Source organism: Pseudonocardia sediminis, assembly GCF_004217185.1.
Classification (GTDB): Bacteria; Actinomycetota; Actinomycetes; order Mycobacteriales; family Pseudonocardiaceae; genus Pseudonocardia; species Pseudonocardia sediminis.
The window spans coordinates 396,787-492,500 of sequence record NZ_SHKL01000001.1 but is presented as its reverse complement, the minus strand read 5'-3'; the positions used below and the strand labels follow the sequence as shown (position 1 = coordinate 492,500).

Sequence of the window (95,714 nt, the reverse complement as noted above, 5' to 3'; positions counted from 1 at the left end):
CTGCCGTACCGACCGGCGCACGCCAGCTCGTTGACGACGGCGATGGAGCCGCGGGCCAGGATCCGCGCGGTCGGCTCGTCGAGCCCGGGCCTCTCGGCGCGCACCAGGCGTACGACCTCGGCGGTGTAGTCGACCCGGTCGCGGCGGGCGATCCGCACCCCGTCGGGCGGCAGGTTGGGCACCTCCCGTACGAGCATCGCCATCGTGTCCCCGTGGCGGATCGCGAACCCGGCGAGGGACCGCAGTACCCCGTCGAGGCGTCCGGACGGATCGTCGGCGCACGCGAGGACGTTCTCGACCTCCAGCTCGAGCCACGCCGCTCCCCGGTGACAGGACGTGGCGAGCAGGTCGGCCTTGCTGTCGAAGTAGCTGTAGACCGTGGGGCCGGTGACGCCGGCCGCGTCCGCGATGTCCTCGATGCTCACGCCGTGGAACCCGCGGCGGCGGAACAACCGGTTCGACACCCCGATGATCGCCTCCCGCCGGGAGGCGCGGTCGGCGAGCGCGGCGATGTCCGGAGGCCGCCGTCGGACGGCGTCGGGGGCGGGCCGCCCGACGTCGGCGTTCACGACACTCGTCAGCATCCCGGTCAGCACGCGCCGCCGGCGTGCGTCGGTAACGCCGCGGACCCGGTAGGTCGACGGCGACGCGGCGACGGCCAGCATCGCGCGGCCCAGGAACTCGGCGTCGTCGTGCGAGAGGTCGGTACGCACCGCGCCGATCCTGGTCGCGAACTCGTCGACGAGCCCGGTCCACCGCGCGGCGCTCCTGCTGCGGTCCGGCTCCGGCAGATGGCGCGCGTCGCGCTGCAGAATGATGCCGAAGTAGTGGTACTCCACAGCCGCACGCGAGAGCCCGCAGATGGTGCGGTCCAGCAGCCCGGCGGCATCACCACCGTCCGTCACGGCTTTCTGGAGAAGATCGTCGACGACATCGGTCCCCGCCTCGATCACGGCCGCGAGCAGGGCTTCCTTGCCCGGAAAATGCCGGTACAGGGCCGGGCCGGTGATTCCGCTCGAACCGGCGATCTGCGACATGCGGGCCCGGTGATATCCGAACTCGCTGAAGACCTCGGCGGCTCCGCTCAGTATCTCCTGACGACGGTCGAGAACTGCGCCACGCACCGGGTCCCCCATGTCGGTATTAGAACGAAGAGCGGCCACGACCGCTCGCCGACACCACACATTCGTCAACGGGAATTCGATTTCCTGTGGACAAGACCGCCGGTATTCGATTTCTTGTTGCGCCACAAAGGATCCCGGAGCACGTCCGCCCCGGGCTCTTCCGTGTTTCGGTGAGGTCACGCCTGGGGTACACAAGGGACATGGCTAACACCTACCGCGTGACCGAGATCGTCGGCACCTCCCCCGAAGGCGTCGACGCGGCCATCCGTGCCGGCATCAGCGACGCCTCCAAGACCCTCAAGAACCTCGACTGGGCCGAGGTCACCGAGATCCGCCTGCACCTGGAGGAGGGCTCCGTGGAGCACTTCCAGGTCGGGCTCAAGGTCGGCTTCAAGATCGAGGAGTGAGCAGTCGCCTGCGGACCGGGCTCGCCTCGGTCCGCAGGTCGCGGCATCCGGGTGACGTCGAATCGGTGATCACTCGGGTGCCGCCCTGCGTGGCAGGATCCCGAGGGCCGTGGCCGGTGTCACGGCCCTCGACCCGTTCCCGTTCGCAGGAGGCAACGTTGCCCGTGCACCCCGAAGCCCAAGGACTGCTCGACGCGCTCGCGCAGGCCGGCATGCCGCCGTTCCCCCAGATGTCCGTCCCGCAGGCACGTGCCGCCGCGGCCGGGTTCCTGGACCTGCAGGGCGAGGCCGAGCCGATCTCCGTCGAGAGCCGCACCATCCCCGGACCCGGTGGCGACATCCCGGTCCGCATCTACACACCGGACGGTGCCGGCCCCAAGCCGCTGGTCGTCTACTTCCACGGTGGAGGCTGGGTGATCGGCGACCTGGACACGGTGGACAAGCCGGTCCGGATGCTGGCCAATCGCTCCGGGGCCGTCTTCGTGTCCGTCGACTACCGGCTCGCCCCCGAGCACGTGCACCCCGCCGCCTTCGACGACGCCTACGCCGCGACCGTCTGGGCCTCGGAGAACGCCGCGTCGCTCGGCGCCGACGCGGCCCGTCTCGCCGTGGCCGGTGACTCCGCGGGCGGGCACCTCGCCGCCTCGGTCGCACAGGCCGCCCGGGACCGTCGCGGTCCCGCCCTGGCCGCGCAGATCCTGTTCTTCCCGGTCACCGACTTCGACTTCTCCACCCCCTCCTACACCGAGAACGCCTCGGGCTACCTGCTCGAACGCGGGTCGATGGAATGGTTCTGGGCGCACTACCTCGGAGCCCAGGACGCGGCCGGCGACCGCTACCTGTGCCCCGGCCGCACCGCCGACCTCACGGGGCTGCCCCCGGCGTTCGTCGCCACCGCGGAGTACGACCCGCTGCGCGACGAGGGCGAGACCTACGCGACCCGGCTGGCGGAGGCCGGTGTGGACGTCACCGCCCGGCGCTACGACGGGATGCTGCACGACTTCCTGTGGACGCTCGGTGCGACACCGGCCGGCCTCGGGATCGTCGACGACGCGGCCGCGGCACTCAAGGCGGCCGTCAAGTCCTGACGCGCTCCTCCCGCGCACGACCAGACCCGCCGACCACGACGGTCGGCGGGTCTCGTCGTGTCGGTGGGTCTACCGGTCGAGGGAGAGCTTCATGCCCTCGTGCGAGGCCGTGAAGCCGAGGCGCTCGTAGAAGCGGTGCGCGTCGGTGCGGGACTTGTCGGTGGTGAGCTGCACCAGCCGGCACCCGCGCCGGCGCGCCTCGTCGACCGTCCAGCGGATCATGGCCTCGCCCAGTCCTCGGCCGCGCAGGTCGGCGTGCACCCGGACCGCCTCGATCTGCGCGCGGGACGCCCCTCGGCGGGACAGGCCGGGGATGATGCTGAGCTGCAGCGTCCCCGCCACCGGGATCTCCGGGGTCTCGGCCACGACGAGCAGCTGCGACGGGTCCGCGTCGATCTCGGCGAACGCGCTCAGGTAGGGGGCGAGGTCGTCGTCGGCGTGGGACTCGCGGCCCGCGCCGAGCTGGTCGGCGGCGAGCAGGGCCACCACCGGCGCCACGTCGGCGGCCACCGCGCGGCGCAGGACGACGGGCGGATCGAGGGAGTCGAGAACGGCGAGCGGCACGACCGGGATCGTGCCGGACCGGCGCCCCGCTCCGCCACGGCGCACGACGGTCGTCACCGTCCGCGCCATGGGGCGTCCCCGGTCCTACGACGCACCGGGAAACCGCCGGTGGTCACCGGCGAACCGGGCGGGAACGGCCGGCCCCGCCCGATTCCCACGATCACCGCGAGGTCGTGCCGGGCGCCGGAGCGGCGGGAGCCGCCGGGGCACCGGCAGCGCCCGGAGCCGGCGGAGCGCCGGGGGTACCGGGGGCGGGAGGCCCGCCGGGGGTGCCCGGGGCGGGCGGAGCGGGCGGTCCCCCGGCCGCACCCGGCGCGGCTGGCCCACCGGCACCCGGACCGGCCGGACCCGCCGGGTCACCGGCACCGGGGCCACCGGCACCAGGGCCACCTCCAGGACCGGCGAGGCCGCCGGCGGGACCACCGTCGGGCGGGGTGGGGGCGTCGGCGGAGATGCCGGTGAGACCGCCCGGGCCCGCGGCGGCCGTGCCGACCACCAGCCCCGTCGCCACGCCGCCGACCAGCAGCCCGGCGACGGCGGCCGCGACCACCGGCACCGACGAGCGGCGGCGGAGGGCCGCGAACCGGCCGCGTCGCGGACGCCGTCCGGCACCGGGATCGGCGGCGGGGGTGCCGGACGGGAGGGCCGCGGGGGTGGACACCCGTGCGTCCGAGCCGGAGCCGGAGGCCGGGGTGATCGGCCGGGTGCTGTCGTCGTGTGTGCTCATGCGTCGTCTCCTTCGTCGTGCGGGCGTCGCGCCGGCCGGGCGGGACCCGGCCGGACGTTCGCCGGACATCGACCAGAGGACGCCGCGTTCCTGAACCGGAGCTGAGTCGTGGGGGTGTTCCCCGTGATCGCTCAGGTTCGGCTCAGCAAGGAAGGGGGAGGCTCGGTCCCATGGCTGCACGACCGACCCAGAGCACCGCGCCGCGGGTGCTGGTGCTCGAGGACTCCGAGGCGATCCGCGAGTCCGTCGTGGACGCGCTCGCCGACGCCGGGTACGTCGCCGGCGGGCGGGTGGACGGCTCCGCGCTGGAGGACCTCCTCGACTCGTTCCGGCCGGACCTGGTCGTCCTCGACGTGATGCTGCCCGGCGGGCGCGACGGCTTCGAGCTGATCCCGGTCGTCCGCGAGCACGGCGACGCCGGGATCGTCATGCTCACCGCCCGCGACGCGCTGCCGGACCGCCTGCGCGGCCTCGACTCCGGCGCCGACGACTACGTGATCAAACCCTTCCTCCTCGACGAGCTGCTGTCCCGGATCGCGGCGGTGCTGCGACGACGCGGGCGGATGCCGTCGGCGATCCAGGTCGGTGACCTGGTGCTGGACCCCGACGCCGGGATCGCGACCCGGGCCGGCGTCGTGCTCGACCTGTCCGCGACCGAGCTCCGGCTGCTCGGCTACCTGGCCGCGCAGCGCAACCGGACCGTGAGCAAGCACCAGATCCTCGGCGCGGTGTGGGGCTACGAGGCCTACGACCCGAACCTCGTCGAGGTCTACGTCTCCGGGCTCCGCCGCAAGCTCGAGGCGCACGGCCCGCGGATCGTGCACACCGTCCGCGGTCTCGGCTACACGCTGCGGCCCGCGACGTGAGCGGGACGGCGGGTTCCCGGACCGCCACCCCGTCGTTGCGGCGGCGGGTCACCGGCTCCGTCCTGGGCCTGTTCGCCGTCCTGCTCGTGCTGGTCGGGGTGCTGGTCGACGTCGTGCTGGGCGCCCAGCTGCGGCGCGACCTCGACACGCGCCTGTCCGACCGGGTCACCCAGGCCGAGCAGCTCGCGCAGAGCGGCGCCGCGCCGCCGGTGCTGGTGTCGCGGCTGCAGGGCCAGGACATCCGGGTGCGCGTGGTGACGGCGGACGGGGACAGCTACGGCGACCCGGGCCTCGGCCCGCTCGGCCTGTCCTCCTCCCCCCCTCCCCCCGGACCGGCTGCGGGACCGGAAGCCGACCCGGGCGCGACGAGGCCCAGCGGCGCGCCGGGACCCCCGCGACCCGGACCGCCCGGACCGGACGACGACGTCGGGCCCCCGACCCCGCCGGACGCGACGAGCAGCACCGTCACCCGCACGTTGCCCGACGGATCGCAGCTGGTCCTGGTCGCCGACACCACCGCGATCACCGACGTCCGCACCCAGCTGCGTGCGGTGCTCGCCGTCTCCGCGCTGGTCGCGCTCGTGCTCGCCCTGGTGGCGGTCGCGCTGACGGTCCGGGTCGCGATGCGGCCGCTGGACCGGATGACCGGCCTGGCCCGCCGGATCACCGCCGGCGACCGCGGCTCCCGGCTGCGCCCGGACCGGCCGCGGACCGACCTCGGCGCCGCCGCCGCGTCGTTCGACGACATGCTCGACGCCCTGGAGGACGCCGAGAGCCGGGCCCGCGAGTCGGCGGACCGGACCCGTCGCTTCCTCTCCGACGCCGCGCACGAGCTGCGCACGCCGCTGGCCGGGATCACCGCTGTCGCCGAGACGATCGGGAGCCGGTCCACCGACGACGAGCGGCAGCAGCGACGGGCCGCGCTCCTGCTGCGCGAGACCCGGCAGGCGGCGCAGCTGGTCTCGGACATGCTCGACCTCGCCCGGATCGACGGGGGCCTCGCCCTGCAGCGCACCGGCACCGACCTGGCCGGGCTCGTCGCCACCGAGGCAGACCGGACACGGGTCCTGGCACCCGCCCTGGACGTCGCGGTCACCGGAACGCAGCCGCTGCCGGCGTACGTCGACCCCGTCCGCGTCACCCAGATCCTGTCCAACCTGCTGGACAACGCGCGCCGCCACACCCCGGCCGACGGCACGATCACCGTCACGCTCGAACGGGCCGGCGACGAGGCCCGGGTCACCGTCCGCAACACCGGGACCCCGATCGCCGACGCCGACCGGGAACGAATCTTCGACCGGTTGGTCCGCCTGCAGGACTCCCGCGACCGCGACTCCGGCGGCGCCGGACTGGGCCTGTCGATCGCACGTGGACTGGCCCGTGCGCACGGCGGCGACCTGATCTGCCCGCCCGACGGCGACGGCGCCACGTTCCGGCTCGCGGTACCGCTCGGCGCGGCGAGCGGGTGATCCTCGACGAGCGGCGGACCGCACGCACGGCAATGTTCTGCGATCACCCGCTCGGGTGTCCTAACGTTCCACGATGACCACCGAGCCGCGACCATCGGCACCGGTGCCCCCTCCGCGGGAGGCACCGGCGGCACCGGACGCGGACCAGGACGGCGAGCACATGAGCGACACACCGAACACCGGGCCCGGACTGCCGCCCGGCGCCCTCGCCGGGCCGGCCGGTGCGCTGCCCGCCGCCCAGGCCGGTGCGTTCCCGACGACCGCCCCGGACGGCACCCACGCCCGGCAGATCCCCCCGGCGCTGGCGCTGGCCACCGGCCTGGCCTGGCGCGGCCTGCTCCTGGCAGCCGCGGTGGCGGTACTGCTGTGGGTCGTCGCGCAGCTGTCGCTGCTGGTGATCCCGGTGGTGATCGCACTGATCCTGGCCGCACTGCTGAGCCCGGCGGCCCGGCTCGTCGGGCGCGTCCCGTACATGCCGCACGCGGTCGCCACCGGGATCGTGGTGATCGGGGGCCTGGCCGTGTTCGGCGGGATCCTCTGGCTCGTCGTCGCGGCGTTCCTCAACGGACTCCCCGACCTGTCCACCCAACTCGGACAGAGCTTCGTCGCGTTGCAGAACTGGCTGTCCAACGGACCGCTGCACGTAGACAACCAGCAGCTCAACGCCGTCACCTCGAGCGCCCTGAGCACGCTGCAGCGCAACCAGGCCGAGCTGGCGACGAACGTGCTCGGCGCCGTCGGCACGGTCGGCGAGATCGCGACCGAAACGCTGCTGACCCTGTTCGTGCTGGCCTTCTTCATCCACGACGGCGGCCGGATCTGGCGCTGGATCCTCTCGGCGGTCCCCCGGGCCGCCCGCACCCGCACCGACATCGCCGGACGGCGGGCGTTCGCCTCGCTGGTCGGCTACACCCGGGCGATCGTCGTGGTCGCCGCCGTGGACGCGATCACCGCCGGCGTCGGGCTCTGGCTGATCGGCGTCCCGCTCGCGGTCCCGCTCGCCACGCTGATCTTCTTCGGCGCGTTCATCCCGACCCTCGGCGCCGTCGTCACCGGCATCGTCGCCGTCCTGATCGCGCTGGTCACCGGCGGCTGGGTGGACGCCCTGCTGGTCGCGGGCCTGCTGCTGCTCGTGCAGAACATCGAGGGCTACGTCCTGCAGCCGCTGCTGCTCGGCCGGTCGGTCAAGCTGCACCCGCTGGCCGTCGTGCTGCCGATCGCCGGTGGGCTGATCCTCGCCGGGATCCCCGGGGCGCTGCTCGCGGTCCCGCTGGTCACGCTGGCCGACGCGAGCGTCCGCTCGATCAACCGGGCGTCGGACAAGTGGCTGGCCGATCCCTCCACGATCGACCCGCTGGACCCGCGCTCCGCCCGGCCGGACAACCATCCCGAGATCTCCGGCGCGACCTGAGCCGCTGAGCCGTCGCGCACAGTTTGACGCGTCGCAGGAAAGGAACTCCTGCAGGAGTGCGCCACCGCGACCGGATCTCCGGCCCGCACCATCGGGCGCGATTCGGAGGGGCACGTGACGTCACAGAAGAGCCGCAGACCGCAGAGCCTGACCGGGGTGCACCGGGTCGGCAGCGGGCTGCTCGGCGTCGGCTTGCTGATCTTCGGTGTGCTGGGGTTCTCGGACCAGCTCAACTTCTTCTCCACCACCGGCACGCCGATCCTGGGCCTGGCCACGAACGTCCTGCTCTCGGGCGGCTCGGTGGTGCTCGGCCTCGTCCTGATGGCGGCCGCGATCCGCGGCGGCCGGCTCGGGTGGATCGCGAGCGTGGCGATCGGCGCGTTGTTCGTGCTCTCCGGCGTCGTGCACCTCCTGATCCTGAACACGTCGCTCAACGTGCTGTCGTTCCGGGTGTCGAACGTCGTGTTCAGCCTGGTGGTCGGCGGCATCCTGCTCGCCCTCGGGATCTACGGGCGGTTCAACACCGGCACCCCCGTCGACTCGCCCGACCGGGACGGTGGCGACGGACGGCCGAAGCAGCCCGAGGACAACCGTCAGATGCTGCCCGAGGGCGCCGACGAGATCACCGCGACCGTCGAGATGGCCGAGGCCGAGCGCGCTGTGGCCGCCGGGACCGGGACCTCCGCCCAGCGCCGCGGGGTCGCGTCGATGGACGGCCATCGCGACACCGAGAGCCGCCGCGCCGCGTGGCGCGGGGTGCCGGGACCGGAGGACGCGCCGGAATGAGCACGTCCGTCCGGCCGGAGCCGGTCCGGCCCGTCCCGCCGGAGCCCGTGCGGTGGGCGCTGCTGCACCAGCACTGGGCGGACGTGGTGTTCCTGCACTGGAAGGTCGACCCGGACGTCGTCGCACCGCTGCTCCCGCCCGGCACGACACCGGACCTGCACGACGGCGGCACCTGGGTCGGGCTGATCCACTTCCGGATGCAGCGGCTCGGGTTCGGCCCGCTGCCCGGCATCCCCTGGCTGGGCTCGTTCGCCGAGACCAACATCCGGCTCTACTCGGTCGACACCGAGGGCCGGCGCGGCGTGGTGTTCCGCTCTCTGGACGCGGAGCGTTTCCTGCCGGTGCTCGCCGCCCGCGGGGTCGCCGCGCTGCCCTACAACTGGGCGCCCAGCCGGGTCGACGGCCGGGTCGCCGAGGGCGAGGAGATCTCCTACCGCACGGTGCGCCGGTTCCCCGGCCCGCGCGGCGCGTTCAGCCGGACCCGCGTGCGGACCGGGGCCGCGATCGCCGAGCCGGACCCGCTGTCGCACTTCCTGACCGCCCGCTGGGCACTGCACACCCGCCGCCCGCTCGGCACGGTCCGCTGGCCCAACGACCACCCGCGCTGGGACCTGCACACCGCCGAGCTGCTGGACCTGGAACAGGACGTCGCGGCCGCAGCCGGCGTGCCGGGCATCGACCGGGCCCCGGACAGCGTGCTGAGCTCGCCGGGACTGCCCGTGCGCTTCGGGCCGTGGCACCGGCTGCGCAGGTCAGCGCCGGGGGCGTAGCCCGTCGGAGACGATCTCGACGTAGCGGGACCGCTGCCGGGTGTCGTCGCGCTCGGGGGCCTGGCCGAGCAGCATGAACAGGTCTTCGATCGTGACGTCGTCGCGCATGTCCCCGGCGGCCTGCGCGTCGCCGACCAGGGCCTCGATCGCCGCGAGCGCCCGCGCCGCGCCGCCGCCGTCCGGGGCGGGGTGCCGCTCGGCGTCCATGCCCAGCAGGGCGACCGTCTGCCGGACCGCACGGCGTGCGCTGTACCCGTCGGCGACGGCGGTGAGGAACCCGGCCAGCTCGTCCCAGGCCGACCCGCCGTCCCGCGCCCGTCGCAGCGCCTCCTCCGCGAGCTCGGCGACCCGCCCGACCGACTCCTCCACCACCGCGTCGACCAGCGCGGTCTTGGTCGGGAAGTGCCGGTAGATCGTGCCGACGGCCACTCCCGCGCGGGCGGCGAGGTCGTCCATCCGCACGTCCGCGCCGTCCCGGGCGACCAGCTCCCGCGCGGCGACGACGATCTGCTCACGGTTCCGCACGGCGTCCGACCTCACATGGACAAGATGAACCATCACTCACTATCGTGGCAAGCTGAACGTCGGTTCACTTACGAGCCGCCACCGTCGGGCAGGAAGGTCGTCGTCGACATGCCAGCCGCACCGCGCATCGTGGTCATCGGATCCGGGGTCGCCGGAATCCTCACCGGTATCGAGCTGCGCCACCGCGGCCTGACCGACTTCACGATCCTGGAGAAGGCCGACACGCTCGGCGGGACCTGGCGCGACAACGTCTATCCCGGCGTCGCCTGCGACGTGCCCGCGCACTACTACAGCTACTCGTTCGAGCCGAACCCGAAGTGGACACACCGCTTCGCCTCCGGTCCGCAGCTGTGGGACTACTTCCACCACACCGCGGACAAGTACGGCGTCACCGGGCACATCCGCTACGGCGTCGAGGTCGCCTCCGCCCGCTGGGACGGGCACGCCTGGGAGCTCACCACGACCGGCGGCGAGCGGATCGACGCCGACGTCGTCGTGTCCTGCACCGGCCGTCTGCACCACCCCTCGACCCCGGACATCCCCGGGCTCGACGACTTCGCCGGCCGGGTCTTCCACTCCTCGCGCTGGGACACCTCCGTCGACGTCGATGGTGCCCGGCTGGGCCTGATCGGCACCGGGTCCTCGGCCACCCAGATCACCGCCGCGCTGGCCGAGCGGGTCGGGCACCTGGACCTGTTCCAGCGCACCGCGCAGTGGATCTTCCCGATGCACGACGCGAAGATCCCCTGGTGGCGGCGCCTGATGCTGCGCATCCCGGCCGTCGGCCGTCGCTACCACGACTCGATCGAGGAGTGGGTCAACGAGATCGGCCGCGCCGCCACCGGCGACCCGAAGGCCGCCGCGGAGCGTCGCAAGGTCTGCGAGGACGCGCTGGCGCAGGTCCGCGACCCCGAGCTGCGGGCCAAGCTGACCCCGGACTACGAGGTCGGCTGCAAGCGCCTGGTCATCTCCGGCACGTTCTACGACGCCGTGCAGCGACCGAACGTCGACGTCGTCACCGAGGGGATCGAACGGGTCGAGGCGGGCGGGGTCCGCACGTCCGACGGCGTGCTGCACGAGCTCGACGTGCTGGTCCTGGCCACCGGGTTCCACGCCGACGCCTACCTGCGTCCGATGCAGGTCACCGGCGAGAACGGGATCGGCCTCGACGAGATCTGGGCCGACGTACCGATGAACTACAAGTCGGTCGCGCTGCCGCACATGCCGAACTTCTTCCTGGTCAACGGGCCGTTCTCGCCCGGCGGCAGTGCGTCGGTGCTCTCGATCATCGAGACGCACGTCGCGTACGTGATGCAGCTGGTCGACCGGATCGTCGCCGAGGACGTCGCGCTGGCCCCGGACGCCGAGCGCAGCGCCGAGCTGCTCGCCGGGATCCGCGAGCGCGCCTCGGCGACGGTCTGGGGGACCGGGGGCTGCAGCAGCTGGTACCTCGACCGCAACGGCGTCCCGCTGGTCAACCCGATTCTGCTCGACGACCTCAAGACCGACATGGAGCACCCGGTGCGCGAGGACTTCGTCGCCACCGCACGCTGACCCCTGCCGAGGAGGAGAACCCGCATGGGCATCATCAGCACCGCATCCGAGACCGCGTTCACCGAGTCGCCCGAGGCGATCTACGACGTCGTCACCGACCCGCGGAACTGGCCGAAGGCCTACCCCGGCAGCGGCGCGATCGAGGGCGTCGACACCCTCCCGCTGCAGGTCGGGGACACCTGGAGCGAGTCGGGCGTCCTCGGCGACCTGCCCGTCCGCTACACCTGGCGGCTGATCACCGCGGTCCGGCCCACGAAGTGGGTGTTCCAGTCGATCGACCTGCTCGCCCAGAACCACGACGGCACGGGCGGGTTCCCGGGCGTCACCACGATCGCGTACACGTTCTCCTCCCCCGGCTCCGGTGTGACGCTGTTCCACCGGTCGATGACGACCGAGGTCAGCAAGCACGCCGCGATCCCGGACCAGGTCGTCCTGGCCCACCAGCCGGGTGCGATCGACGCCTATCACGACGCGATCGGGAAGCTCCTGCAGCAGTAGCGGATCGGTCGAGAGAGGACACGGGCCGCCCGTGCGGGAGCGCGGGCCCGGCCCTGTCCTGACATCCTGGACCGGTGCAGGCGACGCGATCGGCCGTCCTCGTCGCGACCGCGACGGTGATCGTCTCGCTGCTCGCCGCGTGCGGCTCCGACCCGGAGCCCACCGCCCCGGCGGGCGCCCCGGCCCCGGCCGCCCAGCCGACCCGGACCCCGACGCCGGCCGTGCCCGCGTCGGTCTCGGCCGACCGGCTGGCGGGGCTGCGCGACCGGGTGGTGCCGCCCACCGGCACCGGGCGGCTCGTCGTCCCCCCGGGCTCGACGCCGGCACCCCGGCGTGCCCGGACGGTGCCGGTGCGCGTCGAGGTGGAGCAGGGCGTGCACGTGGACCCGGCCGTGTTCGCGACGTTCGTGACGACCACGCTCAACGACCCCCGCAGCTGGGGTCACGACGGCTCGGTCGGGTTCGCCCGCACCGCAGGCGACGCGCCGTTGCAGGTCGTCCTGGCCAGCCCGGCGACCACCGACCGCTTCTGCGCCCCGCTGGACACCAACGCCGCACTGTCGTGCCGCAGCGGTCCCCGCGCGGTGATCAACGCGGCGCGCTGGGCGAACGGGACGCCGGAGTACGCCTCCGACCTCACGGCCTACCGGCGCTACGTCGTCAACCACGAGGTCGGGCACTGGCTGGGTCACGACCACGTGACCTGCCCGGGACGGGGCAGACCCGCCCCGGTGATGCAGCAGCAGACCCTCGGCCTCGACGGCTGCGCCCGGAACTCCTGGCCGGCCCCGTAGGCCGGGTGGCGGCCTACCGCCGCATCTCCCGGTACGGGATCGACGTGCCACGGTCTTGACGGACCGGCCGCCGGGGTGTGGTGTCGGTCTCCCCGGGCGTCGACGGCCGGGGTCGACGACTCAGCGAGGTGGGCAATGGCGCTCGACGCACAGGCACAGACACTCCTGGCCGCCATGGAGGCGCAGGGGATGAAGGACTTCTCCGAGATGGAGGTGGCCGAGGCCCGGGAGGCCGCGCTCGCGTTCATCGGTCTCGAGGGCGAGCCGGAGGACGTCGCGGACGTCGCCGACCACACCGTCCCCGGCCCGGCCGGTGACATCCCGGTGCGGGTCTACCGTCCCGCCGGTGACGGCCCGCACCCGGTGCTCGTCTACTTCCACGGCGGCGGGTGGGTGATCGGTGACATCGAGGTCGCCGACAAGCCGTGCCGTTCGCTGGTCAACACGCTGAACGCGGCCGTCGTCTCCGTCGGGTACCGCAAGGGGCCCGAGGACAGGTTCCCCGCCGCGCCGGAGGACTGCTACGCCGCGACCGTCTGGGTCGCCGACAACGCCGCGTCGCTGGGCGTCGACCCCGCCCGCATCGCGGTGGCCGGGGACAGCGCGGGCGGCAACCTCGCCGCCGTCGTCGCACAGCAGACCGTGCGCCGCGGCGGGCCCGCGCTGGTGCACCAGCTGCTGATCTACCCGGCCGTCGACGCCGGTGGCGAGTACGCCTCGCGCGTCGAGAACGGCGAGGGCTACCTGCTCACCAAGAGCGCCATGGACTGGTTCTACGACCACTACCTGCGCTCACCGGCCGACATCGAGGACCCGCTGGCATCCCCGCTGCGTGCCGACGACCTGGCCGGGCTGCCGCCGGCGACCGTCATCACGGCCGGGTTCGACCCGCTGCGCGACGAGGGCGCCGCCTACGCGAAGGCCCTGAACGCGGCCGGGGTCTCGGCCGACCACCAGCACAACCCCTCGATGATCCACGGGTTCTGGTGGATGATGGGCGCGATCGAGCACACCCGCAGCTCCTACGACCAGGCCGGGGCCAACGTCCGCGCGGCGTTCGGTACCTGAGACCTGTACCCGTGCGAGGCCTACTCGGCACCCGGGCCGGGTAGGTACCTCGTATGAGCCCGAAGAGCGAGATGCCCGACGATCCGCAGCGAAACCCGGAAGAGGCCGTCGACGCGCTCGAGGAGAAGGTCTTCGGCTCGACCGCGGACCAGGAGCGCGACGACGAGGCCGACCCGGCCGCGGAGAACACCGACGACGCCGGCACGACTCCGGTCGCGGACGAGCCCCCGGCCTGACCCGGGTTCAGCTCGGCCGGGGCTCAGCTCGGCCGGGGGTCTGCGACGCGGCGGGTGTGCACGTCGACACCGTCGCGGGCGTGTCCCCCGGCCAGCTCGGCCGCGCTCGCGCAGGCGTGGGTCCACATGACCAGCTGGATCTCCTTCGCCACCGGCAGCCGGTTGTAGAGCAGGTGCGACACGACGTCGCCCGGCCTCGCCCACGACTCGATGTCGAACCGCAGCAGGCCGTCGTCGTCGAGTCCGGTGCGGAACTCGATCTGGCCCGCCTCCAGGTGCCCCTGCAGCGTCGCGAACCGGAACGAGCCGGGGTCGGCCGCGACGATGCGCACCGGTCCGTTCCAGGGACCGGGCATGCGGATGAGGAACTCGTCGCCGGCGTCGAGGCCGTTGCGGTCGCCACGGGTCTGCCGGAACACCGCGAAGTCCGGGGCCCACCGGTTCGGGTCCCGCTTGAGCTCGGTCATGAGGTCGACCGGGCCGATCCGCGCGCCCTCGATCCGCACCGAGTAGCGACGGTGCAGCAACGGGCCGTAGCCCTGGCCGGCGGGCTGGATCCGGCCGTCGTCGGTCTCCGGCGGGAGTTCCGGTGGCATGTCGGACGCGTCGCCCGTCTCCTCGCTGCGGTACACCCGGACCCGGGGAACACGTACTCCAGGCCCGTCGTGACGAGTGCGAGCGGCCAGCGGAGCACCGCGCAGATGCGGGTGTCGCGGCGGGTGCCGGTGATCACGACGGGAGCCGCGACGGTCCGGCGCCGGAGTGGGATCCGAGAGAGCTCCGGTGCGATGTCATCCCTCAGGGGTACCCGGTTCCGGCCGTGCCAGTCCTCGACGGCCGGACGAGACGCGCGGTCGCCGTTCGCGTTGCAGGTCCGCGCGGGTCGTGCGACGGTTTTTCCTGGTTCCACCGGGTGTCGGTGGAACGATCTCACTCGTCGACCGGTCACGTCCGAGACCGGTCCAGCCGCCCGGGACCCGGCGGCCGTACGCCCCTCTCGACCTGCCGTGCCGTGACGCGCACCTGTTCCGGGTGGCGCGCCGGACCGGTCGACAGGGCTTGACCCGTTCCGTTCGCAGAGACAGGTATCCCGTGTCCGATCGCACCCGTCCTCCGTCAGAGCAGACGACGCCCGCCGGCGGCCGCTCCGGCCGCATCACCATGGCCCGCCCGCTCGACGTGACGACATGACGACCCGCGAGCCGGCCCACCCCTCCGAGGGCGGCACGAACCCGGAGCCCGAACGCCCGACCGGTGTGCTCGGGCGTCTGGGCGCGGTCCTGGCTCTCACGGTGTGTGCGTTGTTCGCCGTCGTCGGGGCGGTCGCCCAGCCGGCGGCCGGGCTCGTCACGTTCGTCGTGTTCTCGATGATCGTGATCGGGCCGCTGCTCGGGGTCCTGCTGCACCAGGGCGGGTCCGACCGGTGGTCGGCGACGGCGGCCGGGGCGATGGGCGTCCTGGCCGCGGTGGGGATCTTCCTCGTCGTCAGCGGGATCGTCATCGTGTTCGGGCAGGCCAGCGCGGCCCTGTTGCCGCTCGCGCTCCTCGCGGTCGCGACCTGGGCGTGGATACGGCGACGCCGTCTCCTGGCCCGGGTGACGTCCGCGATCGGCAGCGCCGGGACCTACGCCCGTGCACGGGCCGCCGGCCCGGCGCGCCGTCCGACTCCCGTGCCGCCCACCGTGACACCGCTCCCGACGATGCCGTCGCCCGTCCCGTCCCCCGGTGGCGTCATCAGCACCGCGCGTCTGTGCCGCACCTGGCGCGAGAGCTACTGGCTCCTCGCCGAGCTGCCGCCCGGGCCGGCCCGCGACGAGGTGCTCCGACGCCGCGGCCTGCTGCTCGACGAGCTCGAGCGCCGCGACCCCGTGGGGTTCGGAGCCTGGCTGGCCTCGGTCCCCCGCGCCGGCACCGATCCGGGCCACTACCTGCGCTGCGCCTGACGCCGGTCCCGCCGCATGTGGATGAGCGGGAACTCCCGGCCGTCGGCGTCGACCGGGGACCGCCCGGTCGGGATGAAGCCGCGTGCCAGGTAGAAGGCCCGTGCCGACGGGTTCTGCTCGTTGACGTCGAGGGTCACGTTCATGTGCGACGCGGCCGCACCCTCCAGCAGGGCCGTCCCGACGCCGCGTCCGTGCACTGCCGGGTCGACGAACAGGGCTTCGACGTGGCTGCCGTCCATCCCGATCCACCCGACGGGCTCGCCGTCGATCTCGGCCACCGTGACGTCCAGGGCGGGCAACGCGTCGTCGCGGACCTGGTCCTGCAGGAGGTCGACGACGTCGGCGCCGAGGAAGTCATGCGTCGCCTCCACCGCGCGGCGCCAGATCCGCAGGAGCACGGCGTGGTCGTCGGCCGTGGCCGGTCGGCGAACGGGGACGTCTCTCATCCGACCGATCATTGCAGCGACGGCCCGGTGCAGGTGGCCTCTTCGTCTCGTCGCTGATCGGCCATCGCGAAAGGCCACTCGTCGGCGCAGGATGGGGACGTGTACGTGCCCACCCACTTCGCCCCGACCGACGACGACGTGCGGGAACTCCTGGCCCACCCCGGCGCCGCGGACCTGGTCACCTCCGGCCCGGACGGCCTCGACGCCACGATGCTGCCGCTCGTCCACGACGCCGGGACAGGGACGCTGCTCGGCCACGTCGCGCGCAACAACGACCACTGGCGGCGTGCCGACGGGCAGTCCGCCCTGGTGATCGTCCGCGGTCCGGACTCCTACGTCAGCCCCGCCTGGTACGCCTCGAAGGCCGAGCACGGCCGGGTCGTCCCGACCTGGAACTACGTGACCGCCCACGTCCACGGCACGGTCACGATCCACGACGACGTGGACTGGCTCGACCGTCTCGTCCGCCGGCTGACCGACCTGCACGAGACCGGACGGACGGACCCCTGGTCGGTCGACGACGCGCCGCCGGCGTTCTACCGGGGCCAGCTGCGCGCGGTCGTCGGCGTCGAGGTGCGCATCGAGCGGATCGAGGCCAAGTTCAAGCTCAGCCAGAACCGTCCCGCCGCCGACATCGACGGCGTCGTGGCCGGCCTGCGGCCGGTGGGCGACGTGCGCGGGTCCGCGGCGGTCGCGGCGCATCGGCCCTGAGCGAACGCCGCACCCTGAATCGGCGGAGCCTTCTACGGTCGGGCCATGACCGACAGCCTTCGTGCGGCCGAACACCGGCTCCAGGCCGCCCAGCTCGCCTCCGACATCGCGGCGCTGGACGAGCTCCTCCACGACGACGTCGTCTTCACCGGCCCGGACGGCTCCATCCTCACCAAGGCCGACGATCTCGGCGCGCACCGCAGCGGGCAGCAGGTGCTGACCCGTGTGGACGAGGAGGACCTCCGCGTGCTCGTCACCGGGACCACCGGCGTCACCTGGTTCCTGGGCTCCGTCGCCGGGACGATCGGTGGTCAGGAGTTCGCGGCGCGACTGCGCTACACCCGGACCTGGGCCCACGACGACTCCGGCTGGAGGATCGTCGCCGCTCACGCGAGCGTGATCCAGGGCGGGTGACGCCTACGCCCAGCGCTTCACGAACTCGGCGGCCGCGGCGTTCACGACGTCCGGGTTCGATGCGCTGAGGAAGTGCTGTCCGCCCTCGACGATCCGCAGCTCGGCGTCGGCGGAGCTGACGAACCGCGTGATCTCGTCCTGCGCGTTGGCCACCGAGTACACCTGGTCGGCCGTGCCCTGCAGCCACAGGACCGGACACCGCACGCTGTCCAGCCGCCCGTGCAGACCGTCCCGGTCACGCAGGTTGATCGTGCTGATTCGGAGCCGCCGGCGCCCGGCGTCACCGGCGTAGTTCCGTTGGTGCGCCGCGTGCCAGAACGAGCGCTCGTCGGGCGAGACGTCCTCGCCGAGCCCGGCACCGAGGACGGCGTCGACGAACTCGCCCGGGACGACCCAGTCGTCGCCGACGGGCTCGGCGAGGGCGTCGATCGACGGGGTGCAGAAGTCGATGCCGTCCCAGCACCCGAGCTCATGGCTCCGCGGGCTCTCGTCGTCCATCGAGGTGCCGAGCGGGAGGATCCCCTTCACGACGCCGGGGGCGAGCATCGCCATCCGGGCGGCGACCCAGCCGCTCTGCGACGTTCCCAGGACGAAGGCCTCGGAGATGCCCAGTGCCTCGAGGACCTGCAGGTCGGCGATCGCGCTGTCCCAGTACGTGAAGTGCTCGTACCCGGCACGCGTCTCGCCGTGGCCGTAGAGCTCGATGGCGAGCAGGTTGGCCGTCTGCGCGAGTGCCGGATCCGCGAACTGGGGCCGGTACAGCTCGACCGACGTGCTGAAGGAGTTGATCAGGACCAGCGTCGGGAGCGAGGAGTCGTAGGGCTCGCCGAACCGATAGCCGATCGTCGAGCCGCCGAGATGGGGCACGTCGACCGTGCGGACGTCGCTGCTCATGAGCTCTCCCTCGAGTCGGGCGACGGGAGGCCATCGTGATCCCGACGCCGGAGAGGGTCAATGACACCCGCCGCGTCCCGTCACCGGCGCTCACTCGTGGCGGCGTGCGTACCGAAGCCGCATCACGCCGCCCGGGTACTGCTCCGACTCCGTCAGCGTGAGCAGGAATGTCGACCCGGAGCCGTGGAGCGGCACACCGTCGCCGAGGAGCGAGGGCGCGACGAACAGCTCGAGCTCGTCGAGCTGGTCCGCAGCGAGGAGGCCACGCACCAGGGCGACGCTCCCCCAGACCAGCGCGATCCTGCCGTCGCCGGCCCGGTGCTCCTTGGCCCACGCCACGCCGTCGGCGACCACCTCGCAGGGTGCGTGGTCGCCCCACGGGGCCTCCTCCAACGTCGTCGAGCAGACGACCCGCGCGGCTTCGTTGAGGTACGGCGCCATCTGGTGGTCGACGGTCGGCCAGACCTCGCGGAACGACTCGTAGGTCCGACGTCCGAGGAGCAGCACGTCGACGTCGTCGAGCAGGCGCATGTTGTGCCGCTCGCCGGGCTCGATGCTCTCCGGCGGAGCGGTGGCGAAGAGGTCGAACTCCCCGTCCGGGCCGGCGACCATGCCGTCGACGGAGATCCAGAGCTGGGCGAGGACGCGTGCGGACATGGTCCGTCCTTTCGGCGTGGGTGACAGGCCCGTTCAGGACGGGCGCGGCGCGAAGACCCGGAACGGGTTGCCGTCCGGATCGGTCATCTCGATCCACCGCACGCCGCCGTCCTCGTGCTCGTTCTTCCGCAGGCCACCGGCCCTCTCAGCCCGGTCGGCGATCTCCCGCCATCCGTCCTCGTCGTCACGAGAGAGATCGAGGCCGACGCGTGAGGGCTCGTCCCCGACGGAGTCGTCGCGCTCGAACATCCACGTGACCGGGGCGATCTCGTGGTCGAAGTCGAGCATGACGAGGTCGTCGGTCGAGTGGGCCGAGATCGGCAGCTCCATCACCTCGGCCCAGAACGCTCCCAGGCGACGGGGGTCCCTCGTCCGGAACGCGTACATGCCGACCACCGGCCGAGAGCTGGACGTGTCACTCATGCGATGTCCCTTCGTAGGCCCGCCCGATGCGGGTCGCTCCTACGGGGTGGACCGCCCGGCAACCCGTTACTCATCGGTCGATCTCCGGCTCCGTTCGTACGTTCCGTCTTCGGGTCATCAATAGTGGCGAACAGCCCGTAACGGACACGTGCCCTACCCGATCTATCGGCGTGACCACTCCGCAGAAGCCGAAGCGACGACTCCTCCGCCGGACATGGCCGCTCCTTCTCGGCGGCCTCTTCCTACTCGTCCTCGCCGCGCCGATGATCCTCCCGGCCGGCGTGCTCTTTCCACTGTCCCCTGCTCAGGTGATCTCCGAGCGGGACTGGCAGATGATCGCCAAGGACCCCGAGTCCAGCGAGGGGAAGCGGGTCGTCGTCTACGGACGCATCACCCAGTTCGATGCCGCCACCGGACGTACCAGCTTCCGCGCCGACGTGCGAGGCACGCCGTTCCCTTCCGACGAGAATTACCCGGACGGCATGGTCAACACGATTCTCGACGGCAGCGAATCCGACCTCCTCCCTCTCGTGGAGGGCGACGTCTTCCGGGCTGAGGCGACGGTGACCGATGCCACGACCTACGACACGCAGATCGGCGGACAGACCGTGGCGCCACACCTCGACGTCACCGCGATCGAACGATCGATCGACTAGCACCCGGAATGCTGCCGCCGACCTGCGCGAACTGGCCGGAGCGCGCGCAGCCCGGGAGGACTCCCGAGCGGGCGGGGATAGCTTCCGTCCGTCCGAATGATCACCGGGCGGCGGGAAGAGGGATCCTCTCTCGCTCGAGGAAAAGGAGGAGTCAATGAGTCAGCGAATTCGGTTGTTCGTCGGAGGCGCGGCGCTCGCGATCGGTGCATCGATCGCCGTCGCCACCCCCGCTTTCGCAGAGACGATCGGGACCTTCGACAGCTACGACCAGTGCGTCAGGATCGGCGCCGACACCGTGAACGCGCCGGGAGGCGCGTCACGATACGAGTGCATCGGCAACGGCAACCCGGCGAACGACTCCACTCGGTGGACCCTCAACGTCCACTGACGTCGCCTTCGGGACGATTCTCCGGGCAGTGCACGGCAATTCGGGCCTGCACTGCCCGGATTCCGGACGAGCACGGATTCACCGTCTGGATCGTGCGTATCGATGCCGCGGGCGGGCGGTGCCCCGTTCGAGCCGGGCCCGCCCTGTCGTTGTACATCTCGCCCGCCTCGATGCTGACCGCCCCGGACTGGACCGCGCCGCTCCCACGGACTCGACCAGAGCGGGCAGCGAACGAAGAGTGCTCTCCACGCCGGGAGAGGCTTGTGGCAATGCGTCCCGGTGGATCGACACGAGACCGACCTCGACGAGCAACGATCTTCGTGACCGTGACCAGCTCGAATGGTGGGCCCCGTGGGAATCGAACCCACAACCCGCGGATTAAAAGTCCGCTGCTCTGCCGATTGAGCTAGAGGCCCCCGCGGCCGCTCCTGCCGCCGCTCAAGCCTACGGGGGCGGGCGCCGACGCGGGGATCGAGCACCACCTCATCGTGGCTCTTGCGGTGACCGGGGCGTCGCGAGCGACGAGACTCGTGGTCATGACCGCCCGTCGTCCGTCCGTCGTCCGGATCGCCGCTCTCGTCCCGGCCGTGGCCGTACTGCTCGGGGCCGTCGTGGCGGGCTCCGCATCGGCTGCACCGCAACAAGATCAGCAGGACGGGCCGACGCGGAGCTACCAGGTCTCGGCGACGTTCTCCGCGTCCGGACGACCCGCCGTCACCTATGACCCGGCGCGGGTCCCGGTGGGGGCGAACGTGTCGGTGGCGGCGCAGTCGGAGAACGGCACCACGATCACGACGTTGCAGGTCCGGGGCCTGCGACCGAACACCGTCTACGGGGCGCACGCGCACGTCGCGAACTGCGGGGTGACCGGCGATGTGGCCGGGCCGCACTTCCAGTTCCGGCCGGACCTGGTGCAGCCCAGCGTCGACCCCGCCTTCGCCAACGCGCAGAACGAGATCTGGCTCGACCTCACCACCGACGCCGAGGGCGCCGGGCGGGCTCAGAGCACCGTGGCCTGGGTGTTCCCGGCCGACCGGCGCGCGAAGTCGGTCGTCCTGCACGACATGGCCACGATGACGGCTCCCGGGAAGGCCGGGACCGCGGGCGGGCGCTCGGCCTGCGTCGACGTCAAGTTCTGAGCTCTCCGGAACGGCGACCGGGAGGGCTCCCCGGCCGTCGCACCTACGGTGCTGCCCTCGCCGTCGACGAGGAGGAGCAGGAGATGCGCATCGTGGGGATCGCGGCTCTCGGTCTGGCCCTGACCTGCGCCGGATGCGGCGGCGGTACCACCGCGGTGGGCGAGCGGGCGGTATCCGCGGACCCCGTACCCACCTCGGCCACACCGGCCGGGCCGGCGTTCGACCCGTTGACGGTGGCCCCGCGGTTCCAGCGGGAGTTCCTGTTCGTTCCGGCGGCGCTGTCGGAGTGCGGGGGTACGACCGTGACGGCGCGGTGCCGGGCCGGGGCCGACGAGGCCGTGGCCCTGATCCCCCGGATCCGTGCCGCGATCGCGGAGCAGCCCCGGCGCGAGCGCTACGGCGGCCTCGGACCGGACCTCGACGGTGTCGAGAACGCCGCCGTCGCTCTACGACAGGACTGCCTGCCCCCGGGAGCCGACACCGAACCCGGGTACTGCGACACCCTCGTGTTGCTCTCGTCGCTGGACCTGTCCCGGCTGGAGGACGCGCTACGTCGCGCCGACGCCCGCTGATCCGTAGGGACAGGCGGCCCCGGTCTCGGGCAGGGTGAGCGGGTGATCAGGAGACCGGGGTGAGCCCGGAGGCCCTCGTCCTGGGCCTGTTGAGCGCGGTGCGGGCGACGCCGCTCGCGATCGTCTACGCGCTCCTGCTCTCCCCGCACCCGCGGCGGCTGGTCGGCGCGTACACCATCGCGGGGCTGGCGGTGAGCCTCGTGCTTGGGCTGGCGGCCGTCGCGGTGTTCGACGGGTCGTCGCAGACCACCGAGCAGACCACCGGCCGGTACGTCGTCGACCTGGTCCTCGGCCTCGGCGCGCTCGTCTACGCGGTGGGCTACGGGAGCGGCCGTCTCGGCAACCGGAAGCCGGCCGACGCGGAGAGGAAGCCGGTTCCCGACGGCCGGCTCGGCGAGATGTTGCGGACGCCGACGACGTCGGCCGCGGCGTCCGCCGGTGGGATCACGAACCTGCCGGGGCTGTTCTACATCGCGGGCCTGGTCGCGATCCTGGAGACGAACCCGTCGCCGGTGAACGGCGCGTTCCAGGTCGTCGTCTACAACGCACTGCGCCTGGCGATGCCGATCGCCGCCCTGGTGCTGGTGACGCTGCGTCCGCAGGGCACACGTCAGATCGTCGACGCGGTCCGGGACTTCGGGGTACGGAACAAGCGGGTCCTGGTCACCGGGTTGTTGCTGGTCGTGGGCCTGTACCTCGCGGGCAAGGGACTCGGCGGGCTACTCGAACGGGTGACGGGCTGAGTCCAGGATGTCCGGATCCGGCACACTCCCGGACCATGGTCACCCGACGCGCCGTCGCGCTCCGTCTCGCCGTTCTCGCCCCCGTCGCCGGCCTGCTGGTGGGCTGTGGGGGCTCCGAGCCCGCCGACGCGCCGGCCGGGCAGTCGCAGGAGAAGGAGGTCTCCGCCTCGTTCACCGACGGCGGCGTCCAGGCGGTCACCTACGACCAGGCGAAGGTGCCGGCCGGCTCCGGGGCCACCGTGAAGACCGGCTCGGCCGACGGGAGGACGACCACGACGCTGACCGTCCGCGGCCTGCTGCCGAACACCACCTACGGCGCGCACGCGCACGTCAACCCCTGTGGTTCGACGGGCGACGCGGCCGGGGCGCACTACCAGTTCAACCAGGACCCGGTGAAGCCGAGCGTCGACCCCGCCTTCGCCAACCCGCAGAACGAGATCTGGCTCGACCTCACCACCGACGCCCAGGGCAACGGCACCGCGACCAGCACCAACGAGTGGGTCTTCCCGGCCGACCGGCGCGCGCAGTCGGTGATCATCCACGAGATGGCGACCATGACCGCACCGGGCAAGGCCGGGACCGCGGGCAAGCGACCGGCCTGCATGACCGTCCCGTTCTGATCGGAGTGATGCAGCCCGCGGGCGGGTGACCCCGGGCGGGCGCACGCGCGCGCCACGCACGGGGGACAATCGGTCCCGTGACCGTGCAGGACATCGTCCGCGACCAGCGGACGGACACCGGACCCGCCGCCCGCGACCGCGTGCTGCCGCCGTTGCGCATCGGCCCCTTCGAGGTCGGTACGCCGGTGGTGCTCGCGCCGATGGCGGGCATCACCAACCCCGGCTTCCGGCGGCTGTGCCGTGAGCAGGGCGCCGGGTTCTACGTCTGCGAGATGATCACCTCACGCGGTCTGGTCGAGAAGAACCCGCTGACCCGCCGGATGATCGCGTTCGACGCCGACGAGTACCCGCGCTCGATGCAGCTCTACGGCGTCGACCCGGTCGCGATGCGCACCGCGGCGAGCATGGTCGCGACCGAGGACCTCGCCGACCACATCGACCTCAACTTCGGCTGCCCGGTCCCGAAGGTCACCCGCCGCGGCGGCGGGGCGGCGCTGCCGTTCAAGCGCAAGCTGTTCGAGCGGATCGTGCGGGCCGCCGTGGAGGGCGCGAACGGGCGTCCGGTCACGGTGAAGATGCGGATCGGGATCGACGACGACCACATCACCTACCTCGACGCCGGCCGCATCGCCGTCGACGCCGGGGCCTCGGCCGTCGCGTTGCACGCGCGCACCGCGGCCCAGCGCTACTCCGGCACCGCGGACTGGTCGGCGATCGCCCGGCTGCGCGAGCACGTGCCGGCGGGGACTCCTGTGTTGGGCAACGGGGACGTCTTCAGCGCCCAGGACGCGCTGGACATGGTCGCGCGGACCGGTTGCGACGGCGTCGTGGTCGGCCGCGGGTGCCTGGGACGGCCGTGGCTGTTCGGGGACCTGGAGGCCGCGTTCGCGGGACGCCCGCTGCCCGCGCCGCCGAACCTCGGCCAGGTCGCGACGACGCTGCGCCGTCACGCCGTCCTGCTCTGCGAGCACATGGGCGACCACAAGGGCATCCGCGACGTCCGCAAGCACATCGCCTGGTACCTCAAGGGCTTCCCGGTCGGGCCGGAGGTGCGGCGCAGCCTGGGCATGGTCGCGAGCATCGGTGAGCTCGACGACCTGCTCGCCACCCTGGACCCGGACGAGCCGTTCCCGGCCGACGCCGACGGCCCGCGCGGGCGTCAGGGCTCGCCCGGGCGGGTCGTCCTGCCCGAGCACTGGCTCGACGACGCCGAGGACGAGACCGTGCCGTTCTCGGCCGAGGTGGAGAACTCGGGCGGCTGAGCGGAGCTTGCGGAGCGAACACCGGCGCTGAGCGGAGCCTGCGGAGCGAACATCGGCGCTGAGCGGAGCCTGCGGAGCGAACATCGGCGCTGAGCGGAGCCTGCGGAGCGAACATCGGCGCTGAGCGGAGCCTGCGGAGCGAACATCGGCGCTGAGCCGGGGCCAGACGGCGCCGCGGCGACACGCGGTGGCGGTCCGAGGGACACGCGTTCGGGTGCCGTGCACCGTGATCGCCTCAAGAACCCCATCCGCCACGCCGACATCAGCAGCAACGGCAGGAGGTGAGCGATGACGGACACGGCATGGACGGTGCGCGGGCTGGTGCGCGCCGCGCGTCGCGCACCCGGCCGGGCGCCGGAACGGACGCGGCCCGCGGCACGACCCGGGACCGACGTCCCGGAGACCGACGACCCGTCGGTCGCCTCCGGCACCCCCGCCTCCCGCGCGGCGCTGCACACCGCGGCCGCCGAGCGCCTGGCCGAGAGCGGCCGGTGGGAGCCCGCCTACCGGCACCTGCGCGAGGCCGTCCGGCTGCTGCACGGCCAGCACGTCGTGCCGCGCAGCCCGCAGGAGGAGATGGAGCGCCTGCGCCGCGCGCACGCCGAGGCGCACGAGCAGAGCCGCCGCGACAGCCTCACCGCCAGCTACAACCGCCGCTACCTCGACGAGCGCCTGGCCGCGCTGCTCGGGGAGTCCGCGACCGGCACCGGGCTGTGCGTGGCACTGGCCGACATCGACCACTTCAAGCAGGTCAACGACACCCACGGGCACCAGTTCGGCGACCGGGTGCTGCAGCGGATGGTCGTCGAGCTCGGGCGCGGGCTGCCCGAGGGGGCGTTCTGCGCCCGCTACGGCGGCGAGGAGTTCGCGCTGGTCCTGCCCGGGGAGAGCCTCGACGACGGGATCGCGATCAGCGAGGCCGCACGGGACCGGATCGCCACCCACGACTGGTCGTCGATGCACCCCGACCTGAAGCTGACGATCAGCATCGGGGTCGCGCACGCCGAGGTCGCCACGGCCGAGGTCGACCCGCTGATCGGCGACGCGGACCTGTTACTCTACACGGCGAAGCAGGCCGGCCGCAACGCCGTCGCCTTCCGTCGCGAGGCCGGGGGCCGGGTGGAGCTGGCCGGACCGGCCGCCGGTCGCCGATCGGTACCGCAGCCGGCCGACGCCGGTACCGGGACGCCGTCGCACTCCGAGGCTCCGTAAACTTCTCCCCGACGGCAGCGGTCGCAGGACCGGTCGATCGGCCGTGCGGGTTCCCCCATATGCCGCACGCCGATCGTGCACATGGCGGCCGCGCAGGAGGAGGTATCGGTGCAGGACGGCCCGGACGACGGCGCACGCCGGTCCCGCCGTACCCGCACCGACGACGGCCGCACGCCGCCGGACGACCGTCCCGCCGCTGATCACCCCGCTCCCGACGACCCGTTGTTCGGGCCCCTCCCCGGTGGCGACGACGCGGACCCGCCGGAGGCCCGGCCCCGCCGCCGCGCACCGGAGGCTCCGGCCGCACCCACACCGTCGATGGACGGCGGTCGCGCCACACCTCGCGGGAGCGGGCGCCGTCGCACCGAACGCGGCGCCGAGCCCGCCGGCCACGGCCCGGCGGAGGCCCGGAGCCGCCGCACGCCCTCCGCCCCTCCCGGACCCGTACCGCCGGGTCCCGGGTCGTCGGGCCCGACGCCGCTCGCCCCGGCGGGTGCAGGGTCGACGGGGCCCGGATCGCCGGGACCCGTGCCGCCCGGGGCCGCGCCCCGGACACCCGGCTCCGCCCGTCCCCCGGTCCCGGGGTGGCCCCCCGGCCCCGCTGCGGACGCGCCGGACGCCCGGCGGAACCCCGCCGCGCCCACCGGGCGTCCCCGCTCCGCCGAGCGCACCGACGCACTGCCGTCGGTGACGCCGCGCCCGGACGGCCCGTCGACTCCCGCCGGCCCGGCTCCGGACCGGACGGGAGCCCCGGCCGGACGGACGACGACACCCTCCGGGTCCCGGACCTCGGGCAGCACGCCGCGCCCGGCCGAGGGACTCCGCTCCCCCGACGCGCCCCGCTCCGCCGATGCTCCCCGCCCCGCCGAGGACGTCCGTTCGGCCGACGCTCCGCGCACCGGATCTCCGCGCTCGGCCGCTCCCGACCCCGCACCCCCGCGACGGCGTCGCTCCCGGGTGGACGCCCGCGCCACCGAGGTGATCTCGGCGATCATGCCGCGGCGTCGCGCGAAGCGGGAGCAGGACGTCGTCCCGCCCGAGGCGGAGGCCGAGCCCCCGACCGGCGCCGTCGCACACACCGCCGGGGAGCCGCAGACCGCCCGCCGCTCCCCCGCCGCGCCCGCGGACGCCACGCCGGAGACCGCCACGCCGGAGACCGCCGCACCGGAGACGTCCGCGCCGGAGACCGCCGCCGCGAGCTCGGCCGAGGAGCCGCCGGAGTCCGGATCGGCACCGTCCGCGGAACCCGGCATCGACGAGCCCCCACCCCGCCGCGGTACGACGGCGGTGCGGATCGCCGCGGCCGTCCTGGCCGCGCTGGTGCTCGTCTCCACCGCGGCCGGGTTCGCGAACCGCAACACCGTCGACGGCGGGATCGTCGACGTCGACGCGCTGGACCCGGGCTCGGACGCGATCTCGCAGCGCGCCGTCCAGGCCGGCGACGAGAACGTCCTCGTCCTCGGCCTGGCCGCGGACCGGCTCCGCGAGCCGGAGGGCGCCCGGACCGACACCGCCGTCCTCGTGCACATGCCGGCCGGCGGCGGACCGGCCGTCACGCTGTCGATGCCGGCCACCCTCGAGGTCGCCCGGCCCCCGTGCCGGCGGTGGGACCCGGCGAACGCGAGCTACGGCGGCTCGGTGCCGGCCGAGTCGCGCACCACGCTCAGCGCGGTCTACGACGTCGGCGGGCCGGCCTGCGCGGTCGGTGCCGTCCAGCAGCTCACCGGGCTGCTGCTGACCCGCTTCGTCGCGCTCGACCTCTCCGGCGCCGACGCGCTGGTCTCGGCCGTGCGCGGCGTCCAGGTCTGCACCGAACGGCCGGTCATCGACCGCGCGCTCGGCCCGGTCGTGATCCGCGCGGGGAGCACGACCCTCACCGGCAGCGACGCGGTCCGGTTCGCCGGCGCCGCGGCCGTCGTCGACGACACCTCGCCCGCCAACCGGATCCAGCGCCAGCAGCGGGTCCTGGCCGACGCGATGGGACAGGCGCTGTCGACGTCGACGCTGCTCACCCCGGGCGCGCCCACGCGGATCTCGCAGGCGCTGTCCCGCTCGCTGATCACCGACGACGCCGACGCCGCCGAGGTGCTGACACTGGCCCGGTCGCTGAGCCGCGCGGGCACCGCGGGCGACGGCAGCACGCCGGCGTTCCTGCCCGTCCCCGTCAACGAGCAGCCGAACACCCGCGGGCACATGGAGCTGCGCCGCGGCGACGCCGAGGACCTGTTCTCCGCGATGCGCAAGCACGAGCCGCTGCCCGAGGAGATCACGGCACCGGCCCAGCGCGCCGCGGCCAGCGCCCTGCCCCAGGGCGTCAGCATCGACGTGCTCAACGCGGCCGGGCGGGCCGGTCTCGCCGGACAGGTGGCCGACTCACTGCGAGCTCAGGGGTTCCGGGTCGGCGACGTCAGCGACGCCCCGGAGTCCCCCCAGACCATGGTCCGGTTCTCCCCGGACCGCGCCGACGTCGCCGGACGGCTCACCGCGAGCCTCCCGGCCGCCGTCCCGGCACCCGACCCGGCGTCGTCGTCCACGGTGCAGCTGGTGCTGGGGTCGGGGTTCACCGGGCCGGTCACGGTGCCCGCGCTGCAGCCCTCCGACGAGGCCGTCGACTGCGGCTGAGCCGCCCAAGAGCGGGTTCGGCACCGACCGTTCATGCCGGATTCACCTGCTACTGATGAGAACCGGGCGCCCCACCTTTAAGCTCGCAGCCATGCGCGACGCTTACCAGGACCAGCTCGACGACCTCGCCTCCGGACTGGCAGGGATGTGCGAGGACGTCGCGCGTGCGATGGAGAAGGCCACCCGCTCGCTGCTCGAGGTGGACCTGCAGCTCGCCGAGGAGGTCATCTCCGAGGACACCGGGATCGACGACGTCCGCGCCGCCGCCGAGCACCGCGCGTTCGGGCTGCTCGCCCTGCAGGCCCCCGTGGCCACCGACCTGCGGATCGTCGTCGCCGCCATCCACGGCGCCGGGGACATCGAGCGGATGGGCGACCTCGCCCTGCACGTCGCGCAGGCCGCCCGCCGCCGCCACCCGCAGTCGGTGGTGCCGGACGAGATCAAGCCGTACTTCGCCGAGATGGGCCAGGTCGGGGTCCGGCTGGCCGAGAAGGCCGGCCAGGTCATCCGCAGCCGGGACCTGCACGCCGCCGCCCAGCTCGAGTCCGACGACGACGCGATGGACGACCTGCACAAGCACATGTTCACCGTGCTGATGGACCGCAACTGGAACCACGGCGTCTCCGCCGCGGTCGACGTGGCCCTGCTGGCCCGCTTCTACGAGCGCTACGCCGACCACGCCGTCGCCGTCGCTCGCCGGATCGTGTACGTCGTCACCGGACAGATGCCGGGGCCGCTCACCGTCTGAGTACGCCTGCCGCCGAACGAACCACGTGCCGGGTTTGCCCGGCACGACCGGTGGGCACCCTGCCGACATGAACCAGGCGGGGTGTCACGTCACCGAGATCGTCGGGACCTCTGACGAGAGCGTGGAGGCGGCCATCCGCGACGGCATGTGCCGTGCGACCGGCTCCGCCGAGTCCCTGGAGTGGTTCGAGGTCACCGGGGTGCGCAGCAACGTGCTCGGCCGGGTCCACCGCTTCCGTGTCGACCTGCGTCTCGGCGTCCGCGACGCCGCGTAGGACGCAGCGCATCGACGTGCACCCGACGTCGCCCGTTCACGGACCGTTCACCCGTCTCCGGCGGACTCCCCGGTCCCGCGCGAACTAGTGTCTGCGGCATGCGCAGGGAGACTCTGGACGACAACCTGGCGCAGATCCAGAGACTGCTCGACGAGATGGGCCCCGAGGTCGCCGTCGCGTTCCGCCGTGCGTCCACCGCCCTGCTCGAGGGACGTGGCCGGCTGGCCGAACAGGTCGTCTCCCACGATCCGGTGATCGACGACCTGCGCTCACGGATCGAGCTGCTCGCCGTCGAGACGATCAACATCCACGCGCCGGTGGTGGGACCGCTGCGCTCCTGCGTCACGGCGATCCAGGCCGCGCACCACCTCGAGCGGATGGGCGACCTGGCCCGGCACATCGCGGAGACCGCGGCCCGTCATGCTCCGGAGCCGGCGGTGCCCGAGCAGGCCCGGCCGCTGTTCCAGGAGTACGGGGGCCTCGTCTCGGCCATGGGCGACAAGGCCGTCACGGTGCTGACCAGCCGTAATGTCGTCCTGGCCACCGAGCTGGGGACCGACGACGCGCGCGTGAACGACCTGCACCGCGACGTCTTCACCCTGATGTTCGGCGACACCTGGACCGAGGGTGTGCCCGCCGCGGTGGACACCGCGCTGCTCGCCCGGTTCCACGAGCGCTACGCCGACCAGGCCAAGAGCCTGGCCCAGCGGGTCATCTACGCCGTGACCGGCCAGGAGCCGAGCACCCTGTCGATCTAGGGTGCCCGGCTCCGGTGGCGGTGCGGGCGGGGATCAGCCGAAGCGGCCGGACACGTAGTCCTCGGTCGCCTTCTGCTTCGGCTGCGAGAAGATCGTCTTCGTCTCGTCCATCTCGACGAGCTTGCCGGGCTTGCCGGTGCCCTCGATGTTGAAGAAGCCGGTGAAGTCGCTGACCCGCGCGGCCTGCTGCATGTTGTGGGTCACGATCACGATCGTGTACTCGTTCTTGAGCTCGTTGATCAGATCCTCGATCGCGAGCGTAGAGATCGGGTCCAGCGCGGAGCACGGCTCGTCCATCAGCAGGACGTCGGGCTGCACCGCGATCGCCCGGGCGATGCACAGACGCTGCTGCTGGCCGCCGGACAGACCCGAGCCGGGCTTCTCCAGACGGTCCTTGACCTCGTTCCAGAGGTTCGCGCCGCGCAACGAGCGCTCGACGGTGTCGTCGAACTCGCCCTTGCTGGCCTTCTTGTTGTTCAGCTTCATCCCGGCGATCACGTTGTCGTAGATCGACATCGTGGGGAACGGGTTCGGACGCTGGAACACCATGCCGATCTGACGGCGCACGCCCACCGGGTCGACACCGGGACCGTAGAGGTCCTGGCCGTCGAGCTCGAGGCGGCCCTCGACCCGGGCACCCGGGATGTTCTCGTGCATCCGGTTGATGGAACGCAGGAACGTCGACTTGCCGCAGCCGGACGGGCCGATCAGCGCCGTGACCGTCTTCGGCTGGATCCTCATGTCGACGCCCTCGACCGCGAGGAACGCGCTGTAGTAGATGTTCAGGTTCTTGGCGTCGATGCTCTTGCCCATGGTTTGTCCTATCGGGTCTTCGGGGCGAACACGCGGGAGATGAGCCGGGCGACGATGTTGAGCACCATCACGATCAGCATGAGCACCAGGGCTGCGGTCCATGCGCGGTCGATGAACGGCTCGCGGGGGACGCCGGGAACGGCGTAGGAGTAGTAGGCGAACACCGGCAGGGTCGCCATGCGGCCGTCGAACGGGTTGAGGTTCACGCCCAGCGCGGTACCGACGGTGACCAGCAACGGCGCCGTCTCGCCGATCACCCGGGCGATGGCGAGCATGATGCCGGTGGCGATGCCGCCGGCCGTCGTCGGGATGACGACCTTGAGGATCGTGCGCCACTTCGGCACCCCGAGCGCGTAGGAGGCCTCGCGCAGCTCGTTCGGGACGATCTTGAGCATCTCCTCGGTCGCCCGCACGACGATCGGGATCATCAGCACGGTCAGCGCGACGGCACCGACGATGCCCAGACGCACACCGGGACCGAGGATCAGCGCGAACAGGGCGTAGGCGAACAGACCGGCGACGATCGACGGGATACCCGTCATCACGTCGACGAAGAACGTGATCGCCCGGGCGAGCCGGGAGTTGTTGCCGTACTCCACCAGGTACACCGCGGTCAGGGCGCCGACCGGGATCGACAGCACCGCGGCCAGCGCGGTGATGATCAGCGTGCCCTGGATGGCGTGCAGCGCACCGCCGCCCTCGCCGACCACGCCCCGCATCGAGCTGTTGAAGAACTGGGGGTCGAACCGCGCCCAGCCCTGCGAGATCACGGTGAAGAGCACCGAGACCAGGGGGATCATGGCGAGTAGGAAGGCGCCGGTCACCAGGACGGTGACCAGCCGGTCCACGGCCTTGCGGCGGCCCTCGACGACCCGCGACGTGACGTAGGTGACCACGGCGAAGAGCACCGCGGACAGGACGATCCACAGCCCGACGCTGAACCCGGTCGCGGCGAGGACGGCGCCGACCACCACCAGCGAACCGGCCAGGATGGCGGCCGTCGCCCAGCGGGGCAGGCTGCCACGGACCTTCGGCAGCGACTCCGTCGTGACGGGGGTGTCCAGGGTGCCGGTCACGGTCTGGTCCTCGGTCTTGTTGCGTTCGGTTCCGGTGGACATCTCAGTTCGCTCCGGAGAAGTCGCGGCGGCGCTCGACGATGTAGCGGGCGAGCATGTTGACCAGGAGGGTGATCACGAACAGCACCAGGCCGGAGGCGATGAGCACGTTCACGGTGATCCCGGACGCCTCGGGGAACTGGAGTGCGATGTTGCCCGCGATCGTCAGCGGGTTCTCGGAGCTGATCAGGTTGAAGGTGACGACGCCGGTGCCGGAGAGCACGATCGCGACCGCCATCGTCTCGCCCAGGGCGCGGCCCAGGCCGAGCATCGCACCGGAGATGATCCCGGACCGCCCGAACGGCAGGACCGCGAGACGGATCATCTCCCAGCGGGTCGCCCCGAGGGCCAGCGCGGCCTCCTCGTGCAGCTTCGGTGCCTGCAGGAAGACCTCACGTGCGACCGCGGTGATGATCGGCAGGATCATCACTGCCAGCACCACCCCGACGACGAGCATCGTGCGGCCGGTCACCGACGGCGGGCCGGCGAACAGCGGGATCCAGCCGAGGTAGGTGTTGAGCCACCCCAGCAGTCCGACGGTGGCCGGGGCCAGTACCCCGATCCCCCACAACCCGTAGACGATCGAGGGCACCGCGGCGAGCAGGTCCACGACGTAGCTGAGGGTCTGGGCCAGCCGCCGGGGCGCGTAGTGGCTGATGAACAGGGCCACCGCCACCGCGAGCGGCGTGGCGATCACCAGGGCGATGACGGCACTGACGATCGTGCCGAAGATCAGCGGTGCGATGTAGGCGGTGAGCCCCTGCGGCAGCTCTTCGCCCGAGTCGGTGATCGCCGGGAGCGACTCGGCGAGCAGGAACGCGGCGACCCCGGCCAGGACGATCAGGATCAGGATTCCCGCGCCCTTCGCCGAACCGGCGAAGATGCGGTCGCCGAGCTGCGTGACCGGCTTGGCCGGCGACGGCTCGGGCTTGACTTCCGTTGTGGTCACAGTGATCCCTGGAGTTGCGGACGTGCGCTGGGCAGGGGACTTCGCCGGGGAGCCCCGGGCGGTGCGTTCATGATGAACACCGCCCGGGGCTCGTGGCTAGATGATGTTCGACTCGGTCGGTGACCGGGTCGTCCGTCAGCCGCCGACCTTGATCTGGTCGATCACCGGGGTGATCTGGCCGCGCAGGGTCGCCGAGAGCGGGGCGGAGCCGGCGGCCTGTGCGGCAGCCTGCTGACCCTGGTCGCTGACGACGTAGTTCAGGAACGCCTTGACCGTGTCGGCCTGGGCCTGGTCCGGGTACTGCGGGCAGGCGATCAGGTAGGACACCAGCACGGCCGGGTAGGCGCCGGCGGTCGAGGTGCGGTTGAGCTCGTAGGCGAACGAGGTCGGGCCCTGCCCCTCGACGCGCTTCGACTCCTCGAGGATCTTGGCCGCGGCCTCGGCCGTCGGGGCCACGTTCTGGGTGCCGAGCTTGAGGTTGGCCTTGCCGAGCTGACCGGCCTGGCTGGCGTCGGCGTAGCCGATGGTGCCGTTGCCCTGGCCGACCGCGCCGACGACACCGGAGGTGCCCTGCGCCGCCTCGCCGCCCGCGACCGTCTTCGGCCACTCGCCGTCGCCCTCGTCGGTCCAGACGCTCGGGGCGGCCTTGTTCAGGAAGTCGGTGAAGTTCTCCGTGGTGCCCGACTCATCCGAGCGGTGCACCGGGGAGACCGCGGTGGCCGGCAGCGCCACACCGGGGTTGTCCGCGGCGACCTTCGGGTCGTTCCACGTCTTGATCTGCCCCTTGAACAGCCCCGCGGCGGTGGCCGGCGACAGGTTGAGGTTCTGCACCCCGTCGAGCTTGTAGATCACGGCGATCGGCGAGACGTAGTTCGGGACCTCGATGACCTGGCCGCCGCAGCGCGTGCGGGCCTGGGTCAGCTGCTCGTCCTTGAGGTAGGCGTCCGAACCGGCGAACGCGATCTGCCCACCCTGGATGAACTGGGTCCGGCCGCCACCCGAGCCCACCGGGTCGTAGTTGACGGTCGCGCCGGAGTTGGCGCCCGTGAAGCCGGCGATCCAGGCCTGCATGGCCGCCTGCTGGGAGCTCGCGCCCGCACCGGAGATGGTGCCGGAGACGCCGGAGCCACCCTCGGAGCTGCCGCCGCCCTCGTTCGCCGCACCACATCCGGCGAGGAACAGGGCACAGCTCGTCGCGACACCGATGGCCGCGAGTCGCGCCCGGGGCGCGCGCCGCTTGGTCTTCACTGCAGGTTCCTCCGTGATCGTGGTTCGGCGGGAGCCGGACTCGTGCGGTTCGGGGTGACCGCTTCGGGCGGAACGCTAAGTGCGAGGAATGGACGCAGCGGGCCTGCCGGATGAACGCAGCATGAACAGGCCACCGGACGAGGACGCGTGGGTCACAGCGTCGACGGGGAGTCACGAAGTCGATGCGGTTTCGCGACCCTCCGGGTGTAACGCCCGCCCGACGGACCCCGATCGGCCACGCTCAGCGGGCGTAGTTGACGTCCGCCGCGTAGACCGTGAAACCGAGCCGCTCGTAGACCCTGACGGCCGGTCCGTTGTCCGCCTCGACGTAGAGCAGCACCGTGTCCAGACCGTTGTCGCGCAAGTGATGCAGACCGGCCAGGGTCAGCACCCGGCCCAGGCCGCGGCCGTGGGCGGCCGGGTCGACGCCGAGGACGTAGACCTCGCCGAGCGCCGGCTCGTCGTCCGTCGCGGGGTGCACCTTGGTCCAGTGGTAGCCGAGCAGGCGGCCTGAGTTGTCCAGCGCGAGCAGGAACCCGGACGGGTCGAACCACGCCTCGCCGGCGCGCTCGTCGAGCTCGTGGTGACTCCAGCCGCCCTGCTCCGGGTGCCAGTCGAACGCGGCGTTGTTGACGCGGAGGAACTCGTCGTCGTCGCGGCCGGGGACGAACGAGCGGAGCGTGACGCCGTCGGGCAGGTGCACCTCGGGCAGCGGCTCGGCGCCGTCGGACCTCAGGGGGCGCCGCATCTGCCAGAGCACACGGTCGCGGCGGTAGCCCCTGCCTTCGGCCAGCCCGGCCGCGGCCGGGAGGTCGCCGTGGGCCCAGATCCGCGGGGGGCGGGCCTCGTCGCCGCTCCCATCGCCGGGGACGAGTCCCTCGAGCGCCTCGACGAGTGCGGTGCCGACACCGCCGCGGCGACGCTCCGGGTGGACGACGAGTTCGGCGTAGCCGTCGTCGAGCTGGGCGTAGCCGGCGATCGCACCGTCGGGGCCGTCGGCCACGACGTGGCTCAGGCCGTCGCGGGCGCCGGACCCGCGCAGGTTGAGCAGGAACTGCTCGGAGAACGGCTCGGCACCGTCAGCGGCGGTCGCGACCGCCAGCAGGTCGGCGACGGCACGGACCGTGTCCCGGTCCAGCTCGGGCAGCACACGCGGAGTCACGCCGGAGACCCTAACGCCGGGCGGGCACGGGCCCACCACGGCCGGGTGACCGGACGCGTCGGTGCGGTGCGGGTCAGCGCGGTCCGGGCAGTGGCACGGCCTCGCCGTTACGTCCGGCGTCGCCGTTACCGTTGCGGGCGAACTCGGCCGGGGCCTCTCCGCCGGGGGCGGGTTCGGGCTCCAGGTCGGGCGGTGCGGTGAGACCGTTGCGGGCGGGCCGGACGAACTTGTACCCGACGTTGCGCACGGTGCCGATCATCTGCTCGTACTCGCCGCCGAGCTTGGCGCGCAGACGCCGTACGTGCACGTCGACCGTGCGGGTGCCACCGAAGAAGTCGTAGCCCCAGACCTCCTGCAGCAGCTGGGCCCGGGTGAACACCCGTCCGGCGTGCTGCGCGAGGTACTTGAGCAGCTCGAACTCCTTGTAGGTGAGCTCGAGCAGACGCCCGCGCAACCGCGCGGAGTACGTCGCCTCGTCGATCACCAGCTCGCCGAGCACGAGCGCGCCACCGGCGGAGTTCGCCTCGTTGCCGGGACGCGAGCGCAGCAGCCGCAGCCGGGCGTCGACCTCGGCGGGACCGGTGCCGGGGAGCAGGATCTCGTCCACCACCCACTCACCGGAGACGGCGACCAGGCCGCCCTCGTTCAGCACGGCGACCACCGGGATGTCGGTGCCGGTGCTGCCGAGCAGGCGGCACAGGCTGCGCGCGGCCACCAGGTCGGTGCGGGCGTCGACCAGGACGGCGTCGTGCGGGCCGGCGTCCAGCAGTGCGGCGACCTCGGGGGCCGCGGTGCGAACACCGTGCGGTAGCAACGCCAGGGCCGGGAGCACCGTGGCGGCGTCCGGAGCGGTCGTCAGCAGGAGCAGTTCCATGACCGCCTCCTCTCGATACGCGGACGATACCCCGTCGACATCCCGCGGTCTGCGCTTCGCGGTTCACGTCACTGACGGAAAGTGAATCGATCCACCGCTCCCCGCCTGCGGCGCGCCGACCCCGGTTCTCTAGCGTTGACCGGCGTACCGGTCCGTGCTGGAGGTCGCGTGAGACGCCTGATCATCGCTGTCGTCGTGCTCGTCGGCGTGCTCGTGGTGGCCGACTTCGGCGCCGCCGCGGCCGCGGAGTCCGCGGTGTCGCGCCAGATGCGGGAGCGGCTCGCCCTCCCGGAGGACCCGTCGGTCCGGATCAACGGCGTCTCGTTCCTCGCCCAGGCCGCGACCGGGAGGTACAGGTCCGTCGACGTGTCGATGGAGCGGCTGCAGGTCGGTCCCCTGCGCGACGTCGAGGTCAAGGCGAAGCTGCACGACGTCCGGGCCCCGCTGGGCGACCTGGTCTCCGGCACGCCGCGGTTCCGGATCACCGACGCCGAGGGGATCATCTCGATCGGCGCGAGCGACGTGCTCCGGACGTTGCCGGGCGTCACCAAGCTCGTCATCTCCGACGTGGACGCCAACGCCATCTCCGACGTCGTCGAGGCCGGTGGCGACCCGACGCTGCGCGGCCTCGACCCCCGGAACGCGGCGCTGCTCGTCGCCACCACCACGGTGGCCGGCGAGGAGCAGGAGATCAACGTGCTGGTCGCGCTGCAGATCACCGGCGACGGGCAGGTCCGGATCACCCCGCGTGACGTCCGTCCCGCCGACACGGGCGCCGACGAGCTCCCGAACTCCGTGCGCAACTCCCTGACCAGGACGTTCACCGTCGTCCTCGACCCGGGCGGGCTGCCGTTCAAGGTCACCCCGACCGCGCTGCGGACCGAGGAGGGCACACTGGAGATCTCCGGCCAGGTCCGTGACCTGGTGATCGGCGAGGGCGAACGGGCCTCGACCGCGCAGAGCTGACGCTCCCGGCCCCGATCCGGGAGGGACACATCGTGAGTACTGCGGGCCTGATGGTGCTGGTCGCGACCCTGTGCGCGGCGACGGCCGTCGGCCTGGTGCTGCGGGCACGCTCCGGAAGCGTCCGGGCCGCCTCCCCCGTGGCCCCGTCCGGCTCGTCGGCTCCCCCGGCCCCGTCGGGCTGGGACCTCGCCGGCGTCGCACCGGACGGGACCGGACAGGTCCTGCTGCTGCAGCTGTCGTCACCGGTCTGCGCACCGTGCCGGCAGACGGCCACGGTGCTCGGCGGGCTCGCCGTGGACGACCCCTCGCTGCGCCACGTCGAGATCGACGTCGCCGAGCGCACCGACGTCGCCCGGGCCCTCGGGGTGCTCCGGACCCCCACCACGGTCGCCTTCGACGCCGGTGGCACCGAGCTGGCCCGGGTCTCCGGCGTCCCGCGCGTCGACGAGCTGCTCGCGGCCGTGCACCGGCCCGCGGAGGCTGACCGGTAGTGACGCGCATCGCGTGGGTACCCCGGACGTGGGACGGCGGTGCCACGAACGGCGCGTTTCGGCTACCCTCGCGTCCGTGAACTGGCCGCTGACCCGACGTCGCACGGTTGATCTGTGCCGTCTCGCCGGCTGCCTGTGTCGGGCCTCCTGACCCCGACCCTTCCGCGGTGCGCTGCACCGCAGGCAGAACGCGATCGCTCAGGAGTTCGCCCATGTCCGCAACGGACACCGGATCCGCGCGTGTGGAGCCACGGCTCGACCCGCGCGGCGCCCGGTTCAGTGCCGCCGTCACGACGGTGGTCCTGGCGCTCGTGCTCGTCAGCGCCAGCGGATGGCTCGCCGCCGCCCAGGCCGTCGTCTTCGGCGTCGGCTCGGTCGCCGGGATGCGTTTCGCGCCCTACGGCGTGCTGTTCCGCAAGCTCCTCGCACCCCGGCTGGCCCCGCCCGCCGAGCGCGAGGACGCCGCGCCGGTCCGCTTCTCGCAGACCGTCGGGCTCGTGTTCGCCGCCGTCGCCGCGATCGGCTACCTGTCCGGGCTGACCACGCTCGGGCTCGTCGCAGGAGCATTCGCACTCGCGGCGGCCTTCCTCAACGCGGCCTTCGGCTTCTGCCTGGGCTGCGAGATGTACGGGCTGCTGGCCCGGTTGCGCACCACGCGCACCGCCGGCGCCTGACCCACTCCGTCCCCACGACACCGACACACCGAATTGGGAGCAAACACATGAGCCGCGAGGACGTCCTGGTCACCGCCGATTGGGCGGAGCAGAACCTGGACACCGACGGTGTCGTGTTCCTCGAGGTCGACGAGGACACCACCGCGTACGACGGCGGTCACCTGCCCGGTGCCGTCAAGGTCAACTGGACCGACGAGCTGCAGGACCCGGTCCGCCGCGACATCGTCACCAAGGAGCAGTTCGAGGCGCTGCTCTCGGGCAAGGGCGTCGGCCAGGACGACAAGGTCGTCCTCTACGGCGGCAACAACAACTGGTTCGCCGCCTACGCCTACTGGGAGTTCAAGCTCTACGGGCACCAGAACGTCGTCCTGCTCGACGGCGGTCGCAAGAAGTGGGAGCTCGACGGCCGCACCCTGACCACCGACGTCAAGGACCGCCCGAAGACCTCCTACACCGCGAAGGACGCCGACAACTCGATCCGCGCGTTCCGCGACGAGGTCGTCGAGGCGATCAACGGCAAGAACCTGGTCGACGTCCGGTCGCCCGACGAGTTCTCCGGCAAGATCCTCGCGCCGGCGCACCTCCCGCAGGAGCAGTCGCAGCGTCCGGGCCACATCCCGAGCGCGATCAACATCCCGTGGAGCAAGGCCGCCAACGAGGACGGCACGTTCAAGTCGAACGAGGAGCTGGAGAAGCTCTACGGCGAGGCCGGCTACGACGGCTCGAAGTCCACCATCGCCTACTGCCGCATCGGTGAGCGCTCGTCGCACACCTGGGTCGTGCTGCGCGAGCTGCTCGGGCACTCCGACGTCAAGAACTACGACGGCAGCTGGACCGAGTACGGCTCGCTGATCGGCGTGCCGATCGAGCTGGGGAGCAACGCCTGATGTGTGGAGCACCCGACCAGTCCGTGTCGCTCCCGCCCGGGACCGACCTGAGCAAGGAGACCGTCCTGGCCGGGCGGGTCGTGGCCGGCGGCGAGCCGGTCGGCGGCGCGTTCGTCCGTCTGCTGGACGGCACCGGCGAGTTCACCGCGGAGGTCGTCTCCTCGGCCTCGGGTGACTTCCGGTTCTTCGCCGCCCCCGGCACCTGGACCGTCCGGGCGCTGTCCCGGGCGGGCAACGGCCAGTCCGAGCTCGTCGCGGACGGCCCCGGCCTGCACCAGGCCGAGGTGGAGGTCGTGGCCGCCTGAGGCACGCACCCCCACCGCACCACCCCGACGCCGCCCCGGATCCGTCCGGGGCGGCGTCGTGCATGCGGGGTCGATCCGATCCGCACCCCTGCCGTCGGTCCGCACCCCGTGCAGGGGGTGCCGACCGACGCACGGGGTGCGGATCGTGGCGGGCGCGCAGCGTGCGCCCGTCGGGAGCCGGGGTGTGGTGCGCGACTATGCTGGAGCGCCGTGCACTGGTTCTCCACCGGGCTGTTGATCGCCCTCACGGCCGGTACGGCGGCGTGGACAGGCTTCCTGCTCCGGCGGTTGTTCGTGGTGGAGCCGGCCGCGCCGGCGCCCACCACGGCCGTCGCGGACAACTCTGAGGAGCCCGACGCGTGACCGAACCCGACGACCCGCAGCTGTCCACCACGATCAGTGGCCCGAAGAACGCCGCGCCGGACTCGGCGCAGCGCAACCGGCCGCAGTGGGACGACCTCCCGATCTCCGACGACACGGCCAACCTGCGCCTGGGCCCGGACCTGCACGAGCAGTGCCTTCCCCTGCTGCCGCTGATCGGCGTGTGGCGGGGCACCGGCGAGGTCGTCTACCCGACGATCGACGGCCCGTTCCACTTCGGCCAGCAGATCACCTTCGCCCACGACGGGCGCCCGTTCGTCACCTACGAGGCGCGCTCCTGGCTCCTCGGCGAGGACGGCGAGATCATCCGGCCCGCCGCCCGCGAGACCGGGTTCTGGCGCCCGCAGTCCGACGGCTCGATGGAGGTCCTGATCGCGCACAACACCGGGATCGTCGAGCTCTACTACGGCTCCAAGGGCGACCTGCGGTCCTGGGAGATCGAGACCGACGCCGTCGCCCGCACACCGTCGGCGAAGGAGGTGACCGGCGCCAAGCGTCTGTACGGGCTGGTCAACCAGGGCGACCTGGCCTACGTCGACGAGCGCGCGATGGTCGGGCAGGAGCTGCAGCCGCACCTGTCGGCGCTGCTGCACCGCGTGGTCGGCTGATCACTGCCCCCTCACGGGGCGTCCGGCGTACCCGAGCCGCCTCCCGGGGCTCCGTCCTCCTGCCTCCGGCGAGGAATGGCGTCCCGGAGGGGCTCAGGCGTGCCGGGAGCCGTCCGCGCCGTCGGTGCGGGCGTCCAGGATCGTGGCGACGTCGTCGCAGCCCATCCCGGCGAGGCGGCAGATCTGCTCGCGGTCGAGGCCCGAGTCGTGCAGCCGTCGCACGGCCACGGCCAGGTCGGCCCGGCGGCGGCGCAGGACGTCACCGAGCTGGTCGATCCGGTCCCGGGCGTCGTCGAGGTCCTCGGTGGCGCCGACCGCCCGCGCCGGGTCGTCGAGCAGCACCGAGAGAAGGCGGTCCCGGGGGTCGACGACGGACACCGGGGCGGACCCGGACGGCACGACGGTCAGCGGGTGCTCGGACGACGGTGACGCCGTGACGGGCTCGGGCGCCGGCGGCGCGTCGTCCGGGATGTCGTCACGCCGGAGCCGGGCCGCCTGCACCGCACGGGCGGCGAGAGCCTGCTGCACCGCGCGGGAAACCGGTTCCGCAGCGCCGTGCTCCGCAGCGCCGTGCTCCGCCGGGCCGAACCCCGCCGCGCCGTGCTCCGCTGTCTCGTGCTCCGCTGTCCCGTGCTCCGGGGCGGGCACGTCGTCGGTCGGCTCGAGTCCGGTCTCCGCGGGCTCGCTGCGGGCGGCCGACCACGGAGGCGGGACCGGGTCCTGGGCGGGCTCCGGGAGGGCTTCCTCAGCCTCGCTCGAGTCCGTCGTGGCCGGGTCCTCGTCCGCGGCGGCCTGCTCGGCCGCCCCGTTCGCAGCGGCCCCGTTCGCGGCCACGTCGTCCGCCGTGGAGCCGTCCGCCGTGGGGCCCTCCGGGACGGCGTGGAGCGGGTCTGCGGGGACGTCGTCCGGCTGCCGGCGCAGGGCGGCGAGGGTCCGGGTGTCCGGGCGCTCGTCGGACGGGGCGGAGAGGTCGCCCGGAGCTGCGTGGCCGTCGGCGGTGGCGTCGCCGGGGGCGGTGGGGCTGTCGTGCCCGGCCATCGCGCCGAGGGTCACCGGGTCGATCCGGACCCGGTTCGCGGTCGCGTCCGTCTCCGGACCGTCCTGGTCGGAGGAGCCCGCGACGTCGACCGGGGAGACGGAGACGTCGGTACCCGGCGTCGCGGCGGATGCGGCGTGGGCGCCTCGGAACCGGACGGCCGGGCCGGACATCTCGGCGTCGGTCCCTGCCGTGTCCCCTCCCGTCGTGCCCGACACCGGGGAGGCGTCCGGTGCGGCGTGCGCACCTGCCTTCGGGGTCGGCGACGGCCGGGCCGCGACCGCCGAGGCCACGACCGGCAGCGGCGAGGTGTCGGCACGGCGCTCGGCGACGACGTCGGCGACCGTCCGCGGCCGCTCGACCGGCGGCGGAGGCGTCAGGTAGCCGTTGGCGACCTCACCGGTCCAGTCGGCGGCGCACGGGTGGTCGGCGGGCTCCGGGGTACGGACGGCGGGGCGGACGCCCGGCACCGCGGCCGGGGCGGGGTGGCGCCGGGCCCTACGCACGCCCCACAGCACGAGGACGACGAGCAGCATCGCCAGAACCACCGCGGCGAGCGGCAGGGACGGGATCGTCGTCGTGCCGATCTGCATGGGGGCGCAGCCTAGGGGCCCCGGCGGATCTCCCGCGCGTACGCCTCAGCTCGTGCGCGACGCCGACGGCGGTCGGACCGGGTTGCCCCGGCCGTCGTTCCCGCGGCCCTGATCGCGCGTGCCGTCGGGCTCGCCCTGGCCGTTGGTTCCGGAGCGGGCACCGTCGCTGCCGGAACCGGACGGCTTGTCCGAGCTGGGCTTCTTGCCCGCGGCACCGTTCTCGCCGTTCGCCGGGCCGGGACGAGGAGTGCCGCCGTTGGTCGCCCCCGGAGGGGTCCCCACGGTACGGCTCATCGTCGTGGGAGCCTCGGTGCCGTCCTTCTCGGTGCCCGACGCGGGCGGACGCTCGGGGCCGGCGGGCTTGTCAGAACCGCCCGATGAGGTGTCACCGGATCGGCGTACGGGACTGACCGCGACCGTCCGCTCGGCCTCGTTGCCACCGCTCTGGCCCGGCTGGTCCGGACGTCCGGTGCCCGGCCGCGCAGGGTCCTGACGCGGGACGGCGGAGGTCGCCGGGTCCGGCTTCTTCGACTCCGACGCGGGCCGGAAAAGCTCCGCCGCCTCCGGCTCGTCCTGCGTGGACGGACGCATCGAGGTGGTGCGCTCGGCGCCCTGCGGCTGGCCCTGCTTGCCCTGGTTCCCGGACTGCCCCGGGTTCCCCGACGGCGTCGACGACGCGCCGGGCTTCGGCCCGGAGGTCTGTGCCGCCGGCTTGGCCTGCTGCACGGGTCCACCCTGACCGGAGGCGCCGCCCTGCCCGGACGTGCCCTGGCCCGAGCCGCCCTGCCCGGAGGCAGCCTGGCCGGAGCCGCCCTGGCCGACGCCACTCTGACCGGCGCCACTCTGACCGGGCCGTCCCGGACCGGAGCCGTTCTGGCCGGACCCGACCGGCGTCGGACCGTTCTGAGCAGGACCGTTCTGGGACGGACCACCTTGGCCGGGCTTGGCCGGGCTCGACGACCCGGAACCGGGCTGGCCCGGACCCTGCTGACCGCCACGCCCGTCGTGCCCGGGCCCGCGCTGTCCGGAACCGGACTGCCCGGACCCCGGCTTGCCCTGGCCCGACGGGGACGAGCCCGCCCCGGACGAACCCTGCCCGGAGCCGGCCGACGCCGCGGCCTGACCCGGACCCGCCTGACCCTGGCCGGACGACGCCGAACCCGGACCGGACGGCGACGGACCCGCCGCGGACGAACCCGCGACGGCCGGCTTCCCGTTGGTCTGCGGCCGCACCCCGGACGGTCCCGGAGCGGGCTTGGGGCCCGGACTCGGCTTGGGACCGGGGGTGGGTCGTGGTGACGCGGTGCGCGCATCGCCGTCCTGGGCGACACCGGGGTTCTGGCCACCGGCGTTCTGGCTGCCGGCGCCCTGCTTCGTGGCGTCGTCGGCGCGGCTCGCGGCCTCGGTGGCCGGCTTGATCTCGTGCCGTCCGGGCCCGGCGTCGGAACGGGTGGCACCCGCCGACGTCGTCTCCTTCGCGGGGGTACCGCTCTCCGGACGGGAGGACGCGCCCCCGGAGGACGAGCCGGACGGCGACGACGGACGCGACGACACGCCGTTGACCCCGGCGGCCGAGGCACCGGCGGCCGCGCCCGCGGCTCCGGCTGCACCCGCGACCGACGACGCACCCGGCTGGTTGCGCAGACGCCCCAGCTCGGCGCGGACCTCGTCGCGCTTGCGGGTCAGCTCACCGAGCTCGGCACGGAGCTTGTCGCCCTGGGCCCGGGCCTGGTCGGCCTCGGTCCGGGCACGCTCGACGGACTTCTTGGCCTCGGCGCGGACGCGCTCGGCGTCCGAGCGGGCCTGCTCGGTCTCGGCGCGGGCGGCGTTGCGGGCCTTGACCCGGATCTCCTCGGCCTCCTCCTCGGCCTTCTGCAGGATCGTCTGCATCCGGTCGGAGAAGTTGTTGATCTGGTCCGGCGGCTCGGCGGCCTGCGGGCGCGGCGACGGCCGCGGGCTGGGTCGCGGTCCGGGCTGCGGACCGGGGCCCTGCTGCGGGCCGCGTGGCGGACCGGCGAAGCCCCCGGGCGGCGGCACCGGCGGCATCGGGGCCGGCGGACGGCTGCGGAACGCCTCGATGTCCGCGCGCATCCGGCCCATGACCCGCTGCATCTGTACGACGTGCTCGTCCACCTGGCGCCGGTCGTAGCCGCGGAGCACGACGTCGAAGCGCGGGGGACCGCCTGGCCGGTCCGTCCCGTCTGTCGTCATCGCCTTTTCCTCCTGCTCCACGGCCGGTCACTGCTCGTCGAGGCCGGACCACTGAGGCCCGACTACAACGTTCAGCGTAGCCAGCTACGACTCGCTCTGGCGACACACGGCAGGATCACCGGTGTGGCGTTGCGGCCCGTTCACCACGTCGCGTGACACGATGTCCGGATCGGTTCCGCCGGGATCCCCCGCCGCGTTGCCCGCAAGGGTACCGGCCGTGACGGAATACCATCGTGTGTGTGGACACCTCGCTCAAGGGCACGCTGCACAGACGCGGTCTGCGCATGACGCCCCAACGCCAGCTCGTGCTCGACGCGGTGCGCGACCTGGGGCATGCGACCCCGGAACAGGTGTGTACGCAGGTACAGGCCGTCGCACCTGCGGTGAACATCACCACCGTCTACCGCACGCTGGACCTGCTCGAGCAGCTCGGCGTGGTCCAGCACGCCCATCTGGGGCACGGTGCACCCACCTACTCCGAGCACGAGCACCGGCACGTGCACCTGGTCTGCCACTCCTGCGGGAAGGTCGACGAGGCGCCGACCGAACTGCTGAGTGCGGTGAGCGAGCGCACGCTGACCGAGCGCGGCTTCCGGCTGGACGCGACGCACGTCGCGTTGAGCGGGACCTGCGCCGACTGCGCGGCCCGCCGCGAGGCCGACAGCGACGACCCGGACGCCGACGACGGCGCCGGGACCACCGAGACACCCGAGGGAGGCCCGTGACCACTCCGGACCCGACCACCGAGACGACCGACTCCCGCACGGTCGAGACGATCGAACCCGAGACCCCGGCCGACGACCTGGGACGTCCCGACGTCGACGCCGCCGTCCCCGCCCACCGCGGCGACCCGCCGGCCGAGCAGCGCGCGATGGTGCGCTCGGCCGCCGTCGTCGACCGGGGGCACCGCGAGGTCGTCGCCGTCCCCGGTGACGACCGCCTGTCCTGGCTGCACCTGCTGCTGACCCAGCACGTCAGCGCGCTGGGCACCGACACCGGCTCCGAGGCGCTGGTGCTCGACCTCAACGGCCGGGTGCTGCACCACATGGTGCTCGCGCACGTCGACGGCGTCGTGTACCTCGACACCGAGCCGGGCGCCGGCGCCGAGTTGCTGGCCTACCTGGACTCGATGCGCTTCTGGTCGAAGGTCGAGCCGCGGGACGCGACGGCCGAGCTCGCCGTCCTGAGCCTCGTCGGCCCGGACACCCCGTCCGTGCTGGCCGCGGCCGGGGCGCCGACACCCGAGCGCCCGTACGACTGCGCCGCCCTGCCCGGCGGCGGTCTGGTGCGCCGGATGCCGTGGCCCGGCCCGGACTCGACCGACCTGCTCGTGCCGCGCGCGGAGAAGGACGCCTGGATGGCGCGCCTGGAGGCGGCCGGTGCCCGGCCCGCCGGCACGCTCGCGTTCGAGGCGCTGCGCGCGGAGACGGTCCGCCCCCGGCTGGGCGTCGACACCGACGAGCGGACGATCCCGCACGAGGTCGGCTGGATCGGTGCGGCCGTGCACCTGGAGAAGGGCTGCTACCGGGGCCAGGAGACGGTCGCCCGCGTCGCGAACCTCGGACGCCCGCCGCGCCGTCTCGTCCTGCTGCTGCTCGACGCCGGGGACGAGGAGCTGCCGGTGACCGGCGACCCCGTCGTCCGCGACGGCCGCCCGGTCGGCCGGGTGGGCACCGTCGTGCAGCACCACGAGCTCGGGCCGGTCGCGCTGGCCCTGATCAAGCGCTCGGTCCCCGCCGACGCCGAGCTGACCGCCGGTGTCGAGGACCGCGCCTCGCCGGCCGCCATCGACCCGGGCAGCTACACCGTCGACGCGTCCGAGCCGCCGCCGGGCCGCGCCGCACAGATGCGCGGCGGCCTTCGCGGGTGATCACCCCTGGTCCGGGGTGGTCGAGGGTGGACTTCCTCCACGCCACCCCGGGCCGGACGCGGTCGTCGACTGTGACGACAGCGGTGCCACGTCGCATGCCACGGGGCTCGCAGGGTACTGTTGCTACCAGGACATTGATGACATGAATGGGGCCGCCGAGTTATCCGGCCGCCCCTTCCCTGTTGTAAGGGGGACCAGCCATGGGGCGCGGACGAGCCAAGGCCAAGCAGACGAAGGTGGCCCGCGAGCTCAAGTACAGCTCCCCCACGATGGATCTCGACGCGCTGCAGCGCGAGATCGGTAGTGGGACGGCGGTTACTACCGAGGACCCGGACGACGACTACGGCGAGTACGACGAGTACGCCGCCAAGTACGGTCCGGCCGACGACGAGGACGACGGACCCCGCCGCTGACCGGCGGGTTCACGGTGCCGGCGAGGGGTCTCCGGAGGCGCAGTCGTACCCTCCGGTTCCCCCCGGCCACGGGATAGGGCAAGATCACCACGCCGGACCGGGACATTTCGTCCGCGGCGGTGTCACCGATTACCGATTCCGGTGACCAGGTAGCGGTCGACCCTCCCGAGGTGCGAGAACCATGCGCGGCAATCTGTTCGCCGTCGCCGTGAACCTCGTCGTGCTCACGGTGCGCCGCCACCGGTTGCACGTGCTGCTGATCGAACGTGGTGAGCAGCCGTTCCTGGGCTCGTGGGCCCTGCCCGGTGGTTTCGTGCTGCCCGACGAGGACCTCACCGACACGGCCAGCCGACGTCTGGCCGAGGAGACCGGGGCGGACACCGGTCAGGCCGTCGTCGGATACCTGGAACAGCTGGCGAGCTACGCGGCGCCGGACCGAGACCCCCGGGGCCGGGTGCTCAGCGTCGGCTATCTGGCGCTGCTGCCGGACCTGCCGGACCCGACGCCGGGCGGCGACGCCGTCGCGTCGGCCTGGCGTCCCGTCGACGAGGTCGGCGAGCTGGCGTTCGACCACGAGCGCATCCTGGCCGAGGGCGTCGAGCGGGCCCGGTCGAAGCTGGAGTACACGACGCTGGCCGCGTCGTTCTGCTCGGCCGAGTTCACCGTGACCGACCTGCGCCGGGTCTACGAGGCCGTCTGGCGCACGTCGCTGGACCCGCGCAACTTCCAGCGCAAGGTCACCTCCACCGAGGGCTTCCTGGTGCCGACGTCGACGCTGGTCACCGGCGGGCGCGGGCGTCCGCCGCGGCTGTTCCGGCGGGGCCCGGCGACGGCCCTGCACCCCCCGATGCTGCGCTGACGACGGGCCGTCGGGCCCGGGCGCTCAGAAGCGCGGGTGCTCCCCGCGCAGCACGACTCGCGAGCCGGGCACCGCGGCGTCGGCGCCCTCGACGTCGGGGGCGCGGTGCACCTCGCCGAGCACCCAGGACGTGACGTGCCGGGCGGTCAGGATCGCGAGCGCGCGGTCGACGTCGTCGGGCGGGATGACCGCGACCATCCCGATCCCCATGTTGAACGTCTTCTCCATCTCGGCCCGGTCGACCCGGCCACGGGAGGCGATCAGCTTGAACACCGGGAACGGCGTCCAGGAGCCGCGGTCGATCACCGCGGCGAGACCGTCCGGGAGGATCCGTTCGACGTTGCGGGCCAGTCCCCCGCCGGTGATGTGCGAGAACGTCCGCACACCGGTCTCGGCGGCGATGGCCAGGCAGTCCTTGGCGTAGATCCGGGTCGGGACGAGCAGCTCCTCGCCGAGGGAGTGCTCGAACTCCTCGACGTGGCCGTCCAGCGGCAGACGCGCGATGTCGAGCAGGACGTGGCGGGCCAGCGAGTAGCCGTTGGAGTGCAGTCCCGAGGAGGCCATCGCGACCAGGACGTCGCCGGGGCGCACCCGCTCGGGGCGCAGCATCTTCTCCGCGTCGACGATCCCGACGCCGGTGGCCGAGATGTCGTAGCCGCCGTCCTCCATCATGCCGGGGTGCTCCGCGGTCTCCCCGCCGAGCAACGCGCAGCCGGCCTGCTGGCACCCGTCGGCGATACCGCCGACGATCGTCGCCACCTGCTCCGGGACGAGCTTGCCGACGGCGATGTAGTCCTGCAGGAACAGCGGCTCGGCGCCGCAGACCACGAGGTCGTCGACGACCATCGCGACCAGGTCCTGGCCGATCGTGTCGTGCTTGTCCATCGCCTGCGCGATCGCGACCTTCGTCCCGACGCCGTCGGTGGACGCGGCCAGCACCGGCTCGACGTACTTGCCCCACTTGGCCGCGAACAGCCCGGCGAAGCCGCCGATGCCACCGAGGACCTCGGGCCGGCTCGCCTTCTCCGCGTGCGGCCGCAGTGCCGCGACCGCCCGCTCGCCGGCGTCGATGTCCACTCCCGCGGAGGCGTAGCTCGCGCGCGGCTGCTCGGGGTCGGGCATGGGTACTTCGGCTCCTGGGGGCTGACGACGATCGGGTGGGCGGACCGTGGGGCCGGTCCGCGACGGCCTAGGGACGAGCCAGGGCCTCCGCGGCACCGTAGCCGACCGACAACGGCCCGGCATCGCCCGAGGCGGCACCGGACACGGTCTGCGAGGGCAGCGCCGCGTCCGTGGTGCCGATCTCCTCGAGCAGGTGCTTGCCGAGCTTGGCCTCCTCCGGCAGCGGAATCGGGTACTCGCCGTCGAAACAGGCGCAACAGAGGCGGCTGCGGGGCTGCTCGCTGGCCGCGACCATGTGGTCGACCGAGACGTAGCCCAGCGAGTCCGACCCGATCGAGCGGCGGACGCCCTCGGTGTCGGCCCCGCTGGCGATCAGCTCGGCGCGGCTGGCGAAGTCGATGCCGTAGAAGCAGGGCCAGCGCACCGGCGGGGACGCGATCCGGACGTGCACCTCGAGGGCTCCGGCCTCGCGCAGCATCCGGACCAGGGCGCGCTGGGTGTTGCCGCGAACGATCGAGTCGTCCACCACGACCAGGCGCTTGCCGCGGATCACGGTGCGCAGCGGGTTGAGCTTGAGCCGGATGCCGAGCTGGCGGATCGTCTGGCTGGGCTGGATGAACGTGCGCCCGACGTAGGCGTTCTTGACCAGCCCCTGGCCGTACGGGATGCCCGAGCCCTGCGCGTAGCCGATCGCGGCCGGCGTGCCGGACTCCGGGACCGGGATGACCAGGTCGGCGTCGACCGGGTGCTCGTTCGCCAGGCGGCGGCCGATCTCGACGCGGGTGTCGTAGACCGAACGGCCGGAGATGACGGTGTCCGGGCGGGCCAGGTAGACGTACTCGAACACGCAGCCCTTGGGCTCCGGTGCGGCGAACCGCATGCTGCGGATGCCGTCGGCGTCGATCGCAAGCAGCTCGCCGGGCTCGACCTCGCGCACCATCGAGGCGCCGACGATGTCGAGCGCCGCGGTCTCGCTGGCCACGACCCAGCCGCGCTCCAGGCGTCCGAGCACCAGCGGGCGGACGCCGTGGGCGTCGCGGGCGGCGTAGAGCGTCGACTCGTCGGCGAACGCGAGCGAGAACGCACCGCGCAGTCGCGGCAGCAGCCGCATCGCCGCCTCCATGATCCCGAGGTCCGCCGCACCGGCCGCGAGCAGCTCGGTGACCAGGTCGGAGTCGGTGGTGGCGTGCAGGCCGGAGCGGTTGCGCTTCTCCAGCGCGGAGACGTCGTCGCGCAGCTCGGCGGTGTTGACGAGGTTGCCGTTGTGGCCCAGGGCCAGGCCGCTGCCGGTGGCCGTCGTGCGGAACGTGGGCTGCGCGTTCTCCCAGGTCACCGACCCGGTGGTGGAGTAGCGGCAGTGCCCGATCGCGAGGTGCCCGCGCAGCGAGGACAGCGTCTGCTCGTCGAAGACCTGGCTGACCAGCCCGAGGTCCTTGAACACGACCATCCGGTGCCCGTCGGACACGGCGATCCCGGCGGCCTCCTGGCCGCGGTGCTGCAGCGCGTAGAGCCCGTAGTAGGTCATCTTCGCGACGTCCTCGCCGGGAGCCCAGACGCCGAAGACGCCGCACTCCTCGCGGGGCTCGTCGTCACGCGCGGCAGCCGACACGGGGCTGACGGAGGCGGGGTTCTCGGCGGTGGGGAAGGCTGGGCTGACGTTCTCGTTCCGTACGGAACTCAACGCACACGCTCCTCGGCAAGCGACGATCTGCGGCCTTGCACGACCATACGCCGCGAAGACCTCGTGGACCCATCGCTCGGGACGGGGGTCACGTCAACGGGAGCCAGGCCGCGACCTCGCCGGCCCGGTTCCCGGACACCCGCAACGCCCCGGCCGCGCTCGCCTCGTCCCAGCGCGACCGCCCCAGGGCCAGCGACAGCCACGTCCGCGGGTCGGTCTCGACGACGTTCGGCGGGGTCCCGCGGGTGTGCCGTGGGCCCTCGATGCACTGCACCGCACCGAACGGCGGGACCCGCACCTCCACGCTGTGCCCGGGCGCACGGCGGGCGAGCTCGGCCAGCGACTCCTTCACCGCGGCCTTGCGCACGGCCCGGTCCGGGGCCTCTCCCCCGTCCAGCCAGCTCTCCAGCGCGTCCTGCTCGCTCACCGTGGATCAGACCGCCCCCGCCTCAGACCGACAGGGCGCCGAAGCGGCCGGGCAGCGTGCCCTCCCAGGCCGTGCGGAGCTCGTCGAGACCCAGGTCGCCGACGTCGGCGATCCGCAGGGCGTCGCCACCGGTGGTGCCGAGCCGGACCACCGGGACGTCGGCCGCGGCGGCGCGGGCGACGAACTCCTCCGCGCCGTCGGCGGGCACCGTCACCAGCACCCGTCCGGCGGACTCGCTGAACAGCGCCGTGAACGCGTCCACCGACACCTCCGCCAGCGACACCGACGCGCCGCGCCCACCGGCCAGGGCGGCCTCGACCAGGGCCTGCGCCAGCCCGCCGTCGGAGAGGTCGTGACTGCCGGTCAGCGCGCCCTGGGACCCGGCCGAGGCCAGCAGGTCGGCCAGGCGCCGCTCGTGCTCCAGGTCGACGACCGGGGGCCGGCCGCCCAGGTGGCCGTGCACCTCGTGCGCCCACTCGCTGCCGCCGAGCTCCTCACGGGTCGCGCCCAGGAGCAGGACGGCGTCACCGTCGGCCCCGGCGAACCCGGACGGGATGCGGCGGGTCACGTCGTCGATCACGCCGAGCACGCCGACGACCGGGGTCGGCAGGATCGCCGTGGTGCCGGTCTGGTTGTAGAAGCTGACGTTGCCGCCGGTCACGGGCGTGCCGAGCACGGCGCAGCCGTCCGCGATGCCGCGCACGGCCTGGCTGAACTGCCACATCACGTGCGGGTCCTCGGGCGAGCCGAAGTTGAGGCAGTCGGTGACGGCGAGCGGGACGGCGCCGGAGGTGGCGACGTTGCGGTAGGCCTCGGCCAGCGCCAGCTGCGCGCCGGTGTACGGGTCGAGCGCGACGAACCGGGCGTTGCAGTCGGTGGCCACCGCGACGCCACGCTGGGTGGTCTCGTCGATCCGCACCACACCGGCGTCGGCGGGCGCCGCGGAGACGGTGTTGCCGCGCACGTAGCGGTCGTACTGGTCGGTGACCCAGGCCCGGCTGGCCAGGTTCGGCGCCGCGGCCATCCGCAGGATCTCAGCGCGCAGCTCCGACGGCGTCTCCGGGCGCGGCAGCGACTCCGGGCCGTCGGCGACCAGCGCGTCCTGCGCGGCGTCGTCGCGGGCGACCGGGCGCTCGTAGACCGGGCCCTCGTGGGCGACGGTGCGCGGCGGCACGTCGACGACGGTCTCGCCCTGCGAGGTGATCACCAGGCGGTCGCCGTCGGTGACCTCACCGATCACGGTCGCGATCGTGTCCCACTTGCGGCAGACGGCCATGAACGCGTCGACGTTCTCCGGCGTGACGACGGCGCACATGCGCTCCTGCGACTCGCTGGAGAGGATCTCGGCCGCGGTCATCCCGGTCGCGCGCAGCGGGACGGCGTCGAGGTCGACGTGCATGCCGCCGCTGCCGGCACTGGCCAGCTCGGACGTCGCACAGGAGAGCCCGGCGCCGCCGAGGTCCTGGATGCCGACGACGAGGCCCGCCGCGAAGAGCTCCAGGCAGCACTCGATGAGCACCTTCTCGGTGAACGGGTCGCCCACCTGGACGCTCGGGAGCTTCTTGCGCCCCGGCCCGGTCCCGTCGCTCTCGCCGAACGTCTCCGAAGCCAGCACGGAGACGCCGCCGATGCCGTCCAGACCGGTCGTCGCGCCGAACAGGATGATCTTGTTGCCGGTACCGGAGGCGAACGCCAGGTGCAGGTCCTCGGTGCGCAGCGCGCCCACGCACAGGGCGTTGACCAGCGGGTTGCCGGCGTAGGAGGCGTCGAACACGACCTCGCCGCCGACGTTCGGCAGGCCCAGGCAGTTCCCGTAGCCGCCGACGCCGGACACGATCCCGGGCAGCACCCGGGCGGTGTCCGGGGCGTCGATCGGGCCGAAGCGCAGCGGGTCGCCGACCGCGATCGGGCGCGCGCCCATGGCCATGATGTCGCGGACGATGCCGCCGACGCCGGTCGCCGCGCCCTGGTAGGGCTCCACGTACGACGGGTGGTTGTGCGACTCGACCTTGAACGTGACGGCCCAGCCGTCACCGATGCTCACCACGCCGGCGTTCTCGCCGATGCCCGCGAGCATCGCCGACCGCATCTCGTCGGTGGTGGTCTCGCCGAAGTAGCGCAGGTGCACCTTGGACGACTTGTAGGAGCAGTGCTCGCTCCACATCACCGAGTACATCGCCAGCTCGGCGTCGGTGGGCCTGCGGCCCAGGATCTCGCGGATGCGCGCGTACTCGTCGTCTTTGAGGCCCAGCGCCGCGTACGGCTGGGCCTGGTCGGGAGAGGCCTGCGCGGAGGCCACGGAGTCGACGGTCACCTGGTCGGCCAGCTCGGTCACGGCCGTCAGGGTAGTCGCCGGGGTCGCCGGCCCGGCCACCGCCGAGACCGGCCTCACCCGGCCGGGCACTCGTGCGCCGGAGTTCGCGCCCGGCGCCCATGTGTGACGCCGGGCTGCCGGGGCATCCGGCCACCATGTCCAAGGAACAGAACATCGCCACGCAGGAGAAAGCCGCAGCCCACATCAACGCCGGGGAGATCGATGCCGCGATGGACACGATGTTCGCCGTCGACGCGGTGGACCACGACCCGGCCCCGGGCCAGGCCCCCGGCCGGGAGGGCTTCCGCGGCTTCTTCCGGACGCTGACGACCGCGTTCCCGGACGCGCATCTCGAGCCGCAGACGATGGTCGCCGACGACGAGAACGTCGCCTTCGCCTACACCCTCACGGGCACCCACAGGGGCGAGTTCAACGGGGTGCCGGCCACGGGCAGACGCATCGAGGTGCGCGGACTGCAGATCGGCCGCTTCGAGAACGGGCAGATCGTCGAGCGATGGGGTGCCACCGACGAGGCCACCATCATGTCGCAGATCGGAGCGGGCCCCGACGACGGGAGCGGCAAACCCGGCCTGGTGGACAAGGTGAAGAACGCACTGAGCTGATCGTCCGTCGGCCCCGCGGCGAGTCCGCCGCGGGGTCGCTCGTCGTCACACAGGAGTCGCGCAGGTGTCCGCGGGAGCGGACGGTCAGGCCGTGACGCCGGCCAGGACGGAGCGGAACAGGCCGAGGCCGTCGGTGGACGGGCCGGTGAGGGCGTCCGTGGCGTGCTCGGGGTGCGGCATCAGGCCGACCACGTTGCCGCCCGCGTTCGTCACACCGGCGATGCCGTTGCTGGCGCCGTTCGGGGCGCCGTCGCGGTAGCGGAAGACGACCCGGCCGGTGTCCTCCAGCTCGGACAGCGTGTCGGGCGCGGCGACGAACCGGCCCTCCTGCGACTTGAGCGGGATCAGCAGCTCGTCGCCGCCGGTGTAGTCGCGGGTCCAGGCCGTCGAGGCGTTGTCCACGCGCAGCACCACGTCGCGGCAGAGGAACGTCAGGCCGGCGTTGGCGACCAGCGCGCCCGGCAGCAGCCCGGCCTCGCAGAGGATCTGGAAGCCGTTGCAGATGCCGAGCACGGGCAGCCCACGACCCGCTGCGTCGACGACCTCGCGCATGATCGGGGCGAGGCTGGCGATCGCACCGGCCCGCAGGTAGTCGCCGTAGGAGAAGCCTCCGGGGACGACGACGGCGTCCACCCCGCGCAGGTCGTGGTCGCCGTGCCAGAGCGGGACCGCCTCCGCGCCGGCGATCCGCACGGCGCGGGCCGCGTCGACGTCGTCGAGGGTGCCGGGGAACGTGATGACACCGACCCGGGTCGGGCTCACAGCCGGGTCACCGTCCAGTCCTCGATCACCGGGTTCGCCAGCAGCGAGCCGGCGAGACGGTGCAACGTCTCGTCGTCCACGCCGTCGGACACCTCGAGCTCGAAGTGCTTGCCCTGCCGGACGTCGCTGACACCGGACACGCCGATCCGGCCCAGCGCACGGCTCACGGCCTGACCCTGCACGTCGAGGATCTCGGGCTTGGGCATCACGTCCACCACCACTCTGGCCACGGCGCTCAGCCTACGGGTCGGGTGCACGCGATCTCGACGTGACGGCCGCGACCCTCAGGCGGCCGGCTCGGCGGCGGCCAGGAGACCGCGATGCACGGCCGGGACCGCTCCCGCCGACAGCGCGGCGTCGATCGCGGTCAGCGCGGCCTGCACCCGGTGCGGCTTGCGCAGGTCCTTGGCACGCAGGGCGATCCGGACGACGCCGCCCCGGCTCGCGGTCCGGGCCGCGGCCTGCTCCAGCGCACGGGCACGGCGGTGTTCGCCGGCCGGGCGCTCCCGCTCCTCGGAGCGCGGCCACTGGTCGGCGCGCCGGAACGTCAGGACACGGGCCCTGATCGACGGCTGCGACGGGTCGGTGGAGCGCAGCGCGGTGTCGTCGGCGCACAGCAGGAAGCCGTGCTCGCGCAGGGCGTCCACGGTGCCGTTCGAGGCCACCCAGCCGGGCGGGGCGAAACCGTCGGTGCGCAGACCGACCGAGGTCATCACCCGGCGGGCCGCGGTGAGCCGCAGCGTCGCCTCGTGCCGGGGCAGGGCCCCGAACTCGGTGCGGCGACCGATCCGCGGCACGGCGCCGTTCTGCCAGGAGCCGACCGGGTCGGCGGTGTGGTCGTAGCCGTGCAGGAGGACGTCGTCGCCGGCCCGGACCCGGCCGGCGACCCAGCGCACCAGCGCGTCGCCGCGTCGCAGGGGCCCCTCCGGCCCGCGGGGCTGCACGAGGTGGGTGAGCGGGACCAGGCGCCGGTCCAGCTCCCCGGCGAACGCGACGGCCCGGGCGCGGGACGCGTCGTCGGCGTCGGTCAGCCCGGACAGCGACACCAGCAGCGTCGACGTGCCGGGCTCGGCCGTGTGCCGGAGCGCGGCCGGAGCCTCCGGGGCGGACTCCTCCGGTTCACCGATGAGTACCTGCATGTCCCCATGGGGCCATACCGACATGAACGCCCGAGATCCGGGTGATGAGCACCGCGCAGCCGGTGGACGAGCACTCCCGATGATCGGTGGATCGGTACCGTTGCGGGCCACCGGTGGCCCCGATCGGGACCCGACCGCCGATCACCCGTCGAAGACGTCCCGCCCTGGAGGTATCCCGTGGCACGACCCCGCACGATCTCCGACGACGTCGTCATCGACGCCGCCCCCGAGCTGCTCTACACGCTGATCTCCGACCCGGTGCACATGTCGCGCTGGAGCCCGGAGAACACCGGCGCGACGACCCGTCGTCCGGGGCCGGCCGAGGTCGGCGACCGGTTCGTCGGGACGAACAAGCGGGGCGCGGTCAGCTGGGTCACCGAGAGCGTCGTCACCGCGGCCGAGCCCGGCGTGCGGTTCGCGTTCCAGGTGCAGGGCTGGGGCGTGCGGTCGCCCTCGCTGCGGGTGGCGAACGCCAGCTGGGAGTACCGGTTCGAGCCGGTCGCCGGGGGCACGAAGGTCACCGAGACCTGGACCGACGACCGTCCGTGGCCGGACGTTGTCGCCAACCTCGCGGACCGCGTCCTGACCCGCGGTTCCACGTTCGCCGACTTCCAGCGTCGCAACATCCGCACCACCCTGGACCGGCTCAAGTCCGACGTGGAGTCGTCCCCGTCGGCGTGAGCCACACCCTGCTCGACGCCGACGGCCGTCCGTACCGCAGGACCGGTACGCCGTCCAGCGAATGAGTGATCGATCCCCGAGGTCATGTCAGGGCCACCTGTGGCCACGAACTCACCACGAACGTCGATCACCGACGGGGGTCACCGCACAACGGGTGGGCGGCCAGGAAGTCCTGGACGACGGCGCTCGCGTCGGCGCGGCGTTCCAGGAAGTAGGCGTGCCGGGCGCCCTCGAACAGGTGCAGGGTCGCGCCGGGGATGCGGTCGGCCAGGAGCCGTCCGTTCCCGGGCGGGGCGAACGCGTCGGCGGTGCCGTGCAGGACGAGTGTCGGCGCGGTGACGTCCGGCAGCACGTCCCAGGCGTCGTGACGTTCACTGGCCCGGCGATGCTCACGGCGGGCGCGCGGGGTCATCGTGTCGTCGCCGAGCACGGACGACAACGACGCGGGGTGCGACCACTGGAAGTGCGGGCCGGCCATCAGGTCCATCAGCGTCCGACGTGCCCCGTCCGGGTCGCCGGCCAGCGGGCGGAGTACGTCGGGATCGGCCGGGACCGCGCCGGCGCCGCCGCCGGTCGTGCACCCGAGGACGAGCGCGCCGACCCGGTCCGGGGCGTCGGCGGCGACCCACTGCGCGACGCGGCCGCCCATGGACGTCCCGTAGACGTGCGCGCGGGCGATCCCGAGCTCGTCGAGGACGGCGACGACGTCACGGGCGAACCGGCGGGTGCCCCACTCGGCGTGCTCTCCGGTGTCGCTGGTCCCGGTGCCGAGGGTGTCGATCGCGATCGTCGTGTACGCGGCCGAGAAGTCGTCTCGGACGGGGTCCCACCAGTGGCGGGAGTTGGCCTGCCCGGCGAGCAGGACGAGCGGCTCGCCGTCGCCCTCGACGTCGAACCCGATCCGCGCGCCGTCCGGAGCGGTCGCGTGCCGCCCGGTCGTGTCCATCGAGGTCACGGCGTCGGGGAGACCCACTGCCGTCCGGTGATCCGGCGGTAGACCTCGGCGTAGCGGTCGTGCACGACCCCGATGACGTCGTCCGGGACCTCGGGCCCGGGCGCGGTGCGGTCCCAGTCCAGGTTCGACGACCAGTCGCGGACGTACTGCTTGTCGAACGAGAACTGCACCCGCCCGGGCTCGTACTGATCCGCCGGCCAGAAGCGCGACGAGTCCGGCGTGAGCACCTCGTCACCGAGGACGATCTCCCCGTCGGTGTCGCGGCCGAACTCCAGCTTCGTGTCCGCGACCAGGATCCCGCCCTGTGCGGCCGACTCGGCACCGCGGCGGTAGACCTCCAGCGTGAGGTCGCGCAGCCGCTCGGCGGTGTCGCGCCCGACCAGTGCGATCACCTCGTCGAAGGTCATGAACTCGTCGTGCTCGCCGACCGGGGCCTTCGTGGTCGGGGTGAAGATCGGCTCGGGCAGCTGCGAGCCCTCGACGAGGCCGTCGGGGAGCGCGATGCCGGAGACCGTGCCGTCCTTCTCGTACTCCTTGAGCCCCAGCCCGGTGAGGTAGCCGCGGGCGATGCACTCGACCGGCAGCATTTGAAGCGGGCGGCAGCGCACGGCCCGCCCGGCGAACTCGTCCGGGACGTCGTCGGTGCCGATGACGTGGTTGGGCACCAGGTCGCCGGTGCGCTCGAACCAGTACAGCGACAGCGCCGTCAGGATCGCGCCCTTGTCCGGCACCGGCGTCGGCAGAACGACGTCGTAGATCGAGAGCCGGTCGGACGCGACGAGCAGCAGCTGCGCCGGGTCGTAGGACTCGTCGAGGTAGAGCTCGCGGACCTTGCCCGAGTGCAGCAGCTTCACAGGATTCCTCCCGGGGTGTAGGCGGCGGCCTCGGGACGCTCGGCGGTGATCGTCGCGATCCGCTCCTGCACGGCCGCGACCTGGGCCGTCGCCGCGCCGGTGAACTTCAGCGGGTCGGCGAGCAGGCCGTCGAGGGCACCGTCGGGCAGACCGAGGCGCGAGTCGGTGGACAGGCGCTGGATCAGGTCGTTGTCGGCCTGGCCCTTCTCCCGCATGGCCAGCGCGACGCCGACGGCGTGCTCCTTGATCACCTCGTGCGCGGTCTCCCGGCCGACGCCGGCGCGCACGGCGGCCATCAGCACCGCGGTCGTGGCCAGGAACGGCAGGTAGCGGTCCAGCTCGCGGGCGATCACGGCCGGGTAGGCGCCGAACTCGTCGAGCACGGTCAGCGTCGTCTCGTACAGGCCGTCGAGGGCGAAGAACGCGTCCGGCAGCGCGACCCGGCGCACCACCGAGCAGGAGACGTCGCCCTCGTTCCACTGCGAGCCGGACAGCTCGGCGGTCATCACCGACAGGCCGCGCAGGATCACGGTCAGGCCGTTGATCCGCTCCGCGGAGCGGGCGTTCATCTTGTGCGGCATCGCCGACGAGCCGACCTGCCCGGGCGCGAAGCCCTCGGTGGCCAGCTCGGCGCCGGCCATCAGGCGGATCGTGGTGGCCAGCGACGACGGCGCGGCCGCGAGCTGCACCAGCGCGGAGACGACGTCGTGGTCGAGCGAGCGCGGGTAGACCTGCCCGACGCTGGTGAACCGCTCCGCGAACCCGAGGTGCTCGCAGACGCGGCGCTCCAGGTCGTCGAGCTTCGTGGTGTCGCCGTCGAGCAGGTCGAGCATGTCCTGGCTGGTGCCCATCGGGCCCTTGATCCCGCGCAGCGGGTAGCGGACACGCAGCTCCTCGAGCCGGGCGTGCGCGACGAGCAGCTCGTCGGCAGCGGACGCGAAACGCTTGCCCAGCGTCGTGGTCTGCGCGGCCACGTTGTGGCTGCGACCGGCCATCACCAGCTCGGCGTACTCCCCCGCGCGACGGCCGAGGCGGGCCAGGATCGCGACCGTGCGGTCGGCGACGAGCTCCAGCGACAGCCGGATCTGCAGCTGCTCGACGTTCTCGGTCAGGTCCCGGCTGGTCATGCCCTTGTGGACCTGCTCGTGTCCGGCGAGGGCGTTGAACTCCTCGATCCGGGCCTTCACGTCGTGCCGGGTGACGCGCTCACGCTCGGCGATGCTCGCGAGGTCGACCTGGTCGAGCACCCGCTCGTAGTCCGCGATGGCCTGCTCGGGAACGTCCACGCCGAGGTCACGCTGGGCACGCAGGACCGCGATCCACAGCTGTCGCTCGAGCTGGATCTTGTACTCCGGCGACCACAGTCGGACGAGCTCGGGGCTCGCGTACCGGGCGGCCAGCACGTTGGGGATCACGTGAAGCGAGGATATGCGCTGCTCCGGGCGCCGCCGACACCGGTGCCCGGTCGCCGCTCAGCGCGAGAGGGCGTCGACCAATGCCTCGCGCGCGATCCGGCGCGGGTCGGCGTCGGCCTCGATCAGCGCGGAGACGACGGCGCCATCGATCAGGGCGACGATCCGGCGGAGCTCCTTCGCGTCCGGGGTGTGCCCGGCGCGGCGCAGCGCCTGGGCGAGCAGCGCGTCCAGCTCGGTGCGCTGGTCCCGCATCAGCGGAGCCAGGTAGGGACGGCGGCCCGCGCCGACCAGACGCTCGAAGCGCCGCAGCACCGCGTCGAGCCCGTCGGTGCGCGACCGCGCACCGAGCAGCATGTCCAAGACGACCTCCGACGGGTCGTCGTGCGGGCGGGCGGCGTCGAGCGAGGCCCTCGCCTCGTCCAGCTCGGTGCGGCCCAGGTGCTCGGCCCCGGCGATGACCAGGTCGTCGAGGGTGCCGAAGTAGTAGGTCGTGGCGGCCAGCGGCACGTCCGCGCGTTCGGCGACGGCGCGGTGCCGGATCGCCTCGAACCCGCCCTCGGCGAGCAGCTCGGCGGCCGCCGCGGCGAGCAGGCCGCGCCGGCGTTCACCCTTCTCGGTGGCCATCGCCCCATTCTTCCGGTTCCCGCCCCCACGGCCCCGGGCGCCCGCCGACCGTCGCCTCCCGTCACCGCTCACGAGCCGTTCGGCGCGTCGTCGTGACCGTTTCGTGACCCTGAACGGAGATCGTCGGCCCGATGACGGACACTGGTCGGGTGCGACCGTCCCCCCGGAGCAGGCGATCATCTCGGTTCGACGAGCCCGTCGACCTGCGGTCGGACACCGTCACGGTGCCGACCCCGTCCATGCGCAAGGCGATGGCCGCGGCCGAGGTCGGCGACGACGTGCTCGACCGCGACCCGACGATGCGCCGGCTCGAGGAACGGATCGCCGGGCTGCTCGGCGCGGCCGACGCCCTGTGGACTCCGACCGGGTCGATGGCCAACCTGATCGCGCTGATGCACCACCTCGGCCGGGGTGAGGCGTTCCTGGCGCCGCAGGGCGCGCACGTCCTCGACTTCGAGCTGGGCACGGCGGCCTGGCTGGCCGGCGGCATGCCGCGGCCGCTGCCGCACGACGCCGGACCGGGCAAGATCTCGGCGACGGCCGTGCGCCGCGCCGCCGCCTCGGACGGCTTCTACGCCTCGCTGAAGCCCGCGCTGCTCTGCCTGGAGAACACACACAACTCCGCCGGCGGCACCGTCGTCGCGCCGGAGGAGCACGCCGCGGTCGCCGCCGCGGCCCGCGCCGCGCGGCTGGCCGTGCACCTCGACGGCGCGCGGCTGTGGAACGCCTCGGTCGCCCTCGGCGTCCCGCCCGCGGCGCTCACGGTCGGCGCGGACACCGTGTCGGTGTGCCTGAGCAAGGGCCTCGGCGCGCCCGTCGGGTCGGTGGTGGCCGGGTCGGCCGAGTTCACCGAGCACGCCCGGCGGCTGCGCAAGATGCTCGGCGGCGGGGTCCGCCAGGGCGGCATCCTGGCCGCCGCGGGCCTGCACGCACTGGACTCGGTGGACCGCCTCGCCGAGGACCACGCCCGGGCGTCGACGCTGGCCGAGGGCCTGCGCGACCGCGGCTGGCGGGTCCGGGAGCCGCAGACCAACATCGTGCTCGTCGACGTCGCGGACCTGCCGGGCACGATCGCGCACCTCGCCGAGTCCGGCGTCCTGGCCGGGGCGATCGGCGGCAAGCTGCGGCTGATGACCCACCGCGACGTCGGGGACCGGCACATCCAGACCGCCCTGGAGCGCATCGGCGAGGTCGGCCCGGCCAGCACCGGGCCGTTCGGCGGCCCGACCGGCGACGGCGCCCGGGCCCGTCCCGTCCGGGACCCGTCGATCTGACGCGGCCGTCGCGTCGAACGCGGGCGTCGGGTCCCGGGCCCGCGCCCTAGGCGCCGAGCCAGGGGCGCAGGCGTTCCAGCGCCTCCGCGACGTGCTCGGTCGCGCCGGCGCAGGAGAACCGCACGAACCGCCCGCCGTCGACCGGGTCGAAGTCCGCGCCCGGGGCGACGGCGACGCCGGTCTCGGCCAGCATCCGGTAGGTGAAGGCCATCGAGTCCTCGCCTGCGCGGAGCTTGTCGCCGACGTCGGCGTAGACGTAGAACGCGCCGTCGGCCGGGGCCAGGCGGTCCAGGCCGAGTGCGGGCAGTCCGTCGAGGAGCAGGTCGCGGTTGCGGGCGTAGCGCAGCACGTGGGAGTCGGCCTCGGCGTAGGACTCCGGCGCGAACGCCCCCAGCGCGGCGTACTGCGCGGGCGCCGGCGGGCAGACCGTGAAGTTCCCGGCGAGGCCCTCGATCGTGCGCCGCAGCCGCGGCGGGCAGACCAGCCAGCCCAGCCGCCAGCCCGTCATCGAGAAGTACTTGGAGAACGAGTTCACCAGCAGCGCCTCGCGCGAGGTCGCCCACGCGCACGACGTCGGCGGCGAGCCGGCGAACGTGATCCCGTGGTAGATCTCGTCGCTGACCAGCTGGATCCCGTTGCTCTCGCAGTACGCGGCCAGCGCGGCGAGCTCCAGGGGTTCGAGGACCGTGCCGGTCGGGTTCGCCGGGCTGGCCAGGATCAGGCCCTTCACCGGCTCGTCGAGCGCCTCCAGCATCGCGACCGTCGGCTGGAAGCGGGTCTCCTCCCCGCACGGCAGCTCGACGACCTCGCAGCCCAGGGCGTGCAGGATGTTGCGGTAGCAGGGGTAGCCGGGGCGGGCCATCGCGACGCGGTCCCCGGCGTCGAAGGCGGCCAGGAACGCGAGCAGGAACCCGCCGGACGATCCGGTCGTGACGACCACGTCCCCGGCGTCGACGTCGAGGTCGTAGGTGCGCCGGTAGTGCGCGGCGATCGCCTCGCGCAGCTCCGGGATGCCGGGGGCGACGGTGTAGCCGAGCACCTCGCCCTGCAGGGCCTCGATCGCGGCCGTGCGCACCGCCTCCGGCGCCGGGGTGGACGGCTGCCCGGCCGAGAGGTTGATCAGGTCGCCGTGGGTCCGCGCCCGCTCGCCCGCCGCGGCCCACACGTCCATCACGTGGAACGGGGCGACGGCGGCGCGGGCGGCGACGCCGAGACGGGCGGGGTCGGTGGCGCTGCGTCCGGTCACCGCCCGAGGGTAGAAGGCCGGACGCGGGCGGGCCCCGGTGGCGTCGTCGTCACCGGGGCCCGGCCGGTCGTCGGAGCCGACCTACTCGGCGGCCTCGAGGCCCAGGGCGTCGAGGGCGGCGCCGATCGAGGCCTCCTCGTCGGCGACCGTCTGGTCGAGGTACTCGGCGATCGGGGTCAGCTCGGCGGCCGAGGCGGTGCCGGCGACACCGAGCATGACGGCCGGAGCCGCGACGAGGGCCAGCGCGGCACCGCCGAGGATGGCCTTCTTCGAGCGGCGCGGCTGGGGAGCGTGAGCCATGGGAGAACCTCCAGTGATCACCGCACACCGGATGCGTGCGGGGTGCGAAGACGATCTCCCGGACAGTTTGGACAGATCAAACTCGGAGGGCCCGTTTTACACGCTGTTTGCACGCTCTGTACAAGCCGAAGAGAGCAGTGCTTCTAGACCGAACGGCCCAGCAGGTCAGCGGTGTGTGACCGGATCCCCGGCACACGGGCGGTGCGACGCGGCAGTAACTCCGCGTTCACACACGGACCGTGTCAGCCGGACGGAATCGAGATCTCGCCGCGCTCGGCGCGCAGGCCGATGTCGGTCCGGTGGTGCGACCCGGCCAGCCGGACCGGCTCCAGGCGCGCGTAGGCGTCCGCCCGCGCGGCCGCGAGGTCGTCGCCGGTGCCGACGACCGAGAGCACCCGCCCACCGCTGGAGACGACCGCGCCGTCGTCGCGGCGGCGGGTCCCGGCGTGCAGCACGCCGTCGCCCTCCGCCCCGGTGATCACGTCGCCCAGCCGCGGCGTGGCCGGGTAGCCCTCCGCGGCCACGACGACCGTCACCGCGGAGCCGTCGGCCCACTCCAGTGGCGGCTCGTCGGCCAGCGTGCCGGTCGCGGTGGCGTGGAGCAGCCGGGCCAGCGGCGTGCGCAGCAGCGCCAGCACGGCCTGGGTCTCGGGGTCGCCGAAGCGGCAGTTGAACTCGATCACGGCGGGGCCGCGGGAGGTCATCGCCAGACCCGCGTAGAGCAGGCCGGAGAACGGAGCCCCACGCTGCTCCAACTCCTCGGCGACCGGGCGGACGACCCGCTCCACGAGCTCGTCGGCCAGGTCGTCGGAGGCCCACGGCAGCGGCGCGTAGGCGCCCATCCCGCCGGTGTTCGGGCCGGTGTCGTCGTCGCCGACCCGCTTGAAGTCCTGCGCCGGCAGCAGCGGCACCACGGTGGAGCCGTGGACCAGGCAGAACAGCGACGCCTCCGGACCGTCGAGGAACGACTCCAGCAGCGCCGGGTGGCCGGCGTCGAGCAGCATCAGCGCGTGCGCGCGGGCGACCTCGACGTCGTCGGACACGACGACGCCCTTGCCGGCGGCCAGACCGTCGTCCTTGACGACGTAGGGCGGGGTGAACACGCTCAGGGCGGTGTCGAGGTGCGCCGGGTTGTCCACCATCACCGACGACGCGGTGGGCACCCCTGCCGAGCTCATCACGCTCTTCGCGAACGCCTTGGAGCCCTCGATCCGGGCCGCCGCGGCGCTCGGGCCGAAGCAGGCGATGCCGGCTTCGCGGACCGCGTCGGCGGCACCGTGGACGAGCGGTACCTCCGGCCCGATCACCACCAGGTCCGCCGACCAGCTCCGCGCCAGCGCCACGATCGCGGCGTTGTCGGCCACGTCGAGGCCGAGCTGCTCGGAGACCGCGGACGTGCCGGCGTTGCCCGGGGCGCAGGCCAGTGCCGTCACCTCCGGGTCCTGCGCCAGCGACACTGCGATGGCGTGCTCACGCGCGCCGCTTCCGACGACCAGGACTCGCACGGTCGCCGACCCTAGATCCAGCGCTCCGGCGGCGCCGCACCGGCATCCGTCGTTCACCCGCCGGACACCGTTCGACCTTCTCGGATGACGCCCGTTCGTGTCATCGTCCCCGCGTGAACGTGTCGAAGCTGCGCGCCCGCCTGTCCCCCGGTGACCGCACCCCCCGTTCCGGTGTCGGACGCCGGTCGGTCCTGACCGGCATGGCCTCCGCGGCCGTGCTGGGCCCGCTCGCCGTCGCCGGGGCGTCCCCCGCGGCGGCCTCCACCGCGGGACCGACCGGCGGCGGGGGCGAGCGGCCGCTGGTGATCGGGCACCGCGGCGCGTCCGGTTACCGCCCGGAGCACACGCTGGCCTCCTACGAGCTGGCCGCGCGGATGGGCGCGGACTACATGGAGTGCGACCTCGTGTCCACGAAGGACGGCGAGCTGGTGTGCCGGCACGAGCCGGAGATCGGCGGCACCACCGACGTCGCCCGGCACCCCGAGTTCGCGAACCGCAAGACCGCCAAGACGATCGACGGGACCCGCTACGAGGGCTGGTTCACCGAGGACTTCACCCTCGCCGAGCTGCGCACCCTGCGCGCCGTCGAGCGGATCCCCGACATCCGCCCCCGCAACCGCATCTACGACGGCCGGTACCCGATCCCGACGTTCACCGAGCTCATCGAGCTGCGCAAGCGCCTGTCCGCGGAGCTGCACCGCGAGATCGGCATCTACCCGGAGATCAAGCACTCCACCTACTTCGCCGGGCTCGGGAAAGCGATCGAGCCGCGGTTCGTGGCCACCCTGAACCGGGCCGGGCTCAACCGCCGCGGCGCGCCGGTGTTCGTGCAGTCGTTCGAGACGAAGAACCTGCGCGAGCTGCGCAAGCAGCTGAAGCTGCCGCTGGTCCAGCTCACCGACGCCACCGGCGCCCCGGCCGACCTCGTGGCCGCGGGCGACAAGCGGACCTGGGCCGACCTGACCACGGCCGCGGGTCTGAAGGAGATCTCGACCTACGCCGACGCCGTCGGGCCGAACAAGGACCAGGTGATCGCCCGCAACCCGGACGTGTCGCTGGGCGCGGTGACCCCGCTCGTGCGCGACGCGCACGCGGCCGGGCTGATCGTGCACCCGTACACGTTCCGCAACGAGAACTCGTTCCTGCCGGCGAACCTGCGCTCCCCCGGCGCCGAGTCCGAGTACGGCGACGTCTTCGCCGAGTACAGGGCCTTCCTCGCCACCGGGATCGACGGCGTCTTCTCCGACAACCCCGACACCGCGCTGGCCGCCGTCACCGGCCGCTGATCCCGGCTCTCAGTACGACCGCGCCGCGAGGTGGGCCGCGATCAGGGTCGTCGTGTGGGTGGGACGTTCCTGGTGCGGGAAGTGGCCGGTCGCGGGCAGCGTGTGGTGGGTGAACTCGCCCGCCGTCCACTTCTCGCAGGTGCGCATCGTCGTGTCGAGCACGCACGGGTCGTCGGCGCCGTGGACCTGCAGGACCGGGACCGGCGTCGGTTCCGACATCGCGCGCGCGAACCGGCGGCCGTCGGCGCGCAGCTGCGAGCGCATCGCCCAGCGGTAGTACTCCAGTGAGCAGTGCGCGACGGTGGAGATCAGCATCGCGCGCCGGTTGTGCGCCGTGACGTGGGAGAAGTCGCCGGTCCCGGACCACTCCTGACCGGCCCAGGCCCGCATGATGCGCTCGACGCGGGCGCCGCCGTCGGCGCGCAGGGAGCGCTCCGGACGTCGCGGCACCTGGAACCCGGCCATGTAGCGGCTGGCCCGGCCCTGGCCGATCGGGTCGGTGACCAGCGCGTCGCGCATCGCGATCGGGTGCGGGGCCCCCAGCCCGGTCAGCGAGGCGACCAGGCGCGGGTGCAGGGACGCGACCGTCCAGGCGATCGCGGCTCCCCAGTCGTGCCCCACCAGGTGCGCCCGGGACTCGCCGAGGGCGCGGACCAGACCGGCGCAGTCACCCGCCAGCGTCCACAGGTCGTAGCCGCGGGGTGTCTTGTCGGTGTCGCCGTAGCCGCGCAGGTCCGGCGCGACGACGCGGTAGCCGGCGTCGCCGAGCGCGACGATCTGGTGGCGCCAGGAGTACCAGAACTCCGGGAACCCGTGCAGCAGCACCACCAGCGGGCCGCTGCCGTACTCGGCGACGTGGATCCGGATCCCGTTGGCCGAGACCGAGCGGTGCGTCCACGGGCCCGGCAGCCGGACCGAGGACGGCTCCGGGGAGCTCGGCCTGCCCTGCCGGGACGTGCCCACCCCCGGCTCTAGGAGGTGCGCGCGGCGTGCCGCCCGGACTCGGTGGTCAGCTCCCGGGGGCCGTCGTCGGAGGACTTGCCCACGCTCGAGAACACCTGGGCGGAGTCCTTCAGCGTGCTGATCGTGCGCTCGGGCTTGCGCAGCTTGCGCACCCGCAGGTAGCCGAGGAGCCCGAAGACACCGGCGACCAGCAGCATGAACAGGAACGTGATGCCGAACGCGGCGGCCCGGTTGAGCCAGAGCGCGATGAACTCAGCGAGGGTGAAGAACAGGTAGAACAGGCTGAACAGCCCGATCACCGCGGCGATCACGAAGAAGATGCTGCCCTGCACGCCCTTCTTCACCTCGGCGCTGACCTCAGCCTTGGCCAGCTCCACCTCGGAGCGGACCAGCGAGGACAGGTGCGTCGTGACGTCCTTGGCCAGCGCGCCGATGGACTGGTCGCGGGGGCCGGGCTCGGGCGAGAGCGGGATCGAGGGCAGGACGGGCGGAACCTCCGCGCCGCTGGACTTGCTGGTCGAGCTCGCCACCGTCTTCCCCTCCTGCACCACGCGGTCTCTCCAGTGTCGACTCGACCGAGGGGCCGCGCTCCCTGCCGCCGATCAATGAGCCGTCATCGTGCCATGCGCACCCGGTGACCGCTCGGCTGCGCCACACCTTCGGAGGTACCGATCCGGTGACCGTGCGCTCCCGCCGCCCGCGGGGGCGCGTCTACTCGTCCGGACGACCGCGCAGGCGCTTGGTCGCGCCGCGCCGGGTCTTCGCGTCGAGACGGCGACGCCGCGACCCGGCCGTCGGGCGGGTCGGCCGCCGCGCCGGGGGTGCCGCGGCCGTGGCCTCGGCCAGCAGGGCGGCGAGGCGCTCCCGCGCGGCCTCGCGGTTGCGCAGCTGGCTGCGGTGCTCCTGGGCGACGACGGTGACCACGCCGTCGACGAGACGGTGCGCGAGCCGCGACGTCGCCCGTTCCCGCATCGCGGCGGGCACGCTGGGCGAGCCGGCCACATCGAACGAGAGCTCGACCCGTGAGTCGGTGGTGTTCACGCCCTGCCCGCCGGGCCCGGAGGCCCGGGAGAAGCGCCACCGCAGCTCGCCCTCTCCGACGACGAACCCGCGTCGCACCCGGATGCCATCGCCCTCCATGGGCCCAGCATGACGGACGGCACCCCCGGACGGTCGCGCCGTCCGGGGGTGCCGGTCCTGTGGGTGAGGAGGGTGACTAGTCCTCCTTGCCCTCCTTCATGCCGCTCGAGATCAGGTCCATCACCGACGAGTCGGCCAGCGTCGACACGTCGCCCACGTCGCGGTTCTCGGCGACGTCACGCAGCAGCCGCCGCATGATCTTCCCGGAACGGGTCTTGGGCAGCTCCTCCACGACCAGGATCTGGCGCGGCTTGGCGATCGGCCCGATCTCCTTGGCCACGTGGTCGCGCAGCGCCTTGATCGCGTCGTCGCCGCCGTCCTTCGCCGCGCTGCCGCGCAGGATGACGAACGCGACGATGCCCTGCCCGGTCGTCTCGTCGGAGGCGCCGACGACCGCGGCCTCGGCCACCGTCGGGTGGCTGACCAGCGCCGACTCCACCTCGGTGGTGGAGATGCGGTGACCGGAGACGTTCATGACGTCGTCGACGCGGCCGAGCAGCCAAATGGCGCCGTCGTCGTCGTACTTGGCGCCGTCCCCGGCGAAGTAGTAGCCCTGCTCGGCGAACTTGGACCAGTAGGTGTCCTTGTAGCGCTCGTTGTCGCCCCAGATGCCGCGCAGCATCGACGGCCACGGCTTGTCCAGGACGAGGTAGCCGCCCTCGCCGTTGCCGACGCCGTTGCCCTGCTCGTCGACGACCGAGGCCGCGATCCCGGGCAGCGCGGCCATCGCCGAGCCCGGCTTGGTCTCGGTGACGCCGGGCAGCGGGGCGATCATCATGGCGCCGGTCTCGGTCTGCCACCAGGTGTCGACGATCGGGCAGCGCTCGGCGCCGATCTTCTCCCGGAACCACATCCAGGCCTCGGGGTTGATCGGCTCGCCGACCGTGCCGAGGACCTTGAGCGAGGACAGGTCGTACTCGGCGGGGATCTGCTCGCCCCACTTCATGAACGTGCGGATCAGCGTCGGCGCCGTGTAGTAGATCGTCACGCCGTACTTCTGCACGATCTCCCAGTGCCGGCCCTCGTGCGGGGTGTTCGGCGTGCCCTCGTACATGACCGAGGTGGCGCCGTTGGCCATCGGGCCGTAGACGATGTAGCTGTGCCCGGTCACCCAGCCGACGTCGGCGGTGCACCAGTAGACGCTCTCGCCCGGCTTGTGGTCGAAGACCACGTTGTGGGTGTAGGCGGTCTGGGTCAGGTAGCCACCGGAGGTGTGCAGGATGCCCTTGGGCTTACCCGTGGTCCCCGAGGTGTAGAGGATGAACAGCGGGTGCTCGGAGTCGAACGCCTCCGGCGTGTGCTCCTCCGAGGCCTTACCGACGGTGTCGTGCCACCAGAGGTCGCGGCCGTCGGTCCAGGGGACGTCGGTGTCGGTGCGCTTGACGACGAGGACGTGCTCGATCGTCGTGCCGACGACGGCCTCGTCGGTGTTCTCCTTCATCGGCGCCGGCTTGCCGCGCCGGTACTGACCGTCGGTGGTGATCAGCAGCTTGCACTCGGCGTCCTCGATGCGCGCCTTGAGCGCACCCGGGGAGAAACCGCCGAACACGACGCTGTGCATCGCGCCGATGCGGGCGCAGGCCAACATCGAGATCGCCGTCTCGGGGATCATCGGCATCTGGATGGCGACGCGGTCGCCCTTGCCGATGCCGAGCTCGGTCAGAGCGTTCGCGGCCTTCGAGACCTCGCGCTTGAGGTCGGCGTAGGTGATCTCCCGGGAGTCACCGGGCTCGCCCTCCCAGTACAGCGCGACCCGGTCGCCGTTGCCCTCCTCGACGTGGCGGTCGACGCAGTTGTAGGCGACGTTGAGCTGACCGCCCACGAACCACTTCGCGAACGGGGTCTCCCATTCGAGGACCTTGTCCCACTTCTTGGACCAGCTCAGCCGGTCCGCCTGCTCGGCCCAGAACGCCTCCCGGTCGGCGTCCGCGTGCTCGTAGAGATCGGCCTTGGCGTTGGCCTGGGCGGCGAACTCCTCGGGCGGCGGGAAGGCCCGGGTCTCCGTGGCCAGGGCGCTCAGCTTTGCTTCGGACTCGGCCATTTCCTCGTGTCCTCCTCGACGCGGCTGGATCTAGCTGCGCACCAGACGTGCGCGCGCGTGTGCGCTCAGACGCTAGTGAACCGTGACCTCGCGCGCACCGTCAGTCCGGACAGGACCACCTACCTGCCCGGATGTCCCGGTCTTCCCCTCCGGGGCGTGGTGACGGCGGCCCCCGGAGCGCCCGGTGCGACGATGGACGGCGTGCCTCCCGCCTCCGCGACCGACCCGCTGACCGCCCTCGCCGAGCTGCCCGGCGTCGCCGAGGCCGTCGCGGGGGCCCGGGACGCGGTGACGACCGTGCACAACCACCCGGCGAACCGGCGCGGCTGGCCCGCGACGTCGGCCGAGGCGGCTCTGCGGGCGGCCCGCGCCTCGGCCGCGCTGGACGGCGCGCCGCTGACGCCGGAGCGCTCCGACCACGTCGAGAACCCGGTGCTGGCCGGCGCGGTCCGGATCGCCGACGAGCGCAACCGCCTGTCCGACGCCTGGCGCACCGCCCCGCTGCAGGCGCTGGCCCGGCTGCACGTACTGGCCGCGGCGGACCTGCTCCCGGCCTCCGAGCACCAGGACGGCCTGGGCCGGCCGCGTCCCGGTCAGGACGTCTCGGCGCGACTGTCGATGCTCGCCGACCTCGTCACCGGCGGCACGAAGGTCGCCGCGCCGGTGCTGGTCGCGGTCGTGCACGGTGAGCTGCTGACGTTGCGCCCGTTCGGCGCCGCGGACGGCGTCGTCGCCCGCGCCGCGGCCCGCCTGACCGCGATCTCCTCCGGACTCGACCCCCGCGGGCTCGCCGTCCCGGAGGTCGGGCACCTGCGCCGCTCGGCTGAGTACCGCAGCGCGTCCGAGGCGTTCGCGACCGGGACCGCCGACGGGCTGGCCACGTGGATCCGGCACTGCTGCGCGGAGTGGGAGGCCGGCGGGCGCGAGGGCGTCTCGATCGCCGAGGCGCAGTAGGTCGTCCCCGGAGAAACGGATCGGGCGGCGCCTCCTCGCGGAGACACCGCCCGACCAACGCGAGGTCCCGGGGTCCTGGCGTGCACTACGTGTCGTGTTGGTGGCCTCGGCGCCCGGCGTCCCGGAACGCAGGCCCACGACGACATGCCTCCCGCGGCGTGCTGTCGCCTCGAGTGCCCGGCTCGCGCACGGAGCCCGGGGATGGGGAGACGGGTACTTCTCTGCCGTACCGCCTCTGGCCTGACCGGGGTCCGTGACCTCTTCCTAGACCTCGCGACACGCCCGGGCAAGACCGCTCGACGAGTGCACCGGTTCAGGTGCGCGAGGTAGCCGCCGGTCGCCGCAGACGGGCCCGGAACGGGCGTAGCGCCCGCTGCGCCGGAAGGGGTACGGCGCGCTGGCGCCGCAGCGCCAGCCACCCCGCGCCGGCCAGTGCGGCCGCCGACGCGCCGTAGACCGCGATCGCCGGGCCGGAGCGCAGACGCGCACGCAACGGGACCGGGCGCGCGAACGTCAGCACCGGCCAGCCTCGCTGCTCGGCGACCCGGCGCAATGCCTTGTCCGGGTTCACCGCCGTCGGGTGGCCGACGACCTCCAGCAGCGGCAGGTCGGTGATCGAGTCCGAGTAGGCCCGGCACAGCGCGAGGTCGTAGCCCTGCTCCTCGGCGATCCGGCGGGCGGCGTCGGCCTTGTGCTCGCCGTAGCAGTAGAACTCGATCTCCCCGGCGTACCGGCCGCCACGCGTCGCCATCCGGGTGGCCAGGAAGCGGTCCGCGCCGACCATCGCCGCGATCGGCTCGACGACCTCCTGCCCGGAGGCCGACAGCATGACGATCTCCTCGCCGTCCGCGCGGTGGCGCTCGATCAGGGCCGTGGCCTCGGCGTAGACCAGCGGCTCGACGACCTCGTGCAGGGTCTCGGCCACGATCGCGCGGACCTGCGCGACCTCCCAGCCCTCGCACATCGCCGTCAGCCGGCGGCGCAGGACGTCCATCGTGTCCTCGTCGGCCCCGGACACGACGAGCAGCAGCTGCGCGTAGGCGCTGCGCAGCAGGACCCGGCGGTTGATGAGCCCTTCGCGGCGGAACGGGCGGCTGAAGGCCAGTGCGCTGGACCCGGCGATGATGGTCTTGTCCAGATCGAAGAACGCCGCGGCGCGGGGCCGTTCGATGGGAGCGATGTCGGGGACGTGCACGCCGGTCGAGACTGCCAGACCGCCCGGCGCGGTACGCCCCCGGCCGCCCCGGCGAGAAGTACCACGATGGTGTGATCGGTCGCTCGATCGCGACCACCGGTCCGTGCCCCGGAGTGGTGTGCCGGACGAGAACGATTCCGGATACCGGTCGGCGCAGCCGCAATTCGGGTATGGGCGTCACACCATGATTACGGCTACAGTTGATGACAGCTCGGACTCGTCCGAGCGGGTTCAGCTCGACCCCCCGGGGCTGAACCAACTGACGGCCCCCGCCAATCCCCCCTGGCGGGGGCCGTCCCATGTCCGGTGTGTCTCCTCCCGCCGCCGCAGTTGTCCACAACCCGGTCGCTCCGTCCACAGGCGAACAACTCGTCGTGGAAACGGTCTCCGGCGGCCGCACTCTCGTCCCAGGCCCGCATCCGGCGGGCGGGGCGGAGGACTCAGATGGACCGGCGCTGCCTGATCATGGCCGAGGACCCGGAGCTGCTCGACGCGATGCTGCGTCTGGCCGCGGCCGCCGGCGTCGAGGTGACGCGGGCGGTGGACGGCTCCGACGCCCGCCGCTGGTGGACCGCGGCACCGGCCGTGCTGCTCGACCCGGCGGCGGCGGGGCTCTGCGCGGACGCCGAACTGCCGCGCCGCGACGGGGTCGTCGTGGTGGTGCGCGGTGAACCGTCACCGGAGGTGTGGCGGCTGGCCGTCTCGGTCGGCGCCGCGAACGTCGCGGCCCTGCCGGAGGGCGAGGACTGGCTCGTCGGCCTGCTCGCCGACGCCGTGCAGCGCCCGGCTCCGGGCGGGCGCTCCGGTGCGGTCGTCTCGGTCGTCGGCGGCCGGGGCGGGGCCGGGGCCTCGCTGCTGGCCACCGCGACCGCCGTCGCCGCGGCGCGGACCGGAGCCGACGCCCTGCTCGTGGACTGCGACCCGCTCGGCGGAGGGCTGGACCTGCTCATCGGCGCCGAGCAGGCGGGCGGCCTGCGCTGGCCCGAGCTCACCGTCGCCGGTGGGCGGGTGCAGTCCGCCGCCCTGCACTCCGCGCTGCCCCGCGCCGACCTGGCCTCGGCCGGGCACGGCGAGCTGGCCGTGCTGTCCTGCGCGCGCTCGGCCCACGGCCCGGAGCGCTCGTCGGTCTCGGCCGTGCTCGACGCCGGACGGCGTGGCGGCGAGACCGTGGTGTGCGACCTACCCCGCTACCCGACCGAGGCGGCGCTGGCCGCGCTCGGCGCCACCGACCTGACCGTGCTGGTCGTGCCGGCGGACCTGCGCTCCTGCGCCGCCGCCGGCCGGGTCGCCGCGGTCCTGGCCGAGCACACCCGGACGGTCGAGATCGTGGTCCGCGGGCCGTCCCCGGGCGGGATCACCGCGCGCGAGGTCTCCCGGTCGGTCGGCCTGCCGGTGCTGACGTTCATGCGCGCCGAACCCGGTATCGAGGGCGAGACCGAGCACGGGAAGCTCCCCGGCGCGGGTCGCGGCGCGCTGTCCGACGCCGGGCACGCGGTGCTCGACCGGCTCGGCGAGGTCTCCGGTTCCCGGCTCCGGATCGCGTCGTGACGCCGCTGGTGGAGCGGGTACGGGCGCGCCTGGCCGACGCCGGCGGGGAGACCGGCCCGGCCGCCGTCGCAGCCGCGGTCCGGGCCGAGGCCGGCGGTGTGGCCTCCGACCTCGACGTGCTCGCCGCCCTGCGCACGCTGCGCCAGGAGTTCGTCGGCGCCGGCCCGCTGGACCCCCTGTTGCGCGACGCACGGACCACCGACGTCCTGGTCACCGCCCCGGACGCGGTCTGGGTCGACCGCGGCTCCGGCCTGCAGCGGACACCCGTCACGTTCGCCGACGAGCCCGCGGTGCGCCGGCTCGCCCAGCGGCTGGCGCTGGCCGCCGGGCGCCGGCTCGACGACGCCAGCCCGTACGTCGACGGCTGGCTGGCCGACGCCGGCGTCCGGCTGCACGCGGTGCTGCCGCCGGTCGCCGCGGACGGCACCTCGATCTCGCTGCGGGTGCTCCGCCCGGCCGCGCACGACCTGGGCGAGCTGCGCCGCCTGGGCGCCCTGGACGGCGCGGGCGAGACCGTGCTGCGGGCCGTCGTCGCGGCACGGCTGGCGGTGCTGGTGGCCGGGGGAACCGGCTCGGGGAAGACGACACTGTTGAACGCCCTGCTCAGCGCCGTCGATCCGGGCGAACGCCTGGTCACCGTCGAGGACGCCGAGGAGCTCCGGCCACGGCACCCGCACGTCGTCCGGCTGGTGGCCCGGCCGGAGAACATCGAGGGCGCGGGCGGGGTGCCGCTGCGCGAGCTGGTGCGCCAGGCCCTGCGGATGCGCCCGGACCGGCTCGTGGTCGGTGAGGTCAGAGGCGGCGAGGTGTGTGATCTTCTGGCCGCACTGAACACGGGTCACGACGGCGGCGCGTGCACCGTGCACGCCAACTCCGTCCGGGAGATCCCGGCCCGGATGCAGGCCCTCGCCGGGCTGGGCGGAATGTCGCCGTCGACGCTGCACAGCCAGCTCGCCGCCGCGGTGCAGGTGGTGCTGCAGATGCGCCGTCACCGCGACGGCGGACGCGTGCTCGACGCCGTCGGGGTGCTGCGCCGTGACGACGACGGCGGCGTCTCCGTCTCCCCCGCCTGGACCCGTGACCGCGGAGCCGGGCCCGGACAGGACGCGCTGCGCGAGATGCTGACCGAGCGCGGGGTGACCCCGCCGTGGTGAACGCGACCGGCACGGCCCTCGCCCTCGCAGCCCTCGCCGCGAGCCTGCTCGTCCTGCCCCGCGCGCCCGGCCCGGGTCGCCTGGCGGGGCTGGCGGGGCCGGCCGGCACGACGCCCGTGACGCGCCGGCTCCCGGTCGGCGCGGCGCTGGTGGCCGCCGGCGGCGTCGGCGGGTTCCTGCTCCTCGGACCGGCCGGGGCACTGTGCGGCCCGGCGGCCGTCGCGGTGGTGCGACGGCGGCGCGACCGGGCCCGCGTCGAGCGGGTCCGTGCCGCCGCGGCCGCCGAGCTCGCCGACGCGCTGTCCCGGATCACCGACGAGCTGCGCACCGGCGCCCACCCCGCGGCGGCTCTGGCCGGGGTGGCGCACGACGGCCCGATGGCCCGCGAGCTGCTGGGCCCGGCCGAGGCCGCGGCCCGCCTCGGCGAACCGGTCCCGGCCGCGCTGCGCCGTGTTGCCGAGGGCCGGGTCGCCGAGGGACGGGTTGCCGAGGGACGGGCCGCCGAGGGACGGGCCGATCCGGGCCGTGCCGACAGGGGACCGAACGGCGACGGCTCGGCGATGGGCGAGACGGTGACCGACCGCGGGACCGGGACCGCCGCGGCGCCCGACCTGGAACGGGTCGCGGCCGCCTGGGAGCTGGCCGACCGGCACGGCGCCCCCTTGGCCGACCTGCTCGCCGGCACCCTCGACGACATCCGCTGGCGCCTGGCCCACGGGTCGCGGGTCCGCGCCCAGCTGGCAGGCCCGCGTGCCACCGCGGCCGTGCTGACCACGCTGCCGCTGTTCGGGGTCGGTCTCGGACAGCTCATGGGCACCGACCCGCTCGGTGTCCTGCGCGACGGCCTGCTCGGGCAGGGACTCCTCGTCGTCGGATGCGGCCTGACCGCGGCCGGGGTGCTGTGGTCGGAACGGATCCTGCACGCGGCGGTGGCCCGATGAGCGCGCTCGTCCCCCTTCTTCTGGCCGCGGCTCTACTGCTCGCCGGAGCCCGCACGGGCCGGTCGCGTCTGGCCCACCTGTCCGGCGACGGCGGCGAGACCGAGCCGGCCGACGGCACGGTGCGCACCCGATGGGTCGTGGTCGGAGCGCTGGCCGCGGCAGCCGCCGTCTGGGCGGTCGTCGGCGGCACCGGCGGTCTGGTCACCGGTCTCGGGATCGGGACCGCGGTGGTCGTCGCGGCCCGCCGGTTGGCCGGTGCATCCCTCCGCGGGAGCACCGACACCGGTGACCTGGCCGCGGCCTGGGACCTGTTGGCCGTCTGCCTGCGGGTGGGCCTCGCCGTGCCGGTCGCGGTCGAGGCCGCGGCGCACCGGCTGCCCGGCCCGGCCGGGTCGGCCCTGCGCCGGACCTCCGGGCTCCTCGCCCTCGGTGCGGGCGCCGAGCAGGCCTGGGCCGCGACCGCACCGCTGCCGGAGCTGGCCCCGTTCGGTCGAGCCGCGAGCCGCTCGGCGGCGACCGGCGCGGCGCTGGGCCGGACCGCGGAGGCCGAGGCGGCCCGCCTGCGCGCAGAGCTGGCCGACCTGGCCGAGGCGAAGGCACAGCGCGCCGCCGTCCGGATCACCGCACCGCTCGGTCTCTGTTTCCTGCCGGCGTTCCTGGTCCTCGGGATCGTGCCGATCGTGATCGGCCTCGCCGGAGAGGCGTTCGCCCGGTGGTGACCACCACCGGATCCGTTCCGGGCACGTCCCGTGCCCACCACACAAGGAGAACCACGATGAACGACACCACGACCAACGACACCACCGCCGTCCTGCGCACCCGGCTCGCCGCCCTGGCCCACGACGACGACGGCATGAGCACCGTCGAGTACGCCATCGGGACCGTGGCCGCGGCAGCGTTCGCCGCCGTCCTCTACGCCGTCGTCAGTGGCGACTCCATCGTGGGAGCGCTGACCGGGATCGTGCAACGTGCGCTGTCCACGACGTTCTGACCCGGGGGCCGGCCCGGCCCGCGACGCCGACCGCGGGTCGGTGACCGTCGAGGCCGCGGTGGCGATCGGGACGCTGGTGCTCGTCGCCGCCGCGGCGATCGGCGCCGTCGCGACCGTCATGGCCTCGGTGCGCTGCGTCGACGCCGCACGTGAGCTGGCCCGGATGGCCGCGCGCGGCGACACCGAGCGGGGCATGTCCGCCGCGGCCGGGATCGCCCCGCGCGGCGCGCGGCTCGACGTGCGCACCGAGGGCGACACCGTCACGGTCGTCGTCGCCGTCACGCCGGTGGGGCTGCTGCCGATGGAGGTCAGCGGCACCGCGGCGGCGGTCGTCGAACCCGGTGCCCTCCCGGACCCGGGAGCCCTGCCCGACAGCGCTCCGGCGGACACCGCGTCCACCGGGTCCGGAGCACCGCCGTGACCGGGACCCGCCCGACCTGCAGCAGCCACTCCGGAGCGGAACGGGCCGGAGCGGGACGGGCCGGGGGACGCCTGCGCGGCGACACCGGCTCGGCCACCGTCTGGGCCGCGCTGGTCTCCGGCGTGATCCTGGTGGTCGGACTGGTCGGGGTGGATCTGGCGTCCGGGGTGCGGGCCCGGCACGTCGCCGAGTCGGCCGCCGACCTGTCCGCGCTGGCCGCGGCCGGGCACACCGTCGAGGGCGTCGACACGGCCTGCCGCGCCGCCGGTGCCGTGGCCGGTCACGCCGGGGCGACGGTCCGGCGCTGCCGACTCGACGGCTGGGACGCCCTGGTGGAGGTCGAGGTCGACCGCCCCTGGACGTTCCTCGGCCGAGGCCCCGCGGGAGCCCGCGCCCGGGCCGGGCCCGTGCCGTCCCCGGCGGCGGTGCCACCGCCGGAGCAGGCGGAGCAGCCGGAGCCACCGGTACGTCCCGGTTCGTCCGACCCCGGTACATCCCCGGCCGGTGCAGAGTGATCAACATCTCGATGAGCGGTACGCCGCCCCGGGTGAACGGCAGACGAATTTGCACCACCATGTCGTTCACCGAACCGCGTGGTACCGCTGCGATTCATCGTCGGTGTGGAACCGATCGGCGACGATTCCGCGGCCGAACCTGGTCAGCGTCGTCGACATCGGTCCTACTGGGTGGGTCGCGTCATCGGGACGGCAGGTCGCCCCGGTCACGCACCGACGGCACCGCTCCCCAGACCGCGGTGGGCCGGAGCGCTGGACGACTTCCCGTCCGGCTCCGCCGCAACGATGGTCGCCGCCGGTCCGCTCAACCCCCGACGGGCGGACCGGCGGCACCGCCGCGGATCTCAGCCCGCATCCGGGGACGAGGCGTCGTCCTCCCCCAGCGCCCCCAGGACCAGGTCCAGCACCGCCACCGCGCCGGCCTTGTCCAGCGGCGAGTTCCCGTTGCCGCACTTCGGCGACTGCACGCACGACGGGCACCCGGTCCGGCACTCGCAGTCGCGCACGGCCGCACGGGTCGCGGCGAGCCACCGGCCCAGCACAGCGTGCCCGCGCTCGGCCAGACCCGCGCCGCCGGGATGACCGTCGTGCACGAACACCGTGGGCAGGCCGGTGTCCGGATGCAGGGCGGTGGACAGTCCGCCGATGTCCCAGCGGTCGCAGATCGCGAACAGCGGGAGCAGGCCGATCGCGGCGTGCTCGGCGGCGTGCAGGGCGCCCGGGATCCGGGCCTGGTCCAGGCCGATGCCGGCCAGCGCCTCGTCGTCGATCGTGTACCAGACCGACCGGGTGCGCAGCGTCTGCACGGGAAGGTCCAGCGCCGTCGTGTCCAGCACCGTCCCGTCCGGGGTCCGGCGCCGGTACCCGACGACCTGGCTGCTCACCGACACGTCGCCGAACGACACCCGCACCGGCCCGGTCCGGCGCTCCGAGGCCACGTCGAGCACCTCGACGTCGGAGACCGACTGCGCCTCGGTGCGCCAGTCCGGGTCCTCGGGGTGCACCAGCGCGATCCCCGCCTCGAGGTCCAGCTCGTCGACGACGTAGCTCTCCCCGCGGTGCAGGTACACCGCACCGGGGTGCGCGGTGCCCGGCGCGCTGCCGCCGTCCACCGTGCCGAGCATCCGCCCGGTCGCGGCCTCGACCATCGCGACCTGCCCCAGTCCGGACCCGCGGATGTCCACCGTCGCGGCCGGTCGCACGCCGGTGTCCGGCCAGAACCAGCCCGCCGGGCGCCGTCTCAGGACCCCCTCCTCGACGAGCGCGTCGAGCACCTCCTCGGCGGGCGCTCCGCCGAAGATCTCGGCCACGTCGACGGTCGTCAGCGGCATCTCGGCGGCCGCGCACGCCAGCTGCGGGGCGAGCACGTACGGGTTCGTCGGGTCCAGCACGCAGGTCTCCACCGGCGTCCCGACCAGGGCGTACGGGTGGTGCACCAGGTAGGTGTCGAGCGGGTCGTCGCGGGCCACGAGCACGACCAGCGCCTCCTCGCGCTCGCGCCCGGCACGCCCGGCCTGCTGCCAGAACGACGCCCGGGTGCCCGGGAACCCGGCGAGCACCACCGAGTCCAGGCCCGAGATGTCCACGCCCAGCTCGAGCGCGTTCGTCGTCGCGACCCCGAGCAGCTCGCCGCGGGCCAGCGCGGACTCGAGCGCACGGCGCTCCTCGGGCAGGTAGCCGCCGCGGTAGGACGCCACCCGTTCCGCCAGGTCCGGGTCGATCTCGCGGACCTGACGCTGCGCACCCAGCGCGGTCAGCTCGGCGGCGCGCCGGGAGCGGACGAAGGCCAGCGTCCGCGCCCCCTCCAGGACCAGGTCGGCGAGCATCCGGGCGGCCTCGCTCCCGGCGGCGCGGCGCACCGGGGCGCCGTTGTCCCCGGTGATCTCGTGCAGCAGCGGCGGCTCCCAGAACGCGACGGTCCGTCCGGCGTGCGGCGAGCCGTCCTCGGTCACGGCGACGACGTCGCGCCCGGTGAGCCGGGACGCGAACTCCGCGGGCCGGGCGACCGTCGCCGACGCCATCACGACCACCGGGTGGGCGCCGTAGCGCGCGGCCACCCGCAGCAGCCGTCGCAGCAGCAGCGACACGTGCGAGCCGAACACGCCGCGGTAGGTGTGGCACTCGTCGACCACGATGAACTCGAGCCTGCGGAAGAACGCCGACCAGCGCCCGTGCCAGGGCAGCAGCGAGCGGTGGACCATGTCCGGGTTGCTGAACACCCAGCGCGAGTGCTTCCGGACCCAGTCGCGCTCGTCCATCGGGGTGTCCCCGTCGAACGACGACGGCCGCACGCCCTCGGGAGCGATCTCCCCGAGCGCGCGCAGCTGGTCGGCGGCCAGTGCCTTGGTCGGCGCCAGGTACAGCGCGGTCGCGCGCGGGTCGTCGTGCAGGCCCGCGAGCACCGGCAGCTGGTAGACCAGCGACTTCCCGGACGCCGTCCCGGTCGCGACGACGACGTCGTGCCCGTCGCGCACGAGCTGGGCGCCGTGGGCCTGATGGCTCCACGGCCGCTCGACACCCCGCGCCACCAGCGACTCCCGCAGCGGGTCGGGCACCCAGTCCGGCCAGTCGGCGACCCGGCCCTCCCGCGGCGGGAGCCGGATCACGTGCCGGAGGCTGTCCGGCTCCCCGGCGTCATCGGCGTCGGGGGTGGAGTCGAGGTCGGGGGCTCCCGTGCCGTCGGACGCCCGCGAGGGATCGATCCCCGACCCGGCCAGCACGCGTCGCAGCAGCTCCAGCCCACGCTCGGACCGGGCGGCCCCCGCTCCGGAACCGCCGTCGACGGGGCCCTGCGTGCCCTGACCGATCGCCGACGTGTCCACGGAGAGCCAGGCTGGCACACCGCACCGACAACGGCCGATCAGCCACCACCGCACGCCGTCCCGCAGCCGTGGACCGATCTGTGTTGTTGATCACGACGGGAACCTTTTCGCACGTTGTGACGCCCGCCGCAGTGCGAGGTGAGCCACACTTCTACACTGCACGCGCCCGGCACCGGACCCCTCCGGCGTGGGCGCTGTATACACGCGCGGCTCCGCCGCGCGCTCTGTCGACGCCAGGGATGCCGTCGTCGGGCGGGCACCCGCGGGTGCACCGGCCGCCGCGGTCGACCCTGGTCGGATGAATCCACTGAACCAGGAGGACGGATGTTCCAGTCCACCCTCGCGCAGGGCCTCGAGCTCGGAGCGGGAGATCTCACCGTTGTCGGTGTGGTCGCGGTGGTCGCCCTCGTCGCCCTGGCCGTCGGCGGTCTGCTGATCAAGGAGGTGCTCTCCTACGGCGAGGGCACGACCTCGATGCAGGAGATCGGCCGCGCGGTCCAGGAAGGCGCCACGGCGTACCTCAACCGCCAGTTCCGCACACTCGCGATCTTCGCGGTGATCGTGTTCGTTCTGTTGTTCGCCCTTCCGGCGGAGGACATGGGTGAACGCATCGGCCGGTCGATCTTCTTCGTCATCGGCGCGGTCTTCTCGGCCGTCATCGGGTACCTGGGCATGTGGCTGGCCACACGCGCCAACATCCGCGTCGCCGCAGCCGCCCGTGAGCCGAACGGCCGGGTCACCGCGACCCGGATCGCGTTCCGCACCGGCGGCGTGGTCGGCATGTTCACCGTCGGCCTGGGCCTGTTCGGCGCGGCCGTCGTCGTGCTGGTCTACGCCGGCCAGGCGCCCCGCGTCCTGGAGGGCTTCGGCTTCGGCGCCGCCCTGCTGGCGATGTTCATGCGGGTCGGCGGCGGCATCTTCACCAAGGCCGCCGACGTGGGCGCCGACCTCGTCGGCAAGGTCGAGCAGGGCATCCCCGAGGACGACCCCCGCAACGCCGCCACCATCGCCGACAACGTGGGCGACAACGTCGGCGACTGCGCCGGCATGGCCGCGGACCTGTTCGAGTCCTACGCCGTCACCCTGGTCGCGGCCCTGATCCTGGGCACCGCGGCGTTCGGCCTGCAGGGCCTGCTGTTCCCGCTGATCGTCCCGGCGATCGGTGTCGTCACCGCGATCCTGGGTGTCTACCTGACCAAGGCGCGCGAGGGCGAGAACAGCCTCAAGGCGATCAACCGCAGCTTCTACCTGTCGGCGGCGTTCGCCGGCGTGCTGTCGATCATCGCCGCGTTCGTCTACCTGCCGGGCACCTTCGGCGAGCTGACGAACCCCTCCGACGCCTCGGTCGCCGCCCTGACCGCCGACCCGCGCCTGATCGCGTCGGTCGCCGTGATCATCGGCATCGTGCTGGCCGCGGTCATCCTCAAGATCACCGGCTACTACACCGGCACCGAGGACTCCCCGGTCAAGGACGTCGGCAAGTCGTCGCTGACCGGCCCGGCCACCGTGATCCTGTCCGGCATCTCGATCGGCTTCGAGTCGGCCGTCTACACCGCCCTGGTCATCTCGGCCGCGGTCTACGGTGCGTTCCTGCTGTCCGGCTCGATCGTGGTCTCGCTGTTCGCGGTCGCGCTGGCCGGTACCGGCCTGCTGACCACGGTCGGCGTCATCGTCGCGATGGACACGTTCGGCCCGGTCTCGGACAACGCGCAGGGCATCGCCGAGATGTCCGGTGACGTCGAGGGCGACGGCGTGGACATCCTGACCGAGCTCGACGCGGTCGGGAACACCACCAAGGCCATCACCAAGGGCATCGCGATCGCGACGGCCGTGCTCGCCGCGACGGCGCTGTTCGGCTCCTACCGCGACGCGATCAGCCAGGCGCTGGACTCGGCCGGCGTGGCCGCCGACCAGGTCGGCACCTCGTTCGCCTACGAGGTGTTCAGCCCGAACACCCTGGTCGGCGTCATCATCGGTGCGTCGGTGGTGTTCATGTTCTCCGGCCTCGCGGTCAACGCCGTGACGCGTGCCGCGGGTGCGGTCGTGTTCGAGGTCCGCCGCCAGTTCCGCGAGATGCCCGGCATCATGGACCGCACCCAGCGGCCCGAGTACAGCAAGGTCGTCGACATCTGCACCCGGGACTCGCTGCGCGAGCTCGCCACCCCGGGCCTGCTGGCGATCCTCGCCCCGATCGCGGTCGGCTTCGGCCTCGGCGTCGGCCCGCTGGCCGGCTACCTGGCCGGTGCGATCGCGACCGGCGTCCTGATGGCGATCTTCCTGGCCAACTCCGGTGGTGCCTGGGACAACGCCAAGAAGCTGGTCGAGGACGGCAACCACGGTGGCAAGGGGTCGGACGCCCACGAGGCGACGATCATCGGTGACACCGTCGGTGACCCGTTCAAGGACACCGCCGGCCCGGCCATCAACCCGCTGATCAAGGTGATGAACCTGGTCGCGGTCCTGATCGCCCCGGCCATCGTCGCGCTGTCGGTCCCCGGCTCCTCGCCGGTGATCCGCATCGTGATCGCGCTCGTCGCGGTCGCGGTCATCGCGGCGGCGGTCGTGGTGTCGAAGCGGCGCACGTCGTCGATCACCGACACCCCCGCGGAGAGCACGGTCGGCTAGACCGCTCCGCACGCCGGACCACGAAGGCCGTTCACCCTGTTCGCGGGGTGAGCGGCCTTCGTCGCGTTCACCCGGTTCGGCTAGTCTCCGATCGCCGGACCGGCGAGGATCCATCCGGTTGGAGGAGCAGATGGGCGAACGTCAGGGTGCACGCGGTCGCATCCGTGTGAGCGGCATCGTGGCGGCCGTGGCCGTGACGGTCACCGGCTGCGGCGGGTCGGGCATCACCGCCGAGCAGTGGACCGACCAGATGTGCGGGGCGGTCCTGCCGTTCGTGCAGACGGCGACGACGCCGCCCGCGGCCGCCGCGGACCCGGCCGCGACCACCCGCGGGATCAGCGACTACCTCGGACGCTCCACCACCGCCCTGGACGGGACCCTGGAGACGCTGCAACGCCTCGGCGCCGCCCCGGTCGACGACGGGGAGGCCGTCAGCACCCGCCTGCGCGACTCGCTGACCGACATCCGTACGGCGTTCGCCACGTCGAAGAGCCAGGTCGACGCCCTCGACACCGGTGACCCGGCCGCTCTTCAACAGAAGCTCCCGGAGGCGCTCGCCCCGGTCTCCCGGCTGCAGAGCGACACCGCACTCGCCGGGCTGACGTCGAACGCGGAGCTCTCGGCGGCGTCCCAGAGCTCGGCGAACTGCCGTCGTCTCGGAGAGGTCTCCCGCGCCGCGAGCGCGAGTGCGTCCCCGGCCCCCGAGGCCCCCGCACCCGCGAACGGGGAGGGCGGCGGCGGCTGAGGCGCGCCGTCGTCATACCGTCTCAACGGGCGCTCCCCGCCCCGCAGCGGGCAGGGGCGCCGCGCGCACGTGGGCCGCGTCTCCCCCGAGCCCACCCGAGAAGAACTCCGAGGAGCGCCGACGATGGCCCCCTTCGCCCGGCCGGCCGTGGCCGCCGCCGCCCTGATCGCCGCACTGCTCGCCGGCGGCTGCTCGACGACGGTCGCCGGTACGCCGTCCGCGGACCCGGCACCGCGGCCCACCGCGGGCCCCGGTGCCGACCCGGTGGTCTGGGGCGACAAGGTCTGCGGCGCGCTGCTGTCCTACTACCAGCCGCTCTCGGCCCGCCCGGACTACAACGGTGCCGACCTGGGCGGCATCAAGACCCGCCTCTCGGAGTACCTGGGCCGGGTCGCCGGCGGGATCGGGCAGGGCCAGACCCAGCTCAAGGCCGTGGGCGCCTCGCCGGTCACCGGTGGCGACCAGTTCGCGAAGGCGATCGGCGACCTGCTGACCCGCACCGGCACGACCGTCGGGCAGGCCAAGGCCGACGTCGACTCGGCGAACCCGGCCGACGTCGCCGGGTTCGAGGGCAAGCTCAAGGCAGCCCAGGACAAGCTGACCACGATCGGTGCCGCGCAGGGGCTCAACCAGCTCGGCGCGACGCCCCGCCTGGACAAGGCCGTCGCCGCGGCCCCGAAGTGCAAGCAGCTCAACCAGCTGGCCAAGCCCAGCTGACGCACCGCCGGGAGATCGACGGCGGGTCGCGATCGACTCCGTCGAACATTCGTTCTATCCTGCGGCCGTGCCGCAGATGTCGCTGTTCTCCGCGGAGGCCCGCCCGGCCGGGCTCGCCGACCTCGCCGGGCTGCTCTGCGGGCCCGGACGGATCGCGCGCTTCGGCGCGGGTGACACGGCCCGTCTCGACGTCCCGCTGCCGCACGACGGCCGTGAGCGGGCGCTGCGGGCCGTCGTGGCCGCCCGGGACGTCACCCTGCGGGCCGACGACGACGGCGCCTCGATGCGCAGCGCCTACCGGCGCGACCTGGTGCCCCTGGCCCGGGCCTGGACCGGCCCGCGCGGCGGCAAGTGCGTCCCGGCCGGCTTCCAGCTCGACGGCGCCACCCTGCGGCTGTGGGCCCTGGCCGCGGGCTGCGCCGACCTGCGCGGCGGCTACCTGCTACTGCTCGACCCGGACGCCGTCGACACGCACGGACCGCTGGTCGCCGCGACCACCCGGGCCGGCCTTCCCCCGGCGCGGCTGGCGACCGGGGAATGCGGCGTTCCCGGGCCCGCGTTGAGGATCCACGGGTCCCGTCGCCTCGCCCGGCTGGTCGAGCTCGTCGGCCCCGCGCCGTCCGGTCTGGATCCGGCGGAGTGGCCCCGTCACCGAGGGCGACCGGCCGCCTGACCTGCCGGATCCGGGTAGGAATAGGGTGCTCGTCACGCACCCGACCGACGGCGGTGGGGTTCTTCCCGCCGCGCGGCTGTGCGACGGTGTGAGATCGTGCGAACCGAGACCGGGCGTCGACCTGCGGGTGGATGCGCCGTCCCGGCCGCCGCACACGGGCCGCGACGAGCGGCCTGAGAACGGCGAGGACGTCGCCACGAGAGAGCGACGCGGCCGGAGAGATGGGGTATGACCAGGTGGCAACGGGAACGACCAGTTCGGGCACGACACGCGCCGAGGCGACAGAGGCCGGCGGGAGCCCCCGGACACCCACCACAACGGCCACGGCGGCGAGCCGCCCGCTCAAGCGGCTGGTGATCGTCGAGTCCCCCACCAAGGCGAAGAAGATCGCGCCCTACCTCGGCAGCGACTACATCGTGGAGTCCTCGGTCGGTCACATCCGTGACCTGCCGCGCGGCGCCGCGGACGTCCCGGCCAAGTACAAGGGCGAGTCCTGGGCCCGCCTGGGCGTGGACGTCGACAACGCGTTCAGCCCCCTCTACATCGTCACGCCGGAGAAGCGCAGCACCGTCTCCGAGCTGCGCGAGGCCCTGAAGTCGGTCGACGAGCTCCTGCTCGCGACGGACCCCGACCGCGAGGGCGAGGCCATCGCCTGGCACCTGCTCGAGACGCTCAAGCCGAAGGTCCCGGTCCGCCGGATGGTCTTCCACGAGATCACCGAGTCGGCGATCCGGGCGGCGGCGGAGAACACCCGCGAGCTCGACCAGGACCTCGTCGACGCGCAGGAGACCCGCCGGATCCTGGACCGCCTCTACGGCTACGAGGTCTCCCCCGTGCTGTGGAAGAAGGTCATGCCGCGCCTGTCGGCGGGCCGCGTGCAGTCGGTGGCGACCCGCCTGATCGTGCAGCGCGAGCGGGAGCGCATCGCGTTCCGCTCCGCCGAGTACTGGGACATCGCCGCGACGATGGACGCCGGCGCCGAGGCCACCCCGCGCCAGTTCGGCTCGCGCCTGGTCGCCGTCGACGGCACCCGGGTGGCCACCGGTCGCGACTTCGGTTCCGACGGCAAGCTCAAGGGCAACGAGGTCCGCGTCCTCGACGAGGGCGGCGCCCGCCGTCTGGCCGAGGCGCTGCAGGGCCGCGACCTGACCGTCTCCTCGGTCGAGTCGAAGCCGTACACGCGCAAGCCCTACGCGCCGTTCATGACCTCGACGCTGCAGCAGGAGGCCGGCCGCAAGCTGCGGTTCTCCGCCGAGCGCACGATGCGCGGCGCGCAGCGGCTGTACGAGAACGGCTACATCACCTACATGCGTACCGACTCGACGACGCTGTCCGAGTCGGCCATCTCCGCCGCCCGCAGCCAGGCCCGCGAGCTCTACGGCGACGCCTACGTCGCCGACAAGCCGCGCCAGTACACGCGCAAGGTCAAGAACGCCCAGGAGGCGCACGAGGCCATCCGCCCCGCCGGCGAGGCCTTCCGCACCCCCGGCGAGATCGCCCGCGAGGTCGACGGCGACGACTTCCGTCTCTACGAGCTGATCTGGCAGCGCACGATCGCATCGCAGATGAACGACGCGCGCGGCACGTCGATCAGCGTCCGGATCACCGGGACGGCCGGCACCGGCGAGGAGGTCACGTTCGCCTCGTCCGGGCGCACGATCACCTTCCCCGGGTTCCTCAAGGCCTACGTCGAGACCGTCGAGGAGGGCAGCGGCGGCGAGGCCGACGACGCCGAGTCGCGGCTCCCGCAGCTCACCGAGGGCCAGGCGCTGACCGCGGCCGAGCTGACCGCCGAGGGCCACTCGACGAACCCGCCGTCGCGGTTCTCCGAGCCCAGCCTGGTCAAGCGGCTCGAGGAGCTCGGGATCGGCCGCCCGTCGACCTACGCCTCGATCATCAAGACGATCCTGGACCGCGGGTACGTGTGGAAGAAGGGTTCTGCGCTGGTCCCGTCCTGGGTCGCCTTCTCGGTGATCGGGCTGATGGAGCACCACTTCGGCCAGCTCGTCGACTACGACTTCACCGCCGCGATGGAGGACGACCTCGACTCGATCGCGTCCGGGTCGGACTCGCGTACGGACTGGCTCAACGGCTTCTACTTCGGCGCCGCCAAGGGCGGTGAGGGCTCCGTCGCCCGCGCCGGCGGTCTGAAGAAGCTGGTCGGGGCGAACCTCGAGGAGATCGACGCCCGGACGGTGAACTCGATCCCGATGTTCACCGACTCCGACGGCCGCGACGTCGTGGTCCGGGTCGGGCGCTACGGCCCCTACCTGGAGCGCATGGTCGAGGAGAAGGCCCAGCGGGCGAACCTGCCCGAGGAGCTGCCGCCGGACGAGCTCACCGCGGAGATCGCCGAGAAGCTGTTCTCGGTGCCGCAGGAGGGCCGCAAGCTGGGCACCGACCCGGTCACCGGGCACGAGATCGTGGCGAAGGAGGGCCGGTTCGGCCCGTACGTCACCGAGATCCTGCCCGAGCCGGAGGCCCCGGCCGAGACGGCGACCGGCGCGAAGAAGAAGGCCCCGGCCAAGCCGAAGCCGCGCACCGGCTCGCTGTTCAAGTCGATGGCCGTGGACTCGGTGACGCTCGAGGACGCGCTGCGGCTGCTGTCGCTGCCGCGGGTCGTCGGGACCGACCCGGAGTCGCACGAGGAGATCACCGCCCAGAACGGCCGCTACGGGCCGTACCTGAAGAAGGGCACCGACTCGCGGTCGCTGACCGACGAGGAGCAGCTGTTCACGGTCACCCTGGAGCAGGCTCAGGCGATCTACGCCCAGCCCAAGCAGCGGGGACGCAGCGCCTCGGCCCAGCCGCCGCTGCGCGAGCTCGGTGAGGACCCCTCGACCGGCCAGAAAATGGTGATCAAGGACGGGCGCTTCGGCCCGTACGTCACCGACGGCCAGTCGAACGCGAGCCTGCGCAAGGGCGACTCGGTCGAGGAGCTGACCGACGACCGCGCCTCCGAGCTCCTCGCCGAGCGCCGCGCCAAGGCCCCGCCCAAGAAGGCCCCGGCCAAGCGCGCTCCCGCGAAGTCGACCACGAGCAAGACGGCGGCGGCCAAGAAGACGACGAGCACGACGGCGAAGAAGGCCCCCGCCAAACGCACGACCACCCGCAAGACCCCCGCCAAGTAACCCGGCAGGGCTGGACAGACCGAACGAGCGTGACGTTCGCGGCGACCTACGCCACGAACCTCACGCTCGTTCTGTTCGGTGCGGGCCCGGCTCAGCCGACGAGCTGCTTCTTCACGGCTGCGGCGATGCGACCACCTTCCGCGCGGCCCTCCGCGGCGGCGTTCGCCTTCTTCATGACCTGGCCCATCTGACGCGGGCCGGGCTGCTCCCCGGTCTCGGCGGTGACGTCGGCGACGGCCTGGCGGGCGAGGGCGTCGACCTCGTCGTCGGAGAGCTGGGTGGGCAGGTAGCGGGCCAGCACCTCGGCCTCCGCGCGCTCCTGGGCGGCCTGCTCGTCACGCCCGGCCGCGGCGAACGCCTCCGCCGACTCGGCCCGCTTCTTCGACTCCTTGGTGATCACGGTGAGCACCTCGTCGTCGGAGAGCTCACGCGCGCTGGTGCCCGAGACCTCGGCGTTGCCGATCGCGGTCAGGGTCAGGCGCAGGGTGGCCTTGACCAGCTCGTCGCGGCTCTTCATGGCGGCGGTGAGGTCGGTGCGCAACTGCTCCTTGAGGGTGGTCACGGTCGTGCACACTAGTCCGCTGCCGGTGCTCGTTCCGCCCTCGCTCCTCCCGGGTGATCGGGTCGTACCCTGGGATTCGTGAACACCTGGTCCCGCATCGCTCTGGGAACCGTCGCCACCGGCGCCGCCACGCTCGCCTACGCGGTGGGCATCGAACGCCGGCACTGGACGTTGCGTGAGGCCACGCTGCCCGTCCTGGCCGCCGACGCCCGACCGTTGCGTCTCCTGCACGTCTCCGACCTGCACCTGACGCCCGGTCAGCGGAGCAAGATCCGCTGGGTGTCCGAGCTGGCGTCCCTGGAGCCGGACCTGGTGATCAACACCGGGGACAACCTCGCACACACCGCCGCCGTCCCCGGCGTCCTGGCCGCGCTGGGCCCGCTGCTCGAGCGGCCGGGCGCGTTCGTGTTCGGCAGCAACGACTACTACGGCCCCACGCCGAAGAACCCGGCCCGCTACCTACGCCGCGGCGACACCCGACGGGTGCACGGCGAGAAGCTGCCGTGGACGGACCTGCGCGCCGCCTTCCGCGAGCACGGCTGGCTCGACGCCACCCACGCCCGTCACCACCTGACCGTCGACGGCCGGACGATCGCGATCGCCGGCGTCGACGACCCGCACCTGAACCTGGACCGCTACCCGCGGATCTCCGGCCACGACGACGCCGCGGACCTGCGCCTGGGCCTGACCCACTCCCCCGAGCCGCGCGTGCTCGACGGGTTCGCCGCCGACGGCTGCGACCTCGTCCTGGCCGGCCACACGCACGGTGGGCAACTCCGGATCCCGGGCTACGGCGCGGTGGTCACCAACTGCGGGATCGACCGCTCCCGGGCCCGCGGGGCGTCGCGGTGGGGCAGCCACACGCGGCTGCACGTCTCGGCCGGACTGGGCACCTCGCCCTACGCCCCGGTCCGCTTCGCCTGCCCTCCGGAGGCGACCCTCCTGACCCTGGTGCCGCGCCCGGTGACGTCGACGGCCGGGCGGGACACCCCCGCGTCGGCCGGGAGGAGCGTCGGGTAGAGTTCTCCATGGTTCGCGGGGATGCCCGCGCAACTTCGGGGTGTGGCGCAGCTTGGTAGCGCGCTTCGTTCGGGACGAAGAGGTCGCAGGTTCAAATCCTGTCACCCCGACCACACAAGGGCCCTGGTCAGAGACTCGCAAGAGTCGGAGACCAGGGCCTTCGTCATTGGTCGGTGACGCGCCCGACGATCACTCGCGGCGCTGCCGGATCCAGAGCGTCAGGGCGGTGACGCCGAGCCACAGGGTGGCCGGCCAGACGATCAGCCGCTCCAGTGCCCCGCCCATCTCCGGCAGGCCTCCGAACAGGAACACCACCGCGGCCACCGTCGCGACGAGCCCGAGCCCGGCGGCGGTCGCGGCGAGGAACCGGTTCGGCCGGGGCAGCACCGCCGCCGTGAGCAGCAGCGCCACCGGCTGAGCGACGAAGACGGGCGTCGACACCAGCAGATGGACGTCGAGCGAGACGTCCAGCGGCACGAGCCCGGTGCCGATCGACCCCAGCCCGGTGACCACCCACGCCCCGACCGCGGTGGCACCGAGAGCGCCGGGCCTGAGCATCGGACGGCTGAGCAGCACCCCGATGACCATCAGAAGTCCGGAGGCGACAAAGGTGCCGTTCATCGCCGCGTTCCAGGGCGAGCACACCGCCAGGGCCCCGGCCGGCCCGGCGTACTCGTCGCACGTCACGGCTCCGAGCTCGCTGATGGTGCCGCTCCCCAGGTCGTAGGGCACGGTCACCGCACCGGCGACGAGCAGCTCCAGCGGAACGTAGAAGAGCTGCAGCGTCAGCAGGACGAGCCCGAACGACACACGGGTTGATGCGCTCTTCGCCGGTGTCGCGGTATCGCGCCGGGTCGAGGACGACGTCATCGCCCCACCATTGCGTGATCGGCGCGCGGGGTCGTCATTCGTTCGATCGATCCGGTCGCAGGCGGCGGCGCGCCGGTGATCTTTGTCAAAGGACAGACAACCCTCTCCTTACGTAAGTTCACCCTCAATCACGGAAGGAACCGATATGCCTCGATCGTTGCTGCGCGCGTTCTCCGCGGGTGCAGTCCTGCTCCTCGTCCTGACCGGTTGCTCGTCCGGGAGCGAGGACACCGCACCGTCGGCCGAGCCCGCCGCGGGCGGCGCGTTCCCGGTCACCCTGAACCACGCCTTCGGCTCGACGACGATCGAGCGCGCACCGCAGCGGGTCGTCACGATCGGCTACAACGAGGCCGACTTCGCGATGGCCCTCGGCGTGCAGCCGGTCGCCGAGCGCGAGTTCATCGGCGACTTCCCGTTCCAGCAGCGCCCGTGGCTCCCGCAGCCGCCGCTCGGCCCCACACCGCAGGTGCTCGACGCGACGACGCTCCCCGTCGAGCAGATCGCCGCGCTGCGGCCCGACGTGATCCTCGGCGTGTACTCGTTCATCGACAAGCCGACCTACGACCGGCTCGCCCGGATCGCGCCGACGGTCGCCCAGTCGACCCCGGACGGCACGAACCCGGCGAACTGGGAGGAGCAGACCCGCATCACCGGGCAGGCCCTGGGCCGTACCGAGCAGGCCGAGCAGGTCATCACCGACACACGTCGCACGTTCACCGACGCGATCGCCGCCCACCCCGAGTTCCGGGGCAAGCGCCTGTCGATGGACTTCGTCCTGGAGGGCAAGCCGATCAACATGGGTACCGACGACCTGCGCGCCCAACTGTTCGCCGGGCTCGGGTTCACCGTCCGGCCGGACAGCCAGAACCTCTCGCTGGAGCAGCAGGGCCGGCTGGACAACGACGTCATCGTGGTCCTCGGCCGGACGAAGGCCGAGTCGCTGGCCGACCCGGTGTTCGCCGCCATCCCCGCCGTGCGCGAGGGCCGGGTGGCCTACCTCGGCGACTTCGGCACCGAGTTCGCCGGCGCGCTGGGGTACTCCAGCCCGCTCTCGCTGTCCTACGCCATCGACGACGTCAGCCCGAAGCTCTCGGCCGCACTGCGCGGCGAGGCCCCCGGCGCCTGACGCCGGGCCCCTCGGAGGGTTCGTCGACCTCTGCGACGAGGCGAGGAGTGCGCCCGCCGGCCGGGCGGGCGCCTCCATCGCCACGTGGTGCCCGACACCGTCGAGCACCACCGACCTCAGGTCCGTCGCGAACTGCCCATCGTCGACGACGTGAACTCGCCCGATCCACCTCCGACCACGAGTTCCGGAACCGATGTCGAGAACCCGCGGCCGGCTCCGTCCCCGGTGCGAGAACAGCCACGAACCGGGGAGGACCACGATGGGCAGGATCGTTGTGAGCAGCGCGATCAGTGTGGACGGCTACACCGAGGGCACGGGCGGCGACATCATGGCGATGCCGCTCGACCAGGCGTTCAACGAGCACAACGCCTAGCAGATCGGCCGTGCGAGCCCTGCTCGACGTGCGTCGCCGGGACGGCTCCGAGAACGTCCTGCTCAGCTACGCCGTCACCGGCTGAGGCGCGAACGCCCCCTCCGGGCTGAACACTGCCTCCGCGAAGCGCTCCGCGATGCGGCGGTGGGTGGCCGCGTCGGGGTGGAGGCGGTCGGGCAGGGGCAGGTCGGCGTGGTCCGCATCGCCGTAGAGGTCGAGGCCGTCGAGGTAGGTCAGGTTCGGGTCGTCGACGGAACGCTGCGCCACGATCCGGGCCAGCTCGGTGCGGATGACCGTCAGGGTGAGCTTCCCGGCCGCCCGTTCCGCCGGATCCCCCGTCGCCCTGAACCGCATCGAGCCGTCCTCCATGTCCACCGCTCCCGGTCCGGGGGTGTCCTCGTGGATCGGGCACAGGATCGGCGACACGACCAGCAGCGGCGTCGTCGGGTGGCCGTCACGGATCGTGTCGAGGAAGCCGTGCACGGCCGGGCCGAACGCGCGCAGCCGCATGACGTCGGCGTTGACCAGGTTGATGCCGATCTTGACGCTGATCAGGTCGGCCGGGGTGTCACGCATCGCGCGGGCGGTGAACGGGTCGAGCATCGCGCTGCCGCCGAAGCCGAGGTTGACCAGGTCGACGCCGCCGCGCGCCGCGGCCAGCGCCGCCCACGTCGTCGACGGGCTCGCGGCGTTGGAACCGTGGCTGATCGAGCTGCCGTGGTGCAGCCACACCCGGCGCTCCCCCGCGGGCACCGCCTCGACGGGCGCGTCGGTGCGCAGTGCGACCAGTTCGGTGATCTCGGTGTGCGGCAGCCAGATCTCGACGTCCTTGACGCGGTCCGCCAGGCCGTCGAACCGCACGGTGCCGACCGGCCCGGGACGGGTCTCCGCGGTCCCGGTGGCCATGTCCAGGAGCAGGACCTTGCCGCCGGTCGTGCTCGCCTGCGCCACCAGCTCACCGTCGACGAGCAGGTCGTAGACGCCGTCGGGGCGCAGCGGCATGCCCCGGTAGCCGACCCGGGTGCGCAGTGTGTCCAGCTCGACGACGCCGGCCCGGGTCCGGAACACCACCCGGACGCCGGAGGGCTGGGCCTCGGCCATCGCCAGCTGCCCGTCGCCCTGGGCCCGGGCCCGGACGGGTAGGCGGTGCGGCGCGAGCCCGTGCTCGGTGCGTTCGAGCTCCAGCGCCCCGCGCAGCAGGTCCGGGGTGATCGGGGTCGTGATGTGATCGTTCACGATCACATCCTGTCGGCCACGCGACGGCCCCGCACGATCTTTACCGCGGTGCCGTTCAGGAGGCGGGCTGCGTGTAGGTCAGGTGCACGACGCCGTTGCTGAACGACTCGGTGCCGGCCAGCGTCAGCGCCGTCCTGCCCGATCCCTCGGGGAACATCTTCGGCCCCTCGCCCAGCGCGAGCGGGAAGACGTAGAGGTGCAGCTCGTCGAGCAGGCCGTCGGCCAGCAGCGCGCGGACGAGCGTGCCGCTACCGTAGGTGTAGATCCCGCCGTCGACACCGTCCTTGAACTTCGTGATCGTGTCGACGTCGTAGGCGCCGAGCAGGTGCGAGTTGTTCCAGCCCTCGGCGTCGGTCCGGCTGCCGGAGACGACGTACTTGGGGGTGTTGTTGAAGAACGGCGCGCCCGGGTCGGTCTCCATGTCCCGAGAGCTCCAGGCCGGGCCCGACTCCTCCCAGGTCGTCCGGCCGAAGATGATCGCCTCGGAGCTGCCGGTGAGCTCGCCGATGGAGGCACCCATGTCGTCGGTGAACTCGTAGTCCATCGTCCACATCGGAGCACCGATCACTCCGTCGACGGTGGTGAACTCGTGTGCCTTGATGACGCCCATCGTGTGCTCCCGGAGGTGGTCGTGGTCCTGCGTCGCAGGTTTCGTCGGTGTGGACCGTGGGTGGCGGCGGATCTCATCGGTCGCGGTCGGAGGGCACATCCTGGCGTGCCCGCTGACGTACGGTCGTCACCGGCCCGGCCGACGGTGTACGGGTGAGCGAGATCCGAGGAGGACACAGGTGCAGCGGATCGTCTGCGAGAGCTTCGAGGAGCCCGCGGTGGTGGCACTCCGGGAGGAGCCGACTCCGGCCCCCGGCGACGGCGAGGTCCTCGTCGAGGTCGACGCGGTGGGCGTGAGCTTCGTCGACGACCTCATCGCACGCGGCCGCTACCAGGTCAAACCGCCGCTGCCCTACACCCCGGGCTCGAGCCTGGCCGGCCGCGTCACCGCCGTCGGCGACGGGGTCACCGCGCCCGCCGTCGGGGACCGCGTCGCGGCGCTGCTCACCGCGTTCGGCGGGTTCACCTCGCACGCCGTGCTCCCGGCGTCGGCGGTCGTCGCGGTACCCGACGGGGTCTCTCCGGAGATCGCGGCGACGGCGATCGAGAACTACTGCACGCTGGTCTTCGGCGTGACGCAGCGCGTCGCGGTGCAGCCCGGCGAGTGGGTCGTGGTGCTCGGCGCCGGGGGCGGGATCGGGCTGGCCGCCGTCGACGTCGCGCGCGGGCTCGGTGGCCGCGTCGTCGCGGTGGCGTCGTCGCAGGACAAGCGGGACGCCGCGACGGCCGCCGGGGCCGAGGTCGCGATCGACTACGCCGACCTCAAGGACGCCATCCGCGAGGTGACCGGCGGCGGGGCCGACGTCGTGATCGACCCGGTCGGCGGGCCCTCCGCCGAGGCCGCGCTCCGGGCGCTCGGCTCCGGCGGACGGTTCTGCGTCCTGGGCTTCGCCTCCGGTGACATCCCCCGGCTGCCCGCGAACATCGTGCTGCTGCGGAACCGCTCGATCGTCGGCGTGGACTGGGGCGACTGGGCGCGCGGGGACCAGGCCGCGGCGCTCGAGCTGGTCGTCGACGTGTTCGGCCGGATCTCCCGCGGTGAGCTGCACCCACCTCAGCCGCAGGTCCTCCCGCTGGCCGAGGCACCCGCCGCGCTGGCCGGCTACGCGAACCGGACCGTCGCCGGGAAGATCGCGCTCCGCCCCTGAGCCGATCCGCCCTGAGCCGATCCGGGCGTCATCAACGCTGATGACGCCCGGTAATGGGCCGACGACAGGTGGCGATGCTCCGTTCAGTGGCACGGATCCGGGCAACCGGACCTGGTAGCCGCAACGAACGGACCTTCGGCACCAGGAGCGGACCCCATGACG

100 protein-coding genes and 2 tRNA genes (2 of these 102 only partly in view) are annotated in these 95,714 nt (G+C 73.3%); 60 read left to right on the top strand and 42 right to left on the bottom strand.

All coding sequences use genetic code 11. The annotated features are described in order from the left end of the window. Window positions 1-1,136: the 5' portion of a TetR/AcrR family transcriptional regulator gene (locus EV383_RS02460; RefSeq protein WP_130288403.1), read on the bottom strand. The gene continues 64 nt to the left of window position 1, outside the view; 1,136 of the gene's 1,200 nt are visible here — the first part of the coding sequence; its start codon is at window positions 1,134-1,136; the stop codon falls past the left edge of the window. Window positions 1,137-1,324: 188 nt separating this feature from the next. On the opposite strand from EV383_RS02460, the gene EV383_RS02455 reads away from it, so the two are divergent. Further along, window positions 1,325-1,531, top strand: a complete 207-nt coding sequence (locus tag EV383_RS02455; protein WP_130288402.1) for a dodecin — start codon at window positions 1,325-1,327, stop codon at window positions 1,529-1,531. A gap of 164 nt (window positions 1,532-1,695) precedes the next feature. After that, on the top strand, window positions 1,696-2,619 hold the full coding sequence (locus EV383_RS02450) for an alpha/beta hydrolase (RefSeq protein WP_242623398.1): 924 nt from the start codon (window positions 1,696-1,698) through the stop codon (window positions 2,617-2,619). 69 nt (window positions 2,620-2,688) lie between these two features. On the opposite strand, the gene EV383_RS02445 is transcribed toward EV383_RS02450, so the two are convergent. Beyond that, window positions 2,689-3,252: a GNAT family N-acetyltransferase gene (locus EV383_RS02445; protein WP_130288400.1), complete on the bottom strand. Its 564-nt coding sequence runs from the start codon at window positions 3,250-3,252 to the stop codon at window positions 2,689-2,691. A 91-nt stretch (window positions 3,253-3,343) separates the two neighbouring features. Continuing rightward, window positions 3,344-3,910, bottom strand: coding sequence for a hypothetical protein (locus EV383_RS30985; protein WP_165438207.1), 567 nt, complete (start codon window positions 3,908-3,910; stop codon window positions 3,344-3,346). A gap of 170 nt (window positions 3,911-4,080) precedes the next feature. Between EV383_RS30985 and EV383_RS02435 the strand changes: the two genes are divergently transcribed. The 5 genes from EV383_RS02435 (at window position 4,081) to EV383_RS02415 (ending at window position 9,212) form a co-directional block, all read left to right on the top strand. Next, on the top strand, window positions 4,081-4,776 hold the full coding sequence (locus EV383_RS02435) for a response regulator transcription factor (RefSeq protein WP_130288398.1): 696 nt from the start codon (window positions 4,081-4,083) through the stop codon (window positions 4,774-4,776). Beyond that, window positions 4,773-6,245, top strand: a complete 1,473-nt coding sequence (locus EV383_RS02430) for a sensor histidine kinase (protein WP_130288397.1) — start codon at window positions 4,773-4,775, stop codon at window positions 6,243-6,245. The genes EV383_RS02435 and EV383_RS02430 overlap by 4 nt, the downstream gene beginning before the upstream one ends. A gap of 160 nt (window positions 6,246-6,405) precedes the next feature. Beyond that, window positions 6,406-7,656, top strand: coding sequence for an AI-2E family transporter (locus tag EV383_RS02425; RefSeq protein ID WP_130288396.1), 1,251 nt, complete (start codon window positions 6,406-6,408; stop codon window positions 7,654-7,656). A gap of 114 nt (window positions 7,657-7,770) precedes the next feature. Then, the gene (locus EV383_RS02420) at window positions 7,771-8,442 is read left to right on the top strand and encodes a DUF4383 domain-containing protein (RefSeq protein ID WP_165438206.1); all 672 of its coding nucleotides are present in this window, start codon (window positions 7,771-7,773) and stop codon (window positions 8,440-8,442) included. Beyond that, the gene (locus EV383_RS02415; RefSeq protein WP_130288394.1) at window positions 8,439-9,212 is read left to right on the top strand and encodes a YqjF family protein; all 774 of its coding nucleotides are present in this window, start codon (window positions 8,439-8,441) and stop codon (window positions 9,210-9,212) included. Before EV383_RS02420 ends, EV383_RS02415 begins: the two co-directional genes overlap by 4 nt. On the opposite strand, the gene EV383_RS02410 is transcribed toward EV383_RS02415, so the two are convergent. After that, window positions 9,195-9,737: a TetR/AcrR family transcriptional regulator gene (locus tag EV383_RS02410; protein ID WP_165438205.1), complete on the bottom strand. Its 543-nt coding sequence runs from the start codon at window positions 9,735-9,737 to the stop codon at window positions 9,195-9,197. The genes EV383_RS02415 and EV383_RS02410 overlap by 18 nt on opposite strands. A 108-nt stretch (window positions 9,738-9,845) precedes the next feature. Between EV383_RS02410 and EV383_RS02405 the strand changes: the two genes are divergently transcribed. The 5 genes from EV383_RS02405 to EV383_RS02385 all read left to right on the top strand — a co-directional run bounded on the left by EV383_RS02405 (window position 9,846) and on the right by EV383_RS02385 (window position 13,887). Beyond that, complete coding sequence (locus EV383_RS02405) at window positions 9,846-11,291, top strand: flavin-containing monooxygenase (protein ID WP_165438204.1); 1,446 nt, start codon at window positions 9,846-9,848, stop codon at window positions 11,289-11,291. 24 nt (window positions 11,292-11,315) lie between these two features. Continuing rightward, window positions 11,316-11,789 (top strand): SRPBCC family protein, encoded by a 474-nt coding sequence (locus tag EV383_RS02400; protein ID WP_130288391.1) that lies wholly within the window; start codon window positions 11,316-11,318, stop codon window positions 11,787-11,789. Window positions 11,790-11,863: 74 nt separating this feature from the next. Further along, on the top strand, window positions 11,864-12,583 hold the full coding sequence (locus EV383_RS02395; protein ID WP_130288390.1) for a DUF3152 domain-containing protein: 720 nt from the start codon (window positions 11,864-11,866) through the stop codon (window positions 12,581-12,583). A gap of 135 nt (window positions 12,584-12,718) precedes the next feature. Then, window positions 12,719-13,651: an alpha/beta hydrolase gene (locus EV383_RS02390; RefSeq protein ID WP_130288389.1), complete on the top strand. Its 933-nt coding sequence runs from the start codon at window positions 12,719-12,721 to the stop codon at window positions 13,649-13,651. Window positions 13,652-13,704: 53 nt separating this feature from the next. Further along, a complete protein-coding gene (locus EV383_RS02385; RefSeq protein WP_130288388.1) occupies window positions 13,705-13,887 on the top strand; it encodes a hypothetical protein in 183 nt (60 codons plus the stop codon). A 23-nt stretch (window positions 13,888-13,910) separates the two neighbouring features. Here the strand turns inward: EV383_RS02385 and EV383_RS02380 are convergent, their stop codons facing one another. Continuing rightward, window positions 13,911-14,483, bottom strand: coding sequence for a DUF1990 family protein (locus EV383_RS02380; protein ID WP_130288387.1), 573 nt, complete (start codon window positions 14,481-14,483; stop codon window positions 13,911-13,913). Window positions 14,484-15,074: 591 nt separating this feature from the next. On the opposite strand from EV383_RS02380, the gene EV383_RS02375 reads away from it, so the two are divergent. After that, the gene (locus tag EV383_RS02375) at window positions 15,075-15,830 is read left to right on the top strand and encodes a hypothetical protein (RefSeq protein ID WP_130288386.1); all 756 of its coding nucleotides are present in this window, start codon (window positions 15,075-15,077) and stop codon (window positions 15,828-15,830) included. On the opposite strand, the gene EV383_RS02370 is transcribed toward EV383_RS02375, so the two are convergent. Then, window positions 15,812-16,276 carry a GNAT family N-acetyltransferase gene (locus EV383_RS02370; RefSeq protein WP_130288385.1) on the bottom strand — a complete coding sequence of 155 codons (465 nt, stop codon included), beginning with the start codon at window positions 16,274-16,276 and terminating at the stop codon, window positions 15,812-15,814. The genes EV383_RS02375 and EV383_RS02370 overlap by 19 nt on opposite strands. Window positions 16,277-16,375: 99 nt before the next feature. Here EV383_RS02370 and EV383_RS02365 point away from each other — a divergent pair, with 99 nt between their 5' ends. Continuing rightward, window positions 16,376-16,987 carry an FMN-binding negative transcriptional regulator gene (locus EV383_RS02365; protein WP_130288384.1) on the top strand — a complete coding sequence of 204 codons (612 nt, stop codon included), beginning with the start codon at window positions 16,376-16,378 and terminating at the stop codon, window positions 16,985-16,987. Window positions 16,988-17,032: 45 nt separating this feature from the next. Beyond that, window positions 17,033-17,401 (top strand): nuclear transport factor 2 family protein, encoded by a 369-nt coding sequence (locus EV383_RS02360; protein ID WP_130288383.1) that lies wholly within the window; start codon window positions 17,033-17,035, stop codon window positions 17,399-17,401. Window positions 17,402-17,404: 3 nt separating this feature from the next. Here EV383_RS02360 and EV383_RS02355 read toward each other — a convergent pair whose 3' ends face one another. The 3 genes from EV383_RS02355 to EV383_RS02345 all read right to left on the bottom strand — a co-directional run bounded on the left by EV383_RS02355 (window position 17,405) and on the right by EV383_RS02345 (window position 19,375). After that, window positions 17,405-18,295, bottom strand: a complete 891-nt coding sequence (locus EV383_RS02355; protein WP_130288382.1) for an alpha/beta fold hydrolase — start codon at window positions 18,293-18,295, stop codon at window positions 17,405-17,407. 90 nt (window positions 18,296-18,385) lie between these two features. Further along, window positions 18,386-18,952 (bottom strand): dihydrofolate reductase family protein, encoded by a 567-nt coding sequence (locus EV383_RS02350; RefSeq protein WP_130288381.1) that lies wholly within the window; start codon window positions 18,950-18,952, stop codon window positions 18,386-18,388. A 33-nt stretch (window positions 18,953-18,985) separates the two neighbouring features. After that, on the bottom strand, window positions 18,986-19,375 hold the full coding sequence (locus EV383_RS02345) for a VOC family protein (protein WP_130288380.1): 390 nt from the start codon (window positions 19,373-19,375) through the stop codon (window positions 18,986-18,988). A 170-nt stretch (window positions 19,376-19,545) separates the two neighbouring features. Between EV383_RS02345 and EV383_RS02340 the strand changes: the two genes are divergently transcribed. Next, window positions 19,546-20,031 carry a hypothetical protein gene (locus EV383_RS02340; protein WP_130288379.1) on the top strand — a complete coding sequence of 162 codons (486 nt, stop codon included), beginning with the start codon at window positions 19,546-19,548 and terminating at the stop codon, window positions 20,029-20,031. Window positions 20,032-20,185: 154 nt separating this feature from the next. Then, the gene (locus EV383_RS02335) at window positions 20,186-20,419 is read left to right on the top strand and encodes a hypothetical protein (protein ID WP_130288378.1); all 234 of its coding nucleotides are present in this window, start codon (window positions 20,186-20,188) and stop codon (window positions 20,417-20,419) included. Between the two features lie 340 nt (window positions 20,420-20,759). Here EV383_RS02335 and EV383_RS02330 read toward each other — a convergent pair. Then, window positions 20,760-20,835, bottom strand: a tRNA-Lys gene (locus tag EV383_RS02330). Between the two features lie 120 nt (window positions 20,836-20,955). Here EV383_RS02330 and EV383_RS02325 point away from each other — a divergent pair. From EV383_RS02325 to EV383_RS02280, 10 genes are all read left to right on the top strand, one after another. Further along, window positions 20,956-21,558, top strand: a complete 603-nt coding sequence (locus EV383_RS02325) for a superoxide dismutase (protein WP_130288377.1) — start codon at window positions 20,956-20,958, stop codon at window positions 21,556-21,558. An 83-nt stretch (window positions 21,559-21,641) separates the two neighbouring features. Beyond that, window positions 21,642-22,130, top strand: coding sequence for a hypothetical protein (locus tag EV383_RS02320; RefSeq protein ID WP_130288376.1), 489 nt, complete (start codon window positions 21,642-21,644; stop codon window positions 22,128-22,130). A gap of 59 nt (window positions 22,131-22,189) precedes the next feature. Then, on the top strand, window positions 22,190-22,873 hold the full coding sequence (locus EV383_RS02315; protein ID WP_130288375.1) for a GAP family protein: 684 nt from the start codon (window positions 22,190-22,192) through the stop codon (window positions 22,871-22,873). 35 nt (window positions 22,874-22,908) lie between these two features. Then, window positions 22,909-23,493 (top strand): superoxide dismutase family protein, encoded by a 585-nt coding sequence (locus EV383_RS02310; RefSeq protein ID WP_130288374.1) that lies wholly within the window; start codon window positions 22,909-22,911, stop codon window positions 23,491-23,493. A 200-nt stretch (window positions 23,494-23,693) separates the two neighbouring features. Continuing rightward, a complete protein-coding gene (gene dusB / locus EV383_RS02305; RefSeq protein WP_242623396.1) occupies window positions 23,694-24,755 on the top strand; it encodes a tRNA dihydrouridine synthase DusB in 1,062 nt (353 codons plus the stop codon). A gap of 288 nt (window positions 24,756-25,043) precedes the next feature. After that, complete coding sequence (locus tag EV383_RS02300) at window positions 25,044-25,967, top strand: GGDEF domain-containing protein (protein ID WP_130288372.1); 924 nt, start codon at window positions 25,044-25,046, stop codon at window positions 25,965-25,967. A 957-nt stretch (window positions 25,968-26,924) separates the two neighbouring features. After that, window positions 26,925-28,589 (top strand): LCP family protein, encoded by a 1,665-nt coding sequence (locus EV383_RS02295; protein ID WP_130288371.1) that lies wholly within the window; start codon window positions 26,925-26,927, stop codon window positions 28,587-28,589. 91 nt (window positions 28,590-28,680) lie between these two features. Continuing rightward, window positions 28,681-29,337: a phosphate signaling complex protein PhoU gene (gene phoU / locus EV383_RS02290; protein ID WP_130288370.1), complete on the top strand. Its 657-nt coding sequence runs from the start codon at window positions 28,681-28,683 to the stop codon at window positions 29,335-29,337. 67 nt (window positions 29,338-29,404) lie between these two features. Further along, on the top strand, window positions 29,405-29,611 hold the full coding sequence (locus tag EV383_RS02285; protein ID WP_130288369.1) for a dodecin family protein: 207 nt from the start codon (window positions 29,405-29,407) through the stop codon (window positions 29,609-29,611). Window positions 29,612-29,709: 98 nt separating this feature from the next. Then, the gene (locus EV383_RS02280) at window positions 29,710-30,369 is read left to right on the top strand and encodes a phosphate signaling complex PhoU family protein (RefSeq protein WP_130288368.1); all 660 of its coding nucleotides are present in this window, start codon (window positions 29,710-29,712) and stop codon (window positions 30,367-30,369) included. A 33-nt stretch (window positions 30,370-30,402) separates the two neighbouring features. On the opposite strand, the gene pstB is transcribed toward EV383_RS02280, so the two are convergent. From pstB to EV383_RS02250, 6 genes are all read right to left on the bottom strand, one after another. Beyond that, window positions 30,403-31,182 (bottom strand): phosphate ABC transporter ATP-binding protein PstB, encoded by a 780-nt coding sequence (gene pstB, locus EV383_RS02275; RefSeq protein ID WP_130288367.1) that lies wholly within the window; start codon window positions 31,180-31,182, stop codon window positions 30,403-30,405. An 8-nt stretch (window positions 31,183-31,190) separates the two neighbouring features. Continuing rightward, the gene (gene pstA / locus EV383_RS02270) at window positions 31,191-32,300 is read right to left on the bottom strand and encodes a phosphate ABC transporter permease PstA (RefSeq protein ID WP_130288366.1); all 1,110 of its coding nucleotides are present in this window, start codon (window positions 32,298-32,300) and stop codon (window positions 31,191-31,193) included. Window position 32,301: 1 nt separating this feature from the next. Beyond that, entirely contained in the window at window positions 32,302-33,246 is a 945-nt protein-coding gene (pstC, locus tag EV383_RS02265) for a phosphate ABC transporter permease subunit PstC (RefSeq protein ID WP_130288365.1), read from the bottom strand. Between the two features lie 135 nt (window positions 33,247-33,381). Continuing rightward, window positions 33,382-34,494: a phosphate ABC transporter substrate-binding protein PstS gene (gene pstS, locus EV383_RS02260; protein ID WP_130288364.1), complete on the bottom strand. Its 1,113-nt coding sequence runs from the start codon at window positions 34,492-34,494 to the stop codon at window positions 33,382-33,384. Between the two features lie 241 nt (window positions 34,495-34,735). Next, on the bottom strand, window positions 34,736-35,656 hold the full coding sequence (gene mshD / locus EV383_RS02255; protein WP_130288363.1) for a mycothiol synthase: 921 nt from the start codon (window positions 35,654-35,656) through the stop codon (window positions 34,736-34,738). A 73-nt stretch (window positions 35,657-35,729) separates the two neighbouring features. Next, entirely contained in the window at window positions 35,730-36,530 is an 801-nt protein-coding gene (locus EV383_RS02250; RefSeq protein WP_130288362.1) for a winged helix-turn-helix transcriptional regulator, read from the bottom strand. A gap of 168 nt (window positions 36,531-36,698) precedes the next feature. Here EV383_RS02250 and EV383_RS02245 point away from each other — a divergent pair, with 168 nt between their 5' ends. The 7 genes from EV383_RS02245 (at window position 36,699) to EV383_RS02220 (ending at window position 40,842) form a co-directional block, all read left to right on the top strand. Then, complete coding sequence (locus EV383_RS02245; protein WP_165438203.1) at window positions 36,699-37,496, top strand: LmeA family phospholipid-binding protein; 798 nt, start codon at window positions 36,699-36,701, stop codon at window positions 37,494-37,496. Between the two features lie 32 nt (window positions 37,497-37,528). Beyond that, entirely contained in the window at window positions 37,529-37,987 is a 459-nt protein-coding gene (locus EV383_RS02240) for a thioredoxin family protein (RefSeq protein WP_130288360.1), read from the top strand. 212 nt (window positions 37,988-38,199) lie between these two features. Then, complete coding sequence (locus EV383_RS02235; protein WP_130288359.1) at window positions 38,200-38,661, top strand: DUF4395 domain-containing protein; 462 nt, start codon at window positions 38,200-38,202, stop codon at window positions 38,659-38,661. Between the two features lie 47 nt (window positions 38,662-38,708). Continuing rightward, window positions 38,709-39,548 (top strand): sulfurtransferase, encoded by an 840-nt coding sequence (locus EV383_RS02230; protein ID WP_130288358.1) that lies wholly within the window; start codon window positions 38,709-38,711, stop codon window positions 39,546-39,548. Then, complete coding sequence (locus EV383_RS02225; protein WP_130288357.1) at window positions 39,548-39,853, top strand: DUF1416 domain-containing protein; 306 nt, start codon at window positions 39,548-39,550, stop codon at window positions 39,851-39,853. Before EV383_RS02230 ends, EV383_RS02225 begins: the two co-directional genes overlap by 1 nt. 210 nt (window positions 39,854-40,063) lie before the next feature. Further along, window positions 40,064-40,216, top strand: coding sequence for a hypothetical protein (locus EV383_RS30980; protein WP_165438202.1), 153 nt, complete (start codon window positions 40,064-40,066; stop codon window positions 40,214-40,216). Window positions 40,217-40,236: 20 nt separating this feature from the next. Next, window positions 40,237-40,842: a heme-binding beta-barrel domain-containing protein gene (locus tag EV383_RS02220; protein ID WP_130293758.1), complete on the top strand. Its 606-nt coding sequence runs from the start codon at window positions 40,237-40,239 to the stop codon at window positions 40,840-40,842. 93 nt (window positions 40,843-40,935) lie between these two features. Here EV383_RS02220 and EV383_RS02215 read toward each other — a convergent pair whose 3' ends face one another. Together EV383_RS02215 and EV383_RS02210 are read right to left on the bottom strand one after the other, a co-directional pair. Next, the gene (locus tag EV383_RS02215; protein ID WP_130288356.1) at window positions 40,936-42,471 is read right to left on the bottom strand and encodes a hypothetical protein; all 1,536 of its coding nucleotides are present in this window, start codon (window positions 42,469-42,471) and stop codon (window positions 40,936-40,938) included. Window positions 42,472-42,516: 45 nt separating this feature from the next. Continuing rightward, window positions 42,517-44,682, bottom strand: a complete 2,166-nt coding sequence (locus EV383_RS02210) for an ATP synthase F0 subunit B (protein ID WP_130288355.1) — start codon at window positions 44,680-44,682, stop codon at window positions 42,517-42,519. 239 nt (window positions 44,683-44,921) lie between these two features. Between EV383_RS02210 and EV383_RS02205 the strand changes: the two genes are divergently transcribed. The 4 genes from EV383_RS02205 (at window position 44,922) to EV383_RS02190 (ending at window position 47,824) form a co-directional block, all read left to right on the top strand. After that, entirely contained in the window at window positions 44,922-45,407 is a 486-nt protein-coding gene (locus EV383_RS02205; RefSeq protein WP_242622854.1) for a Fur family transcriptional regulator, read from the top strand. A 50-nt stretch (window positions 45,408-45,457) separates the two neighbouring features. Next, window positions 45,458-46,552, top strand: a complete 1,095-nt coding sequence (gene ygfZ, locus EV383_RS02200; RefSeq protein WP_242623395.1) for a CAF17-like 4Fe-4S cluster assembly/insertion protein YgfZ — start codon at window positions 45,458-45,460, stop codon at window positions 46,550-46,552. A 200-nt stretch (window positions 46,553-46,752) separates the two neighbouring features. Next, on the top strand, window positions 46,753-46,965 hold the full coding sequence (locus tag EV383_RS02195) for a DUF3073 domain-containing protein (RefSeq protein ID WP_130288354.1): 213 nt from the start codon (window positions 46,753-46,755) through the stop codon (window positions 46,963-46,965). Between the two features lie 181 nt (window positions 46,966-47,146). Beyond that, on the top strand, window positions 47,147-47,824 hold the full coding sequence (locus EV383_RS02190) for an NUDIX hydrolase (protein WP_130288353.1): 678 nt from the start codon (window positions 47,147-47,149) through the stop codon (window positions 47,822-47,824). Between the two features lie 24 nt (window positions 47,825-47,848). On the opposite strand, the gene purM is transcribed toward EV383_RS02190, so the two are convergent. The 4 genes from purM to purL form a co-directional block, all read right to left on the bottom strand. Beyond that, window positions 47,849-48,946 carry a phosphoribosylformylglycinamidine cyclo-ligase gene (gene purM / locus EV383_RS02185; RefSeq protein ID WP_130288352.1) on the bottom strand — a complete coding sequence of 366 codons (1,098 nt, stop codon included), beginning with the start codon at window positions 48,944-48,946 and terminating at the stop codon, window positions 47,849-47,851. 67 nt (window positions 48,947-49,013) lie between these two features. After that, a complete protein-coding gene (gene purF / locus EV383_RS02180) occupies window positions 49,014-50,555 on the bottom strand; it encodes an amidophosphoribosyltransferase (protein ID WP_130293750.1) in 1,542 nt (513 codons plus the stop codon). Between the two features lie 160 nt (window positions 50,556-50,715). Beyond that, the gene (locus EV383_RS02175) at window positions 50,716-51,054 is read right to left on the bottom strand and encodes a sterol carrier family protein (RefSeq protein ID WP_207223410.1); all 339 of its coding nucleotides are present in this window, start codon (window positions 51,052-51,054) and stop codon (window positions 50,716-50,718) included. 22 nt (window positions 51,055-51,076) lie between these two features. Then, window positions 51,077-53,389 carry a phosphoribosylformylglycinamidine synthase subunit PurL gene (gene purL, locus EV383_RS02170; protein WP_423213624.1) on the bottom strand — a complete coding sequence of 771 codons (2,313 nt, stop codon included), beginning with the start codon at window positions 53,387-53,389 and terminating at the stop codon, window positions 51,077-51,079. A 134-nt stretch (window positions 53,390-53,523) separates the two neighbouring features. On the opposite strand from purL, the gene EV383_RS02165 reads away from it, so the two are divergent. Then, window positions 53,524-53,991, top strand: coding sequence for an ester cyclase (locus EV383_RS02165; protein WP_130288351.1), 468 nt, complete (start codon window positions 53,524-53,526; stop codon window positions 53,989-53,991). Between the two features lie 84 nt (window positions 53,992-54,075). On the opposite strand, the gene purQ is transcribed toward EV383_RS02165, so the two are convergent. The 3 genes from purQ to EV383_RS02150 are packed head-to-tail and all read right to left on the bottom strand — an operon-like array spanning window position 54,076 to window position 55,892. Further along, the gene (gene purQ / locus EV383_RS02160) at window positions 54,076-54,753 is read right to left on the bottom strand and encodes a phosphoribosylformylglycinamidine synthase subunit PurQ (protein ID WP_130288350.1); all 678 of its coding nucleotides are present in this window, start codon (window positions 54,751-54,753) and stop codon (window positions 54,076-54,078) included. Next, window positions 54,750-54,983 (bottom strand): phosphoribosylformylglycinamidine synthase subunit PurS, encoded by a 234-nt coding sequence (gene purS / locus EV383_RS02155; RefSeq protein WP_130288349.1) that lies wholly within the window; start codon window positions 54,981-54,983, stop codon window positions 54,750-54,752. Before purS ends, purQ begins: the two co-directional genes overlap by 4 nt. A 54-nt stretch (window positions 54,984-55,037) precedes the next feature. Continuing rightward, complete coding sequence (locus EV383_RS02150; protein ID WP_207223409.1) at window positions 55,038-55,892, bottom strand: DUF2334 domain-containing protein; 855 nt, start codon at window positions 55,890-55,892, stop codon at window positions 55,038-55,040. A gap of 177 nt (window positions 55,893-56,069) precedes the next feature. Between EV383_RS02150 and EV383_RS02145 the strand changes: the two genes are divergently transcribed. Continuing rightward, complete coding sequence (locus EV383_RS02145; RefSeq protein WP_130288348.1) at window positions 56,070-56,573, top strand: SRPBCC family protein; 504 nt, start codon at window positions 56,070-56,072, stop codon at window positions 56,571-56,573. A 127-nt stretch (window positions 56,574-56,700) separates the two neighbouring features. Here the strand turns inward: EV383_RS02145 and EV383_RS02140 are convergent, their stop codons facing one another. From EV383_RS02140 to EV383_RS02125, 4 genes are read right to left on the bottom strand one after another with little or no spacing between them, the layout of a single operon-like run. Continuing rightward, window positions 56,701-57,519, bottom strand: a complete 819-nt coding sequence (locus EV383_RS02140; protein WP_130288347.1) for an alpha/beta fold hydrolase — start codon at window positions 57,517-57,519, stop codon at window positions 56,701-56,703. A gap of 5 nt (window positions 57,520-57,524) precedes the next feature. Further along, window positions 57,525-58,382: a phosphoribosylaminoimidazolesuccinocarboxamide synthase gene (locus EV383_RS02135; protein WP_130288346.1), complete on the bottom strand. Its 858-nt coding sequence runs from the start codon at window positions 58,380-58,382 to the stop codon at window positions 57,525-57,527. Then, on the bottom strand, window positions 58,379-59,797 hold the full coding sequence (purB, locus tag EV383_RS02130; RefSeq protein WP_207223408.1) for an adenylosuccinate lyase: 1,419 nt from the start codon (window positions 59,795-59,797) through the stop codon (window positions 58,379-58,381). The genes EV383_RS02135 and purB overlap by 4 nt, the downstream gene beginning before the upstream one ends. Window positions 59,798-59,854: 57 nt before the next feature. After that, window positions 59,855-60,421 (bottom strand): TetR/AcrR family transcriptional regulator, encoded by a 567-nt coding sequence (locus EV383_RS02125; RefSeq protein WP_130288344.1) that lies wholly within the window; start codon window positions 60,419-60,421, stop codon window positions 59,855-59,857. A gap of 131 nt (window positions 60,422-60,552) precedes the next feature. On the opposite strand from EV383_RS02125, the gene EV383_RS02120 reads away from it, so the two are divergent. After that, window positions 60,553-61,695: a threonine aldolase family protein gene (locus tag EV383_RS02120; RefSeq protein ID WP_130288343.1), complete on the top strand. Its 1,143-nt coding sequence runs from the start codon at window positions 60,553-60,555 to the stop codon at window positions 61,693-61,695. A 46-nt stretch (window positions 61,696-61,741) separates the two neighbouring features. On the opposite strand, the gene EV383_RS02115 is transcribed toward EV383_RS02120, so the two are convergent. From EV383_RS02115 to purD, 3 genes are all read right to left on the bottom strand, one after another. Continuing rightward, window positions 61,742-62,866, bottom strand: coding sequence for a pyridoxal phosphate-dependent aminotransferase (locus EV383_RS02115; protein WP_130293744.1), 1,125 nt, complete (start codon window positions 62,864-62,866; stop codon window positions 61,742-61,744). A 156-nt stretch (window positions 62,867-63,022) separates the two neighbouring features. After that, window positions 63,023-63,241 (bottom strand): hypothetical protein, encoded by a 219-nt coding sequence (locus tag EV383_RS02110; RefSeq protein WP_130288342.1) that lies wholly within the window; start codon window positions 63,239-63,241, stop codon window positions 63,023-63,025. Between the two features lie 242 nt (window positions 63,242-63,483). After that, the gene (gene purD / locus EV383_RS02105) at window positions 63,484-64,746 is read right to left on the bottom strand and encodes a phosphoribosylamine--glycine ligase (protein WP_130288341.1); all 1,263 of its coding nucleotides are present in this window, start codon (window positions 64,744-64,746) and stop codon (window positions 63,484-63,486) included. A 200-nt stretch (window positions 64,747-64,946) separates the two neighbouring features. Between purD and EV383_RS02100 the strand changes: the two genes are divergently transcribed. Beyond that, complete coding sequence (locus EV383_RS02100) at window positions 64,947-66,032, top strand: glycerophosphodiester phosphodiesterase (protein ID WP_130293742.1); 1,086 nt, start codon at window positions 64,947-64,949, stop codon at window positions 66,030-66,032. A 9-nt stretch (window positions 66,033-66,041) separates the two neighbouring features. Here EV383_RS02100 and EV383_RS02095 read toward each other — a convergent pair whose 3' ends face one another. From EV383_RS02095 to acs, 4 genes are all read right to left on the bottom strand, one after another. Then, the gene (locus EV383_RS02095) at window positions 66,042-66,995 is read right to left on the bottom strand and encodes an alpha/beta fold hydrolase (protein WP_130288340.1); all 954 of its coding nucleotides are present in this window, start codon (window positions 66,993-66,995) and stop codon (window positions 66,042-66,044) included. 8 nt (window positions 66,996-67,003) lie between these two features. Further along, the gene (locus tag EV383_RS02090; RefSeq protein WP_130293740.1) at window positions 67,004-67,525 is read right to left on the bottom strand and encodes a phage holin family protein; all 522 of its coding nucleotides are present in this window, start codon (window positions 67,523-67,525) and stop codon (window positions 67,004-67,006) included. A 181-nt stretch (window positions 67,526-67,706) separates the two neighbouring features. Continuing rightward, window positions 67,707-68,135: an alternative ribosome rescue aminoacyl-tRNA hydrolase ArfB gene (arfB, locus tag EV383_RS02085; RefSeq protein ID WP_130288339.1), complete on the bottom strand. Its 429-nt coding sequence runs from the start codon at window positions 68,133-68,135 to the stop codon at window positions 67,707-67,709. A gap of 76 nt (window positions 68,136-68,211) precedes the next feature. Next, on the bottom strand, window positions 68,212-70,176 hold the full coding sequence (acs, locus tag EV383_RS02080) for an acetate--CoA ligase (protein WP_130288338.1): 1,965 nt from the start codon (window positions 70,174-70,176) through the stop codon (window positions 68,212-68,214). A 192-nt stretch (window positions 70,177-70,368) separates the two neighbouring features. Between acs and EV383_RS02075 the strand changes: the two genes are divergently transcribed. Continuing rightward, window positions 70,369-71,130 (top strand): oxidoreductase, encoded by a 762-nt coding sequence (locus EV383_RS02075; protein WP_130293737.1) that lies wholly within the window; start codon window positions 70,369-70,371, stop codon window positions 71,128-71,130. A 313-nt stretch (window positions 71,131-71,443) separates the two neighbouring features. Here EV383_RS02075 and EV383_RS02070 read toward each other — a convergent pair whose 3' ends face one another. After that, the gene (locus tag EV383_RS02070; RefSeq protein WP_130288337.1) at window positions 71,444-72,325 is read right to left on the bottom strand and encodes an HAD family hydrolase; all 882 of its coding nucleotides are present in this window, start codon (window positions 72,323-72,325) and stop codon (window positions 71,444-71,446) included. Between the two features lie 444 nt (window positions 72,326-72,769). Between EV383_RS02070 and ssd the strand changes: the two genes are divergently transcribed. The 7 genes from ssd to EV383_RS02035 are packed head-to-tail and all read left to right on the top strand — an operon-like array spanning window position 72,770 to window position 77,895. Next, window positions 72,770-73,873: a septum site-determining protein Ssd gene (gene ssd / locus EV383_RS02065; RefSeq protein ID WP_130288336.1), complete on the top strand. Its 1,104-nt coding sequence runs from the start codon at window positions 72,770-72,772 to the stop codon at window positions 73,871-73,873. Next, window positions 73,870-75,027 carry a TadA family conjugal transfer-associated ATPase gene (locus tag EV383_RS02060; RefSeq protein ID WP_130288335.1) on the top strand — a complete coding sequence of 386 codons (1,158 nt, stop codon included), beginning with the start codon at window positions 73,870-73,872 and terminating at the stop codon, window positions 75,025-75,027. The genes ssd and EV383_RS02060 overlap by 4 nt, the downstream gene beginning before the upstream one ends. Next, window positions 75,021-75,968: a type II secretion system F family protein gene (locus EV383_RS02055; RefSeq protein WP_130288334.1), complete on the top strand. Its 948-nt coding sequence runs from the start codon at window positions 75,021-75,023 to the stop codon at window positions 75,966-75,968. The genes EV383_RS02060 and EV383_RS02055 overlap by 7 nt, the downstream gene beginning before the upstream one ends. Then, window positions 75,965-76,687, top strand: a complete 723-nt coding sequence (locus tag EV383_RS02050; protein ID WP_207223407.1) for a type II secretion system F family protein — start codon at window positions 75,965-75,967, stop codon at window positions 76,685-76,687. Before EV383_RS02055 ends, EV383_RS02050 begins: the two co-directional genes overlap by 4 nt. 56 nt (window positions 76,688-76,743) lie before the next feature. Next, window positions 76,744-76,959 carry a DUF4244 domain-containing protein gene (locus EV383_RS02045; protein ID WP_130288332.1) on the top strand — a complete coding sequence of 72 codons (216 nt, stop codon included), beginning with the start codon at window positions 76,744-76,746 and terminating at the stop codon, window positions 76,957-76,959. Window positions 76,960-76,999: 40 nt separating this feature from the next. Beyond that, on the top strand, window positions 77,000-77,380 hold the full coding sequence (locus EV383_RS02040; protein WP_207223406.1) for a TadE family type IV pilus minor pilin: 381 nt from the start codon (window positions 77,000-77,002) through the stop codon (window positions 77,378-77,380). Next, complete coding sequence (locus EV383_RS02035; protein ID WP_207223405.1) at window positions 77,377-77,895, top strand: Rv3654c family TadE-like protein; 519 nt, start codon at window positions 77,377-77,379, stop codon at window positions 77,893-77,895. The genes EV383_RS02040 and EV383_RS02035 overlap by 4 nt, the downstream gene beginning before the upstream one ends. Window positions 77,896-78,239: 344 nt before the next feature. Here EV383_RS02035 and EV383_RS02030 read toward each other — a convergent pair whose 3' ends face one another. Beyond that, window positions 78,240-80,615, bottom strand: a complete 2,376-nt coding sequence (locus EV383_RS02030; protein WP_423213679.1) for a DEAD/DEAH box helicase — start codon at window positions 80,613-80,615, stop codon at window positions 78,240-78,242. Window positions 80,616-81,041: 426 nt separating this feature from the next. Here EV383_RS02030 and EV383_RS02025 point away from each other — a divergent pair, with 426 nt between their 5' ends. The 5 genes from EV383_RS02025 (at window position 81,042) to topA (ending at window position 88,608) form a co-directional block, all read left to right on the top strand. Further along, window positions 81,042-83,342: a sodium-translocating pyrophosphatase gene (locus EV383_RS02025; protein WP_130288331.1), complete on the top strand. Its 2,301-nt coding sequence runs from the start codon at window positions 81,042-81,044 to the stop codon at window positions 83,340-83,342. A gap of 187 nt (window positions 83,343-83,529) precedes the next feature. Beyond that, the gene (locus EV383_RS02020) at window positions 83,530-84,087 is read left to right on the top strand and encodes a hypothetical protein (protein ID WP_130288330.1); all 558 of its coding nucleotides are present in this window, start codon (window positions 83,530-83,532) and stop codon (window positions 84,085-84,087) included. Window positions 84,088-84,210: 123 nt separating this feature from the next. Then, on the top strand, window positions 84,211-84,804 hold the full coding sequence (locus EV383_RS02015) for a hypothetical protein (RefSeq protein WP_130288329.1): 594 nt from the start codon (window positions 84,211-84,213) through the stop codon (window positions 84,802-84,804). A gap of 76 nt (window positions 84,805-84,880) precedes the next feature. After that, window positions 84,881-85,477, top strand: a complete 597-nt coding sequence (locus EV383_RS02010) for a hypothetical protein (protein ID WP_207223728.1) — start codon at window positions 84,881-84,883, stop codon at window positions 85,475-85,477. Between the two features lie 236 nt (window positions 85,478-85,713). Further along, a complete protein-coding gene (gene topA / locus EV383_RS02005; protein WP_423213623.1) occupies window positions 85,714-88,608 on the top strand; it encodes a type I DNA topoisomerase in 2,895 nt (964 codons plus the stop codon). A 91-nt stretch (window positions 88,609-88,699) separates the two neighbouring features. Here the strand turns inward: topA and EV383_RS02000 are convergent, their stop codons facing one another. Next, window positions 88,700-89,170 carry a GatB/YqeY domain-containing protein gene (locus tag EV383_RS02000; RefSeq protein ID WP_130288326.1) on the bottom strand — a complete coding sequence of 157 codons (471 nt, stop codon included), beginning with the start codon at window positions 89,168-89,170 and terminating at the stop codon, window positions 88,700-88,702. A gap of 78 nt (window positions 89,171-89,248) precedes the next feature. Between EV383_RS02000 and EV383_RS01995 the strand changes: the two genes are divergently transcribed. After that, window positions 89,249-90,190 carry a metallophosphoesterase gene (locus EV383_RS01995; RefSeq protein WP_130288325.1) on the top strand — a complete coding sequence of 314 codons (942 nt, stop codon included), beginning with the start codon at window positions 89,249-89,251 and terminating at the stop codon, window positions 90,188-90,190. A gap of 36 nt (window positions 90,191-90,226) precedes the next feature. After that, window positions 90,227-90,303, top strand: a tRNA-Pro gene (locus EV383_RS01990). A gap of 76 nt (window positions 90,304-90,379) precedes the next feature. Here the strand turns inward: EV383_RS01990 and EV383_RS01985 are convergent. Beyond that, window positions 90,380-91,060: a DUF998 domain-containing protein gene (locus EV383_RS01985; RefSeq protein WP_130288324.1), complete on the bottom strand. Its 681-nt coding sequence runs from the start codon at window positions 91,058-91,060 to the stop codon at window positions 90,380-90,382. A 145-nt stretch (window positions 91,061-91,205) separates the two neighbouring features. Here EV383_RS01985 and EV383_RS01980 point away from each other — a divergent pair, with 145 nt between their 5' ends. Then, a complete protein-coding gene (locus tag EV383_RS01980; RefSeq protein WP_130288323.1) occupies window positions 91,206-92,186 on the top strand; it encodes an iron-siderophore ABC transporter substrate-binding protein in 981 nt (326 codons plus the stop codon). 439 nt (window positions 92,187-92,625) lie between these two features. On the opposite strand, the gene EV383_RS01975 is transcribed toward EV383_RS01980, so the two are convergent. Next, window positions 92,626-93,795: a GDSL-type esterase/lipase family protein gene (locus EV383_RS01975; protein ID WP_130288322.1), complete on the bottom strand. Its 1,170-nt coding sequence runs from the start codon at window positions 93,793-93,795 to the stop codon at window positions 92,626-92,628. 55 nt (window positions 93,796-93,850) lie between these two features. Then, the gene (locus EV383_RS01970; protein ID WP_130288321.1) at window positions 93,851-94,405 is read right to left on the bottom strand and encodes a dihydrofolate reductase family protein; all 555 of its coding nucleotides are present in this window, start codon (window positions 94,403-94,405) and stop codon (window positions 93,851-93,853) included. A 178-nt stretch (window positions 94,406-94,583) separates the two neighbouring features. On the opposite strand from EV383_RS01970, the gene EV383_RS01965 reads away from it, so the two are divergent. Next, on the top strand, window positions 94,584-95,552 hold the full coding sequence (locus EV383_RS01965; protein ID WP_130288320.1) for an NADPH:quinone oxidoreductase family protein: 969 nt from the start codon (window positions 94,584-94,586) through the stop codon (window positions 95,550-95,552). A gap of 156 nt (window positions 95,553-95,708) precedes the next feature. After that, window positions 95,709-95,714 carry the start of an excalibur calcium-binding domain-containing protein gene (locus EV383_RS31550; RefSeq protein WP_242622850.1) on the top strand. The gene runs 861 nt beyond the window's last position, so the window shows 6 of its 867 coding nt (coding positions 1-6); its start codon is at window positions 95,709-95,711; its stop codon lies beyond the right edge, outside the window.

Excerpts from the sequence above, each read along its gene's own strand:
- EV383_RS02455 (WP_130288402.1), top strand. The coding sequence starts at position 1,325 with ATGGCTAACACCTACCGCGTGACCGAGATCGTCGGCACCTCCCCCGAA.
- EV383_RS02445 (WP_130288400.1), bottom strand. The coding sequence starts at position 3,252 with ATGGCGCGGACGGTGACGACCGTCGTGCGCCGTGGCGGAGCGGGGCGC.
- EV383_RS30985 (WP_165438207.1), bottom strand. The coding sequence starts at position 3,910 with ATGAGCACACACGACGACAGCACCCGGCCGATCACCCCGGCCTCCGGC.
- EV383_RS02435 (WP_130288398.1), top strand. The coding sequence starts at position 4,081 with ATGGCTGCACGACCGACCCAGAGCACCGCGCCGCGGGTGCTGGTGCTC.
- EV383_RS02425 (WP_130288396.1), top strand. The coding sequence starts at position 6,406 with ATGAGCGACACACCGAACACCGGGCCCGGACTGCCGCCCGGCGCCCTC.
- EV383_RS02415 (WP_130288394.1), top strand. The coding sequence starts at position 8,439 with ATGAGCACGTCCGTCCGGCCGGAGCCGGTCCGGCCCGTCCCGCCGGAG.
- EV383_RS02405 (WP_165438204.1), top strand. The coding sequence starts at position 9,846 with ATGCCAGCCGCACCGCGCATCGTGGTCATCGGATCCGGGGTCGCCGGA.
- EV383_RS02400 (WP_130288391.1), top strand. The coding sequence starts at position 11,316 with ATGGGCATCATCAGCACCGCATCCGAGACCGCGTTCACCGAGTCGCCC.
- EV383_RS02390 (WP_130288389.1), top strand. The coding sequence starts at position 12,719 with ATGGCGCTCGACGCACAGGCACAGACACTCCTGGCCGCCATGGAGGCG.
- EV383_RS02385 (WP_130288388.1), top strand. The coding sequence starts at position 13,705 with ATGAGCCCGAAGAGCGAGATGCCCGACGATCCGCAGCGAAACCCGGAA.
- EV383_RS02380 (WP_130288387.1), bottom strand. The coding sequence starts at position 14,483 with ATGCCACCGGAACTCCCGCCGGAGACCGACGACGGCCGGATCCAGCCC.
- EV383_RS02375 (WP_130288386.1), top strand. The coding sequence starts at position 15,075 with ATGACGACCCGCGAGCCGGCCCACCCCTCCGAGGGCGGCACGAACCCG.
- EV383_RS02370 (WP_130288385.1), bottom strand. The coding sequence starts at position 16,276 with ATGAGAGACGTCCCCGTTCGCCGACCGGCCACGGCCGACGACCACGCC.
- EV383_RS02360 (WP_130288383.1), top strand. The coding sequence starts at position 17,033 with ATGACCGACAGCCTTCGTGCGGCCGAACACCGGCTCCAGGCCGCCCAG.
- EV383_RS02355 (WP_130288382.1), bottom strand. The coding sequence starts at position 18,295 with ATGAGCAGCGACGTCCGCACGGTCGACGTGCCCCATCTCGGCGGCTCG.
- EV383_RS02350 (WP_130288381.1), bottom strand. The coding sequence starts at position 18,952 with ATGTCCGCACGCGTCCTCGCCCAGCTCTGGATCTCCGTCGACGGCATG.
- EV383_RS02345 (WP_130288380.1), bottom strand. The coding sequence starts at position 19,375 with ATGAGTGACACGTCCAGCTCTCGGCCGGTGGTCGGCATGTACGCGTTC.
- EV383_RS02335 (WP_130288378.1), top strand. The coding sequence starts at position 20,186 with ATGAGTCAGCGAATTCGGTTGTTCGTCGGAGGCGCGGCGCTCGCGATC.
- EV383_RS02325 (WP_130288377.1), top strand. The coding sequence starts at position 20,956 with ATGACCGCCCGTCGTCCGTCCGTCGTCCGGATCGCCGCTCTCGTCCCG.
- EV383_RS02320 (WP_130288376.1), top strand. The coding sequence starts at position 21,642 with ATGCGCATCGTGGGGATCGCGGCTCTCGGTCTGGCCCTGACCTGCGCC.
- EV383_RS02310 (WP_130288374.1), top strand. The coding sequence starts at position 22,909 with ATGGTCACCCGACGCGCCGTCGCGCTCCGTCTCGCCGTTCTCGCCCCC.
- dusB (WP_242623396.1), top strand. The coding sequence starts at position 23,694 with ATGGCGGGCATCACCAACCCCGGCTTCCGGCGGCTGTGCCGTGAGCAG.
- EV383_RS02300 (WP_130288372.1), top strand. The coding sequence starts at position 25,044 with ATGACGGACACGGCATGGACGGTGCGCGGGCTGGTGCGCGCCGCGCGT.
- phoU (WP_130288370.1), top strand. The coding sequence starts at position 28,681 with ATGCGCGACGCTTACCAGGACCAGCTCGACGACCTCGCCTCCGGACTG.
- EV383_RS02285 (WP_130288369.1), top strand. The coding sequence starts at position 29,405 with ATGAACCAGGCGGGGTGTCACGTCACCGAGATCGTCGGGACCTCTGAC.
- EV383_RS02280 (WP_130288368.1), top strand. The coding sequence starts at position 29,710 with ATGCGCAGGGAGACTCTGGACGACAACCTGGCGCAGATCCAGAGACTG.
- pstB (WP_130288367.1), bottom strand. The coding sequence starts at position 31,182 with ATGGGCAAGAGCATCGACGCCAAGAACCTGAACATCTACTACAGCGCG.
- pstA (WP_130288366.1), bottom strand. The coding sequence starts at position 32,300 with ATGTCCACCGGAACCGAACGCAACAAGACCGAGGACCAGACCGTGACC.
- EV383_RS02250 (WP_130288362.1), bottom strand. The coding sequence starts at position 36,530 with ATGGAACTGCTCCTGCTGACGACCGCTCCGGACGCCGCCACGGTGCTC.
- EV383_RS02235 (WP_130288359.1), top strand. The coding sequence starts at position 38,200 with ATGTCCGCAACGGACACCGGATCCGCGCGTGTGGAGCCACGGCTCGAC.
- EV383_RS02230 (WP_130288358.1), top strand. The coding sequence starts at position 38,709 with ATGAGCCGCGAGGACGTCCTGGTCACCGCCGATTGGGCGGAGCAGAAC.
- EV383_RS02225 (WP_130288357.1), top strand. The coding sequence starts at position 39,548 with ATGTGTGGAGCACCCGACCAGTCCGTGTCGCTCCCGCCCGGGACCGAC.
- EV383_RS02215 (WP_130288356.1), bottom strand. The coding sequence starts at position 42,471 with ATGCAGATCGGCACGACGACGATCCCGTCCCTGCCGCTCGCCGCGGTG.
- EV383_RS02210 (WP_130288355.1), bottom strand. The coding sequence starts at position 44,682 with ATGACGACAGACGGGACGGACCGGCCAGGCGGTCCCCCGCGCTTCGAC.
- EV383_RS02195 (WP_130288354.1), top strand. The coding sequence starts at position 46,753 with ATGGGGCGCGGACGAGCCAAGGCCAAGCAGACGAAGGTGGCCCGCGAG.
- EV383_RS02190 (WP_130288353.1), top strand. The coding sequence starts at position 47,147 with ATGCGCGGCAATCTGTTCGCCGTCGCCGTGAACCTCGTCGTGCTCACG.
- purM (WP_130288352.1), bottom strand. The coding sequence starts at position 48,946 with ATGCCCGACCCCGAGCAGCCGCGCGCGAGCTACGCCTCCGCGGGAGTG.
- EV383_RS02165 (WP_130288351.1), top strand. The coding sequence starts at position 53,524 with ATGTCCAAGGAACAGAACATCGCCACGCAGGAGAAAGCCGCAGCCCAC.
- EV383_RS02150 (WP_207223409.1), bottom strand. The coding sequence starts at position 55,892 with ATGCAGGTACTCATCGGTGAACCGGAGGAGTCCGCCCCGGAGGCTCCG.
- EV383_RS02140 (WP_130288347.1), bottom strand. The coding sequence starts at position 57,519 with ATGGACACGACCGGGCGGCACGCGACCGCTCCGGACGGCGCGCGGATC.
- EV383_RS02125 (WP_130288344.1), bottom strand. The coding sequence starts at position 60,421 with ATGGCCACCGAGAAGGGTGAACGCCGGCGCGGCCTGCTCGCCGCGGCG.
- EV383_RS02120 (WP_130288343.1), top strand. The coding sequence starts at position 60,553 with ATGACGGACACTGGTCGGGTGCGACCGTCCCCCCGGAGCAGGCGATCA.
- EV383_RS02115 (WP_130293744.1), bottom strand. The coding sequence starts at position 62,866 with ATGGACGTGTGGGCCGCGGCGGGCGAGCGGGCGCGGACCCACGGCGAC.
- EV383_RS02110 (WP_130288342.1), bottom strand. The coding sequence starts at position 63,241 with ATGGCTCACGCTCCCCAGCCGCGCCGCTCGAAGAAGGCCATCCTCGGC.
- EV383_RS02100 (WP_130293742.1), top strand. The coding sequence starts at position 64,947 with ATGGCCTCCGCGGCCGTGCTGGGCCCGCTCGCCGTCGCCGGGGCGTCC.
- arfB (WP_130288339.1), bottom strand. The coding sequence starts at position 68,135 with ATGGAGGGCGATGGCATCCGGGTGCGACGCGGGTTCGTCGTCGGAGAG.
- acs (WP_130288338.1), bottom strand. The coding sequence starts at position 70,176 with ATGGCCGAGTCCGAAGCAAAGCTGAGCGCCCTGGCCACGGAGACCCGG.
- EV383_RS02075 (WP_130293737.1), top strand. The coding sequence starts at position 70,369 with ATGGACGGCGTGCCTCCCGCCTCCGCGACCGACCCGCTGACCGCCCTC.
- ssd (WP_130288336.1), top strand. The coding sequence starts at position 72,770 with ATGGACCGGCGCTGCCTGATCATGGCCGAGGACCCGGAGCTGCTCGAC.
- EV383_RS02050 (WP_207223407.1), top strand. The coding sequence starts at position 75,965 with ATGAGCGCGCTCGTCCCCCTTCTTCTGGCCGCGGCTCTACTGCTCGCC.
- EV383_RS02045 (WP_130288332.1), top strand. The coding sequence starts at position 76,744 with ATGAACGACACCACGACCAACGACACCACCGCCGTCCTGCGCACCCGG.
- EV383_RS02025 (WP_130288331.1), top strand. The coding sequence starts at position 81,042 with ATGTTCCAGTCCACCCTCGCGCAGGGCCTCGAGCTCGGAGCGGGAGAT.
- EV383_RS02015 (WP_130288329.1), top strand. The coding sequence starts at position 84,211 with ATGGCCCCCTTCGCCCGGCCGGCCGTGGCCGCCGCCGCCCTGATCGCC.
- EV383_RS02010 (WP_207223728.1), top strand. The coding sequence starts at position 84,881 with ATGTCGCTGTTCTCCGCGGAGGCCCGCCCGGCCGGGCTCGCCGACCTC.
- EV383_RS01985 (WP_130288324.1), bottom strand. The coding sequence starts at position 91,060 with ATGACGTCGTCCTCGACCCGGCGCGATACCGCGACACCGGCGAAGAGC.
- EV383_RS01980 (WP_130288323.1), top strand. The coding sequence starts at position 91,206 with ATGCCTCGATCGTTGCTGCGCGCGTTCTCCGCGGGTGCAGTCCTGCTC.
- EV383_RS01970 (WP_130288321.1), bottom strand. The coding sequence starts at position 94,405 with ATGGGCGTCATCAAGGCACACGAGTTCACCACCGTCGACGGAGTGATC.